The 115,343-nt window shown below is 44.3% G+C and carries 102 protein-coding genes, 4 tRNA genes and 1 pseudogene (2 of these 107 cut by a window edge); 67 read left to right on the top strand and 40 right to left on the bottom strand.

The features are described from left to right. From AC27KT_RS00780 to AC27KT_RS00755, 6 genes are all read left to right on the top strand, one after another. Positions 1 to 2,779, top strand: partial view of an ATP-binding protein gene (locus AC27KT_RS00780; RefSeq protein WP_487126580.1) — the 3' portion only. It extends 944 nt beyond the left edge of the window; only the last 2,779 of its 3,723 coding nucleotides appear in the window; its start codon lies off the left edge, out of view; the stop codon is at positions 2,777 to 2,779. Further along, complete coding sequence (locus tag AC27KT_RS00775; protein WP_014978725.1) at positions 2,776 to 3,411, top strand: condensin complex protein MksE; 636 nt, start codon at positions 2,776 to 2,778, stop codon at positions 3,409 to 3,411. Before AC27KT_RS00780 ends, AC27KT_RS00775 begins: the two co-directional genes overlap by 4 nt. Further along, entirely contained in the window at positions 3,408 to 4,625 is a 1,218-nt protein-coding gene (locus AC27KT_RS00770; RefSeq protein WP_487126578.1) for a phosphoenolpyruvate carboxylase, read from the top strand. The genes AC27KT_RS00775 and AC27KT_RS00770 overlap by 4 nt, the downstream gene beginning before the upstream one ends. Positions 4,626 to 5,085: 460 nt before the next feature. Then, complete coding sequence (locus AC27KT_RS00765; RefSeq protein WP_487126576.1) at positions 5,086 to 5,478, top strand: TerB family tellurite resistance protein; 393 nt, start codon at positions 5,086 to 5,088, stop codon at positions 5,476 to 5,478. Between the two features lie 34 nt (positions 5,479 to 5,512). Further along, entirely contained in the window at positions 5,513 to 6,397 is an 885-nt protein-coding gene (locus tag AC27KT_RS00760) for an alpha/beta hydrolase (RefSeq protein WP_487126574.1), read from the top strand. Between the two features lie 33 nt (positions 6,398 to 6,430). Further along, positions 6,431 to 6,769 (top strand): hypothetical protein, encoded by a 339-nt coding sequence (locus AC27KT_RS00755; RefSeq protein ID WP_487126572.1) that lies wholly within the window; start codon positions 6,431 to 6,433, stop codon positions 6,767 to 6,769. Positions 6,770 to 7,002: 233 nt separating this feature from the next. On the opposite strand, the gene AC27KT_RS00750 is transcribed toward AC27KT_RS00755, so the two are convergent. From AC27KT_RS00750 to AC27KT_RS00740, 3 genes are all read right to left on the bottom strand, one after another. Next, the gene (locus tag AC27KT_RS00750; RefSeq protein ID WP_487126570.1) at positions 7,003 to 10,119 is read right to left on the bottom strand and encodes an efflux RND transporter permease subunit; all 3,117 of its coding nucleotides are present in this window, start codon (positions 10,117 to 10,119) and stop codon (positions 7,003 to 7,005) included. Next, positions 10,112 to 11,170, bottom strand: coding sequence for an efflux RND transporter periplasmic adaptor subunit (locus AC27KT_RS00745; protein WP_487126568.1), 1,059 nt, complete (start codon positions 11,168 to 11,170; stop codon positions 10,112 to 10,114). The genes AC27KT_RS00750 and AC27KT_RS00745 overlap by 8 nt, the downstream gene beginning before the upstream one ends. Positions 11,171 to 11,301: 131 nt before the next feature. Beyond that, positions 11,302 to 13,110, bottom strand: a complete 1,809-nt coding sequence (locus tag AC27KT_RS00740) for an ABC transporter transmembrane domain-containing protein (RefSeq protein WP_487126566.1) — start codon at positions 13,108 to 13,110, stop codon at positions 11,302 to 11,304. Positions 13,111 to 13,301: 191 nt separating this feature from the next. Between AC27KT_RS00740 and AC27KT_RS00735 the strand changes: the two genes are divergently transcribed. After that, the gene (locus AC27KT_RS00735) at positions 13,302 to 13,976 is read left to right on the top strand and encodes a DsbA family protein (protein ID WP_487126564.1); all 675 of its coding nucleotides are present in this window, start codon (positions 13,302 to 13,304) and stop codon (positions 13,974 to 13,976) included. A gap of 25 nt (positions 13,977 to 14,001) precedes the next feature. Here the strand turns inward: AC27KT_RS00735 and AC27KT_RS00730 are convergent, their stop codons facing one another. Then, positions 14,002 to 14,496 (bottom strand): hypothetical protein, encoded by a 495-nt coding sequence (locus tag AC27KT_RS00730; RefSeq protein WP_487126562.1) that lies wholly within the window; start codon positions 14,494 to 14,496, stop codon positions 14,002 to 14,004. A 387-nt stretch (positions 14,497 to 14,883) separates the two neighbouring features. Between AC27KT_RS00730 and rpsP the strand changes: the two genes are divergently transcribed. The 5 genes from rpsP (at position 14,884) to AC27KT_RS00705 (ending at position 17,585) form a co-directional block, all read left to right on the top strand. Further along, positions 14,884 to 15,135, top strand: coding sequence for a 30S ribosomal protein S16 (rpsP, locus tag AC27KT_RS00725; RefSeq protein ID WP_014948832.1), 252 nt, complete (start codon positions 14,884 to 14,886; stop codon positions 15,133 to 15,135). Positions 15,136 to 15,158: 23 nt separating this feature from the next. Next, positions 15,159 to 15,680, top strand: a complete 522-nt coding sequence (gene rimM, locus AC27KT_RS00720; RefSeq protein WP_487126559.1) for a ribosome maturation factor RimM — start codon at positions 15,159 to 15,161, stop codon at positions 15,678 to 15,680. Further along, on the top strand, positions 15,681 to 16,442 hold the full coding sequence (gene trmD / locus AC27KT_RS00715; RefSeq protein WP_487126557.1) for a tRNA (guanosine(37)-N1)-methyltransferase TrmD: 762 nt from the start codon (positions 15,681 to 15,683) through the stop codon (positions 16,440 to 16,442). An 18-nt stretch (positions 16,443 to 16,460) separates the two neighbouring features. Then, positions 16,461 to 16,820: a 50S ribosomal protein L19 gene (rplS, locus tag AC27KT_RS00710; protein WP_024015986.1), complete on the top strand. Its 360-nt coding sequence runs from the start codon at positions 16,461 to 16,463 to the stop codon at positions 16,818 to 16,820. A gap of 129 nt (positions 16,821 to 16,949) precedes the next feature. Then, positions 16,950 to 17,585, top strand: coding sequence for a trimeric intracellular cation channel family protein (locus AC27KT_RS00705; protein ID WP_487126555.1), 636 nt, complete (start codon positions 16,950 to 16,952; stop codon positions 17,583 to 17,585). An 84-nt stretch (positions 17,586 to 17,669) separates the two neighbouring features. Here AC27KT_RS00705 and AC27KT_RS00700 read toward each other — a convergent pair whose 3' ends face one another. Then, entirely contained in the window at positions 17,670 to 18,386 is a 717-nt protein-coding gene (locus AC27KT_RS00700; RefSeq protein WP_487126553.1) for an enoyl-CoA hydratase/isomerase family protein, read from the bottom strand. A 428-nt stretch (positions 18,387 to 18,814) separates the two neighbouring features. Here AC27KT_RS00700 and AC27KT_RS00695 point away from each other — a divergent pair, with 428 nt between their 5' ends. Then, the gene (locus tag AC27KT_RS00695; protein ID WP_487126551.1) at positions 18,815 to 19,903 is read left to right on the top strand and encodes a 3-deoxy-7-phosphoheptulonate synthase; all 1,089 of its coding nucleotides are present in this window, start codon (positions 18,815 to 18,817) and stop codon (positions 19,901 to 19,903) included. A 77-nt stretch (positions 19,904 to 19,980) separates the two neighbouring features. Next, the gene (gene tyrA / locus AC27KT_RS00690) at positions 19,981 to 21,135 is read left to right on the top strand and encodes a bifunctional chorismate mutase/prephenate dehydrogenase (protein WP_487126549.1); all 1,155 of its coding nucleotides are present in this window, start codon (positions 19,981 to 19,983) and stop codon (positions 21,133 to 21,135) included. Between the two features lie 56 nt (positions 21,136 to 21,191). Here tyrA and pheA read toward each other — a convergent pair whose 3' ends face one another. The 3 genes from pheA to yciH all read right to left on the bottom strand — a co-directional run bounded on the left by pheA (position 21,192) and on the right by yciH (position 23,878). Further along, positions 21,192 to 22,373: a prephenate dehydratase gene (gene pheA, locus AC27KT_RS00685; protein ID WP_039216761.1), complete on the bottom strand. Its 1,182-nt coding sequence runs from the start codon at positions 22,371 to 22,373 to the stop codon at positions 21,192 to 21,194. 310 nt (positions 22,374 to 22,683) lie between these two features. Next, on the bottom strand, positions 22,684 to 23,484 hold the full coding sequence (locus tag AC27KT_RS00680; protein WP_487126546.1) for a response regulator: 801 nt from the start codon (positions 23,482 to 23,484) through the stop codon (positions 22,684 to 22,686). Between the two features lie 61 nt (positions 23,485 to 23,545). Further along, positions 23,546 to 23,878, bottom strand: coding sequence for a stress response translation initiation inhibitor YciH (gene yciH, locus AC27KT_RS00675; protein ID WP_487126544.1), 333 nt, complete (start codon positions 23,876 to 23,878; stop codon positions 23,546 to 23,548). Positions 23,879 to 24,048: 170 nt separating this feature from the next. Between yciH and AC27KT_RS00670 the strand changes: the two genes are divergently transcribed. From AC27KT_RS00670 to AC27KT_RS00630, 9 genes are all read left to right on the top strand, one after another. Beyond that, positions 24,049 to 24,354, top strand: coding sequence for an STAS domain-containing protein (locus tag AC27KT_RS00670; protein WP_487126542.1), 306 nt, complete (start codon positions 24,049 to 24,051; stop codon positions 24,352 to 24,354). 20 nt (positions 24,355 to 24,374) lie between these two features. Then, positions 24,375 to 26,063, top strand: a complete 1,689-nt coding sequence (locus tag AC27KT_RS00665) for an ATP-binding SpoIIE family protein phosphatase (protein WP_487126540.1) — start codon at positions 24,375 to 24,377, stop codon at positions 26,061 to 26,063. Positions 26,064 to 26,214: 151 nt separating this feature from the next. After that, complete coding sequence (locus AC27KT_RS00660) at positions 26,215 to 26,658, top strand: tellurite resistance TerB family protein (protein WP_487126538.1); 444 nt, start codon at positions 26,215 to 26,217, stop codon at positions 26,656 to 26,658. Positions 26,659 to 26,820: 162 nt separating this feature from the next. Continuing rightward, positions 26,821 to 28,890 (top strand): putative bifunctional diguanylate cyclase/phosphodiesterase, encoded by a 2,070-nt coding sequence (locus tag AC27KT_RS00655; RefSeq protein WP_487126536.1) that lies wholly within the window; start codon positions 26,821 to 26,823, stop codon positions 28,888 to 28,890. Positions 28,891 to 29,191: 301 nt separating this feature from the next. After that, positions 29,192 to 29,473 (top strand): EF-hand domain-containing protein, encoded by a 282-nt coding sequence (locus tag AC27KT_RS00650; RefSeq protein WP_240692144.1) that lies wholly within the window; start codon positions 29,192 to 29,194, stop codon positions 29,471 to 29,473. Positions 29,474 to 29,535: 62 nt separating this feature from the next. After that, the gene (locus AC27KT_RS00645) at positions 29,536 to 30,933 is read left to right on the top strand and encodes a sensor histidine kinase (protein WP_487126534.1); all 1,398 of its coding nucleotides are present in this window, start codon (positions 29,536 to 29,538) and stop codon (positions 30,931 to 30,933) included. 1 nt (position 30,934) lies between these two features. Then, entirely contained in the window at positions 30,935 to 31,519 is a 585-nt protein-coding gene (locus AC27KT_RS00640; protein WP_487126532.1) for a hypothetical protein, read from the top strand. Then, a complete protein-coding gene (locus AC27KT_RS00635; RefSeq protein ID WP_423078434.1) occupies positions 31,516 to 32,856 on the top strand; it encodes a sigma 54-interacting transcriptional regulator in 1,341 nt (446 codons plus the stop codon). The genes AC27KT_RS00640 and AC27KT_RS00635 overlap by 4 nt, the downstream gene beginning before the upstream one ends. 151 nt (positions 32,857 to 33,007) lie before the next feature. Further along, entirely contained in the window at positions 33,008 to 34,195 is a 1,188-nt protein-coding gene (locus AC27KT_RS00630) for a flagellin N-terminal helical domain-containing protein (protein ID WP_487126529.1), read from the top strand. 36 nt (positions 34,196 to 34,231) lie between these two features. On the opposite strand, the gene AC27KT_RS00625 is transcribed toward AC27KT_RS00630, so the two are convergent. Both AC27KT_RS00625 and AC27KT_RS00620 read right to left on the bottom strand, forming a co-directional pair. Next, positions 34,232 to 34,708: a GAF domain-containing protein gene (locus tag AC27KT_RS00625; protein WP_487126527.1), complete on the bottom strand. Its 477-nt coding sequence runs from the start codon at positions 34,706 to 34,708 to the stop codon at positions 34,232 to 34,234. A gap of 127 nt (positions 34,709 to 34,835) precedes the next feature. Continuing rightward, the gene (locus tag AC27KT_RS00620) at positions 34,836 to 35,687 is read right to left on the bottom strand and encodes a DUF72 domain-containing protein (RefSeq protein WP_487126525.1); all 852 of its coding nucleotides are present in this window, start codon (positions 35,685 to 35,687) and stop codon (positions 34,836 to 34,838) included. Between the two features lie 247 nt (positions 35,688 to 35,934). Between AC27KT_RS00620 and aspS the strand changes: the two genes are divergently transcribed. The 17 genes from aspS (at position 35,935) to AC27KT_RS00535 (ending at position 48,235) form a co-directional block, all read left to right on the top strand. After that, entirely contained in the window at positions 35,935 to 37,695 is a 1,761-nt protein-coding gene (gene aspS, locus AC27KT_RS00615) for an aspartate--tRNA ligase (RefSeq protein ID WP_014948860.1), read from the top strand. A 3-nt stretch (positions 37,696 to 37,698) separates the two neighbouring features. Continuing rightward, positions 37,699 to 38,139, top strand: coding sequence for a dihydroneopterin triphosphate diphosphatase (nudB, locus tag AC27KT_RS00610; RefSeq protein WP_487126523.1), 441 nt, complete (start codon positions 37,699 to 37,701; stop codon positions 38,137 to 38,139). Beyond that, complete coding sequence (ruvC, locus tag AC27KT_RS00605; RefSeq protein ID WP_061485246.1) at positions 38,139 to 38,657, top strand: crossover junction endodeoxyribonuclease RuvC; 519 nt, start codon at positions 38,139 to 38,141, stop codon at positions 38,655 to 38,657. The genes nudB and ruvC overlap by 1 nt, the downstream gene beginning before the upstream one ends. 36 nt (positions 38,658 to 38,693) lie before the next feature. Next, entirely contained in the window at positions 38,694 to 39,314 is a 621-nt protein-coding gene (gene ruvA, locus AC27KT_RS00600) for a Holliday junction branch migration protein RuvA (RefSeq protein WP_487126521.1), read from the top strand. A gap of 68 nt (positions 39,315 to 39,382) precedes the next feature. Beyond that, entirely contained in the window at positions 39,383 to 40,387 is a 1,005-nt protein-coding gene (gene ruvB / locus AC27KT_RS00595) for a Holliday junction branch migration DNA helicase RuvB (RefSeq protein WP_156078106.1), read from the top strand. 605 nt (positions 40,388 to 40,992) lie between these two features. After that, on the top strand, positions 40,993 to 41,391 hold the full coding sequence (gene ybgC, locus AC27KT_RS00590; protein WP_014948865.1) for a tol-pal system-associated acyl-CoA thioesterase: 399 nt from the start codon (positions 40,993 to 40,995) through the stop codon (positions 41,389 to 41,391). Continuing rightward, positions 41,381 to 42,070 carry a protein TolQ gene (tolQ, locus tag AC27KT_RS00585; protein ID WP_014948866.1) on the top strand — a complete coding sequence of 230 codons (690 nt, stop codon included), beginning with the start codon at positions 41,381 to 41,383 and terminating at the stop codon, positions 42,068 to 42,070. The genes ybgC and tolQ overlap by 11 nt, the downstream gene beginning before the upstream one ends. Before the next feature lie 30 nt (positions 42,071 to 42,100). Further along, positions 42,101 to 42,520, top strand: coding sequence for a protein TolR (gene tolR, locus AC27KT_RS00580; RefSeq protein ID WP_014997836.1), 420 nt, complete (start codon positions 42,101 to 42,103; stop codon positions 42,518 to 42,520). A 7-nt stretch (positions 42,521 to 42,527) separates the two neighbouring features. Next, positions 42,528 to 43,379, top strand: a complete 852-nt coding sequence (tolA, locus tag AC27KT_RS00575; protein ID WP_487126518.1) for a cell envelope integrity protein TolA — start codon at positions 42,528 to 42,530, stop codon at positions 43,377 to 43,379. 4 nt (positions 43,380 to 43,383) lie between these two features. Next, entirely contained in the window at positions 43,384 to 44,739 is a 1,356-nt protein-coding gene (gene tolB, locus AC27KT_RS00570; RefSeq protein WP_487126516.1) for a Tol-Pal system beta propeller repeat protein TolB, read from the top strand. Between the two features lie 40 nt (positions 44,740 to 44,779). After that, complete coding sequence (gene pal, locus AC27KT_RS00565) at positions 44,780 to 45,346, top strand: peptidoglycan-associated lipoprotein Pal (RefSeq protein ID WP_014948870.1); 567 nt, start codon at positions 44,780 to 44,782, stop codon at positions 45,344 to 45,346. Next, positions 45,346 to 46,140: a tol-pal system protein YbgF gene (gene ybgF / locus AC27KT_RS00560; protein ID WP_487126513.1), complete on the top strand. Its 795-nt coding sequence runs from the start codon at positions 45,346 to 45,348 to the stop codon at positions 46,138 to 46,140. The genes pal and ybgF overlap by 1 nt, the downstream gene beginning before the upstream one ends. A 292-nt stretch (positions 46,141 to 46,432) precedes the next feature. Then, a tRNA-Lys gene (locus AC27KT_RS00555) sits at positions 46,433 to 46,508 on the top strand. Positions 46,509 to 46,532: 24 nt separating this feature from the next. After that, a tRNA-Lys gene (locus AC27KT_RS00550) sits at positions 46,533 to 46,608 on the top strand. Between the two features lie 38 nt (positions 46,609 to 46,646). Continuing rightward, positions 46,647 to 46,722, top strand: a tRNA-Lys gene (locus AC27KT_RS00545). A 244-nt stretch (positions 46,723 to 46,966) separates the two neighbouring features. After that, a complete protein-coding gene (gene nadA / locus AC27KT_RS00540; protein ID WP_487126511.1) occupies positions 46,967 to 48,022 on the top strand; it encodes a quinolinate synthase NadA in 1,056 nt (351 codons plus the stop codon). A 122-nt stretch (positions 48,023 to 48,144) separates the two neighbouring features. After that, positions 48,145 to 48,235, top strand: a tRNA-Ser gene (locus AC27KT_RS00535). 187 nt (positions 48,236 to 48,422) lie between these two features. Here AC27KT_RS00535 and AC27KT_RS00530 read toward each other — a convergent pair. Further along, a complete protein-coding gene (locus AC27KT_RS00530) occupies positions 48,423 to 48,857 on the bottom strand; it encodes a hypothetical protein (protein ID WP_014976038.1) in 435 nt (144 codons plus the stop codon). 236 nt (positions 48,858 to 49,093) lie between these two features. Further along, the gene (locus tag AC27KT_RS00525; protein ID WP_487126509.1) at positions 49,094 to 50,263 is read right to left on the bottom strand and encodes a patatin-like phospholipase family protein; all 1,170 of its coding nucleotides are present in this window, start codon (positions 50,261 to 50,263) and stop codon (positions 49,094 to 49,096) included. A gap of 220 nt (positions 50,264 to 50,483) precedes the next feature. Between AC27KT_RS00525 and AC27KT_RS00520 the strand changes: the two genes are divergently transcribed. Next, on the top strand, positions 50,484 to 51,500 hold the full coding sequence (locus tag AC27KT_RS00520) for a 2-dehydropantoate 2-reductase (RefSeq protein WP_487126507.1): 1,017 nt from the start codon (positions 50,484 to 50,486) through the stop codon (positions 51,498 to 51,500). Between the two features lie 163 nt (positions 51,501 to 51,663). Then, on the top strand, positions 51,664 to 52,854 hold the full coding sequence (locus tag AC27KT_RS00515) for an OprO/OprP family phosphate-selective porin (protein WP_487126505.1): 1,191 nt from the start codon (positions 51,664 to 51,666) through the stop codon (positions 52,852 to 52,854). Positions 52,855 to 52,858: 4 nt separating this feature from the next. Here AC27KT_RS00515 and AC27KT_RS00510 read toward each other — a convergent pair whose 3' ends face one another. Beyond that, the gene (locus AC27KT_RS00510) at positions 52,859 to 55,384 is read right to left on the bottom strand and encodes an ATP-binding protein (protein WP_487126503.1); all 2,526 of its coding nucleotides are present in this window, start codon (positions 55,382 to 55,384) and stop codon (positions 52,859 to 52,861) included. A gap of 124 nt (positions 55,385 to 55,508) precedes the next feature. On the opposite strand from AC27KT_RS00510, the gene AC27KT_RS00505 reads away from it, so the two are divergent. Beyond that, positions 55,509 to 55,865 (top strand): VOC family protein, encoded by a 357-nt coding sequence (locus AC27KT_RS00505; protein WP_487126501.1) that lies wholly within the window; start codon positions 55,509 to 55,511, stop codon positions 55,863 to 55,865. Positions 55,866 to 55,999: 134 nt separating this feature from the next. On the opposite strand, the gene asd is transcribed toward AC27KT_RS00505, so the two are convergent. Further along, positions 56,000 to 57,124, bottom strand: coding sequence for an aspartate-semialdehyde dehydrogenase (gene asd, locus AC27KT_RS00500; protein ID WP_487126499.1), 1,125 nt, complete (start codon positions 57,122 to 57,124; stop codon positions 56,000 to 56,002). 415 nt (positions 57,125 to 57,539) lie between these two features. Here asd and AC27KT_RS00495 point away from each other — a divergent pair. Both AC27KT_RS00495 and AC27KT_RS00490 read left to right on the top strand, forming a co-directional pair. Beyond that, positions 57,540 to 58,077: pseudogene (locus AC27KT_RS00495) on the top strand (SDR family NAD(P)-dependent oxidoreductase). A 164-nt stretch (positions 58,078 to 58,241) separates the two neighbouring features. After that, entirely contained in the window at positions 58,242 to 58,850 is a 609-nt protein-coding gene (locus tag AC27KT_RS00490) for a cytochrome b (protein ID WP_487126497.1), read from the top strand. Between the two features lie 253 nt (positions 58,851 to 59,103). Here the strand turns inward: AC27KT_RS00490 and AC27KT_RS00485 are convergent, their stop codons facing one another. The 4 genes from AC27KT_RS00485 to AC27KT_RS00470 all read right to left on the bottom strand — a co-directional run bounded on the left by AC27KT_RS00485 (position 59,104) and on the right by AC27KT_RS00470 (position 63,448). After that, on the bottom strand, positions 59,104 to 60,678 hold the full coding sequence (locus tag AC27KT_RS00485; RefSeq protein ID WP_487126495.1) for a sensor domain-containing diguanylate cyclase: 1,575 nt from the start codon (positions 60,676 to 60,678) through the stop codon (positions 59,104 to 59,106). Next, positions 60,671 to 61,114 (bottom strand): hypothetical protein, encoded by a 444-nt coding sequence (locus tag AC27KT_RS00480; RefSeq protein ID WP_487126493.1) that lies wholly within the window; start codon positions 61,112 to 61,114, stop codon positions 60,671 to 60,673. Before AC27KT_RS00480 ends, AC27KT_RS00485 begins: the two co-directional genes overlap by 8 nt. Positions 61,115 to 61,125: 11 nt before the next feature. Further along, positions 61,126 to 62,370 carry a hypothetical protein gene (locus AC27KT_RS00475; protein ID WP_487126491.1) on the bottom strand — a complete coding sequence of 415 codons (1,245 nt, stop codon included), beginning with the start codon at positions 62,368 to 62,370 and terminating at the stop codon, positions 61,126 to 61,128. A gap of 163 nt (positions 62,371 to 62,533) precedes the next feature. After that, positions 62,534 to 63,448, bottom strand: coding sequence for a LysR family transcriptional regulator (locus AC27KT_RS00470; RefSeq protein WP_487126489.1), 915 nt, complete (start codon positions 63,446 to 63,448; stop codon positions 62,534 to 62,536). Between the two features lie 116 nt (positions 63,449 to 63,564). Here AC27KT_RS00470 and AC27KT_RS00465 point away from each other — a divergent pair, with 116 nt between their 5' ends. From AC27KT_RS00465 to AC27KT_RS00455, 3 genes are all read left to right on the top strand, one after another. Then, positions 63,565 to 64,557, top strand: coding sequence for a zinc-dependent alcohol dehydrogenase family protein (locus AC27KT_RS00465; protein ID WP_487126487.1), 993 nt, complete (start codon positions 63,565 to 63,567; stop codon positions 64,555 to 64,557). A gap of 188 nt (positions 64,558 to 64,745) precedes the next feature. Next, the gene (locus tag AC27KT_RS00460) at positions 64,746 to 65,243 is read left to right on the top strand and encodes a M48 metallopeptidase family protein (protein WP_487126485.1); all 498 of its coding nucleotides are present in this window, start codon (positions 64,746 to 64,748) and stop codon (positions 65,241 to 65,243) included. 206 nt (positions 65,244 to 65,449) lie between these two features. Next, positions 65,450 to 65,869, top strand: coding sequence for a CBS domain-containing protein (locus AC27KT_RS00455; RefSeq protein ID WP_487126483.1), 420 nt, complete (start codon positions 65,450 to 65,452; stop codon positions 65,867 to 65,869). A 142-nt stretch (positions 65,870 to 66,011) separates the two neighbouring features. Here AC27KT_RS00455 and AC27KT_RS00450 read toward each other — a convergent pair whose 3' ends face one another. Both AC27KT_RS00450 and AC27KT_RS00445 read right to left on the bottom strand, forming a co-directional pair. Beyond that, a complete protein-coding gene (locus AC27KT_RS00450) occupies positions 66,012 to 69,053 on the bottom strand; it encodes an efflux RND transporter permease subunit (protein ID WP_487126481.1) in 3,042 nt (1,013 codons plus the stop codon). A 3-nt stretch (positions 69,054 to 69,056) separates the two neighbouring features. Beyond that, positions 69,057 to 70,145 carry an efflux RND transporter periplasmic adaptor subunit gene (locus tag AC27KT_RS00445; protein WP_487126479.1) on the bottom strand — a complete coding sequence of 363 codons (1,089 nt, stop codon included), beginning with the start codon at positions 70,143 to 70,145 and terminating at the stop codon, positions 69,057 to 69,059. A gap of 200 nt (positions 70,146 to 70,345) precedes the next feature. Here AC27KT_RS00445 and AC27KT_RS00440 point away from each other — a divergent pair, with 200 nt between their 5' ends. Beyond that, positions 70,346 to 70,966, top strand: a complete 621-nt coding sequence (locus tag AC27KT_RS00440) for a TetR/AcrR family transcriptional regulator (RefSeq protein ID WP_487126477.1) — start codon at positions 70,346 to 70,348, stop codon at positions 70,964 to 70,966. A 711-nt stretch (positions 70,967 to 71,677) separates the two neighbouring features. Further along, entirely contained in the window at positions 71,678 to 73,783 is a 2,106-nt protein-coding gene (locus AC27KT_RS00435) for a TonB-dependent receptor (protein WP_487126475.1), read from the top strand. A gap of 115 nt (positions 73,784 to 73,898) precedes the next feature. Here AC27KT_RS00435 and AC27KT_RS00430 read toward each other — a convergent pair whose 3' ends face one another. From AC27KT_RS00430 to AC27KT_RS00400, 7 genes are all read right to left on the bottom strand, one after another. Then, positions 73,899 to 74,387, bottom strand: a complete 489-nt coding sequence (locus AC27KT_RS00430) for a GNAT family N-acetyltransferase (protein ID WP_487126473.1) — start codon at positions 74,385 to 74,387, stop codon at positions 73,899 to 73,901. 91 nt (positions 74,388 to 74,478) lie between these two features. Beyond that, positions 74,479 to 77,658, bottom strand: a complete 3,180-nt coding sequence (locus AC27KT_RS00425; RefSeq protein ID WP_487126471.1) for an efflux RND transporter permease subunit — start codon at positions 77,656 to 77,658, stop codon at positions 74,479 to 74,481. Positions 77,659 to 77,667: 9 nt separating this feature from the next. After that, entirely contained in the window at positions 77,668 to 78,816 is a 1,149-nt protein-coding gene (locus AC27KT_RS00420) for an efflux RND transporter periplasmic adaptor subunit (RefSeq protein ID WP_487126469.1), read from the bottom strand. Between the two features lie 115 nt (positions 78,817 to 78,931). After that, positions 78,932 to 80,059, bottom strand: a complete 1,128-nt coding sequence (locus AC27KT_RS00415; RefSeq protein ID WP_487126467.1) for a sensor domain-containing diguanylate cyclase — start codon at positions 80,057 to 80,059, stop codon at positions 78,932 to 78,934. 12 nt (positions 80,060 to 80,071) lie between these two features. Then, the gene (locus AC27KT_RS00410; protein ID WP_487126465.1) at positions 80,072 to 80,671 is read right to left on the bottom strand and encodes a PqiC family protein; all 600 of its coding nucleotides are present in this window, start codon (positions 80,669 to 80,671) and stop codon (positions 80,072 to 80,074) included. A gap of 194 nt (positions 80,672 to 80,865) precedes the next feature. Then, positions 80,866 to 82,518, bottom strand: a complete 1,653-nt coding sequence (gene pqiB, locus AC27KT_RS00405) for an intermembrane transport protein PqiB (RefSeq protein WP_487126463.1) — start codon at positions 82,516 to 82,518, stop codon at positions 80,866 to 80,868. Then, positions 82,515 to 83,774 (bottom strand): paraquat-inducible protein A, encoded by a 1,260-nt coding sequence (locus AC27KT_RS00400; RefSeq protein ID WP_487126461.1) that lies wholly within the window; start codon positions 83,772 to 83,774, stop codon positions 82,515 to 82,517. Before AC27KT_RS00400 ends, pqiB begins: the two co-directional genes overlap by 4 nt. A gap of 44 nt (positions 83,775 to 83,818) precedes the next feature. On the opposite strand from AC27KT_RS00400, the gene AC27KT_RS00395 reads away from it, so the two are divergent. Then, positions 83,819 to 84,835 carry a hypothetical protein gene (locus AC27KT_RS00395; protein WP_487126459.1) on the top strand — a complete coding sequence of 339 codons (1,017 nt, stop codon included), beginning with the start codon at positions 83,819 to 83,821 and terminating at the stop codon, positions 84,833 to 84,835. Positions 84,836 to 84,961: 126 nt separating this feature from the next. Here AC27KT_RS00395 and AC27KT_RS00390 read toward each other — a convergent pair whose 3' ends face one another. From AC27KT_RS00390 to AC27KT_RS00370, 5 genes are all read right to left on the bottom strand, one after another. Beyond that, positions 84,962 to 85,606, bottom strand: a complete 645-nt coding sequence (locus AC27KT_RS00390) for a fibrobacter succinogenes major paralogous domain-containing protein (protein ID WP_487126972.1) — start codon at positions 85,604 to 85,606, stop codon at positions 84,962 to 84,964. Between the two features lie 335 nt (positions 85,607 to 85,941). After that, entirely contained in the window at positions 85,942 to 86,748 is an 807-nt protein-coding gene (locus AC27KT_RS00385; protein ID WP_487126457.1) for a PEP-CTERM sorting domain-containing protein, read from the bottom strand. 176 nt (positions 86,749 to 86,924) lie between these two features. Beyond that, entirely contained in the window at positions 86,925 to 88,649 is a 1,725-nt protein-coding gene (locus AC27KT_RS00380; protein ID WP_487126455.1) for a hypothetical protein, read from the bottom strand. Between the two features lie 286 nt (positions 88,650 to 88,935). Then, a complete protein-coding gene (locus AC27KT_RS00375; protein ID WP_487126453.1) occupies positions 88,936 to 89,457 on the bottom strand; it encodes an exonuclease domain-containing protein in 522 nt (173 codons plus the stop codon). 252 nt (positions 89,458 to 89,709) lie between these two features. Beyond that, positions 89,710 to 90,660 (bottom strand): SDR family oxidoreductase, encoded by a 951-nt coding sequence (locus AC27KT_RS00370; protein WP_487126451.1) that lies wholly within the window; start codon positions 90,658 to 90,660, stop codon positions 89,710 to 89,712. Between the two features lie 201 nt (positions 90,661 to 90,861). Here AC27KT_RS00370 and AC27KT_RS00365 point away from each other — a divergent pair, with 201 nt between their 5' ends. Beyond that, entirely contained in the window at positions 90,862 to 91,761 is a 900-nt protein-coding gene (locus AC27KT_RS00365) for an AraC family transcriptional regulator (protein ID WP_487126449.1), read from the top strand. 108 nt (positions 91,762 to 91,869) lie between these two features. On the opposite strand, the gene asnS is transcribed toward AC27KT_RS00365, so the two are convergent. Continuing rightward, a complete protein-coding gene (gene asnS / locus AC27KT_RS00360; RefSeq protein WP_487126447.1) occupies positions 91,870 to 93,267 on the bottom strand; it encodes an asparagine--tRNA ligase in 1,398 nt (465 codons plus the stop codon). Between the two features lie 324 nt (positions 93,268 to 93,591). Here asnS and AC27KT_RS00355 point away from each other — a divergent pair, with 324 nt between their 5' ends. Beyond that, a complete protein-coding gene (locus tag AC27KT_RS00355; protein ID WP_487126445.1) occupies positions 93,592 to 94,080 on the top strand; it encodes a hypothetical protein in 489 nt (162 codons plus the stop codon). A 99-nt stretch (positions 94,081 to 94,179) separates the two neighbouring features. Here the strand turns inward: AC27KT_RS00355 and AC27KT_RS00350 are convergent, their stop codons facing one another. After that, positions 94,180 to 95,148 (bottom strand): calcium/sodium antiporter, encoded by a 969-nt coding sequence (locus tag AC27KT_RS00350; protein WP_487126443.1) that lies wholly within the window; start codon positions 95,146 to 95,148, stop codon positions 94,180 to 94,182. Between the two features lie 252 nt (positions 95,149 to 95,400). Here AC27KT_RS00350 and AC27KT_RS00345 point away from each other — a divergent pair, with 252 nt between their 5' ends. Together AC27KT_RS00345 and AC27KT_RS00340 are read left to right on the top strand one after the other, a co-directional pair. Continuing rightward, positions 95,401 to 96,888 (top strand): RimK family protein, encoded by a 1,488-nt coding sequence (locus tag AC27KT_RS00345; RefSeq protein WP_487126441.1) that lies wholly within the window; start codon positions 95,401 to 95,403, stop codon positions 96,886 to 96,888. After that, a complete protein-coding gene (locus AC27KT_RS00340) occupies positions 96,885 to 98,159 on the top strand; it encodes a peptidase C39 family protein (protein ID WP_487126439.1) in 1,275 nt (424 codons plus the stop codon). Before AC27KT_RS00345 ends, AC27KT_RS00340 begins: the two co-directional genes overlap by 4 nt. A 47-nt stretch (positions 98,160 to 98,206) precedes the next feature. Here the strand turns inward: AC27KT_RS00340 and AC27KT_RS00335 are convergent, their stop codons facing one another. The 4 genes from AC27KT_RS00335 to bioA form a co-directional block, all read right to left on the bottom strand. Further along, positions 98,207 to 98,488 carry a hypothetical protein gene (locus AC27KT_RS00335; protein WP_487126437.1) on the bottom strand — a complete coding sequence of 94 codons (282 nt, stop codon included), beginning with the start codon at positions 98,486 to 98,488 and terminating at the stop codon, positions 98,207 to 98,209. 314 nt (positions 98,489 to 98,802) lie between these two features. Further along, a complete protein-coding gene (locus tag AC27KT_RS00330; RefSeq protein ID WP_487126435.1) occupies positions 98,803 to 100,029 on the bottom strand; it encodes an ABC transporter substrate-binding protein in 1,227 nt (408 codons plus the stop codon). A 142-nt stretch (positions 100,030 to 100,171) separates the two neighbouring features. Continuing rightward, positions 100,172 to 100,693: a DUF2937 family protein gene (locus AC27KT_RS00325; RefSeq protein WP_487126433.1), complete on the bottom strand. Its 522-nt coding sequence runs from the start codon at positions 100,691 to 100,693 to the stop codon at positions 100,172 to 100,174. A gap of 169 nt (positions 100,694 to 100,862) precedes the next feature. Further along, a complete protein-coding gene (gene bioA / locus AC27KT_RS00320) occupies positions 100,863 to 102,128 on the bottom strand; it encodes an adenosylmethionine--8-amino-7-oxononanoate transaminase (RefSeq protein WP_487126431.1) in 1,266 nt (421 codons plus the stop codon). 98 nt (positions 102,129 to 102,226) lie between these two features. Here bioA and bioB point away from each other — a divergent pair, with 98 nt between their 5' ends. The 4 genes from bioB to bioD are packed head-to-tail and all read left to right on the top strand — an operon-like array spanning position 102,227 to position 106,600. Beyond that, positions 102,227 to 103,351, top strand: a complete 1,125-nt coding sequence (gene bioB, locus AC27KT_RS00315) for a biotin synthase BioB (protein WP_014976059.1) — start codon at positions 102,227 to 102,229, stop codon at positions 103,349 to 103,351. After that, the gene (locus AC27KT_RS00310; RefSeq protein WP_487126429.1) at positions 103,351 to 104,712 is read left to right on the top strand and encodes an aminotransferase class I/II-fold pyridoxal phosphate-dependent enzyme; all 1,362 of its coding nucleotides are present in this window, start codon (positions 103,351 to 103,353) and stop codon (positions 104,710 to 104,712) included. Before bioB ends, AC27KT_RS00310 begins: the two co-directional genes overlap by 1 nt. A gap of 2 nt (positions 104,713 to 104,714) precedes the next feature. Then, on the top strand, positions 104,715 to 105,797 hold the full coding sequence (locus AC27KT_RS00305; protein WP_487126427.1) for a methyltransferase domain-containing protein: 1,083 nt from the start codon (positions 104,715 to 104,717) through the stop codon (positions 105,795 to 105,797). After that, positions 105,794 to 106,600 (top strand): dethiobiotin synthase, encoded by an 807-nt coding sequence (gene bioD / locus AC27KT_RS00300; RefSeq protein WP_487126425.1) that lies wholly within the window; start codon positions 105,794 to 105,796, stop codon positions 106,598 to 106,600. Before AC27KT_RS00305 ends, bioD begins: the two co-directional genes overlap by 4 nt. On the opposite strand, the gene pepE is transcribed toward bioD, so the two are convergent. Then, on the bottom strand, positions 106,571 to 107,293 hold the full coding sequence (gene pepE / locus AC27KT_RS00295; RefSeq protein ID WP_487126423.1) for a dipeptidase PepE: 723 nt from the start codon (positions 107,291 to 107,293) through the stop codon (positions 106,571 to 106,573). The two genes, bioD and pepE, sit on opposite strands and share 30 nt — an antisense overlap. Before the next feature lie 93 nt (positions 107,294 to 107,386). On the opposite strand from pepE, the gene AC27KT_RS00290 reads away from it, so the two are divergent. From AC27KT_RS00290 to AC27KT_RS00255, 8 genes are all read left to right on the top strand, one after another. Continuing rightward, complete coding sequence (locus AC27KT_RS00290) at positions 107,387 to 107,863, top strand: low molecular weight protein-tyrosine-phosphatase (RefSeq protein ID WP_014976064.1); 477 nt, start codon at positions 107,387 to 107,389, stop codon at positions 107,861 to 107,863. Positions 107,864 to 107,920: 57 nt separating this feature from the next. Then, positions 107,921 to 108,898, top strand: a complete 978-nt coding sequence (locus tag AC27KT_RS00285; RefSeq protein ID WP_487126421.1) for a FecCD family ABC transporter permease — start codon at positions 107,921 to 107,923, stop codon at positions 108,896 to 108,898. Positions 108,899 to 108,913: 15 nt separating this feature from the next. Beyond that, positions 108,914 to 109,885: an ATP-binding cassette domain-containing protein gene (locus AC27KT_RS00280; protein WP_487126419.1), complete on the top strand. Its 972-nt coding sequence runs from the start codon at positions 108,914 to 108,916 to the stop codon at positions 109,883 to 109,885. Positions 109,886 to 110,064: 179 nt separating this feature from the next. Continuing rightward, positions 110,065 to 111,408 (top strand): class II 3-deoxy-7-phosphoheptulonate synthase, encoded by a 1,344-nt coding sequence (locus AC27KT_RS00275; protein ID WP_105931942.1) that lies wholly within the window; start codon positions 110,065 to 110,067, stop codon positions 111,406 to 111,408. A gap of 176 nt (positions 111,409 to 111,584) precedes the next feature. Next, entirely contained in the window at positions 111,585 to 112,583 is a 999-nt protein-coding gene (locus AC27KT_RS00270; protein WP_487126416.1) for a sensor histidine kinase, read from the top strand. 4 nt (positions 112,584 to 112,587) lie between these two features. After that, positions 112,588 to 113,283, top strand: coding sequence for a response regulator transcription factor (locus tag AC27KT_RS00265; protein WP_487126414.1), 696 nt, complete (start codon positions 112,588 to 112,590; stop codon positions 113,281 to 113,283). Then, on the top strand, positions 113,283 to 113,939 hold the full coding sequence (locus AC27KT_RS00260; RefSeq protein WP_487126412.1) for a potassium channel family protein: 657 nt from the start codon (positions 113,283 to 113,285) through the stop codon (positions 113,937 to 113,939). The genes AC27KT_RS00265 and AC27KT_RS00260 overlap by 1 nt, the downstream gene beginning before the upstream one ends. Continuing rightward, positions 113,936 to 115,300 carry a TrkH family potassium uptake protein gene (locus AC27KT_RS00255; protein WP_487126410.1) on the top strand — a complete coding sequence of 455 codons (1,365 nt, stop codon included), beginning with the start codon at positions 113,936 to 113,938 and terminating at the stop codon, positions 115,298 to 115,300. Before AC27KT_RS00260 ends, AC27KT_RS00255 begins: the two co-directional genes overlap by 4 nt. Here the strand turns inward: AC27KT_RS00255 and AC27KT_RS00250 are convergent. Beyond that, positions 115,297 to 115,343: the 3' portion of a hypothetical protein gene (locus tag AC27KT_RS00250; protein ID WP_061094648.1), read on the bottom strand. It continues 277 nt past the right edge of the window; the window shows 47 of its 324 coding nt (coding positions 278-324); the start codon falls outside the window, past its right edge — the gene reads right to left on this strand; its stop codon occupies positions 115,297 to 115,299. The genes AC27KT_RS00255 and AC27KT_RS00250 overlap by 4 nt on opposite strands.

The raw sequence follows: 115,343 nt of genomic DNA, 5'->3' as shown, positions 1-115,343 counted from the left end.
TATTTCATCTGCTCGCGCCGATGTTGAGAAGTTCACCAGTGAACTTGATACGGTTGAGCGTGAATTCGATAAGTGGCAAGACCAAAATATTGAGCAGCTTAAAGAAGACGTCGCAAATTTGTCGCAGTGGCAAAATGAAAAGGCCATGGCCGATAGTCGCTATGTACTGCTTACTGAAAAACACCAAGATATTGAGTCGGCCTACAACAAGCGCTTAGCTGAGCTAGGTGAAAAGCTGTCAATTACCCTGGAAGAAATGTCAGCTGCACGCCAAGAAGCTGCAGAGAATAAAGCTGAGCAGCAGCAGAGCGAGCGTGAAGCATTAAGTCGCATTCAGAGCGACTACAATAGCCAGCTAAATGCGCTTCAGAACGATTTCCAAAATAGTTTGAATGAGCTAAAAGTTGCTGAAGCTGAACTTAAAGCGTCACTTAGCAATGCAGGCTACAACGAGTTTGAACAATCTCAGCTAGATATTCTTGATGCGGCCATTAAGGAAGCATCTATCAATGAAGATGCAGCGCGCGGTGAGCTGCGACAAGCGCAGCAGGCGCACAGTAAATCAGTTGAGTTTCGCAAAGAATGTTCAAATGCGTTAGATAAGGCGCGCAACGCCTTTCAACAAGAAGAAAAAGCGGTTAACAAAATTAATGCGCTTCTTTACCCAGGCGAAGGCTCGCTACTTGAGTTCTTGCGCGCCAACGTCGATGACTGGGAGTTGTCCTTAGGTAAAGTTGTTCGCCCTGAGCTACTAGAGCGCACTGATTTAGAACCTTCGATGGCAAAGGATGCACAAGGCGACAGCGATACCTTTATGGGCGTTAAGTTAGCACTTATTGAACTTGATACCCCAGACTATGCCTTTACCGAGCAAGCGCTTAAGCAGCAGCTGCAAGAAGCTGAAATTCGTCAAGCCGCTGCCCTTGCTGCGCAGAACGAATGCGAACAGCGCCTAGCGAAAGCGAACGAAGATGTGCGCAACGCCGAGCTTGTGGTTACTCAAAAAGACAACGCCGTTAAAAGTGCCGAAGCCAGCCGTAAACGTGCACAGCAAGACCGCGATACGGTACTTAGCGAATATCAGCAGGCGCTTTCTGCACGTAAGCAAAAAGCCAAAACTAAGCTTGAAGCGAATCAGCAGTCGCAAAAGCAAGCGAAAGCGCAGTTTGAGCTTAGTCGTGACGAAATCAAAGATCAGCAGCGCGAAGCGGAAACCGAACACAAATTCCATTGGCAGCAGCTTATTGCTGACAGTGAAGCACGTATATCTCAGCTTGATAGCGACATGCGTAAGGCGAAAGACAATGCTGCCCAAGACCGCAAAGATATGCAGGATTGGCTAGAAAGCGAATTGAGCAATCGCGGTGTGGATGTTGATGAAATAGGTCAGCTTAAAAAGCAAATCAATAAGCTTAAAGAAGACATTACTCGCACTGAAACCCATCGTCATAAAGTGGCCGACTACGAGCGTTGGTACACTAACGTGTTTACCAAGCAAAAAGTGGTATGGCAGGAAGGCTTGTCTAAGTCGCGTAAGTTATTGGGCGAATCTGAGCGTAATTTAGCCAGCAAACAAGCAACCTATAAAGCTAACCGCGAACAGCTTCAAGAGCAGCACGGGCAGCTTGAAACTACGCTTAAAACTGCCAGTGAGCACTTGGAACAGGTTAAAACCTTAAGTAAATCTCTGGCCAAGCTCACGCTTCAAGCGGGTGATGAAACGGCTGAAATTAAGCATGACGATGTCAGTATTGGTCAGCGTATTTCAGAAGTGCAAAGCCAGCTTCAAGAGCGCGAAAACTTACTAAGCGATATTCGCGCCTATGTAGAGCGGTTCGATCAGTTAATAGCCGCGCAAGCGGGCACAGGTTTGTCGGATACGTGGGAGCGCGCCCGTGAAGAGTGTGCAACGCTGAACGCCCACGGCGTGAAGAGCTTTGATCACCGCCGTATGGTGTCGCATTTGGCACAGCTTCTAAACGTGATTGTTCCGCAGAAGCTACAGGGCTTGCGTGAGCAAGGCCGTATCTTTGGTGCCGATCTTTCGCAATACTACTTTGTACTTGCCGATATCGACAAACGCATAGTGTCGCAAAGCCGCCGTATTACCCAAGAGGTCGACGGCGACCTTTCTCTTGATGGTGTATCAGACTCGGCTGTTAAAATTCGCTCACGTATTAGTGAACTTGAGTTCTGGCCCGAACTTGAGCAATTCAGAAAGCTCTATGAGCACTGGATGGAAGAGGGGGCTAACGAGTTACCAGAGGAAGAATACGGTCAAAGTATGCGCCGGGTTCTTGATATTCTTGGCCGAGCAGCGCTTACGGGCGGCATTAGCAAGCTACTTGATATCGAGCTACACCTTCGTGAGGGTAAAAGTGACCTTGTCATTCGTACTGACCGCCAGCTTAACGAGTCATCAAGCCACGGTATGGCCTACCTTATTCTGTGTAAATTCTTACTCGCTTTCACCCGTCTGCTGCGCGGCGATGCCGACGCCACAGTGCATTGGCCTATCGATGAACTCGGTACACTTCACCAAAACAACGTGAAGAAAATCTTTGAAGCGTGTCAAAACAATAACATCAGCGTAGTTGGCGCATTCCCTAACCCAGAATCAGAAGTATTGACGTTGTTTGAAAACCGCTACTTAATAGATAAGGTAACCCGCCAACTGCAGGTGGTTCAGCCCAAAGCAAGTTCTATAGGGGCGCGCATTAAACAGAAAAAAGAAGCAGAAAAGAACGGTGAAGTAGCAGGTGAGGAGACATCAGCATGATGACAGAACAAGGCCGTGTACTAAGTGCACTTCTACAAGGCGCGTTTATTTGTCAGGTGACCGATGAAGAGGCATGGCGTTTTCTTAAATCAAGAGACAACGCTGCGCAGTTAGAACCTCATTTAGCGTTATTAAATCGCACATTATCGACCACCGCTGAAGGTGACGTATTCTTTGCCAGCTTCCTCACCATTGGTGAGAACGAGCGCAAAGTGCTTACACAGCAGTTCCAAGATACAGCTTCTAACCTAGTGCCTCTGGTAGAGTGGTTGCTGCTGGTTCAGCAAGCCAATGAATCTGATATGCCCATTACCATGGGTAGCGCTATTCGATTAAACGAGTTGCAAACTACTATTGAAGATACGCCCGCCTATGCTGAGCAGTTAGAGAAAATATCGCGCTATCGCATGTTTGGCTCTACCAGTGTGAATTTGGATGGTCAGTTAAAGCAGGTGTTTAAACGCTTAACCGAAATGGGTTATCTGATTAAACCAAACCCAGATAAACAGATTTATTTGGGCACTGGCAAAATTGAACACCTTTACGAAATGCTACGTTTCATTGATGAAACTGAAGCGCTGAGTTTATCTGAGCAGGCGGAGGCCGCTATTTCGCAAGGTAGCTTGATATGAGCCAGGTGTTAATTCAGGCAGGGACTAAACTATTAAACGCACTGGGTCGTCATAGCGACCTGATCATGCAGGCGTACATTAATGGTTCGGTAAAAGAGCGCGATCACAGCCCTAAGGTGTTGGAACAGCTTGTTCAACTAGGCGTATTGTGGCGTCCGGAAGCGCAAAGCGAACTGCGTTTGAAAAGCGCGGTGAGAACGCTTTTAGAGGGCAGCTTACAAGACGAGCGCAACCGAACTATCAACGCCAATATTGGTGCGTCGCTGGCAAGCCTTAAAACCCTAACTGAGCACTATAAAGAAGCCCTTCACTACAACAAATATAATGAAGCGGCAGCTCACATGGGCGATTTGACTGAGCATGTCTATCAGCTTTCAGAATCATTGAGTAATAGCGTGCGTGTCATGTTTGGCCGTATTAACAATGAGTTTGGCTACGTGTCTTCGGTTGAAGCTAAAATTCGTGAAAACGAGTTAGCGCAAGGACAGGTAACCGACTTACTTGCCCAGCTTGAGTGTTTCCGCTTCGATGAGTTAAGTGAACTGGCAGGTTCTAACCGTGAACTTCGTCACTTGCTGGTGGTGTCGCTACAACAGCGCTTTGCCAAGGCCGCCCAGGAGCTGTCAGTCGTTCAGGCACGCTTATTAGACTTGTTGGGTCGGTTCAGAGAGTTCCAAGGTCGAACACGCTTGCTTAAAGGGTTCTTGCTACACATGGAGCAGCAGCCTGATTTTGCGCCAGGCAACTACGCTAACCTGACTAACGTACCTGTGTTGTTTAACCAATCAGAAGCGATTATTGCTAACGCCGCCCCAGACGTGAACAATGTTGAGCATGAAGCCGATTACCAAAATATAGTGGCGTCGTTAACCCACGTACACAAACGACAATCTAAACACGAAGACACGAAACCGGTCGACATTGATGTGACTGAGCAATCGACCTTGTCACTTGAAAAAGATCCCTTGCAGCAAGCGGTAGAAGCGTATTTCTGTGAAGTCATCGACTCTGGTCAGCCTAAAACGGCGCTGGATTACTTTGAAGAACACGCCTTAGACTTTGACCCTGAAGTGTGGATTTATCAGGTGATCGGGGGGTATCAAGCCTTGAACGATGAAGATAAGCAGTTTTTTGCATTAGAATCCCATGGTAATAACGATAAAGTCTATACGGGGAATTTCTACATAAACGATATCACGTTAGGCTTGCGTTAACGGGTCTTTTTAATTTTTACTATAAGCTACAAATCGGGTCTGGCCCACGTGTTCAAAGGTGTGCCAGACTTTCATCTTACTTTAGCGGTTTTAACTAATCATTCTGTTGCCCTAATTAATCACTGACATTCTAATCAATTGTTTGCCATTTTTTGCGATATGTGACACTTGGAACCTGTTGAAAAAGACCTATAATGCAATAGGTGTTTACACTTATTTAACATTGTGAACTAAAAGCTTCATCGCTGCGTAATGTTACCGTCAATTCTGCGGTCTACATTGTTGGTCCTGTTAAGCCTTAGAACCAAAGTAAAGGTTTACAGGTCCTATGGCAGTTAATCAGCGGCTAACGTGTTTTCGATGTTTAATAGCGCAGTGTAGACACTGAAATTTATCGCTACTGCTAGGATGCAGAGCATGTTGTGGTACTGCCGCGTACAGTACGAAGAGGAAGAGTGTTATGCAATTATCAGAACAACAAAGTTTTAACCAAGCCCTTATCAAACTTTCAGTGTTACTCTATCAGGTTGATGGAATGGTCACATTGACTGAACAAGACTACCTGAATGCAATGGTTGAATCTTTAGATTGGCAAAGCCCAATCTGCCGCGAAGCCTTTCTAAACGACACAATTTATCAAGCTCGAAAGGCCATCGACACAGGCGACACTGTTACTTTCTTAAAAAGTCTTAAAAACGACCTATCGTTTAACGCAGAAAAAACCTTAGAAGTTGCAATGGCGATCACGGGCATTGATGGCGAGCGAAGCGAGGAAGAAACCGAGCTTCTATCATTACTTACCCATAAACTACTCGCCAAGGCATTAGTTTCGGGTAAAGATACACTGCAATAATCGCTTTTTCTTGCCATAGACCTAAACGTTAACAATGCCAAATTTTACTGTTAAAGCAGCACACGCATGTGCTGCTTCTCTCGCGCTGTTCTTATTGAGCGGTTGTCATTCGTCACACAGCTCGCAGTTCAGTGCTAGTGCACAGGCCTTTCCGGTTGGAGTGCAGCCTTTCGATAATTATTTAAGTGAAGTTGAAAGTTACCTGCAGGAACATAGAGCGTTTATTTCTAACAACAAAACACAAGAAATATTCATGAATATGCCGTTTGAATGCGGCACGCAATACCGCGATATTGGTGTTTTGCTAGTTCATGGGTTAGGCGATTCACCTTACTTTTTTCGTGATGTTGCGAACGCTATGTGCAATGAAGGTATTCACGTAAGAACCATTTTGCTGCCGGGCCACGGCTCAAAACCCGGAGACATGCTAAATGTTAGCTATCAGCAGTGGCAGACAGAAACGAATCATCACATACGGCTATTTTCTAAGGAAGTAGACAACCTCTATATTGGTGGCTTTTCGACGGGGGCTAATTTGACCACAATAGCAAGCTTTTCAATGGCTGAAGAGCTTGATGTAAAAGGGCTAATGCATTTTTCACCAGCCTTTAAGTCACGCTTCTTTGTGTCTCGTTTAGCGCCCTATATCGATTCATTATTTCCTTGGCCCAATGTCGAAGAAGAAGATAACCCTAGCCGCTATAACTCCACTGCAATGCCGGGTTTCGCTGCTTATCAAGAAAGCGTAAATGTGCTTCAAGATTTGTTTACGCGCTCTGAAAAAGAAGAACGAACATTGAATCTACCTGTGCTTATGGTGGTGGCAGAAAAAGACAGCGTGGTAGATACTGCGATAATAGCTGAACAATTTAGAGACAATTTTACTCATCCACACAAGTGTTTATTGTGGCAGGGCTAGGATGACCCCGATGTACCTGCAAATACACTCATCATGCAAACCATGACGATCCCAGAGCAGCGGATCAGCGCAGCCTCTCATATGAGTACACTTTTTTCAGATAAGAACCCGCTATATGGCACTGCGAGTGACTTTCGCATATGTGACAACGGCCAAGGTAGTGACGCTGAAGCGCGCTGCAAAGCGGGAGAGGAAGTGTGGTACGGACCGTGGGGATTTAAGCCTGGTAACGCAGATGAAGATTTAGCAAACAGCGAGCAAGACCGGGTGTACGCAAGGCTAACCTATAACCCTTACTTTGATAGGATGGTCGATCAACTACTCGCCTTTACTGGTAAAGCCAAAGTCAAAGCGTTCTGTAAAACCTACTAGGGCAATTATCTATGCAGATTGGTATTATAATTTGGTCTATTTGAAAACTTGAACATCAGCCGTATTATAATAAAAAACGCCCAAGCCTTAACGCGGGCTGGTAACACCTATTGTTGTTACAACACACGTAGCTTGGGTGTCTCTAAGATTTCTCTAACCAAATTAAGCAGCACTATAAAAAAACGATTAGATGCCGCTTAAAAAGGCATTGCACCTACCGAGGCAGGGCCGCTTTACAATTGCTGTGCATTGGCTTCTTCCATTTCCCTTTCAAGCTTAGCGCTTTCATCGGCGCGAGGCTTGGTAAAGCGGGCAAGAGCAAGATATAACACTGGCGTGAGGTAAAGAGTAAATACTACCGCGATACCTAAACCACCAAAAACCACCCAACCAATAGCATTGCGAGCTTCTGCCCCCGCGCCTGTAGATAGAATGAGTGGCAGGCCGCCTAAAATAGTTGAAACCAGCGTCATCATAATAGGGCGTAAACGCACCTTACCGGCCTCGACAATAGCATCGTAAATATCATAACCCTTATCGCGAAGCTGGTCGGCAAATTCAATGAGTAGGATAGCGTTTTTAGCTAGAAGGCCTATCAACATGACCAAGCCAATTTGCGAGTAAATATTGATGCTGGTGCCGGTTAAAAACAAAGCATAGACCGCGGCTGCAATACCAAAAGGAACGGTAAGCATTACCACAACTGCACTGTTCACACTTTCAAACTGCGCAGCTAATACCAGTAGGACGATAACAAACGCTAAGATGTAAGTAAGAGCAACTTGCTTTGACGTCTCTTCAAAAGTCTGAGCTTCGCCTAAGAATACTAACCCAATGCCATCAGGCAGAGTATCGAGTGCTAAAGTGCGAATTTCATCCACCACATCGCTAAGCGCCACATCTTCTGGTAACTCCATTTCCACTTTTATCGCTCGTCGCTGTGCTTGACGCTCTAGTTCGGCAGCAACGCCTTCCTCACTAATAAAGGCTACACTTGATAAAGGCACTAGGTTTCCATCGGTGCTTTTTACGAAAAGACTGGTAAGGTCAGACGGGTCTAATGTACTGCGATTATTGGTTTGCAGCATAATTGGAATAGCTTGATCGCCTACGTTTAAGTCGGCGATATCATCGCCATTAACGGCGGCGCGCAATGTGCTGGCAATATCGTTGAGCGGAACCCCTAACTCTTCTGCGCGACGTCTGTCTATATTCACGCGCATTTGAGGTTGTGTTGGGTCGTAGCTAATTCTAGGCCTTCCCAGTTCGGGTAAGTTTTCTTCAAGCTGACGGGAGAAGCTTTGTGCAGCTATAAAAATGTTTTCGTAGGTATCGCCGGTAAGTGCAATCTCTAAACCACCACCTTGGCCGCGCAAATTAAGACTGTTACCACCAAAGGCATTACCAGGCGCACCAGGTATTTGCTGTAGTTTAGGACGTATTTCGTTTACGACATCTTGCAGTGACTTATCTCGTTCATCCCAGTGTTTTAGTGGGGCAGTGATAAATACGATGTTCGGGTCCCATGAGCCAACCACGGTGTAAATAGAGTCAATGGTGCCATTGTCCACATAAGGTAGCAGTAGCTCTTCCATTTTTTCAGCTTGTCTATCCATGAAATTAAGACCAGCGCCATCAGGGCCTCGTGCAAATATACGAATTGTGCCTCTATCTTCACTTGGTAGAAGCTCGTTATCGATATTTTGTGACAATATATAAGCACCACCGCCAGCGGCTAGACTTAGTATGCCCACTACCCAACCATATTTAAGGGCTTTTAATAGTGACGCTTGATATACGCGAAGGCAGGCATTGCCAAAGCGACCAAAGGTTTGACTAAACCAACCGTTAGCTTTTGTTTCTTTTACTTTGAGTCGAGCCGTGAGTGCGGGTACTAGCGACAGCGCAACAAAAGAAGAGATCACGACAGCGCCAGCTAACACGCCACCAAACTCTCTAAACAATCGGCCTGCAGTTGATGGAAGGAAAGCGATAGGAATAAATACGGAAGCGAGTACTGCTGTGGTTGCCACTACAGCGAAAAACACTTCCCGGGTGCCGACTACGGCGGCAGCGCGAGCACCTAAACCCATACTTCTGCGTCGCTGAATATTTTCAGACACTACAATAGCGTCGTCCACTATCATGCCAGTGGCAAGAACAAGGGCAAGTAGGGTAAGAATATTAATAGAAAAGCCCATACCCCAAATAATTGCCAGAGCGCCTGCCAATGATACCGGGATAGATAGTGCAGGAACGATGGTAGCGCGCCACGAACCAATAAATACCAGTAATGTTACTACGACTAACGCTACAGTAAGGCTAAGCGATATCACGACTTCTTTGACAGAATCACGAATAAATTCTGCGTCGTCTGCTGTCACTACGATATTCATGTCGGCAAAACGCTTATCGAGGTCTTTGACCATAGCTAGCACTTCATCAGAAATCTCGATGGTGTTAGAGCTTGCTTGGCGAATAACGCCAACGCCTATTACTGGTGTGCCGTCTAAGCGAACTACACTAGTGGTGTCGGCCGGACCGAAATAAACACTGGCGACGTCATTAACACGTATGTCGCCGCTAACCACAATGTTTCCCACATCTTCTGCTGATACTGATGTTGCATCAGCGCGTACGATAAGCGCCTGTTCAGCCGACTGTATACTGCCCGCGGGTACATCAAAAGGGGCCAGTGCGAGTGCTTCTGCTATGTCGCTCATTGATAAGCCGAAACTGGTTAAACGCAACGGGTCAACCGACACGCGCAATACGCGCTCTCTGTCGCCATTTAACGTAACATCGGCAACGCCAGGAATACTTAAAAATAGAGGCGCTACATCGGTATCAACGCGCTCGGTGAGGGTTTCCATATCTAGTGTGTCGCTAGAGATAGCAAGGCTAACTACCGCTTGAGCGTCGCTGTCTGCACGGATAATCGCTACTTGTTCAACGTCGTCGGGAAGTTGGCGCTGTACACGGCTAACTGATTCACGTACTTCATTGGCGGCATCTTCTAAGTTAACACCGGGGCGAAACTCAACGCGAACACGGGCTGAGTTTTCTTCGCTTTGCGCATAGATATTTTTAACTCCGCTAACACGGGCAACAGCACCCTCTAGACGACCCGTTACTTCCGCATCTACTGTTTCAGGGGATGCGCCGGGAAATTGCGCTGTAACCGTAACGCGAGGTGTGTCAACGTCAGGAAGTTCACGCACTTCGAGACCGCTTAACGCCGCAAGGCCTGCGATAGCAATAAGCAAATTTAAAACGACAATTAAAACTGGGCGCCGTATAGAAAGTGAGGGAAGATCGTTCACCGAAGAAGAAAGATTTGGATCACTCACCTTTTGGTCCTCCGGCCAGTTCGGTGGTAATTTCTTGTCCAGTGCGTAAGCGCTGAACACCTTCCGAAATTAATGTGTCGCTTTCTTTAATATCGCCTGAAACTAAGATAGTTCCTCTTAGGCGTTGGTGAACGCTCACATCTACACGTTTAGCCTTTCCATCTTCAGCAAGCCATATATAGGCGCCTGTTGCTCCCCACAGTAATGCAGCTTCAGGCACTGCTGCATAGCGCTCACCTTCGATACTTAGATTGACCCTAAAGCTCATTCCTGGGCGGAACTTATCAGACGAGTTATCTAATAATGCGCGTGCGCGAAGTGTGCGGTCCGCTTCGTTTATGCGAGAGTCTATTTGTGCTATTTCGGCTTTAACCCGTTGTTCTTTATCGCTCCACGGCTCTAATGTGACATTTGGTGCATTGAGCAATACCGGAAGGGCGGCTTCAGGGGCTTTGAAATTGATAAATAGCTTACTGCGGTTATCCAATGTGGTGATAACCGTTTGCTCGTTAATTCGGTCACCCACTTCAACGTCGGTAATGCCCACCACACCATCAAAAGGCGCAACGATATGTCTGTCTTCTAAATCTGCCTGCGCCTCTTCTAAAGCAACTTCTGCAAGATCTCGCTGAGTGCGAGCTAAGTCCAATTCACTGACCGGCACGGCACCTTGCTTGTAGCTTGACGCCAATCGCTCTACTGTACGCTGGGCATCTTCTAGAGTAAGCTTGGCGCGTTTTAATGCTGTCCGCTGGCGTCTGTCGTCAAGGCGAACAAGTACTTTGCCTTTTTCCACCGCTTGGCCGGGTACAAAATTGATTTCTGTGACTTCATCAGAGACGGCAGGATACAACACAATTGAACGAACGGCTTCAGCACTGCCTACCGCTTCCACTTTTCGCGTTTCGTTCATAAATTCAATGGGCTTGGTTACAACAAGCTTCGCTTGCCTATCACCCATAAACTGCGCATTTGCAGTTGGCACCATCATCAAAAAAAGAGCGCAAAGACCTGTCCATGTCTTCATTGCACCATAGAATAAATTTTTCATTTTAAACCCGTAGCGTTATTAGAACCTTTGCAGTAAAAGCTGCTGGCCCTTTATTTTTGTATTACCAAAACGTATGTTTCGTAGTCGATTGGTCGACCTCGTTGTTTGTACCGTATAGCACCACAGGCGGTTCAGCTAAGCAATTGCAGTTCGGCGTATTCCCTGTACAGGGTATCGCTTTTCATTAACGATGCATGGTCGCCGCTTCCTACGACCTGACCTTTATCCATAACCAAAATGCGATCGGCATGTTGTACCGTCGCAAGTCGGTGAGCAATCACAATGCTGGTTTTTCCTACCATAAGCCTATCTATGGCTCGTTGAACCATACGCTCACTCATCGCATCAAGCGCACTCGTCGCTTCATCTAAAAGTAAAATTGGGCGATCGGCCAAAATAGCGCGAGCAATAGCAATACGTTGTTTTTGACCGCCAGAAAGTTTTACGCCTCGTTCGCCTAACTGTGTATTGTAGCGCTCATCTAGGTTATCGATAAATTCGTGGGCAAATGCCTGCTTCGCGGCATTTATCACGGCGTCGTCACTTGCGTGCGGGCTGCCGTAGCGAATATTTTCTAGCACGGTATCAGCAAAGACCACGGGCTCTTGGGTAACGATGGCAATATGCTGGCGCAGAAGGTCTACCGGCATTTTGTTGATTGGCGCACCGTTGAACAGTATTTGTCCGGCACTTGGGTCGTAGAAGCGCATTAATAATTGAAATAGCGTTGTTTTGCCTGCGCCACTTGCTCCTACCAGAGCAAGACGCTCTCCTGCATGAATGTTAATGTTCAAATTATTAAACAAAGGTTTGCTGTTGGGGTAGGCAAAGCTGACATTTTCCAATTCTATTTTTGGTGCGGCTTGGGAAATTATCGGTTTAGTACTTGCTCCTTTTGATGCAGAGTATGTTGAAGAAGCATAGTCTTCAGCTGTGTCACCATTCAAAGATCGAATAGAAGGCTCAGTGGTAAATAGTTCGTACAAACGCTCACTTGCGCCAACACCTCGCTGTACTTCACCAATGACTTCGCTGATAGTAGCCACACTGCCGCCAGCCATTACCGCATAGAAAAGGAAAGCGGAGAGTTCACCTACGGTCATAGTGCCGTCTAATACTTGTCTTGCCCCTACCCAAGCAATAAAGATGATGGCCGTCATACTGATACACATGATGCAGCCAATAAGTAGTGAGCGATAGTGAATACGCTTTTTAGCTACGTCCATGGCAAGCTCTACCTTTTTAGAGAAATGCAGTCTTTCGGCATTTTCAGCGGTATAGGCCTGTACGGTCATAATTTCATGGAGACTTTCATCGATTCGCGCGCCTAGGTCTGCCACTTTGTCTTGGCTTTCTTTGGCATAGCGACGGACCTGAGGGGCGAGTACTTTAATTGGAACGAGTACCGCAGGTACGGCGACGATCACACAAAATGTGAGTAGGGGACTAGAAAATGTCATAAGCGCGAGTGCGCCGACAAAAGTCACAATAGAGCGTAGGGTCATCGATAAACTCATTCCCACTACGGTTTGGATAATTGTAGTGTCGCTGGTAAATCGAGAAATGACCTCACCTGTTCGAAGCTCCGCGAAAAATGATGGAGGCAGTGAGAGAAGATGCGCATAGACTTGGTTTCTAATGTCGGCGCTAACTCTTTCGCCAAGCCAGGTCATCAAATAAAACCGCGCATAAGTCGCTAGGCAGGCAATAAAAGTTATAGCAAGTACCATAACCGTAGCTTTGTTTAATGTGTCGGCAGCGTTTTCTATGAAGCCGCTGTCGATAGCGTACTTAATGCCTTGCCCAAGTAAAAGCCATGCAACTGCGGCCGTGAAAAGTGCTATAACTGCACCTACAACGCGCGCTTTGTAGCGAAGTAAATGTGAGCCAATCCACTGTAAGACTTGTTTGGTTGATACACTAGCGAGTGGTGTTGTCAAAATTACCTCTACATGCGCATAACTAATTCATAGCGTTGATTTTGCAACGCTTATTAAAATTCATTATTTGGATTATACGGCAAAGTATGTAGATTGGACGCAGGCAATGCGATTACAGCGGCAGTATTTACGCTGGGATGAAAATTAACGTCGCAGAAGCAAAGCAAAATAGTTAAAACGGGAAAATAACGATGAGTGAAACACGTACTTTGTATTATGTTCATGATCCAATGTGCAGTTGGTGTTGGGCATTCGTTCCTACTTGGGAGCAAATACAACGTGAGTTACCCAACGACATTGAGGTTGTCTACTTGCTTGGCGGGCTCGCACCGGATAGTGATTTACCTATGCCGGAACAAATGAAACTTACTATTGCAGGCTATTGGCAAACTATTCAAGATCGTGTGCCTGGAACACAATTCAACTATGATTTTTGGACAAAGTGTCAGCCTCGTCGTTCGACCTATCCTTCGTGTCGAGCAGTTCTTGCAGCAAAAGCGCAGGCTAGAGATAGCGATGAAGCAAAAGCATTAGAGAAGGCAATGATCAAGGCAATTCAAGAAGGGTATTACCTGAATGCGAAAAACCCGTCGGATTTTGATACCTTGATAGCATTTGCTGAAGAAATAGGGCTTGATGTCGAGCGCTTTGAAATAGCACTCAATAGTGAAAGTACAATTGAGAAATTAAACGAAGAAATGCATATGGCGCGTAGTATAGGCGCCCAAGGCTTTCCCAGCTTAATACTCAAATCAAACAAATTTGCCGAGGCAGAAGAGACAAAATCACAAGAGCTTAAAAAGCCACAGTGGCAAAACGTTCCCTACGACTATAACGACGCAAGTGTAACCCTGCGTCATCTATAATCGTTATTGAAAGAAGCGAGTACTTTTAAACTGTGCCTTCCTTGCATTGTTCAAGGCGTATATCTCCCACCGATTTTGGGTATTCAACACGGGTTGTAACGATGTCAGAAACAGGGACGCCAGAATCCGTTTCTTGGAGCCATACTTTCATATCGTGATTATCACGGGTCTGGCTAAGCGAGTACCGTTTACCACCCTCCAAATCAACGTCAAGTCTAACGATTGCTTCACGGGTGGTTGAAATATGCAGATTTGTATTTACAACACTGGCTCGAACGAACAGAACGTGCTTTCCTTCTTCTATGTCACGCAGAACTAACGCATTGTTAGGACGTTGGTTAAAACACATAAGCCTAACGTACTCTTTTTCGTTATCGAAGGCTTCTCCGCGGTTGGCGAAAAAGTCGATACGAGCTTCATTTGGTTGAACCTTAGCTTGTCGATCAACCATATCTGCTACTGTAGAGCAGCCAAAAATCGGTGCCAATGCGGTTGCGATTAAAACTGATGGTAATTTCATTCGAATAATCCTTCTTCGTGAACCATGTGCTAATGCCCAAGATAAGCTTAGGCGTTAGTGAGAAAACAAGTCTCTCGTAGACAGCCATCTTTCAAACTGCATATGGCCTTCATCCCATAAGCACTAAATACATAGTGCTTACTTAACAATACATCAAATTCTGATACGTAAAAAAATTTACGATAAATTGCGTATGTAAATATGCACTGTTGGCCCATCACTTTCTTATTAGTACGATATTCAACTAAACGAAGGATAAATCAGGTTTTTACTTGCATTGAACGGTGAGATCCGTATAATTCGGCGGCCTTCTAATTGGCGTCTAATTTTTAGTCGTAGTTTGAAGGCTTAAGTTAACGGTAACGCTACAACGAGTTTGAGGCATTTATGGTTACTATTCGTTTACAGCGTGGTGGCGCGAAAAAGCGTCCATTTTATCAACTAGTGGTGGCTGATAGCCGTCGTGCAAGAAACGGTCGTTTCATTGAAAACATCGGTTTCTTCAACCCAACTGCACAAGGTCAAGCGGAACGTCTTCGCGTAGATCTAGAGCGTGTTGAATACTGGGTTGGCGTAGGCGCGAGCTTATCAGATCGCGTTTCTAGCTTGGTAAAAGAAGCGAAAAAATCTGCAGCGTAAGCTGTTATTAACTGGTGGTATAGATGAGTCTAGCGTCTGACAAAGTGATTGTTGGCAAAATTGGCGCACCGTACGGTGTTAAAGGTTGGGTCAAAATCAACAGCTATACAGAAACGCCAGAAGGTATTTTTGAGTACGCGCCATGGTTTCTTGGCGATGAAAAAGAATACGAAATTGACCAGTGGCGACCGCACGGTAAAAGCCTCGTTGCAAAAATTGTGGGCGTTGATAGTCGAGATGATGCCGAGCGTATCAAAAACTTGGATATCAACATAAACGCTTCACAGCTGCCTGATTTAGGCGACGAAGGGGTTTATTGGCGTGAGCTCACCGGCATGAAAGTAGTAACAACGCAAGGTTACGACTTGGGTGTGGTGAAAGAAGTGTTTAATACAGGTGCTAACGACGTGATTCACGTTAAAGCGAATGTAGGCGATGCTTTTGGTCAAAAAGAAAGACTATTGCCTTTTGTGTTCGACGAAGTCGTACAAGAGGTGGATAAGGAAGCGAAGGTCATTAAAGTTGACTGGGACCCGGGGTTTTAAGTGACACCGGAAAAGTGGTTCGGCGTTGTTAGCCTGTTTCCAGATATGTTTGCCCCTTTTACCCAACAGGGTGTTATAGGTCGAGCAGTTAAGTGTGGAACGTTATCGGTTGACACCTTCAACCCCCGTGACTTTACACATGATCGCCATCGTACAGTAGACGATCGCCCCTACGGAGGCGGACCCGGTATGCTGATGATGGTAAAACCGCTAACCGACGCAATACAAGCTGCCAAGAAAGTTGGTGGCGAAAAAAGTAAGGTGATCTACTTATCACCACAAGGGAAACCCCTTGACCAAGCAGGCGTACAGCGCCTTGCTAACATTGACCGCACAATTTTAATTTGCGGCCGATATGAAGGCATCGACGAGCGAGTAATCGAAAGCCATGTAGATGAAGAAGTCTCTATTGGTGATTACGTGCTAAGCGGCGGTGAACTGCCAGCAATGGTCCTTATGGATGCGGTTGCTCGATTAGTTCCTGGCGTGTTGGGGCATAAAGCTTCAGCAGTTGAAGATTCTTTCACTGACGGTCTTTTGGATTGTCCGCACTATACGCGGCCCGAAATACTCGATGGTCAAAAGGTACCTGATGTGTTGTTAAGTGGGGACCATGAAAAAATTAGGCAGTGGCGATTGATGCAATCATTAGGTAGAACCTGGCAGCGTCGCCCTGAATTGTTAAATCACCTAGCTCTGACTGAGGAGCAGCAGCGTTTGCTTGAATTATTCCAAGCGCAACTGCAGCAAGATGACAGTTAACTAGGACGAGAGGATATGATGAGCAAAGTCAGTCAAGATATCATCAAAAAAATCGAAGAAGCACAGCTAAAGACTGATGTTCCTGCGTTTGGTCCAGGTGACACAGTAGTTGTTAAAGTTCGCGTTACCGAAGGTGACAAAGAGCGTCTTCAGGCTTATGAAGGTGTTGTTATCGCTAAACGTAACCGTGGTCTGCACTCGTCTTTTACCGTGCGTAAAATTTCTAGCGGCGAAGGCGTTGAGCGTGTGTTCCAAACACACAGCCCGGCAGTTTCTTCAATTGAAGTTAAACGTCGCGGTGCGGTTCGTCGTGCTAAGCTTTACTATCTACGTGAGCGTTCAGGTAAATCTGCACGTATCAAAGAGAAGCTTAACTAAGATTACTAATCCTTGCGTTATTGTTAACTTCGAAAAAGCCCGCTTCAAGCGGGCTTTTTTGTGCCTGAAATTCGATCCTTTTTCTACTTTATTGGATACAAAGATTAATGTTTTTTAATAGAGTGAAAAATGAGCTCAGATTATTTTATTGTGCTAGGCATAATAGGTGTCGCTTTTTTTGCCGTATCTGGTGCGCTGCTTGGACACGATAAAAACATCAATGGTTTTGGTATTGTGGTTGTCGGCGTAATGACGGCGCTCGGTGGCGGCACACTACGAGATTTACTTTTAGGAAAACCTATCTTTTGGGTCGAAACGTCAGAATACCTTCTCGCTACCTATTCTGCCATTTTCGCCACCGTGCTGTTTGTACGTTATATGCCGTCGCCATCCAATTTTTACTTTATTCTTATTGACACGATAGGGTTAGCAATCTTCAACGTAATGGGTATTGAAAAGGCTTTGATTAGTGGAACCGGAATGATTGTCGCCCTAACGATGGGTATGACGACCGGTATCTTCGGCGGTCTTATGCGCGATGTGGTGTGTAGAGAAGTACCTTACGTTATGCGTGGCGATGTTTATGCGAGTGCATGTTTTGCGGGAGGGCTTACCTATGCCGCTCTGTTTACTTTGGATATTTCCTATCTTTGGTGCATTCTAGGCTCAATTTTCGTTACGGTTTTGCTAAGGATTGCATCACTTCACTGGGGCGTGAAAATAGACTTGTTCAGAAAAAGATCGCCCAAGCCCAGTACAACCTAACTAGTAAAACAGTAACACGCATGTTCTAGCTATAGAGTACGATGAAGCACCACGTAAGGCACTTCACCCCATCAAGTTACACGGCTACGCTATAAGTGAAAGTGCTTCTATTAAAGGCTTATTTTCGTCGTCGATAGTATCGATAATATGTTTGTGCAGACGTTTTTTGTGTTCGCCAAAAATGCCGCGCTTCTTATCGAAGGTTTTAGCGTAATTCAGCGCGCCTTCCTGTAAGCTTTCTTGTGAGTCATAAGCCTTTTCTACCACGTGATCTTGCTCTAACTCTTTACCTGAAACGCGTCTTCCTGAAAGTTTCATTTCGTTAAATCTATGATACGGCATCGCTTTTTTTACGAACTCAATCATACCGGGCAGGAAGGGGATTGAAAGGTCGACTTCCGGAAAACAGAAAAAACCTTTATCTGAACGCATAAACCTAAAGTCGCAAGCGCAAGCTAAAATTGCACCATTGCCGAAAGCGTGACCGTTGATAGCAGCAATCACAGGGAGAGGATAAAGAAGAAGAGTTTTAAATACCTCGTCCATATCATGCATGAATTGCTTTATTTCTTCAGTGCGTCCCGTTTTCATTGCCGGCATAAGCCAGTCTGTGTCTATACCTAGACTAAAGCATTTCTCATCGTTTGACGTGAGCACTAGCGCTTTACAGCTCTCATTTTGCTCGATGGTATCTAACGCTGAAAGCATCTCCTTTGCAAAGAGAGGGTTGTGACGGTTTTCACCATTTTTCATGGTTAGAATAGCGACATTACCAGTGTACGTGAGGGCTAAATTTTGCATCGTTTTCTCGTTTTTATTCTGATCGCGCTATGATACCGAAATCTGTCGATAGATGAGAAATTTAGCTTATTTATGTTGGTAAATTATCTCATTAAATTTGCCGGGTATTGAACGTTTATACAAATATTGCAGATACTAGGTGCTTAACTAGACAGGCTATGTGAAATAAACCTCACTGCTGGTTAAAAAATGGGCTGGTGGTGCGCGCTATTGCCATTCAGTCATGCTCATTCGCTACGAATCTATCCTAGATTAAAGTATTATTCGTTATTACTTGCGCTATTACGCTTTAGTTGTTAAAAAGTCAATGACGTTAAAGAAATATAGAAAAAGCTGGTTGTACAATAAAGTTTACATGCAGATTGCACACTCTTTTGGCGTTTAGTTTTCCTTTTTTTATTTGTAGTTAAGAGAGTAAGAGAGCTCCCATGATCAAGGACACCGTAAATAATGTTCACGTAAGTACTGAAGATGTACTTATTACCCCAGAAGCGCTGAGTGCTGAATTGCCTGTATCAGACAAAGCGTTAGCGGCTATTTCTGAGTCTAGAAAGATTGTTTCTGATATCATTCACCGCCGCGACCATAGATTACTTGTTGTGTGTGGACCCTGTTCTATACACGATGTTGATGCAGCGAAAGAATACGCGCTTAAGCTTAAAGAGCTTCATGAGTCGTGCAAAGATACGCTATTCATCGTCATGCGTGTGTACTTTGAAAAGCCACGTACTACAACAGGTTGGAAAGGTTTAATTAACGACCCGCATATCGACGGTACATTTGACATCGAAACGGGTCTTCGTAAAGCAAGAGAACTGTTAATTTGGCTTGCTGAATTAGAGCTACCTGTTGCAACAGAGGCACTAGATCCAATTAGCCCACAATATCTTGCAGAGCTGTTTAGCTGGGCAGCTATCGGTGCGCGTACCTCTGAATCGCAAACCCACCGTGAAATGGCCAGCGGTCTATCTATGCCTGTAGGTTTTAAAAATGGCACAGATGGCAGCTTGGATATTGCCATTAATGCGCTTAAGTCAGCGGCTTCAGGCCACCGTTTTATGGGTATTAACAAGCAAGGTCAGGTAAGCATTATCGGCACCAGCGGTAACCCAGATGGCCACATTATTCTTCGTGGTGGAAAGCAGCCAAACTACGACTCGGTATGCGTGTCAGAATGTGAAATTGAGCTGCAGGATGCGGGTTTGACAGCAGGCTTAGTAGTGGATTGCAGCCATGCAAACTCCTCGAAAGATTATCGCCGCCAGCCGTTGGTTGCTCAGAACGTGGTCAATCAAATTCTAGAGGGCAATCAATCTATCATCGGCGTTATGCTGGAAAGTCATTTGAAACCTGGTAATCAAAAAGCAGAAGGCAAGAAACCTGAAGAACTTGAGTACGGCGTTTCAATTACGGACGGATGTATCGATTGGGAAACAACAGAGAACTTAATATCTCAAACCAGAGATAAGTTAATAACTGTGTTACCCTTACGCCAAAATAAGCGCACGGTGGCGTAAATCCAAGTAACGCCAAAAAGTGGCCAAGTAATGTTGGCCACAAGCCCCCGTGCCATTTGATTCAAGGATAAGACAGAATGGCCGATTTATCGCAGCACTTGAAACAGTTAGATACGCTGCGTGAAGGTATCGACGAGCTGGATACCCAGCTTGTCGAATTACTCGCAAAACGCAATAAGATTACCACCCAAGTTGGTCAAATAAAGGCAGAAGCTGGCATGCCCGTATATGTGCCAGAGCGTGAAAAAGCGCTGATCGCCTCTCGCCGTGCTCAGGCCGAAGTATTAGGGGTTTCTCCCGATCTCACTGAAGACCTATTACGCCGCGTAATGCGAGAGTCTTATCACACGCAAAACAACAAATATCGCTGTGTAAAACCTGATATTGATAACGTTGTTGTTATTGGTGGAGCAGGGGCGCTTGGCCGCGTGTTTGTAAGCTTGTTTGAACGAAGTAATTACAAGGTTTCGGTCGTTGAAAAAGACGATTGGGAAAATGGCAGAGCAACATCATTACTAAGCTGTGCTTCGCTGGTTGTTGTTGCAGTACCTATTAACCTAACAGAAGCTGTGATTAGCAAGCTAACTATGCTGCCAAAAGACTGTGTGCTTGCAGATATAACCAGTATCAAGGCTATGCCTCTTGAGGCAATGCTTGCCGTACATAGCGGCCCTGTCGTTGGATTACACCCGATGTTTGGTCCTGACGCACCAGGCATGATTAAGCAGGTAGTGGTAGTGTGCGACGGTCGTGACAGCGACAAGTACAGTTGGCTTATTGAACAAATGCGAATTTGGGGAGCCACAATTCACGACTCCAGCGCGCAAGAACACGACCAAGCCATGGCGTACATTCAGGTTATGCGCCACTTCAACACCTTTGTTTACGGACAACACCTAAAAGGTGAAGATCCTAATCTTGAATCTCTTACCATGTTTAGCTCTCCAATATATCGTCTAGAGTTGGCAATGGTAGGCAGATTATTCGCTCAGTCACCTCAATTGTATGCCGATATTATCTTCAATAACCCTGATAACTTTGCACTTCTGCGCCGCTTTTACGAACGCTTCGGGATTGCACTATCATTACTTGAAAATGGCGATAAAAAAGGTTTTGTAGAACAGTTTATTAAAGTCGGCGCGTGGTTCGGAGACTATGCGAAGAAGTGCTTAGTAGACAGCAAACAGATGTTGTTAAAAGCGGATGACGGTCAGCTTTTAAGAGATAAGTAGTGTTCATTAGGATGGGTCAAGAGCAAGAAGCGAGCTAAAAGCTCGCTTCTTCTATGTTAGTCAGCCAGCGCACTCGCGGCAGCCACTTTGGTCGGGCTAATTTCTTCACTCGGATAGCATCCTAGTACCTTGATATAGCGTGTAATTCCACGCAATGCATCAAGGGCGTTTTGCACAGGGCCATCTTCTACATTGCCTTCCACATCAATATAGAACATTTCTTCCCAAGGGTTGCCTGGAATAGGGCGGGATTCAAGCTTGGTCATATTGATGCTGTTCTCTCGAAGCACTAATAAGGCCTCTACAAGCGCACCTGGCTTTTGAATAGTAGACATAACGAGGGTTGTTTTAGCTGGTACTTGCAAAGGGACAACCACAGGATTGCGAGCAACAACAATAAAGCGGCTATGGTTTTCTTTTTGGTTTGCCAAGTTACTCTTTATTGCCATCAGTCCATAAAGGTTGCCGCCTGCTTCACTTCCAATAGCCGCTACGTCGTCGCGCTGAAGTTCACTAACGGTCAACATGGCAGAGCTTGTGCTGTCCATAGTCTTTACTTCAACGTTGCCTAGCTCGGCTAAGAAATGGCTACATTGAGTGAACACTTGAGGGTGTGCATAAAGCGTTTTAATTTTATCGATGCTGGTATTGGTTCCCACTAACAAAGTATGGCGGATAGGGTGGGTAAGCTCACCAATAATGCTTAGTTGTGTGTGTTGCAGCTGGTCGTACACTTCATTGATACTGCCAGAGGTTGTGTTTTCAATGGGTAGTACCGCGTAATCGGCTTCTGTACTCTCTACTTTATGAATAATTTCAGCGAAGCTTTGGCAGCCAATTTCTAACAGCTCTCCAGGTCTGCGTGAAAAATATTTCTGTGTAGCAAGGTAGGAGTAAGAGCCTTTGTCGCCTAGGAACGCTACTCGGTTTAACGGTAGTGTGCTGCCAGGGTTAGCGCGCTCGGCAAGCATGGCCTGCTGGTTCAAAACTGAATCTTCAATAATAACGTGAAAAATTTGTGTTACGTAATGAGGATCTAAACCAATGCTTTGGCCTTCTTTTATTAACCTCACTAATAGCTGTTCTTCACGCTTTTGATCTCTTACAGGAATGTGGTGCTTTATTTTCGTCTCAGCCACTTCATTGGTTAACTTTCTGCGTTCTGAGAGTAGTGTAAGTAATTCACTGTCTAACGCGGTAATGCGCTCTCTAACAGTATCTAATGCATTGTCTGACATATCATTCCCGTGCGTATCTTATAAATAAGTGTTGCTAAAAAAAAACCTCCCAAGTGGGAGGTTTTCATGCATGTAGCTGCGCCTCCCTAATAAAAGGATGTAAACGCAAAAAAGAAAAATGCTACGTGCTTTATTATCTGTTTCATGACCTTGAATGTATGTCGAACCCCTATGTGTGTCAACCCATTTTTACAAAATGTATAGTTGTTTTTGATATGAGGGTCTTGAAAAAGAACTAAAAATGAGTTTGCTACACATCGCGCAGTTTCACGATATGTAGCATTCGTTTAAAACAAGCATGCTATGAAGGCTAATTACCTAAAAGCGCTGACAGCATCTGGCGTACTTCATTTGGCTCAAAAGGCTTGTCGCACAAGGCATTTACACCGGTTTGCTGAATGTTGGCCATATGGGCACTGTCTGCCGATTCAGATGTCACCATAATAATAGGAATATGCGTGGTTTCTGGATTAAAGCGAATGAATTCAGACAGCTCTCGACCGTCCATTTCAGGCATGTTGTAGTCAGTAACTACTAAATCGAAAGCTTGGTCTTTTATCAAAGTAAGCGCAGCTGCACCATTTTCAGCTTCTTGGATTCGCTGCAGTCCCATTCCTTCAAGTACTCGTCTAATATGATTCCGAGCAAGTTTACTGTCATCAACAAGCAGCACACGAACGTCGTGTACATCAAATAAGTCCAGCTCTAATTCGTCGTGATTGATAAGGTCTAGGCTCGCATTAAGCGCACGTGATAAATGAAGTGGTTCAAATGGCTTTGGAAGAATGGCTGCGACACCCGCCTGTTTGAATTCTTCCAATTTACTTAATCGATTTTCACTAGAGACGAGCATAAATGGAATGCTCTTAAATGCGTCGTCTTCTTTTATAAATTTGAGGAGCTCTAGTGCGGTTCCGTCCTCATAATACATTGCACTAACTATTAAGTCGGCGCCATGGGCTTTAACCGCTGATCGGGCTTCGGAAAGGGTACTGACTGGGTCAATTTCCTTAACGTTTTCTTTCAACAGCAACGTAGTGATAATTTTTCGTTGTGTGTCAGATGGTTCAACCAAAATAATATGTAAATCAGAAATTGACAGCTTTTCCATTTCAGACTCTTTTTGTTATATGTTTATGAAAAAGTGAGAGCGTACAAGCGATCGTCAATCGCTAACCACCCGCAAGCTTAACTTTGTACCCTTTGTCGATTAGCAGCGTGCGCAGTTTTTCTCTGTCATCTGTTTGTACTTCAATGACGCCGTCTTTAACCGCTCCACCGCAACCGCATTTCTTTTTTAATTCTGAGCCAAGTTTCTTTAGTTCGTCAGAAGGAAGATCTAGTCCTTTAATCAACGACACGCCTTTTCCTTTGCGACCTTTCGTTTCTCTGTGAATACGAACTACGCCGTCTGAAGAAACTGAACGTTGCTCTGTTTTTTGCTCAGGCTTTATTTTGCCGCTCTCTGTACTGTAGACCAAAAGAGCGTCTTGCCAATCTTGCATAGATACCTCAATAAAATACGTAAAACCATCCTTATTATGCTTGTCGAAACTTAATCATACGAAAGTTTAAGCACTTCACGATGGCGATGTAAAAAAGTTCAACTAAGATAAGGATAGCAAAGTTAAAAGCATGTATTGAAGCATTTCTGCTGACATTTTAAGGAAAGCATATGGAAATAACGTCAAGCTACCAGAATCAAGGGAAAGAATTGGTAATCGATGTAGGAACAAAATTTGATTTCAGTAAAGTTGAAGATTTTAGAAACGCATACAGCGAACTGAATGACGGCGTAACTCATATCGCTGTTGACTTGTCTCGTACCGAGTATATGGATAGCTCAGCACTAGGCATGCTATTGAACATGCAGAAAACATTAGCAGGCAAAGAACTCTCCTACAGTATCGAGAACGCCAGACCTCAGGTGGCAAAAATTCTCAAAATATCCCGGTTCGATAAAAAGTTCGAAATTAAGTAGCCTGAATAGGACTTCTTCTTTTGAAAATCCTCATTGTTGATGACGAGGCTATCAACCGTACTCTCTTGACCAACATGCTCTATAACGCCGGCTATACAGAATGCGTTGAAGCAGTGGATGGTATAGAGGCGATTGAAACATTTATTGAAGAGCAGCCAGATTTGGTTTTGCTCGATGTTGTTATGCCTGGGCTGTCTGGTTTTGATGTTGCACCAAAGATCCGTCAACTTGCTAAAGGCCCTTATCTTCCTATTCTGTTTATCACTGCCCTAGAAGACAAAGACAGTTTAGTGCGCTGTTTAGAAGTAGGGGGGAACGACTTTGCTACAAAACCTTTTGACCGTCATATCTTAATTGCAAAAATTAGGGCGCACTTAAAAATACGTGCGTTAAGTGAACACGTTGAACTTCAGAACAAGAGCCTGCGGCTTTTTAATCAAAGAGTGGCACGGGAACACGCTATTGTTGAGCATATCTTTAGTCATGCCATAGTTAATCGCCCGGAAGTGCAGATGCATTTCGATTGCTTTCTTCAACCTGCCGAAACCTTTAACGGTGATTTATTTTTGTGCGAAGCAAGCCCTAGTGGGGGCATTTATTTCATTGTGGGGGACTTCACTGGACACGGGCTTGCTTCGGCTATTGGCGCACTACCTGTAACCCGTGCATTCCAAGAGCTAAGTCAACAAGGCGTATCGGTATCTGAAATTGTTAGTGAATTAAACCAAATCCTCACTAAGTTTTTGCCTAGTGATATGTTTATGGCCGCTGTAGTTGGAGAGATTAACGCAGCAGGAAACCGCATAAATTTATGGCAGGGCGGGATGCCTGCGGCGATTATTCCAGCCAAGTCAAACAGAGCGTTGCGTAAAATATCTTCTCGTCACATGGCTTTGGGCGTTTTGGAAGAACATGAGCTTAACACTGACATTGATATTGTTAATTTAGGGCACAATGAGCAGTTAATCATTTGCAGTGACGGACTTATCGAAATTGCGAATGATGATGGCGATATGTTGTTGGAAGAAGGGTTAGCAGAAATAGTAAAAGAACAAATGATAGAAGAAGGCATTGTCGATGCTAACTCACTATTCAGCCGCGCTAAGGCCCACTGCGCAACGTCTACATTTCAAGATGATGTCACGTTAGTAGTATTTACCTCAAGGCCAGTAAAAATGCCTTTGAGCAACCAAGTCGAATTTGGTTTTCCATCAGTACATGAAGTCACTCTTGATGCCGAGCACCTAAAGCAACCCGATGCTCTGCCACGAGTACTTCAATTGGCTGGACAGTGCGAGGGTATACAGAGCATTCGTTCAATTATGTTTACCGTGTTATCAGAACTTTTTAATAATGCACTTGAGCACGGTATTTTAAAGCTGGACTCGAAACTTAAACAAGACAGCGCGGGGTTTCACCAATATTACGAAAATAGAGAGGCATCTCTACAAGCTTTAAGCCGCGGTCGAATCATCGTTAGAGTAGAATCTTTACCCGATAGGGGAAAAGTGCTCGTTTCGGTAGAAGATAGTGGAAATGGATTCCAGTGGGAAAAAAAAGCATATTTAGCGAGATCGCATTTATCTAATGATGAATGCTTTGGACGAGGCCTTCCTTTAATTCAGACACTGTGTGAGCGAGTCTGGTTTGAAAAGAATGGCAGTAAAGTTATTTGCTTACTTAGTACTCGTCAGCAGCAAGGAAACTAGCTTAGTGTGGAAAAAGAGCGGCCACCTAAGCTAATCTATCCACGTTTTTAAACAACTAATCGAAATCCTCTTTTCCTTAGTAATAATTATTCCAATACTCATTTATCTTAATCGAACAGCTGCGCTGTTATAGCCACTAACCAGAGGCATCATGCTGAAATCTTTTTTGAAACTATTTGAAGAATCACACAACAAAGCAAAACCTGAATACACGATCGAACTTGCCACAGCTGCCTTACTTAGCGAGTTAGTCAATGCTGACAATCAGGTAACTCAAACTGAAAAGGACGAATATAAAAAACAGCTAAAGCGCCTTATTAATGTTGATGATGAGGCGATAGCATTGCTATTAGAACAAGGACAGGAAACGGCTGATGATGCTGTTGACCTTGTGCATTTTACTCAGGTGCTCAATAAACATTATTCTGCAGACGAAAAAGTTAGCGTAATCAAAGGTCTTTGGGCAATAGCCTATGCCGATGAATCCTTAGCGCCACTAGAAGAGAGCACCATAAGACAAATAGCTGACTTGTTGTATGTGCCTCATAGCCAATTCATTAAGACTAAGCTTGAGATTGCAGAAGGTTCTAAATAATCCACTTCCAGAACAGTGCTGCCTACTTAAACAAAAATACGTTGTTAATTTCAAAGCACGTGACTTACTATTACGCTCAGAATAATAAATAAGTGGTAGTGTTTGGATAAATATTCCTTGCCTATTCCGCTATAAGAACAGTTGTAAAGCAAGGACACATGAGTGTTTAGAACGTTAAAAATTCCGATTGGGCTCGCCATTGCCTTATCCATGTCTGTTTTGATCATCGCAGTTGCCTTGGTCAATAGGCTAGACCATCACGAATCAGTTGTTACCGTCGTGAAAAATAATACCGCTGCCTTGAGTAACTCTCTAGCACTACAATTGTCAGTGATGATGGAAAGAAACCCCGGTAACAATGCATTGTTCTCTTCACTTTTTCAGCCAATCAAAGAGCACGAGCATCTTTTATCCGCGTTCCTTTACGATAATCATTTTAATGTGATTTCGGCTGTTCAGCCAGAGAGAGTGCTCGAGATAAGTAATGCATCCCTACCTACATCACCAAAAAATGTTCCTTTTGGCATCTCGCAATACGAAGGAGTTATCGTTGATCACCAAATTGTGGGAAGTAGCCTCTATCCTATGGGTCACATTGTCATTTATATTGACATCAACAAGTTACAGTCTGCGAATAGTGCTCGACAAATTTTGGAACAAGCCCCCGTTATGCTTGCACTTTGGTTATTGTGTGCCGGGGTGTGTATTTCCATTCTATATCGCTTAATTTCACCGCTTGCCTCATTAGGCCGATTTACTCAGCAAGTCTTTGAAACCAAAGATTATGCGCTTAGAAGCTCAATTCACTCATCTAATGAAATAGGTAGAATAGCTAGCAACATTAACAGCTTACTAGACGCGATCGAAGTTGAGCTTCTGGTTAACTTTGAACAGAAACAAACATTGGTTGATCAGCAAGAAACCATGTCTCGCCTGGCTAATTTTGATAGCCTAACAGGCTTACCCAATCGGCAATTTGTTCTTGATAACCTTAGGTTGGAATTAGCAAGAGCGAAAAGAAACGATGAAGATTTGTTGCTTTTATTTTTTGACCTCGATGGATTTAAAGGAATAAATGATTCTTTAGGGCATGAGACAGGCGATTTAATTTTAATAGAAGTAGCTGATAGAGTGCAGTGTCTACTCAGAGACGGTGACTTGTTTGCTCGTTTAGGTGGCGATGAATTCTTAGTGCTTCCAGATCGAGATGCAACGACCGACCAGGCCAAGCGTCTCGCAATGAGATTAATTACAGCGTTTGATGAACCCTTTGAGCTTAGAGGGCTTTCTTTAACTGTTGGCTTGAGCGTAGGCGTGGCTACCGCTTCTGATGCGGGTTACGATTTAAGTGAACTCATGAGCAATGCCGACCTGGCCATGTATCGCTCGAAGGCGAGAGGAAGGGGAAGTTATACGCTATTTACGCCAGATATGGTGGAATCTCACAAACGCAAACTACATTTGGCTAACGGCATAGAGCAAGGGATAGCAAATGATGAGTTTGTTGTTTATTACCAAGTAAAAGTCAACAACGACGGAAATGTTATTGGCGTTGAGGCATTAATACGTTGGCAACATCCTGAATTTGGGCTAGTTATGCCAAACGAATTTATTCCTATAGCAGAACAAGGTGGAAAGATTACCGCGATTACTCGATGGGTAATAAGTCGAGTGTGTATAGATATGCCTGATCTCAGGCGTTGGGCTGTGGGCGCTTTTAGAGCGTCAATTAATCTATCTGGCCACGACCTGAGAAGTAATCAACTGTTCGACTATATCTACAATACTTTTACGCTTTACGATGTAAACCCCGAGAACATTGAATTTGAAGTGACTGAAAGCGCCTATCTTGAAAACTTTGCGCTTTCCAACAAGTTTTTCAGACGCATTGGCAATATGGGGTGTGCGATTGCCCTCGACGATTTTGGCACGGGATATTCCTCCTTGAGTTATCTCACTCAAATCAATATTGATACGCTTAAAGTCGATAGGCAGTTTGTGACAGAAATTCAATCATCTGAACGCAGTCGCTTAGTAACAGGTGCTATAATTGATTTGGCAAAACGATTATCTCTTTCAGTGTGCGCTGAGGGAATAGAAAATCTTGAGCAGTGGCAATATCTTAAAGCGCACGGTTGTGACAATGTTCAAGGTTTCATGTTCAGCAAGCCAGTGCCTATAAACGAGCTCGTTGCTTCTCCTTGCTATTACAAAGCTGAACAATTTACCTGATGCCAAAATATGTATGTCGGTATTGTTGCCGACATACTCTCACTACCAGTGTTTCTTTATTGCAACACCCGTCCATGGTTTACCCATATTTAAATATCATTGTTTTCTTATCTTTCTGTTTTTAAAGACTATATTTATTATGGTCTGAAAATCGCATAACAAGTTTAGATGCATTAATGATGTGGTTAATTGAAGACTAATGGTAACATCCATATGCCTTTATTATTCATTGGTGGTAGAAGCCATAGGATAAAAATTGGCAAATTGAGAAGGATTTTAACAAGCGTTTAGCGGAGGATTCATGATGAAACGTCTCGAAAAAGTTTTCTTAGCACTTTGTGCTGTTGCGGCAGTGCAAGCCATTTCGGTAGCGGATGCGCATGCCACACCGGCGCGTTCGCTTATGCAACAGTTAGATACAGACAAAGACGGCTTAATTTCTCTTAAGGAAGCGGTAAGACACACAGGATTACTGCGTAACTTTGGTCTGATTGACGACAACGAAGACGGTAAGCTTTCTGAAGCTGAATTGGCAAAGAGCAAGCTTACACCGGGTAATGAAAAGCTCACAGCAGGTGAGTAGATAAGAATATCAACATCGATGAGGGTAAGGTTCTGATAAACAAGGTATCGTTTGGTGAACGCTTGGTACAACTTGGTTCACTAAGGCAGTTAACGTTAGGTAGTTTTGTACTGGCCCTCATCCCGCTCATAGCACTGTTATGGCAAAGTCAAAGTGACCTAGCTAAAGTCGGTCAAATGACTACGCTGGAAACGCGTTTTGTGGTGGACGTCGTTAGCGACATGCAGCGTTTAGATAATGCCGTGGTTGATGTAGAGCGCAGTATTAGACAGTTTGCTGTTCTGCGTAATGAGCGAGTAGCGCAGCTTTCTGATAATGCTATAGACCAGTTTGCCGTAGCGGCTGATAACTTATGTCAGGCGCTTTCTGTTCCAGCAACATGTTCTCGACTGTCCGAGCAACTTAACCAACTCGCTGAATACCGAGTCATAGAAGACCAACTATTGCTTAACGCATATTTAGCGTCGGTTGGCGATAGCGTAGATCAGTTACGCGATGATGTAGAAGCGGCAATAACAGAGCGGGTTAAAGTTCAGCAAGACGACTTAAACGCTATGCAGGCAAAGCAAGCGTGGTCCACAGCAATGTTGGTAAGCGTGTCGTTACTGCTTATATTGATGGGCAGCCAACTGATTGTAAACCCTGTCAATAACCTCAAAAAAATTATACGGATCATGGCGCATAGCGATGGTCAGCTTCCGCCATTGTCTAAGCAGGCCCCCAGAGAACTTATAGATGTCGAAAAGGATTTGCACTGGCTCTACGATCGTTTACAACAGCTAGAGCACATCAGAACTGCTTTACTACGGCATGCCGCTCACGAGCTTAAAACCCCGTTAGCGAGTATAAAAGAAGGCTGCAGTTTGTTGTCGGAAAACGTGGTAGGTGAATTAAACAACGCTCAGCGAGAAGTGTTGTCATTACTTACCGGCAGCACACAGCGCCTCAATACTTTGGTTGAAAAACTGCTCGACTACAATTTGCTCTTACAACAGGCGCAACCCAAAATAGTTGAAAGCGACGCAGAAAAGCTGGTCACCGCCTGTTTAGACGATTATGCCCTTGCTATTCAAGAAAGAGAGGTGGATGTAAATATTTCCGCACCTACAGTGCATGTAGACGAAGAGTTGTTTAGAAGAATACTCGATAATTTAGTGTCCAATGCCGTTGCGCACGGTGCGATTGGAAGACCAATTAATATTAGCCTTTATAACGAAAATGATAACCTTGTACTGGACGTAGCAAACCGTGGGAAACGTATTGCGCCAGAATCGGTACACACGCTATTTGAACCTTTTATTCGAGGAACCGAGCCAAGAAACGACAACGTTATTGGAACGGGGTTAGGGTTATCAATTGTTGCCGATTGCGCTCGACTAATGCATGGTGATGTAAAAGTTGTAGATGTAGACTATGCCGATGTTTGCTTTAGAGTGACCATTCCGCGACAGGAAAAATAAAATGAGAAAAAGTGGTTTAATTGTCGCCTTACTGGTACTGACAGGATGTCAGAGTTTAACCAGAAACAACGACAACGCAGGAGAGCCTGAAAAGGTAACACCTGTAGTAAAGATAGAACGTGGCTTTTGTTTATTTGATGAACCGCCAGAAGGCTTTGAGCACAATTGTGATACGACGTATTGGCTCAATACGTGGATTGCAGCGGCTAACCAACCTTGGATAGAGCGCAAACAAGTTTTGAAAGCGCTCTCAGACTCAGCTTTCGATACGCTTCATGCCTATGTATTAACACTACCTACTGACACCCCCTATCAAGACAGGCTGCGCGCTCAGCTCGCGCTGGATGATATTGCGGGCACTTTTACCCCAACTGCTCAGGAAGTGATTAATGTGATTGCCGCATCGCATAACAATCAAATAATGCAGCTAGAGTCTGCCATGGTGGTATTAGAGCAAGAAAACACCTTGCGTGGAGAGAAACTAAAAGCCCTTGAAAAAGAAGCAGTAAACTTGCGCAAAAAATTAGAAGAACTGTTGCAAATTGAAGCAACATTGATGGATAAAAACAGGAGTACACAACAGTGAGCGAAAAGGCGAGTAGTAACCCTAACTTATTGTTGGTTGATGATGATAAAAGCTTATTGCGTTTGCTAACCATTCGTCTGGAAGGCGAGGGATATCACGTGACCGCAGTGGAAGACGGTCAGTCGGCGTTAAGAAAGCTTCAGAACGACAACTATGACGTTGTACTTAGTGATCTTCGCATGCCCGGCTTAGACGGATTGAGCTTATTTGAAGAAATTATGGGAATTAGAAAAGATATTCCTGTTATTTTGATGACTGCTCACGGGACCATTGCCGATGCGGTAGCTGCCACTCAGCGCGGCGTATTTGGTTTTTTGCCTAAACCAGTGGATCACGATGAACTACGTGCGCTCCTGCAAAAAGCGTTAAGTCAATCTCAGGCTGCACAGCCGGGCGATTGGGCGAAAGACATCATTACCCGTTCGCCGGAAATGCTAAACGTGTTAGACCAAGCGTTTCGCATTGCGCAGAGAGAAGTATCTGTACTTATTAGCGGCGCAAGTGGAACCGGTAAAGAGTTGCTCGCTAATGCAATTCATAAAGCCAGCAACCGCAGTGATAAGCCATTTGTGGCAATTAACTGTGGTGCGCTGCCAGAGAACTTACTTGAGTCAGAGTTATTTGGCCATGCAAAAGGTGCGTTCACTGGCGCAGTAGCGGCACACCCCGGTTTATTTAGAGAAGCTGACGGCGGTACGCTGTTTCTAGATGAAATTGGCGATATGCCAATGACGCTTCAAGTTAAACTATTGCGTGCTCTACAAGAGAGACAAATTCGCCCTGTAGGAAGCAGTAAGCACGTAGACATTGATGTGCGTATCATTTCTGCGACGCACAAAGATTTGCACAAAGAAATGGAAGAAGGCACCTTCCGCGAAGATTTGTATTACCGACTAAATGTAGTCAATCTCAAGCTTCCTTCGCTGAAATCGCGTAGCGAGGACATTCCTTTACTTGCGCGATCATTGCTGCAGCAAAGTGCACAGCGTCATGGCGTAAATGTAAGTCAGTTCTCAGATGACGCAATGCAGCAGTTAGTGACGTCGTCTTGGCCTGGCAACGTACGCCAGCTCGTGAACGTGGTTGAACAGTGCGTAGCACTAACGCAAACGCCGGTTATTCCGCTTCATTTGGTTGAGCAGGCTCTTTCAGCAACCAAGCAAAGCTGGCCCACGCTTACAGAAGCGCGCGATGCCTTTGAGCAGCAATACCTTCACAAGCTGCTTAAGATGACAGACGGTAATGTAACGCGCGCGGCAGAGCTTGCAGGAAGAAACCGTACAGACATGCATAAACTTATGAAAAAGCATGAGTTAGATGCAGCCGATTTTAGATAGGTAAATGCTGTCTATTATGTGAACTAACGGGGGCTAAAACCGCCGTTAGTTTTTCTATATTGTTCTTTAGTTTATTTTTTAAACGATAGCCGTGTCATCCGTCTACATTCTACTACTGTTATATAAGGTGTTATGTATATGGTGATACACTATGTTTTTACATACCAATGTGGCAGCACAAGAAGCCACAAACACCTTATTTGGTGTAAATAAAGGCCTTAGCCGGTCGTTTGAACAACTCAGTTCAGGGCTTCGTATCAACAAATCGAGTGACGATGCGGCAGGGCTTCAAATTTCCAATCGTCTTAGCAGTCAAGCTCTTGGCCTCAATCAAGCAGTGGCTAATGCCAATAGTGGACAGGCACTTACTCAAGTTGTCGACGGAAGCCTAGGTGAAGTTACCCGTCATTTAAACAGCATACGCACCTTATCAATAGCCTCGCAAAACGGGATTTACAGTAAAAGCGATTTAGCATCTATTAACCAAGAGGTTCAAGGTCACCTTCAAGAAATATCGCGTATTGCGGGAACGACTTCTTTTGCAGGAGAAAAGCTCTTTGACGGAAGTTTTGTCCGCGATTTTACGGTAAGCGCTAATGGTGGCCAAAGCATTCGTGTCGATTTATCACTCGAAGGAGATGGAATAGGCCTTTCTGCATTAGGTTTATCTGGTTTTTCCGTATCTCAATCAGGCCAGCAATCTAATGCCATAGGTGGAGATGACGTGTCTGGGGCAAGCGCATTTAGCGCTGGTGAAGTCATTCTTAACGCTGACGATTCCCCCGGAGAAAAAAGAATCAGTATTTCAACAGATAGCGGGTTAACGTTTATTGAGCGGGCAGTACAACTGATTGAAAATCAGGGTGTCAATGCTGCGCTTATTAGTAATACCGCGAACGAAATACTCGGGCTTAATGCAACAAGTGCAAATCTTCTAACTGGCGACGTAACTCTAAACCAAGCAAGTGCCGAACTTCGGGTGGCTACTCCTACAGGTGAACTACAAATATCGTCGAGTTTAAACAGCAAAGTGGGGCAATATAATGCCCAGAGCGCACAGCAAAGTGAGAGCGCGCTAAGTATTATCGATAACGCCTTAGAAATTATAGGAGATTTGCGCACAGATGTGGGAGCGACATCGAACCGTTTTTCTTCGGCATTAAAGAGTTTGTCGAACACAAGCGTTAATGTTCAGCGCGCCAATGCTCAAATCACTCAGTCGGATTTTGCTAGTGTTACTGCTGAAGAGACGCGTTTTTCCATTTTACAGAAAGCCAATGTGAGTGTTTTGGCCATGGCTAACCAAATGCCACAGAATGTCCTACTTCTATTGAGTTAGTACTACCGGCCAAACGAAGTTCTAGGGGTCAAGCGCTCAAAACTCAGAAAAAATAATGGCCTCTGCGCTACGAGCATGTTGTTTTAAACTGTCTATTTCAGGTGCTGTAAAGCTACGTGGCTCATCAAACAGAAGGCATAAGGTTCCCAACTCATAACCGTCTTTATTGCGCAAAATGGCACCTGCATACGCTCTAATAAAAGGGTTTCCAGTGACTAGCGGGTTATTAGCAAATAGCTTATCGGCTTTAGCGTCGGGAACAATTAGATATTCTTCTTCGGCTATCGCGTAGGTGCAAAATGAGATATTACGCGGTGTTTCGGTAGCATCCATACACTGGCGAGACTTAAACCATTGACGATCTTCTGCAACAAGGCTTACTAAGCAGGTTTTAGCATTAAACTCTTTTTGGACGGTTTTGGTAAGTTCGTCAAGTTGTTCGCTTGGCGAAGTATCTAAAATATCTAACGACTCCAGCGCAGCAATACGCGCTTTTTCATATTCGTGGTTCATTGAGGTTATTTCACGTTGATAATGGTGTAGTACCAAAATAGATAAGGGGAATAGTTTACCGTTGAATTAGAAAAACGCTATCTATTAAAAACAAAATATTAATCGGCGCAATGTCAGTGGCTTGTCATTAAAACAGTGCATTCTGTTCAGGCTGGCTTTTAATAGACAGGTTATTTAGCACAAGTGATGGATTATCGTTGTTATACAAATCGATAAACTGCTGAGCTAACCAAGGTGCGTCTTTGTTGTCAGGGCGGTGACAAAAAAAGTACACATCTTTTCCTTCGCTTTGCCAAAGCTTCACTTTTTTCACCCAAGGCAATAAACAGCGCTGGTTGTCATCATCAATATCATTACCCACGAAGCGCACAATGGGAGTATGGCCTGTAGCGATAACGTTAACGGGAACTCGCGGCTTTTTTTGCCTGACTTCTTCTAGCATAGCACGCTTATCTGCTCCGCCTGCATCTAAAGACCCGCTAAATAAAGCTCGGGTGTCCATAATGATTCTATTCGCATCGTGGCGAATTAATAGTTGGTTAAGCGCCTTTTCTTCATCCCCCTTTGCAAAAAATGCCAGGTGGCGCACTTCAACCGCTACGTTTAATTCTTGGGGTAACGCTGCTAAAAAGGTATCCAAAATGGATAGCTTTTCTGGCCCGAAAGAAGCGGGCAGTTGCAGCATCATGACTCCTAGCTTTTCTTTAAGCAGGCTCAATAAAGCAAGCTGTTGGGCAAGCTCTTCATCACAATGCTGTAATTGGTGTACATGCGTAATATTCTGGTGAAACTTGAAAGTAAATCTGAAGTGGCTGGGTACTGAATCGCACCATCTCGCTACAGCGTCTTGATGGGGAAGAGAGTAAAATGTGGTATTCCCTTCAACCGTATTACACTCCTTAGCATACAGCGACAATCCATTATCAGACTTAGGATAATTAGCAAACCACGTGCTCGGCCAATGGCTGTGTTGCCACATTGGCAATCCAATATAGAGATTTCCTTGTGATATGGCTGATTTGTGCATATTTGTCATTGGGCTTTATCAAGCATTTGTTTATACTATGCGGCCTTTAAATCATTACATTATGCATGTTGTGGGCGGGCCAGTTAATTGGCCAGCAAGTTTACGCGATTTTTGGCAAAGTCTTAAGCCCAAAAGTAAGCGGTTTTGAACGCCAATTCACTGCATGCGAAGCAAGAAAAAACATCAGGGGTCAAGGACCATGCGCACAGATTACTGTGGGAATATCGATTCATCATACATTGGACAAGAAGTTACCCTTTGCGGGTGGGTTAATAAGCGTCGCGATTTAGGCGGTGTAATTTTCATCGACTTACGCGACCGCGAAGGTATCGTACAAGTGGTGTTCGACCCAGATTTACCAGACGTGCTATCGGTAGCTAACACGTTGCGTAGCGAATTCTGTGTAAAGCTAACGGGTAAAGTGCGTGCGCGCCCTGAAGGTCAAGTTAACAAAGACATGCGCACAGGTGAGATTGAGATCCTAGGTACAGGCCTTGAAGTGATCAACAAGTCTGACGTGCTTCCACTGGACTGGAACCAAGAAAACTCAGAAGAACAGCGCCTTCGCTATCGTTATCTAGACCTTCGCCGTCCTGTAATGAGCCAGCGTTTACAGTTCCGTGCAAAAGTAACCGGTGCTGTACGTCGTTTCCTAGAAGAAGAAGGTTTCCTTGATATTGAAACGCCTATTCTTACTAAAGCAACGCCAGAAGGTGCACGTGACTACCTAGTGCCAAGCCGCACCCACAAAGGTGAGTTCTTTGCACTTCCGCAGTCGCCACAGCTTTTCAAACAGCTTCTGATGATGTCAGGCATGGACCGTTACTATCAAATCGTTAAGTGCTTCCGCGACGAAGACTTACGTGCCGACCGTCAGCCAGAATTTACCCAAATCGATATTGAGACCACGTTCTTAGATGCCGATGGCGTAATGTCTATTACTGAGCGTATGATCCGCGACTTATTCAACAAAATGCTAAACGTTGACCTTGGTGACTTCCCGCGCATGACGTATAAAGAAGCCATGACGCGCTTTGGTAGCGACAAGCCAGACCTACGTAACCCGCTAGAGTTAACAGACGTTGCTGACTTGCTTGCTAACGTTGACTTTAAAGTATTCAGCGGCCCGGCAAACGACCCTAAAGGTCGCGTAGCAGCTATTCGCGTACCGGGCGGTGCTTCACTTTCGCGCAAGCAAATAGACGAATACACTAAATTTGTAGGTATTTACGGCGCGAAAGGCCTAGCTTGGATTAAAGTTAACGATGCTGGTGCTGGTCTTGAAGGTCTGCAGTCGCCAATCCTTAAATTCCTAACCGAAGACATCACTAACGCCATGCTAGAGCGCACTGGCGCGCAAAGTGGCGATATTCTATTGTTTGGTGCAGACAGCTACACTGTGGTTACCGAAGCGATGGGCGCACTTCGTCTTAAGCTTGGTGAAGACTTTGAGCTTCTTGAAGGCGAGTGGAAGCCACTTTGGGTTGTTGACTTCCCAATGTTTGAAGAATTTGACGGTCAGCTACACGCTATTCACCACCCGTTTACCGCGCCGCGTGGTTTAACACCGGAAGAACTTAAAGCTAACCCAGCAGAAGCCTTATCTGACGCTTACGATATGGTATTGAACGGTGTTGAATTAGGCGGTGGTTCTGTACGTATTCACAATGAAGACATGCAGTCTACGGTATTCAACATTCTTGGCATTGACGATGAAGAAGCGAAGAACAAGTTTGGCTTCTTGCTTGACGCGCTGCGCTTTGGTGCGCCGCCGCATGCAGGTCTTGCGTTCGGTCTAGACCGTTTGGTAATGCTAATGACGGGCGCAACCTCTATTCGCGATGTAATGGCATTCCCTAAAACAACCACTGCGGCATGTCCGTTAACATCGGCGCCTAGCCCTGCAAACCCACAGCAGCTTGAAGAGCTAGCTATTGCAACGGTGAAAAAGCAATCGTAATTTATGGCGTATAAGAAGCCTGAATCTGCACTGGTAGTGTTGTACGACCAACACTACCGAGTGCTGCTTTTGCAACGACAAGATGACCCCACTTTTTGGCAGTCGGTAACCGGCGCATTAGAAGAGGGGGAGTTACCTTTAGAAACGGCATATCGTGAAGTGTGTGAAGAAATTGGCATTGATGCCAAAGCACATGGCTTTGTGGTTAACGACCACGATAAGCAAAACCAATATGAAATTCGTAGCCGCTGGCTACATCGTTATCCTCCTGGTACTGTGCACAACACAGAACACGTATTTTCCCTTCAAATAAACAGCGATTTACCCATTGTCTTAACAGAGCACTTGCAGTACGAATGGGTGTCGAAAGACGAAGCACTCGCGCGTTTATGGTCTCCCTCTAATAAAGAAGCGGTATCTTTGTTTGTACCGAGTGGGCCTTAATGGTTATACTGGGTATAGATCCAGGTTCTCGGATCACAGGCTACGGTTTAATTGCACGCAAGCAAGGTAAACTGGTGTATGTAGCAAGCGGGTGCATTCGCGTTGGAACGGCAGATTTGCCTTCTCGACTTGCTAATATTTTTACCGGGGTTGGCGATATTATTCGTCAATATAAACCCGATCAGTTTGCTATTGAGCAAGTATTTATGGCGAAAAACCCTGATTCAGCGTTGAAGCTTGGTCAGGCCAGAGGTGCCGCCATTGTGGCAGCCACCCAAGCACAACTTCCTGTTGCTGAATACAGCGCAAGGCAAATTAAGCAGTCGGTAGTTGGAAAAGGTGGCGCAGATAAAACGCAAGTTCAGCACATGGTAAAACACCTGCTTAGCTTAAGCGGCACTCCCCAAGCCGATGCTGCCGACGCATTAGCCGTTGCCTTGTGTCATGCACACACCGAACAGAGCCTGATAAACATGGCAGGGCAAGCCCGAAAAACCGTTCGTGGTCGTTTGCGCTAATACTGCTCGAAGCTCACGCTTTTACAGAGATAATTCATGATTGGACGAATTCGCGGTACGTTGGCTGAAAAACAGCCTCCAGAAATTCTTGTAGATGTAGCCGGTGTTGGCTACGAAATTCACATGCCTATGACCAGTTTCTACCAGCTTCCCGCGGTGGGTGAAGAAGTGGTGGTGTACACACACTTTGTGGTTCGTGAAGACGCCCAGTTACTGTTTGGTTTTGCTGATAAAATGGAAAGAGGGCTTTTCCGAGAATTGATCAAAGCCAATGGTGTAGGCCCGAAATTAGGCCTTGCTATTTTATCCGGTATGTCGGCAAGCCAGTTTTTGGCAAGCGTACAAAATGAAGACGTTTCTGCGCTCGTCAGCTTACCGGGTATAGGTAAGAAAACCGCAGAGCGTTTAGTGGTAGAGCTTAAAGATCGCTTAGCAAAATTTGGCAAGACGCAGAGTATTGCTGTACCGCCCCCAAGTGGCGACTTGTTATCCACCAACACTATTGTTGCTGTAAACGACGCTCGGGAAGAAGCGCAAAGCGCGCTTATTGCACTGGGTTATAAACCTGCTCAAGCGAGCAAGCTAGTCGACAGCGTATATAAAGAGGGCATGGAAAGCGAAGCCCTTATTCGCGAATCATTAAAAGCGGCCATATAATGGCGCTCAACGAAGACAGCGGTTCTTAGTCTGCCTGTCTTCACGTCACCGTTTAAAGTAGAACTATCATGATTGAAGCCGACAGACTGATTACGCCTGAAGCCAGCACCGAAGACGAGGTCATCGACCGCGCCATTCGCCCTAAAATGCTGGAAGACTATACGGGGCAGCCTCACGTGTGTGAGCAAATGGAAATTTTTATTCAAGCTGCGCGTAATCGCGACGATGCGCTAGACCATCTACTTATTTTCGGTCCGCCAGGACTGGGTAAAACCACGCTTGCGAACATTGTGGCAAATGAAATGGGCGTGAACATTAAAACCACGTCAGGCCCTGTGCTTGAGAAAGCTGGTGACTTGGCTGCACTGCTTACCAACCTTGAACGCAATGATGTATTGTTCATAGACGAAATACATCGCTTAAGTCCAGTGGTAGAGGAAATTCTTTATCCTGCCATGGAAGACTATCAGCTTGATATTATGATAGGCGAGGGGCCGGCCGCCCGTTCAATTAAATTAGACCTTCCTCCCTTTACTCTTGTGGGCGCAACCACGCGCGCAGGCTCATTAACGTCGCCATTACGCGACCGTTTCGGCATTGTTCAACGCCTTGAGTTTTACAACGTAAAAGACCTCACTAGTATTGTAGCAAGAAGCGCCAGCTACCTTAATTTAGACATGAACGAGGAAGGCGCGCAAGAAGTGGCTCGTCGTTCGCGGGGCACACCGCGTATTGCTAATCGTTTGTTACGCCGTGTTCGAGACTACGCAGAAATTAAAGCAGACGGCACGGTGGGGGCCGATACGGCAGCGAAGGCACTGGATATGCTGGACGTAGATAAAGAAGGTTTCGATTACATGGATCGTAAATTGCTTACTGCTATTATCGAAAAGTTTGATGGTGGGCCAGTAGGCTTAGACAATTTGGCGGCAGCCATTGGTGAAGAGAAAGAAACAATTGAAGATGTCATTGAGCCGTTTCTTATTCAACAAGGTTTTTTACAGCGCACGCCTCGAGGCCGTATCGTGTCTCAGCGCGCCTATCTTCACTTTGGCTTCGCTCCGTCTGAATAATCTACTGTCCCTTTGTAAGAAGCTACAGATTCTTTTTAAAGGCCTAGCTGGATTGCTGGGCTTTTTTTTGGTAACACCGAAAATACAGAAACCGTTTCAAACGCTACAAGTAAATGCTCGTATGGGGCAAGCTGTAACTTCAGAGCATTGAGATTGGATGGCGAACTATTGCATACCGCAAGTTAAGCATGAGCCGCCAATTTTGTGTTTTATACAGATATTATGTTTTGTATAGATGCTAAATTACAGGCAAAAAAAAGCCCGCTCATTGAGCGGGCTAAAACAACAAGTGTTGAAGGAAATAAATCCAGGGAACTCATGTCTAACAGGAGAATAACTCTTGCATGACCGTGCTAAGCACCATCACGCTCTGTACGACTGATGCTGTGCATTATAGGGAGAGCAGAAAAAACTACAATTGAGTAAAATTGTTGTTTTGAATTAGAAAAACTAATGTGTTAACTGGGTGTTTAATATTGGTTTATTTTTGATTAAATGTTAGCTTTTATAGGGCTTGTGGGGTGTTTTTGTTCTGCATTTTGTCGTGCTAATTAGTTATTTTAACTCCGCTTTGGATTATTAAATTTTTGGGTAAAGGAATAGTTATGCATTTACATCAGGTAAGAGTGTATTACGAAGATACCGACGCAGGCGGTATCGTCTATTATGCGAATTACCTAAAGTTTATGGAGCGAGCCCGTACTGAGTGGCTTCGCGAGCTAGGTTTTGAACAAGACACGCTGATGGAACAATCCATCGCTTTCGTCGTCAAACACGTTGAAATGCATAACTATGCGCCTGCACGGTTCAATCAACTGTTGAGTATTGAAACTCGCGTTGTAGAATTGAAAGGCGCTAGTATGACGTTTCAACAAATTATTAAAAACGAACAAGGCGTTACATTGGTATCGGGAGATATCAAGGTTGCCTGCGTCGATTTGGCCGTTATGAAGCCAAAAAGATTACCACGTACTTTGTTAGGGGAAATTTCGCGTGTCATCTGATCTCACTTTTATTGGCTTGTTTTTACAAGCGAGTTTTATTGTTCAACTAGTTATGCTTTTGTTACTAAGCGTGTCGATAGCCTCGTGGACATTTATTTTCCAACGCAGCAAGGCGTTGTCGGCGGCACGCAACGAAATGCGTCAGTTTGAAGATAAGTTCTGGTCAGGCGCTGACCTTAACCGTCTTTATCAAGAGCTTTCAGCTAGAACAAACCTTACCGGTATGGGCAGCATCTTTTGCTCAGGCTTTAAAGAGTTTGTTCGCCTGCGCAAATCTAACACCGCTACCAACGGTATCGTCGACGGTACATACCGTGCTATGCGCGTTTCTATGTCTCGTCAAGTTGAAGAATTAGAAAGTCGTTTACCCTTTTTAGCAACAGCAGGCTCAATCAGTCCTTACATTGGCCTATTCGGTACTGTGTGGGGGATCATGAACGCCTTCATCGCACTAGGTGAAGTGCAACAAGCCACCCTTGCGATGGTAGCGCCAGGTATTGCAGAAGCACTAATTGCAACTGCTATCGGCCTATTTGCTGCCATCCCAGCCGTAATTGCATACAACCGCTTCAGCCATCAGGTTGAGAAGCTAGAAAATAGCTACGGCAACTTCATGGAAGAGTTCTCTGCAATCCTTCATCGCCAAGCCGTTGCTGCGCAAGCACAACAACAAGCCTAAGCGTTTACATTCCAAAACGGAGGACTTGTTATGTATGTAAGAAAACGCCGCAGGCCGGTATCTGAGATAAACGTAGTGCCCTACATCGATGTAATGTTGGTGTTGCTTATTATCTTTATGGTAACGGCGCCGCTTATTTCTCAAGGGGTAAAGGTAGATTTGCCTAAAGCAAGTGCAAACCCAATAGAGCAGGAAGATACACCACCGATCATTGCATCGGTAGATGTTAAGGGGCGCTATTTTCTGAACGTAGGAGAAGACCAGGAATCGCCTATTAGTAAAGAAGAGCTTGGCGCTATTGTAAAAGCACAGTTGACCAAAGAGCCCAATACACCCGTAGTGGTAAAAGGCGATGGACAAGTAGCGTATAACGAAGTGATACAGCTAATGGTGTTATTACAACAGGCGGGTGTGCCTTCGGTAGGGTTAATGACGGATCCGGTTGAGTAATATAGATATGTCGAAACCCGAAGTGTCGAGAAGCACGTCACGCGCAAACAGTGATACGAAGACTAAACAGGTCAGTAGTTTAAGCCCAGAACAAATAGGCTTATTCAAATCTATTGGCTTGCATCTTTGTATCGCTGCGCTGTTGCTAATTAGCGTCAGTTTCTCTCCTGATCCTTTGCCGAGTTTGCCGTCGAATGCACCAGTAATTGAAGCGACGTTTATTGATGCACAAGCGATAGCAGATCAAAAAAGGGAGCAGGCACAAGCTGAAGCTCAAGCGAGGGCAGAGGAACAAGAAAGGCAAAAAAAAGCACAAGCCGCGGCAGAGAAAAAACGCCAGCAGCAGCTAGCAGCCAAGCGAGCGAAAGAGAAGCGTGAAGCAGAAGCGGCTGAAGCGAAACGTCAAAAAGACTTGGAGCGTCTAGCGGCGCAGAAGGAACAAGAGCGTAAGGAGCGCGAAGCAAAAGCGAAAGCTGAGGCTGAGCGAAAGAAAAAAGAAGCAGCTGAACGCGCTGAAATGGAAAGGATCATGCAAGAGCAGCTTGCGAAAGAACAAGCTGCTCAGCAAGAACGTAGGCGAAAACAGGTACTTACTGAAGTAGAGCGTTATACCGCGCTTATTCAGCAAACCATAAAGCGCAATTTGTATTCAGACGACAGCTATCAAGGTAAAACCTGTCGATTGAATATTCGGTTAGCAACGACAGGGTTTGTTACGAGTATTCGTGTACTCGGCGGCAATGATGCGCTGTGTAGAGCGGCTGAAAGCGCGGTTCGCAGGGCCGAAAAGTTACCGGTATCTGATGCGCCAGACGTTTACGAGCAGTTAAAAGACATTACTTTAAAAGTGGAATTATAGTGGTATGAAAAAACTAGGTTTATGGATAGCGCTTATTACGATGGCATTCAGTGCCAACGTGTTTGCATCCTTAGAAATTGTGATAACCGAGGGCGTAGATAGTGCACGTCCAATCGGGGTTGTGCCATTTAAATGGAAAGGTCAGGGCAGTATGCCTGGTGATATTTCTAAAGTGGTAATGGCCGACTTAATGCGTAGTGGTAAGTTCAACCCGGTATCTGTCGACAAAATGCCACAGTACCCGGAGACAGCGGAGCAAGTGTCTTTCACTGCGTGGGCAACCTTAGGTGTAGACACGGTTTTAGTAGGAAGTATTGAGCCACAAGGAGGCGAACGCTACCTTGTATCCTACGAGTTGATTGATGTGCTTAAAGGGCAAGTTGACAATGGGCAGGCTAAAGTACTCAAAGACGGCAATTTGGTATCTAGTAATGATCACATACTTGCTGCCCGTCAGGCAGTAATTAACGGTCGAGATTTTCGCCAGTATGCGCATCGAATTAGCGACATTGTGTATGAAAAATTGACCGGCGTTCGCGGTGCATTCTTAACTAAGATTGCTTACGTTATTGTTCGCGACCGCGATACGGTTGAAAAACCGTACCAATTAGTCATTGCAGACTACGATGGCGAGAACGAAACGCGCCTGCTGTCTTCGCCAGAGCCACTTATGTCGCCAGTGTGGTCGCCTGATGGCGAGAAGCTAGCCTATGTAAGCTTTGAAAATCGTAGACCGCAAATATTCATTCAGAATATCTACACCAGCGAGCGTACGCGCATTACTGATTTTCCTGGAATAAATAGTAGCCCGGTGTTTTCACCAGATGGCAAGCAACTTGCAATGGTTTTATCGAAAGATGGAAACCCTGAACTCTATGTGATGGACTTAGCGACAAAAAATCTTCGCCGAGTAACACGAAATAGAGCGATTGATACGGAGCCCGCGTGGCTACCAGACGGCAGTGGGTTAATATTTAGCTCGGAACGGGGTGGTAAACCCCAGATATATAGCGTAAATTTAAATTCTGGGAAAGTAAGGCGAGTTACCTTTGTAGGTGAACAGAACCTTGGCGGTACGATTTCCCCAGACGGCAAGCAAATGATTATGGTAAACCAAACTAATGGGAACTATCACATTGCGAAGCAGTCTTTGGATGGTGGATCACCTCAAGTACTGACACGGACGTACTTAGATGAATCACCAAGTGTAGCGCCGAACGGAAGCATGATTATATACAGCACCCTTCACGAGGGGACCCAAGTGTTGTCACTGGTTTCTTTAGATGGGCGTTTTAAAGCTAGGTTACCAGCAGCCAATGGGCAAGTTAAATCGCCAAGTTGGTCACCATTTTTGTTCTAACAATTTAACGACTAAACAATAAAATTTAAGGATTAGTAGGATGCAAATGAATAAAGTGATGAAGAGCTTCATTATCGCATTGCCAGTAGTGACAATGATGGCATGTTCTTCAGGCCCTAGCGAAGAAGAATTGGCTGCAGAGCGTAATCGTCTTGCGCAAGAACAAGCGGCTGCGGAAGCGGAAGCACGTGAAGCAGAAGCTCAGCGTGTTAAAGCAGAAGCTGCACAGCGTATGAAGCGTCAGGAAGAAATGGTTCAGCAAGAAATGGAAGCGCTGAAGAACGAACAAACCGTTTACTTTGACTTTGACCGCTCAAGCATCAAGCCAGAGTTCCAGCGTATTCTAGACAAGCACGCGGCGTTCTTGGTGAAAAACCCAAGCACTAAAGTGACTATTGAAGGTCACACTGACAGCCGTGGTACGCCAGAGTACAACATCGCGCTAGGCGAACGTCGTGCACAGTCTGTTGAAACTTACCTACTTAATGCTGGCGTAAGCAGCAGCCAAGTAACAGTAGTTTCATACGGCGAAGAAAAACCAGCAGTGATGGGTTCTACTGAGTATGCATTTGCTCAAAACCGTCGCGGAGTGGTTGTTTACCGCTAATGACTATTCTAACGAATAAGACATTAAAAATGGGCGTCACTTTATGTGCCGCCCTTGCTGTTTCTACCGCATTTGCGCAAGCGCCCGTGGTAGACGCCAATGGCGGCAGTGAATTGGAACAGCGTATTGTTGTGCTTGAGCGTATTGTTAAAAGTCGAACTGAAATGCAGCACAGGCTGCAAACGCAGTTAGATAACATGCAAATGGAAGTCGACCAGCTGCGCGGTGCGGTTGAAGTTAATACCAATGAACTTCAAAAAGTACTTGAGCGTCAGCGTGAGCTTTACCTTGAAATAGATAAACGCGTAGAAGCACTTAAGCAAAGCGGCGCGCTACAAGGTAGTGCCATGCCTAGTGCAGGTGTTGATTCGGGCTCTGTAAGCTCTCCAGCAGCATCTACGCCTACGCAAGCACCGCAAGCAGGTGAAGACGAAGCCTATGAAAATGCGGTAAATTTGATCCTTAAGTCTCGTGAGTACGATAAAGCCATTCCTGCGTTTCAATCGTTCATTTCACGCTTTCCTAACAGTGGTTACGCACCAAATGCGCACTATTGGTTAGGGCAACTGTTGTTTAATAAGCAGCAATGGAGCGAAGCAAGTGAGCAATTCAATATTGTAGCTAATCGCTTTACCGATTCTTCCAAGCGTCCTGATGCCTTATTAAAACTAGGTGTCATTGCTGAGCGAACGGGAGACAGTTCAACGGCACGTCAGCTGTTCCAACAAGTTGTCAATGATTACCCTGATTCTTCGGCAAAACGCCTCGCTGAATCTCGGTTAAATAACTTGTAATGAACAAAGCCTCTTTTAAAGAGGCTTTTTTATGGGTTAGAGAAAAGTTTTTTTCAAAAAATTCCATTTAGAGTGCATAAAACTTCTGCACCAAATTTCACTGTATTTCGTAGAAACCATACTAAACTCAATTAGTACTGGTATAAATACTCAGCGATTTGTTTTCATTTTGACCGTTTAGTCGTAATTTGACAGAAAAATGAAAATAAAAGGACGTTATGGGTTGCGTCGAATAAAAATCTGAGTATTATATGCCGCCGTTGCCAAGACACAGGCAACAACAGGAAAGAAAGGGTCGTTAGCTCAGTTGGTAGAGCAGTTGACTTTTAATCAATTGGTCGCTGGTTCGAATCCAGCACGACCCACCACTTTCTCTCCTAGCATCAAATGATGGGTCGTTAGCTCAGTTGGTAGAGCAGTTGACTTTTAATCAATTGGTCGCTGGTTCGAATCCAGCACGACCCACCATCATTTGAATTGCTAAACATATCTGTGTGTCACTTGATGGGTCGTTAGCTCAGTTGGTAGAGCAGTTGACTTTTAATCAATTGGTCGCTGGTTCGAATCCAGCACGACCCACCATCAAGTTTCAAACTCAAATATTCCTTTTTTAAATAATCTCCTCAGTACAAAACGCCAATGCTTATTGCGTTTTAAAGCGCTACTCGTCTCATTTTCACTTTGATCTGGTTTACCTAACCCCATGTAGTAGAACAGGTAAGCATAACTACGACTATTTAATTACCCTTATGTTGATTAGGTAGTGTGTAATTTTTATGACAGTTGGGTATAATCCGCACCCTTGTCGCAACAGAGATGTAGGTTAATGTCAGTAGCATTTCGAGTGGATCAGGTAGAGTACCCGTTCCCAGCAAAACCACAGCCATTATCAGAAGCACGTAAAGCTGAGTTAAAGGCTGAGATCAAAGCTTTACTTAAGGCCCGTAACGCTGTGCTTGTCGCACACTATTACACCGACCATGAAATTCAGGCACTCGCTGAAGAGACTGGTGGCTGCGTGGCAGACTCATTGGAAATGGCGCGTTTCGGTAGAGATGCACAAGAACAAACCTTAATTGTTGCTGGCGTTCGCTTCATGGGTGAAACGGCAAAAATTCTTAGCCCTGAAAAAACCGTACTAATGCCAACACTTGAAGCAACGTGTTCGCTTGATATTGGTTGTCCAGTAAAAGAGTTTAGCGAATTCTGTGACCAACACCCCGATCATACTGTAGTGGTTTACGCGAATACATCAGCGGCAGTAAAAGCGCGCGCTGACTGGGTAGTAACGTCAAGCATCGCGCTTGAAATCGTTGAGCACTTAGATAGCCAGGGCAAGAAAATCATTTGGGGCCCTGACCGACACTTAGGCTCGTACATTGCCAAGCAAACGGGTGCCGACATGCTAATGTGGCAGGGCGAGTGTATCGTTCACGACGAATTCTCTGCGCAGAAACTAGCAGACATGAAAGCACTGTATCCAAATGCCTCGATACTGGTTCACCCTGAATCACCCGCAAGCGTGGTAGAAATGGCAGATGCAGTTGGCTCAACCAGTCAATTGATAAAAGCCTCGCAAACCATGGATAACGACACCTTTATTGTTGCTACCGATAAAGGCATCTTTTACAAGATGCAACAACTTACTCCAGAGAAGACGTTTATAGAGGCTCCAACGGGCGGTAACGGCGCCACGTGTAAAAGCTGTGCTCACTGTCCTTGGATGGCAATGAACGGCTTAGAAGCGATTAAGGCGTCTTTAACGGGCGAAACTGATGGTCATGAAATCTTTGTTGATGATGAGTTGCGTAAAGGTGCACTTATTCCACTTGATCGCATGCTTAACTTCTCAGCCGAGTTAAAAGCGAAAGGCGGGCTATAAGCGCACGTTTTATAAGCACTTGCTGAATATTTTCCAGCAAGTTCTTGATTAAGCGCGCGGCTTTACCTACTATACGCGCGCTCAAGGGTTTTCGTCGTTGAAATCTTCTTGATACAAAATTTGGAGAGATGGCTGAGTGGCTGAAGGCGCACGCCTGGAAAGTGTGTATACGTTTATAGCGTATCGAGGGTTCGAATCCCTCTCTCTCCGCCAAATACTGAGAACCGGCTTTAGGCCGGTTTTTTTGTGCCTACCGATCAGCGCTGGATGATGCGCGGATACTTTTCGCTTACGTAAAAAGAAACCCGCTATGAAGCGGGTTTCTTTTTAAACGCGTTTGTTGCGACGCTGGTATGCTAAAGCTAATGGCTTTTCATCTGTGATGTCGCGCCGCTGCTAATTACTTCGCAATTTGCTGGTGAAGCTTGATTAGGTCAGGAAGCTTTTTCGCGTAAATCGCTTTCTTTGTACCTGGGTGAAGTAATTGGCTCACGAACGTGCGTAGGAAGCCAAGTACAAACGTTTGAACGCGGTCAGCGTCTGCATCACTTGGGTTAGCAATAAGCTTTTCTGTCTCCGCTTGTACTTTATGTACAATCGGGTCCATGGTGTCTTTTCCAGAAACTAGGTCATTACCAGTCACAACGCCTTTGCCAAGCAAGTCTCTGACTGCTGAGTATAAATCAGCAGAAACAGCGTTAGACTGTCCCCAGTTCGCAATGTTGAATTCTTCAGCAATCTTATCTAGATCAGCAGTTGGGTCGTTCGACTTCAATAGGCTGTCGATAAGTTTATGGGCTTCAGTTTGTTTTACGGGTGTTGATAATTCTGACATGGTTACATTTAATGATTATGTGGGTGAGCGCGTTATAAATATTCTGCCAGACAATGTCAACCCGTTTGCCGCTAATAGAGGCAAGAACGGGAGAGGAGCTTGCTAAGTCATTATGTAAACATGACGAACCAAGCTCCGAAATTGCACCGAATTAGTACAAAAATATTACTGAAAGAGTAGCTAAATAGTGAAAAGGCACCTGTTGCCAGGCACCTTTTATAAAATGGGTAAACGGGCTACGCGGAGATTCTATTCTCTTTGTCTACTTTATCTATCTTGCCTGTTCGACGTGCTGGGAAAGGCAACTTAATTGGACGTTTACCATTTAATGTAGCATGTTCTGATTTCACACTATAATTAGCGCTGTCTTTACTATGCATGCCCTTGGGTGTATCAGTTACATAGAAAAGCGGAGCAACAGGCTGTCTGTTTACCTCTAGCTGGTAAGCAATGACTTTGTTTTCGGTTTCTAAAAAGGCACTTCCAGCTTGCTTACCGAGCTTATAATCATGACGAAGTTGTGCGTCTGTACTACCTAATAATTTACTTTGAAGCTTATCTGACGCAAAAATTTGAATAACCTCTACGCCTTCTGGCGGGTTTTCGATAAACGCCAGTTCTTTTTGATACGCTTGTTCGTGTTGCAGCAGATAGTCGATGGTCTTTGGGCACGTGCCCGTTGCGCACATTACCGCGCTTAACTTTTGTAGCCAAGGCGACTGTACTTGAAAGCCTCTATCCACGGTGCGAATAACTACGATTTTCGTCGCGCCGCGCTTGTACGCTTCGGTAACAGGCAACGGTGCAGCCAAACCACCGTCTAGATAAAAATCGGTATTGGCTGCCTGTTTTGTTTCGACGTCAATGTGCAGCGGTACGCCCTGTTTATAAAGTAAGGGAAGGGCGCTCGAAGCCTTGATAAGATCGACCCAGTTGTGAGTACTTTTCATTGGATCGAGAAAATACGCCCGTCTGTCTCTGGAATTTGTGGCAGTAAATAAAATCTCTCTGTCCGCAACATTAGCCTTCGCAGTATCAAGATCAAGCAAACGGTTCGCTTCTTGTGTTTTGTCAAAATACCAATCTAAATCGACAATATGCTTGCCCATTAAACCTCTTCCCATTTGGAAAAAGCGTTTGTGTCGAGTTAAGCCGCGAATAAGACGCTTTGCATAGCCTTTTTGACGCGCCACAAAACTCGTTAAGTTCTGAGAACCTGCTGATGTGCCAATAAGAATATCGAAAGGGTCGTGTCCGGCGTCTAACCATGTATCGAGTACGCCTGCCGTGAAAATTCCTCGCTGCCCACCACCTTCCGCAACCAAGGCAACTTTGCCATTGTTCGACATTTCAGCATTGCGTGCTTTTGAATAAGCGAGAGAAGGAGCAGATTGTTGACCCGACATGATAACCCTCTATTTGACCATGACTATAAATTGACTACTTGGTCTAATTGTAGGGAGATCACGACGCCGGAGAAAATTGAAAGAATAAATCGGACTAATAGGAAATAACTGATACTGAACCACTTTTTGTTATTTCATTGTAATTTTTGTGTTTACATTTTGATCGTTTAATCGCAGTCTAACAAGGTGTCGAAAGCTAAACTTTCATTGGGAGTCAATAATGAAAATTGCCGTGTTAGGTGCGGGAAGTATTGGATGTTATGTAGCGGGCTGCCTGTTAGCCTCTGACCCCACATTGAGCGTCGCTAATGCGCTTACGCTCATTGGCCGTCAGCGTTTATATGATGATATTACTGCAAATGGTCTTAAAGTAACGGATTGGCAAGGGCGTGAGCAGCTAACAAAGCCTGAGCATATAGCTTTTTCAATTGAGAACGATAGTTTAGTTGATGCTGACGTCATTTTGCTTTGCGTTAAAAGCCAAGATACCGAGCAGGCTGCTGCGATAATCAATCAGCATGCAAATCAATCAGCAGTCGTAGTCAGTCTTCAAAACGGAGTGGGTAATGCACACCTGCTTCGCCAGCACATAAAACAATGCGTAATTGCAGGTATGGTGCCTTTCAATGTTTTTTATAAAGGTAACGGCCATTTTCACTGTGGTACTGAAGGTAATATTGCCCTTGAAGACCCCAATAACCAATGTAGTGACATCATAAAAGCGCTTAACAACGCGTCGTTGCCCGTTACGGTTTATAACGATATGAAAGCTGTACAGTATGGCAAACTTATTATGAACTTGAATAACGCGGTCAATGCACTGTCGGGTATACCGTTAAAATCACAGCTAGGGGATAGGCAATATAGGTTAATTATGGCAAAGGTGTTGTCAGAGGCGTTAGCTGTACTAAAAGCGGAAGGAATTGCACCAGCAAGAACCGGTAAGGTCATTCCCAAACTGATGCCAAAAATTATGAAGCTACCTAATTTTTTATTCAATTTGGTGGCTTCTTCTACGCTTAAAATAGACCCCGAAGCACGTTCATCAATGTATGAAGATTTGGCGCTGGGGCGACGAACGGAGATTGATTATTTGAACGGCGAGATAGTCAGGCTAGGTGAAAAAAATCACATAGCTACGCCAGTGAATAAGCATATTGTTAACCTGATCAAACTTCATGAAGTTGCTCAAAAAGGAAGTCCTCACTTACCGGCAAATGCTCTACTGGTAAAGTGACAGGTCGAACTAACTGCGTATTTCAACGTTAAATATTACAGTTTTGTGTCATTTTTATGTCAGAACACTTGATTCTTATACTAAAGTATATATCCTGCGCGCAAACTCCCGTTATATTTAGTGTGCTTTGCTTTTTCAAAATCGTTTTTCTTCTTGTCTTTTATTGAGTGCTTTATGGGCGTCGCTTTTCCATACGGCGGTTGTAGCGTCTGAGGTTGATGCCGAGCGCGAATCTAGCGCAACGTTCTCTCAATACAATGGCAACGGCCTTTCATTTCAAAGCGACAACAATACCTTCTCACTACGCGTGCGCGGTAGACTTCAGTTTCGCTATGCTAATCCCGGTATAAGCCAGCCTACCGAGCGTGCTGACTTTGAGCATAACGCCGGAAATCAATTTGGCGTTAACAGGGCGCGGGTCAAATTAGACGGTCACATTGGTTTGCCTTGGATTAAATATGGTGTGGAATATGATGCTGTCGATCAGCGCACCCTGACCGCTACACTATCTTTTGAAAAGTATGACGCGCTTCGGTTTAAGGTTGGTCAGTGGAAAGTCGAGTATTCCAGAGAGCGCAGTGTTAGCAGTGGCGGCCAGCAAATGATGGATCGTTCAATCATCAACAGAATATTTACGCTAGATAGGCAAATGGGGGCATCCCTGTTCGGTAATTTTGATGGCCCAGGCGCGGCCAATTTCAATTACTGGGTAGGAGTATTCAATGGCTCGGGCCGTGGTGATTATAGCAATCACGATGGCGAGAATATGTATACAGGGCGATTACAGTGGAATTTCTTAGGTGAGTCTGTCGGGTTTAAAAACAGTGACATTAAACGAACAGCTACTCCCAAAGCAGCTCTAGCAATAGCAGGGGCGAAGTTCAAAAGTCAGTTTACGCGTTTTTCATCGTCTGGCGCTGGTAATTTAGCCAACTTTAGTGCGGGCGAGATCGAAGGTCAGTACGACATTCAGCAGTTTGTGATTGATGGTGCCTATTTTTATAAAGGGTTTAATGCTCAAGCGGAATATCATGAAAAAGATATTGTGAATTTAGCGGACAACAATAGAGAAACTACGCTGCGCGGCTATTATGTGCAGGCGGGTTATTTTTTGAGTGAATCAATCAGCTGGTGGCCAGAGCCCCTTGAAATAGCTGCACGCTTCGGGACCTATTCGCCCCGAGACAGTGAACAAGGCGATCGCTTTTTTGAAAAGACGGTAGCATTCAACTATTTTTTTAACGGCCACGAAAACAAACTAACCGCTGAGGTAAGCAGGGTATCACTGGATCAGTTCGATACTGAAGTAGGGGACGAAACCATCTACTCTCTGCAGTGGGACGTCAGTTTTTAACTACTCACGCCGGGCGAGCAAGAAACTCACCTAGTGTGTTTACAAGGCGAGCCTTGTCTAAAGGCTTGCCCACATGGGCATCCATTCCTGCCGCGTGACAGCTGTCGATATCCTGCTGCATGGCGTTAGCCGTTAGGGCAATGATAGGGGTTTTTAACTTAAGTACATTTCTTATATGCCGTGTGGCACTAAGCCCATCAACTTCAGGCATTTGAATATCCATAAGTACCAAATCATAAGTGCACGTTTTCAATGCATCAATGGCCTTTTGTCCGTTTGATACATGTGTTAAATCTAAACGGAATTCTTCAAGAAGCGCTTTGATTACCTCAACATTAATGTCGTTGTCTTCTGCAAGGAGGACACGAGCGCCGTCTAGCGAAACGTGTTGCTGAGGTGTCTCAGACAGCGGAACCTCAATATCTGCTGCAACAGCAAATGTGACATTAAACGAAAAAGTAGAGCCTCGCTCTAATTCGCTTTCAAGCGTTAGTGAAGAACCCATTAGCTTAAGCAGATTATTACTGATGTTAAGCCCAAGACCTGTACCGCCATACTTTCTTGCTATGGAGCTTTCGGCTTGCGTAAAAGGTGTAAACAGCTTTACTTGGTTTTCTTTCGAAATACCAATCCCGTTGTCTTTTACCCAGCAGTGCAGGGTGCAGTGACTTTCGTTGGCTTCTACTGCGGATAATCCAATTTCTATAATCCCTTTATCAGAAAACTTGATGGCATTACTTATTAGGTTTGCCAATATTTGTTTGAATCTAAGTTCATCAAACATCAGATCATTTTTAAGGTTTTTGTCGATATGAAGCTGGAGCACCAATCCCTTGCGCTCTGCTTGGTCTGAAAATATGTCGACTAATGTGCACAGGCTTTCAGTGATGTCGTGAGGCCTGATAGCCAACGTCAGCTTGCCCGCTTCAATCTTCGAAAAGTCGAGTAGGTCGTTGATAAGTTGAAGCAGCATTTCAGACGCATTGACGATTTTCTTGGTGAGATCCTTTGCTTGCATATCTACCGCACGGTTCGATAATGTTTGTCCAAAACCAATAATGGCATTTAAAGGCGTGCGGATCTCGTGACTAATATTAGAAATAAACTCAGACTTTAACCGATTGTTCAATTCTGCTTTTTCTTTCGCCGTTAAGTAAAGCGCATTAGCCTGTCTTGATTTACTCAGTAAAATAAGAATGATAACAATTGTTACTAGCGTGAGTGTGATAAGTATGACGAGCAACGTGGAAAAAAGTGATTGGGTGCGCTGAGCCTCTGTTTTCAATAAAAGCGCTTCCTCGAATGCTTTATTCTCATTCTCAAGTTGATTTGCTCTGTCTTTCTCTTGAGTTATCTGATCAATTAAGTTGGCGCTTTTTATTAGTTCTAAGTCTTCATATTTCTTTGCATTCAAATAGGCTTCATGGAAAACCTCAAATTGTTTGAATGCTAGCGCGTGATCACCTTTCGCAGCGGTAATGTAGGCTTCTGTTTTATCAAGTTGAGCACGCCAAGTCGTTTGCTCGGCTTCGCGGTTTTCATCGTAGAGTTCACGTGCTTTATTAAGCGCGTTTGTCGCCTCATTAAGTTCTCCTAAACTAAGGTGGGCTTCCGCTTTTAAACGGTAAATTTCACTATTGTAAAAAGAAGATGAGAGAGGGTGCGAAAGAACAACATCAGAGAGCGTCAGCGCCTTTCTCAGGTTACCTGAACGGTAATAAGTTGTGGCGATACCGTAAGTGGCAAGGAACTCAGAATAGCTGATATCAATTTGCGAATCGAATTCAATGGCACGTTCAAAATAGTCGATGGCCTTGCTATAGTTTCCTAGATTTCTATACAGAATACCAATAGCGTAAAGGTTGTCACTGACCAAAATCCGTTGGTTTTTATCTTTGGCACCATCAAGCGACTTGTCATAGTAGGAAAGCGCAAGAGTATAAGCGCTGACTGATTGGTAGTAGTCTGCCACAATAGCGTAGTACAACGGTCTAAGCTCAGTGAGCTTATGCTCGGTAAGTATATCGTTTACCATGTTGATAAGCTCAGCGTTTGGTGAGAAAACCTGACCTTCGCTATAGGTCAATACTTGGTAAATGAGCGCGTAGGCTTTTACCCTTGGTGGAATATCAGGCGTTGCAACAACGCGATTAAAGTGCTCGTAGGCTTTGTCGTAGTCTGCTGAAATACCATACATTCTTGCTACGCCAGTAGCTATTGTAAGACCTTCACTCGAGTTGTCTTGTAACGCAACCAGCGAATTTAAGATTTTTTCGGAAGGGCGTTGATGTATTGAGAGTTGGTACTGGACATAAAGCGCGCCCACTTTTCTTTTTTCATCTTGCGTTAATGTGTCAGATAACAACCAAGCTTCAAGCCTTTCTATTGCTGCTCCTATAGGCATAGGCACTAAGGTTTCAACGTCCACTTTAATTTCGCTGACCTTGTCTAAGATAGATGCATGAGCGCTAATCGTTCCCATACACCAAGTTAGGGCAAGCAATAAAGCCAAACTAATAAAATGCTGCAAACTAAGTGACCTGAATAAATGCTGGTTGTCTAATTTTAAACGAATAAGCGCGTTTAGAATTTAATCAATAAGTCTAAAGTTGGTGATAGTATGAGCTCATCATTTTTAAAAAGAGGAGAGGGACATGCAAGAAAGCACCAAACTCAACTATGTCGAATTTGCATCTCTAGATATTAGCCGCTCAAAAGCGTTTTTCGAAAGTGCGTTTGGCTGGTGTTTTACCGATTATGGCAGTGAATACAGTGCGTTTAGCAATGCTGGCATGGATGGAGGGATTTTTTCTGCGGAACGTGTGATAAAGGCAGAAAGTGGGGCGCCTTTATTGGTGCTGTATTCCAATAACATTTCTGAATCGCAAGAATGTGTAGAAAAAGCAGGTGGAGTAATTACCAAACCGCTGTTTGACTTCCCGGGGGGCTGTCGCTTTCATTTTGTCGAGCCAGGTGGTAATGAGCTGGCTGTTTGGTCAGAGACAACTTAGTAAATAAAAGTATGCTTGGAATAGTTCATCGCTAAACACCACGGCAATCCGTCGTGCCTTAAATAAAAAACGCCTTGCTGGTAGTAATACAGAAAGGCGTTTTAATTTCTATTTAGTTAGCTAAAAGCTAACAGTTAGTTTTGCTCAAGCACAATGCGTAGCATTCTGCGAAGCGGCTCTGCGGCACCCCACAATAGCTGATCGCCTACAGTAAATGCCGAAATATACTCTGGGCCCATCGTCAATTTGCGAATACGGCCAACTGGAATAGATAGCGTGCCGGTAACTTTCGCTGGCGTGAGCTCTTGCATGGTCGCATCGCGATCGTTTGGAACAACTTTTACCCATTCATTGTGAGCCGCAAGAATCTCTTCAATTTCGCCTACAGGCAAGTCTTTTTTAAGCTTAAGTGTAATCGCTTGACTGTGGCAGCGCATAGCGCCAACGCGCACGCAAATACCGTCGATAGGTACTTCGCCGCCTTTAATGCCTAGAATTTTGTTTGCTTCGGCTTGGGCTTTCCACTCTTCACGGCTTTGACCTGAAGGTAGTTGCGAATCGATATAAGGGATTAAGCTACCCGCAAGCGGTACACCAAACTGTTCACTAGGGTAATCTGCGCTTCGGATAAATTCAGACACTTGCTGGTCAATTTCTAAAATCGCGGTAGCAGGGTCTTCAACCTTCTCTTTCACATTGCTGTGAATAGCACCCATTTGGCTAATAAGTTCACGCATATGCTTTGCGCCTGAGCCTGAAGCCGCTTGGTACGTCATTGGTGATGCCCACTCAACAAGATCTTTTTCAAATAGCCCTCCTAGCGCAAGCAGCATAAGAGATACTGTACAGTTCCCGCCAACGTATGTGCGAATACCTTCTTCAATGCCACTGTCAATTTCTTTACGGTTTACTGGGTCTAGTACAATAACCGCATCGTCTTTCATACGAAGCGCTGACGCTGCGTCAATCCAGTAGCCATTCCAGCCTGATGCACGAAGGTCATCATAAACTGCTTTTGTGTAATCACCGCCTTGGCAAGTAATAATGATATCTTGTTTAGATAGCGCTTCGATGTCGTGCGCATCTTCTAGAGTACCAGCATCTTTACCAGCAAAATCTGGTGCTGCACTACCTTTTTGCGAGGTAGTGAAAAAGGTGGGCTCAATGTGCGCGAAATCTTGCTCTTCTTGCATGCGCTGCATTAATACTGAGCCAACCATACCGCGCCAGCCCACTAAACCTACTTTTTGTTGTGACATTAAATTGAGAACCCTTGTTACTAAAATGAAAAGTACTTCATCACTTATGTTTGTAAAAATTGGTCAATACCCAGACCTTTTCATTAATTGGCGAGTATTGGAAAAACATAAAAGTGATGTCGAGCGCCGCGTGTCTAGCGCACTGGCGCAATACCTGTCGTTTTTATTTTTGTCTTTGCAGTCTAAGTGTTATTTATCCCGCTGGCTAGATGGTTTTTATAAATAATCTATCGCAGATATAAGCATTTTAAACACGATTAAAATGTAAGCTGTTTATTATATAGATTACCTTGAAGCTGCTTTAACGAAACCTGCGCTTATCTAGTTTAGGCATTATTGCTAACTTAATGTCAGGCAATTAATTGCAAGAAAGAATGAGTCAGAATTTTTTAAGAGAATTAACGGGTAGAGAGCGATAATGAAGACAGTATTGATTACAGGTGCCACTGATGGCATTGGTCTAGAGACGGTAAAGATGTTGGGCAAAGAAGGGCACAACGTAATTTTACACGGTAGAAACAACGCAAAACTTGAGAATATAAAAGGTGCACTAGAGGCTCAATTTCCAGGAAGTACGTTTGATACTATTCAAGCCGACTTAGCTTCGTTCGATGATGTAAGGAAACGCGCAAAGCAAGCTAGCGATCACCATGTGGACCATGAAATTGGGCAGTAAATACAAAAACAAGGGCCCTAAAATGGTATCGGTAAATCCGAAGTCGCTTTTGGGTAGCAAAATGGTGAAAAGTGCTTACGGTATCGCTGGGGACGACCTAAAGCTTGGCGCACAAATTTTTATGGATGCCGCTTTCTCAGAACGTTTTGCCAATGTAGAAGGAGATTACTTTGATAATGACCACAACACCTTTGCAGCACCACACCCGTTTGCCAATGACCCTTCTCATATTAAGATGTTAATTACCGAATTAGACGCCATCATCGCGGCGCATTAACCTTTTGATGCGCTGAAAAATTAGCTTCTCTATTTTATGCTTTTATTAAATAGACAAAAACTTGAAACACCTCGCTAGTGAAAAGTAGGCCTACAAATTGCTTTAATACTTGTAAGTAATCCCTCACAATGTGTGAGGGATTATAAAATGTTGAGATACGTCAGATGAATGATGTAGTTCTTAACATGGAAAAAAGTGAGGAAAGCATGCAGTACGATAGCCACAACAAATTTGCTACGACAACCGTATTTTTACACTGGCTGGTGGGATTAACCATTATCGGGTTACTCGCTACCGGCATTTACATGTCAGAAAATGGCGTTTATGCGCTTTATCCATGGCACAAGGCCATTGGCTTTATCATCTTATTTGTCGCCTTAGCCCGCATAATATGGCGTATGAAGAACGGCTGGCCGAACGCAGCTGCTAACTACAAACCGATAGAGCATAAGCTCGCATCTATCGTTCACTGGGTTTTGATCATCGCAACATTAATGATGCCTATATCAGGTCTGATGGCCTCGGTACTCGGGGGGCATGGCTTATCAGTTTTTGGGTTAGAAGTTTTTGCGCCTAACTATAGTGTTGATGACCCTGAAAAAACGCTGCCTATCAATTACGAGCTGTCTAAGCTGGGTGGAGCGATTCACTTCTATTTAGGATACACCGTAATTGTCGCTTTATCGCTACACATTGCTGGCGCACTCAAGCACCATATTATCGATAAAGACGGTACGTTAAAACGTATGTTAGGTAAAACAATTAGTGAATAATGTGTGACGCACTTAGATACGCCGTACTATTGAGCGATTAATAGCGCGAAGATGAAAAAAAAGCCGAGTTATCTGATAACTCGGCTTTTGTATGTTAGAAAGGCGCAAAACTACCTTTTTTATTGTTGGCCCCCGCGCAGTGCATTAGGCATGAGCGAAGAAGGCGCTAAAATTACAACGCGTAAGAGTATTGAAAGTAGAATGCTAGTGAAGTATTAGCATTTTATTCTATATTCTCATCGTCGAGCCGGAATTAGTCGGCAAAGATAAGATAGTCGTCAGGTGAGGCTATCTTATTTTGTTTTGCTTTATACATGGCAATATCAGCGAGTTTTATCAATGCATGCATGTTGCTACTAGTTTTAGGGTAGAAGGCGACACCAACGCTCATAGAAACCACAGTCGGCTTGCTATCGTTATTAAAATAAAAAGGTTGTTTAACGCCAGCATTCACTTTCTCTATAACCCGTTTAACCGACGCTTCATCATCAGCTTGCAGTAACAACATAAATTCATCGCCGCCCCAACGTATAGCGACATCGTTCTTGCGTATTTTTTCTTTCAATTGCTCAGCAACAAAAATGAGAACCTCGTCACCCGCATCGTGACCGTAAATATCATTTACCGCTTTAAATCCGTTCAGGTCGATCAGTGCCAACGCAAACTGATGCTCCTTTCTCATAAGTTTGGCTATGAGCTTTTCACCGCCATTTCGATTGTAGATACCTGTTAACGCGTCAAAATCTGCTTGTAGGGCAAGCTTTTGTAACTCTTGTCTACGACTCGATATATCATTTAACGTAAGCTGGTAGTAACGTTCACCTTCTTCTGTCAGTAATGGGCTGGCAATAAGTTGAACCCAAATAGCACTGTCATTTGAACTACTCTTTAGCTTGTACTCTCCTGTCGCAAACTCGTTCCGCGCGAAGGCTTCTTTAAGTGCCGCTTTCATTGCCTCTGGTGTTTCGAATAGTTCGTCTAACAGTTCGCCATAGCCTTGCTTTATTCCAAGCTCCGTCTTCTCCACTAAATCATTAAACGCGTCGTTTCGTAGCGCTATAGTACCATTCTGGGCCATCAACACAATTGCAGTTTTGGCGTTCTCAAACAGCATTCTAAATCGCTTTTCAAGAAACTCTATTTCTTCTCTTAGCTGACGTTCCTGCGTGAATTGCTCTTCAACTTTATTTAGCAGTTGGTTGGTGTCATAAACGAGTTTACCTATTTCACTGCGCGAGTGATATTTCGGGGTTGGGATCCTCTGTGATGTTCCTGGCGTGATTTGGTGTAAAGAGCGGCCTACTCGTAACATAGGGGAAATAATAATGTAGTAGGTGATTATCAACGCTACTATGCCAACTACCAAGGCTTCAGCGTACAGTGAGTAGCTGTTGTCGATACTGGTTTTTTCTGCTTGGTTAATGATGTACTCGAAATTAGGATAAACGTTAACTTCAGCTACTGCCTCTTCCGGCATAAAGGGGTGCCTAACCACAAATACTCGGGGTTCAGTGTTTTTATTGATAGCTTCAGTCACATTCGTTTGATAGTAAAGGGCCTCGCTTTTTATAGAGGCCGCTAGAATTTTGTCAGTTTTAACTAAACCATTAATGGCTTCTTTGGCTAAGTCTTCATCTTCTAAAAAAGCCGCGATGGATGCGGTTGCAGCTACGGTTTGATAAAGCTCTTCTATATCCCTATTAGCTTCTTTTATCTCGTTTTCGTAAGTCACGCGATAAAAGAATTCAGCGGTAGTAAGCACTACCAACATTGCAGCTACGACTAAAAATAGCGAGAAACGAAACCCTAGACCTTGTATGTTAATCAAAACGATACACTACCTTCATACTGTCGGTCACAGTCGACTCATATACATAAGCTAGCGCCGATTCATCTTCTTCAAGCCTTAGCTTGATATCATCAAGGGTTTGCTCCACCGCAGGAGGTTTAACGCGGCCAGAGAATTTAAGTCGCGACCAATAGGCATTAACCCTTGCAAGAGGAAGCCCAACTAAAGACTTATAAAACTGACTTTTCAATTCGGAATCTAGTTCTATATCAATCGGCGTGGCTTCTTTTCCATTTGGGAACGCTGAGTATTTACCCATAAATAAATCGATTAAGCCTTTTTTATCCAATACCTGTAAATCGTTATTAAAGTTAGTGACAACGACAATTTTTTCTTGCGCTTGCGCCATAAATGTAAAGCTTTGCGTTAGAAATGCTAAGGCAATAATTACGGGGAAGCGTTTAAACAAATTCATGTTCATCCCCCTTAAAAGCTAAAGCTTAAAGCGAGGAACAGGGTATGCGCTACCCCGTCTTCATCGTCAACGACTAGACCATCTCTGGCGCGAAGCCCTGTTCCTCTTGCTTTAATATCAGATCTCTCAAGCTGCACTTTAAAGGCAAGATTTTCTTTCAGATCCCATCGCCAGCCTACAGAAAGTGACTGTTGGCGATGAGCAAGCGTACTTGCTACTTCTTCTACGAAGATAGCTAACTCGGCGGTACTTTCGTTTATTGGAAACCCTGGCTGTTCTTGACTAAGATAGTACGGATCTGTTTCTGCAAAAGAATACAGCGCATAAAAGGTGTGGGCACCATAAAGGTAGCTGACGTTGAGAAAGCCGTTAAAAGAGGGCCTAAGAGCGATAGAGTCTGAGTCTATATGAGATAGCTCTCCGGACAGTACCCAATCGGCTAAAAAGCGATTGAAGTATACGGACGTATATTGAATGGTAGCGCCTCGTAAGCTTAATGAATCGGCAAATGCGTTGGCACCACTCCAAAAAGGTTGTAATTGTGCCACTGAAGTAGCGACAAATGCTGAGTCAGCATTGTCGTTCTCTGCTTCAGTCTGCGTGTGCTTTAAGGCTACGCTCCAATCAAACGCTAAAAACTCAACGCCGATAGAGCGCAAATCGTTAAATTTAATTGGGAAGTAATCGCCACTGGTAAAATCGGCTTCTCCACTACCCCAAAAGCCTTTTATCGACAGGTTAAAGTCGCTAAAGGGGGTGGTGTAACTTATGTCGCCACCGTCGAAACTTCGAGCTGGAACAATACCGTAAACTTCGGTAGGTACTTTTACCCAAGGATAAGCGATAGAAACATCTCTAGTGTCACTAAAGTGGAAAATATCCGCGGCTAATCTACCCGCTCTTACTTGCCACGCCGGTGAGATGTCGTACCGAAGAAAGGCCATTTGAGTGATGGAACCGATATTTTGTTCATCCTGCTCTCGATAAACAAATTGCCCTACAAAGTCGAGCTTGCTTGTCACACTGTAATCAAGCTGCACTCCAATTAAACTCAACGGCTTAAATGCAAAGCCATCCTTTTTAGCAAATTCTGCTTGTGAACGGTCGGTACGAAATTGATACTTGTTGGTATCAGCGGTGGCCGTTGCCAGCGTACCAAAGCCGCTAACCTCTAATTCATTTTGTTCTGCTGAGGTGTTGTTAGCCAGAAGCAAACTGAAGATGGCCGTGAAGAACAAGTACGGCTTTTTCATCATTTTTTACCCAATTTAAAGTCTATGATCAATGTTGCCTAAAACAAGATGTGATGACAATTTTACTTTAGTACAAGCATAGTAGAGAAACTAAGAAGTAACTGAAAAATTGCGTTATTTATTAAATAATAAACTTGAAGATGAAGCCTGTTTGATTAATACCATTTTACACTACAATACCGTTTAGCTTTTCATCCCAATAAGGTGTGCCGCTAAAACGTTCAGCTAAGAAATCAATGAATGCGCGAACTTTAGGCGCTAATAAACGGTTACTAGGGTACACCGCCCATAGTGCACAATCTGTGGCTAAAGGATAATCTTTCAGTATTTGAATTAATTCGCCACTATCTAAGTGAGGGTAGCTGCACCAGGTAGCCGTAAGGGTTATACCGCAGCCTTGAATGCAGGCATCGCGTACCGCTTCACCATTATCCATACGCAAGTGATTAGGCGTTTTTACCGATGTAACCCCATGAGCTCCCTTAAAGTCCCACACTTCTAGCCCGGTAAGGTTTACTATTTTGTGATTTTTTAAATCAGATGGTGTTTCAGGTACGCCGTATTTATCTATATAGCTTTTGGCAGCGACAATAATACGTTTGTCATCAGCGAGTTTTTTCGCGTGTAAATTACTGTCTTTTAATTCGGCATCGCGAATGGCAACATCAAAGCCACCTTCTACCACATCCAAAATACTATCGCTAAACCGAAAGTCTATATTTAGCTGTGGGTATTGCTCTAAAAATTCAGGGATCGCAGGGACTAAATGCATTCGACCAAATGACGCTGGAGCGGTAACGCGTAATGTACCTTGTGGCGTTAACGCGCCGCTACCCACGGCTGCTTGTGCAGTTTCAATACTGTCTAACACTTCTTGCGCATGGGGCAGAAAAAGCTTTCCATCATCAGTAAGCGATACTTTTCGGGTGGTTCGATGAATAAGCCGAACACCTAGCGTTTCTTCCAGTTTACCAATATGCGCGCTCGCCACAGCTGGTGAAATATTGAGTTCACGCCCCGCCAAACTAATATTGGCCGTGCTCGCAATACGCACAAAAAGCCTAAGGTGTTCTATGTTCATTTTGATTATCAATAAAATCTAAAAACTGTTTGCCTTTATAGCCTAATTATCATCTTCATCTCTAGTGTTTATTATAGATTTCGCACCTATACAACAGGCTTTAAAGGAGCTTAATCATGAAAGCGATGGTAATAAACGAATTTGGCGGTTCAGAACAATTTACACAGAACGATATTGCAGAGCCTTCTGTAAAGGCTGGTCACGTAGTTGTGCGTATTGCAGCAAGCAGCGTTAACACAATCGACATGATGATTCGTCAATCGGGTGCTGACTTACCCTTTGCTCCACAGTTACCTAATGGGGTCCTGGGAATGGACTTCGCGGGCACTATTGAAGCTGTTGGTGAAGGCGTAACAGAATATAAAGTAGGTGATGAAGTCTACGGCTGTGCCGGTGGTCTTGGCGATTTACAGGGTTCACTTGCCGAGAAAATGCTGGCCGATGTTCGTCTTATTGCACATAAGCCTTCGTCTCTCTCTATGAAAGAAGCGGCAGCGATCCCTCTTGTTGGTATTACCGCGTTTGAGGGCCTAACTCGCGCGCTTATCGGTGAGGGGCAAAAAGTACTAGTTCATGGTGGTGCAGGTGGAGTAGGGCATGTAGCAGTACAACTCGCCAAGCATATGAAGGCTACCGTATTTGCGACGGGGGGCTCTGATGAGCAAAAGGACATTATTGAATCTTTAGGTGCAACCTACATCGATTTCCGCAGTGAGTCAGTTGAAGACTATGTTAGTAAATACACAGATGGTAGCGGCTTTGACGTGATTTTCGATACGGTCGGTGGTAATAACCTTCAAAACTCATTCGCTGCTGCAAAATTAAATGGTCAGATTTCGACGACTTTATCTTTGTTAGAGACCGACTTGTCGCCTGTTCACTTTAGAGGGCTAAGCCTTAATGTAGTGTTTATGTTACTACCTATGATCCACAACGTGGGCCGTGAAGCGCATGGTGAAATTCTTAAAGAGCTGGCAAGAATTGTAGATGCAGGAGCACTTAAACCGATTATCGATGCTGAAGACTATACATTTGAGCAAATCGCACAGGCTCACGATCGTTTGGCAGGCGGTAAAGCAGTAGGCAAAGTCGTCGTAACCGTAGACTAGTTTTATCCTTTGAGGTTTGAGTAAACATACTTCCCGTAGTGCTTCCCTTAGCACACCCTTCGCCGCAGTAACCTTTACTGCGGCTTTTTTAATTTGTAACTTTTATCTAAAAGAGTTGGTTCACAAAAGTCAGTGCTATCTACATAGTTTAAATGCTTTATAATTCTTCCTGCAAAGGAGAAATAAATGTGAACGAATATGCTCGGTATTTTAATGGCTATCCTTCAACTATTGTAGAACAAGCCCTACAGCTAATTTCGGACAATCGGCTAAATAGTTACTTGTTGAAAAAATATCCCAAAGCCCATGATATAACTACAGATAAGCTGCTTTACCAGTACGCGACTGATTTTAAAAAGCAGTACTTAAAAAATGCGCCGCCATTTGGTCGGGCAGCATTTAAGAAACAAGGAGATATGGTTACCAATGCGTTAGGTACGCATACTTACCGTATCCAAGGTAAAACGCGCAAACACGACTTAGCTATTAACAACGATTTGCTCTATGCACCAGAGCCTTTGTTAAAAGCACTAGTAGTTCATGAGCTGGCGCACTTTAAAGAGAAGGATCACAACAAAGCTTTCTATAAACTTTGTTGCTACATGGAGCCTGATTATCATCAGCTTGAGCTAGACTTGAGGTTATTCTGCGTTGCGGTAGCCATGGGCGATAACCCATATGTTTGATGCCAATACTCGGCCAGTATTTATTTGAAAATGTTATGTGTCGGACTACTATGATAATTTTCAAAGCTAATGCCTAGAGCTGAGATACTGAGTAAAAATACTGTGTCAAAAAGCTGAGCTAATATCCTGAGTTAGGGCTACCATTTATAATCGTTTGAGCCTAATGCTAATGCGAAGAAGTAGAGTGAAAGTAAAAAGGAGACTTGATGAGCATTGCTAATATTATGTCTACTCGTGTAGTCAGTGTGCACATGGACGACAGCTTGCAGTCATTAAGAGAACTATTCGCAGCAACGGGGTTTCATCATTTGGTTGTGGTTCACGATAATAAACTTCAGGGCATTATATCTGATAGAGACTTAATGAAATCAGTTAGTCCTTTCGTCGACACGTTAAGTGAGCGAATGCTTGATCGCGCAACGCTTGATAAACGTGCTCATCAAATAATGACCCGCGAGGTGATTACGCTAAATCCCACTGATTCAGTATTCGCGGCCATTGAACTGTTCAATTTACATAAAATTTCCTGCATTCCCATCATTGATAAAGATAAGCACCCAGTTGGCATGGTGTCGTGGCGAGATGTAATGAAGTTTATGCAAAGTAGGGTAGAGGCCAAGCGCTAATTTGCCGCGTTTGCATCAATATCGGCTCGTTTGTGTTTATATCCGCACGCTTATGTTAATAGTATAAATATGTCTAAAAAGACGTGGCCTCTCTACCAGCGTTCATAAATATTCTGATAAAGAGACCATTAGTTTCTAAGCCTTAGCTTTTGCGGTAGCTAACTTTAAACATAAGGCTATAAAGCACGGGCACAGCGATAAGCGTAAGTACCGTGGCGAACGCCAATCCGCCCATAATCGTCACAGCCATGTCAGCAAAGAATGCGTCGAACAGCAGTGGCGCCATACCTAAAATAGTTGTCACCGCAGCCAGTGAAACCGGGCGAACACGGCTAATTGTGGCATCGACTATCGCTTGTTGAATGGCCAGTCCTTCTTCTATCTGTAGGTCTATTTCTTCAATAAGCACTATTGCATTTTTTATAAGCATGCCAAACAAGCTCAAAAAGCCGAGTAGCGACATAAAGCCAAAGGGCATATCTGTACTAAGAAGGCCTGTAACAACACCTACAACCGCCATAGGTACCACAAGCCAAATGATCAGTGGCTGGCGAGCATGACCAAACAGCAATACAGAGATAATAAACATGACTAAAAAGCCGGCCGGTAAACCAGCACCTAGCGCTTTTTGTGCATCGGTTGAGCTTTCAAATTCGCCGCCCCATTCCAATGAATATCCAGCTGGAAGTTCTATGGCCTCGATAAGCGGGCGAATTCTAGCCAAGGCTTTAGCAGCAGTTTCATCATCACCTGGTTCCGCTTCTACGGTAATGGTGCGCACACGGTCGCGACGATGAATACGCATTTCTTCGGTCATTAGCTCTAAGCCTTGTGACACTTGGGTGAAAGGCACATATTGGCGCTGCTGCGTAGACCATACTTGTGATTCGCGTATTGACTGCAGCTCGGTATCCTCTGCCTTGCCCATCTTTGCGATGATATTGTAAGCGTAGTCACCGTCTTGCACCGTACCTAGCTGAACCCCGCTACTTGCATACTGTATGGTTTGGCTAAAATCATTGTGTGACACGCCAGCAATACCTGCGTTGTAGTTATCAAACTGCGTGTTGATGGCAAAGCCTTTTTCACGCCAGTTGTGTCTTACATCTTTAACTTTCCCATCAGCAAATAGCAGGGCCTTTGCTTGTTCTGCTAATTCACGAAGTTTTTCAGTATCTGGACCAGAAAACCTTGCTTCCAGTTTTGCGCCAGAACCGGGCCCAAACTGCATTCGTTCCATGTAGAAGTTGGCGTCGAAATCTAGGTCGGTAAGCTTATTCCTAAGCTTCTCTTGAATAGCAGGGATGTTATCCAGTTCATTCGCCCGAATCATGAAAAAAGCATAGTTTTCGTTAGCGCTTTTAGGTGCATAAGTGAGGGTGAAACGATCTGCACCCTGTCCAATAAAGGAGGTTACAGCCGTGACATTTTCCATTGCTAAAATACGCGCTTCTGCTTCTTTTGCTATCACTTCGGTGGCACGAATGTCCCTGTCTTGCGGTCCCCAATAATGTACAAAGAATAGCGGCGCATTTGATGGTGGGAAGAAGCCTTGCTTTACCATACCAAAGCTTCCATAAGCCACAATAGTGATGACAAAAAGCACACCAATAGTTACCCAGCGAAGTCTAAGTGCACCAAGTAATGCACTTTTAAACCAGCGCTGCGATGCTGAGAGTTCGTTGCCTGCAGTCTGACCTATACCTTTGCGGTAAAAATACGCGCCGAGAACAGGCACTAAAGTTACTGCTAATACCCAACTAATCATTAGGGAAACTAAGACTACGGCAAATAATGAGTAAAGAAACTCGCCGGTGGCATCGTTTGAAAGACCTATGCCTGAAAACGCAGCAATACCGATGACGGTTGCGCCAAGTAGCGGCCACTGTGTGCGCTTAACAATAAAGCTGGCTGATTCTTTAGCCGTGGAGCCGGTGGCCATGCGAAGCATCATGCCTTCAGCAACTACAATAGCGTTATCTACCAGCATGCCCATGGCGATAACCATGGCACCAAGAGATATCCGTTGAAGCTGAATATCCATCAGCCACATAACAAGAATAGTACCTAGCACGGTAACAAGCAGCACTGAGCCAACTACCACACCCGAGCGCCATCCCATGAATAAGCACAGGGTTAGAGTAACCACGGCGACTGACATGACAAGATTATTAATAAAGCCGGTTACCGACTCGTCAACCACCGAAGCCTGATCATAAATTGGCGTTAGCGTAATACCGACAGGAAGCTCTTGAAGTAGCTTTTCCACTTTTGCGTTAACGCGTTCGCCCACGTCAACAATGTTAACGTCGGTCAAGGCCGATACAGAAAGCGTAAGCGCTTCTTCGCCGTTGTAGCGCACATGAACAGGCTGTATGTCCGCAGGCTCTAATTTCAATGTGGCAATATCGGAGACTCTAAGTGAACGGTTAGTGCCCGGGACTACCACAGAAAGGTTAGAGATTTCTTCAAGCCTGTCTGGTGCACGCTCTACAATTAGACGTACATTCTTTTCGTCTACTTTAATACGGCCACCGTTAAAGGGCCTTAAGTTATCTTCAAAAAGGGCAGCGAGATCAGGGAAGGAAATGCCTAAGCCTGCCAGCTGATAGGGGTTGATGTACGCCACTATCTGCTCTTTTTGAACACCCGTTACATTTACTTTGGCAACCCCTTCTGTAGTAAGTAAGTCGCGTCGGATGATGCGTGCAAATTCGCGAAGTTCACGAGTGTCAAAATCTGGTGCGCTCAAGGCATAGTAAAGACCATACACATCACCAAAATCATCGAAGACAATGGGGGCTTGTGCGCCGGTGGGAAGTGAACTTGCAGTGTCGCGAAGTCGCTTTCTTAGCTCATCCCAAATCTGCGGCAATAAATTACTGCCGTAAGTACTTTTAACCTCAACCGTAATTTCTGAAAGGCCGGGCGATGAAATTGACGTCACTTCTTTTAACTGCGGCATTTGTTGAATGGCAATTTCTAAGCGCTCGGTAACTTCACGCTCTACTTTTTCAGCGCTGGCTCCAGGGTAGCTGGTGTATACCTTTACTTGTTTAATAGTAAATGCAGGGTCTTCCAAGCGGCCTATCTTGCTCATAGCTAAAATGCCGCCCAGAAGCAGGATGACCACCATCAGCCAAATGTTGACGGGCTTATCAATTGAATAGCGTGCAATATCCATAAACTACTTCTCTCCTTGGTAGGGAAGCACTTTCATGTCTGCACGCATTTGTGTTGCCCCAGCAGCAACCACCTGCTGACCAAGTGTGATTTCAACTTGGCTATTACTCTCGATAATTGCTAGCTCATTTTCAATATGCTTAACGTCTACAGCTTGCTTGGTAACTGTATTCGTTTCTTCACTGTATACCCATACGGCAAAGCCTGAATCCTCGTTACCCACGAGTGCTCTTACAGGCACAACAAAACCTTCGGGATATAGACTACCTTGTAGGCTTACTTTTACCACTGCGCGTGCTCCTGGCGTTAACGGGAGTTCTTCGCGGGGCTCCATGGCAAACACCACTTCGTAGGTTTGCGACACAGGGTCTGGTTGAGTAGAGTGCTCTACGTAGTTCACCGGATACCATTGGCTGCGATTAGTTGCCAATGTGGCGCTTGCCTGTTTGATACCACGGCCAATATTGGCCGTGAGCAAACGCTCGGGTACGTTAATGTTGAAGTAAATTTTAGATACATCTTGCAAACGAGCAATGGGGGTACCCGCAGCAACAAAGCTGTTGTTTTCAACTAGGCGTTGAGACACTTTTGCGTTGAAAGGGGCATAAAGTTGTGTGTAGCTTAAATCCTGCTGGGCATTTTTTAAGTCGATAACCGCTAGTTCGTAAGATGTTTTTGCACTATCAAGCGAGCTTTGTGCGACTAACTTTTGGGCGAACATCTTCTCAATTCTATCTAATTCGCGTTTTGCCTGGTCTAGCCGTGTCTTCGATTCTTCAACACGACGCTCAAACGGTTGACGGTCGATAGTCGCCAGCAACTTTCCTTTCTTAATATCGCTACCTGTTACTAAGTCGGTTTGAATAAGGCGACCTGAAACTTCAAAGCTTAAATCTACCGTCTTAACCGCAGAAACAACGGCGGGAAAAGTGAATTCGTCGAAATTAGGTATATTGCTTACTGTAGCAAGCTTTACGAAGCGAGGAGTTGCATTTGATTGCTGCTCAACAGGCTCTTCTGAAGAGCAAGCACTTAAAGTTGTGGCTAATAAAACGCTTAGAAATAGAATATGAGAAAATCGCATCACGGACATAGGTGTGTGTAATCCATTGTCAGGGTAAATGAAGTATGAAAGTGTGAACATTAGGTAACAGGTTGGTTTAATGTAAAGACGCGGTTGCTATCTAAAGTAAACTGGTTAGTGCATTTTAATTTGGTTGCATTGAAAAGTAAACTGTTCGGTGTAAAATGGCTGAAGTATGATAAGGATTAAGTAATGTTGAGAACTTCGATATGGTAGGCAGCACACGAACGCGCAGTGACATTAAGCGCGAAGCCATTATTCAGGCGGCAACGCAAGCGTTCCAAGAGTTTGGCGTTAACGGTACCAGTATGGATAAGCTGGCCGAACTGGCGAATGTGTCGAAACGCACAGTGTATAACCACTTTTCTACCAAGGAAGAGTTGGTGATGCACTTAGTTACGCAGCAGTGGCAAACCGCAATTCTTAATATAAACAAAACATACAACAGCGCGCTTCCGTTAGGTGAGCAACTAGAAGACCTTATCTTACAGGACATTGAGTTTATGGTAAGCGAATCTCACTTAGACCTAGCGCGGGTAGCTATTGGCCATTTCTTTTACGAGCCGGAAAAGCTCAAAGATGAAGTTGCACAGTTGAAAGCTCAAGAAACGGCAATGCATCGCTTCCTTAAAGATGCGAAAGCAGATAAGAAGCTTGCCTTTGACGACTTAGATCGAGTTGTTGATGAAATTGATAGCCTAGTAAAAGGGCAGTGCTTTTGGCCTCAGCTTTTTAAAATTGAAGATACGCTGAGCGATGATGACAAAAAAGGTGTAGCGCAAAATACAGTTGCGCTAATTCTGGGGCGTTATGCTACTGCGAACTGTTAGTATTTATCAAAAATACCTTTAAGTCAGTACACGTTCTGAACATGCGATTGAGGTGTTACCTACATATCTCACTATCTTACTTCCGAAAGGCCTAACAGCTTCTATCTCACAACGTTATAGCAAGTACCTTGATGGCAGCAACAGGCTAAAAGGTGCCATCTCATCGTTACCTTCCTTTCATGGCGCCATAAGTTCAGCAGGGTCTATATATTTGAAGTGTTCCATCTGCTTGGCAAGTTAAGCGGCTTCTTAAAAGTGTCTTAAAGATAAATTTTTTACAAAATACTTGCTGCTATCAGGTTCAGTTGTCGGGACCAGTGAGGAGTAATTTGTAGGAGGTAACGCTGAAATATTGAAAGTACAATGCAAATTCAGAACGCTCCCTTCAATTAATCTTTTTTAAACTTCTCTAGCAAAATCGACGGTTTTGAATGTTTATTGCTCTTTTCTTGTGTGGAATGGCGATATTTTAGTCGTTAATTAAGAAAAGTTATAAAGAGATTTAAATTTTTGCAGGTTTGCTCTCGTCATCTTGTGATTTTTTCTATATTATTCTGACCACAAATAGCAACTATTATTATTTGCAATTGCAAAGCGAAAGGGAAGTTAAGGGGCTTGGCAAAGCTAGCGACCAAAAAAGCATTGCCAAATAATAAGAACCAAGGTTGCAAATATACACACAACACTTTGAAGAACACTTGGAGAGCAATTTTGAAATTCAAACTTACGAGCATTGCTACTGCGATCATGTTAAGCCCTGCTGTATTTGCTGCCGATATGGAAGATATTGAGAGGCTAACAGTGGAAGGTAAGTACCTTTCTGTTAATCAGTCGAACTCTATTAAAAGCCCTACACCTATCATTGATGTTCCACAAAGCTTGTCGATCATTACCGCTGAGGAAATTACGGCTCGCGGTATTACTAGCGTTGGTCAAATTATTGACTACACCCCAGGTGTTAATACTTCTCAAGGTGAAGGTCACCGAGATTCTGTAGTCTTCCGTGGTGTGCGCTCTACTGCAGATTTTTACATAGACGGCAACCGTGACGACGTTCAATACTACCGTGCACTTTACAATGTTGAGCAGGTAGAGATTCTTCGTGGCCCGAACGCGCTGCTATTCGGCCGAGGCGGAACCGGCGGTATTTTAAACCGTGTATCTAAAAAGGCGAAAACGGGCGACAAATTCGTAAACTATAACGTTTCTGCTAACACCTTTGGTGCTTACAACCTTCAACTAGATACAAACGTTGATACAGGCGACAAATCTGCGCTCCGCATTAATGCTATGTACGAAAGCTTGGATAACCACCGTGACTTCTATTATGGCGATCGCTATGGCTTTAACCCAACTGCACGTTTTGAAGTGAGCGACGACACCATTGTTGATGTGTCATACGAATATATCGACCATGAGCGTTTCATTGACCGTGGTGTACCAACAGCAAGCGGCGAACCAGTAGAAGCGTTTGAAGAAATCGTGTTTGGTGACCCAGATAACAACTATCAAACACTGGGCGCTGATGTTTTCCGTGCAAACGTAGAACACACTTTTTCAGACAATCTAAAAGGTAACTTCAACGCCTTTTACGGTGACTACGATAAAGTTTACTCAAACTTTTATGCTGCAGCTTACGACGCCGACACTGAAGTAGTTACCCTTGACGGTTATGTAGATACTACTCAGCGTGAAAACCTTATCTTGTCGTCAAACTTAGTAGGCGAGTTCGCAACGGGCAACATTGAGCATACGGTTATCTTCGGTGGTGAGGTTATTAATACTAAGTCGAATCAAGACCGCTATAACCCAGAATTCGATTCTCGTATAGGTGCTAATGACCCTGACGATACGCTGCGAGACGATCAGGAGATGTTTAATGTAACTCGCCCACTTAGTTTCAGAGGGCTAACTGGTACTAACTCAGTTGGCGAAACAGTTACTGCGACTTTTAGTGATGTAAACGACGATACACACGTAGACCTTGATGTTTACTCGTTCTACGTGCAAGACGAAATTGCACTATCAGAAAACTTCGACCTAGTGCTAGGTGCACGCTTTGATAGCTTTGATATTGAAGTATTTAACGTTGTTGCGGCAGAAACGCGCAGCAGAAAAGACGAAGAAGTATCGCCGCGTGCGGGCCTTGTTTACAAGCCACAAGAGAATATCTCAATTTATGCGAGCTACAGTGAGTCATTCCTACCACGCAGTGGCGAGCAGTATGCGAATATCAACGGTGATGCAGACGCGCTTGACCCAGATACCTTCACTAACCAAGAAATTGGTATTAAGTGGGACTTCAGTGAAAGCATGAGCTTTACGGCTGCTATCTTTGAAAATGAGCAAACGTCACTTGATAACGACCCTAACGATGCAGAAAGCTTCGTAGAAGTCGACTCAGATGTATCAGGTTTTGAGCTTCAGCTTCAAGGTTATATCACTGATAAGTGGTACGTTACAGCAAACTACAGTAACCTAGACGGCGAAAATGCAAGTGGTGTGGAGCTTCGTGAGCTACCTGAAAATACCATGTCGGTATGGACAACGTATGAAGTGAATGAAGTATTTGGCTTCGGCATTGGCGCAACATACCAAGACGAAAGTAAAGTATCGACAAGTGCTACATCGCCTGTACTACCTAGCTATACCCGTGTTGATGCGTCAGCGTATTACACACTTAGCGACAAGACACGTCTTCAGCTAAACGTAGAAAACTTAACTGATACGCTTTACTTCCCTAATGCACACTCTACGCATCAGGTTACAGTTGGCGCACCAATCAACGCACGCTTATCACTGATAGGTTCTTTCTAAGTAAAACTGAAAGATCATTTAGAGAATTTGAAAGCCATTCGTGAAAGCGAATGGCTTTTTTATTTTGTAGAAAAGCTGAACTAAGTCACTAAGTCACCAAGTCAGCAAATCAGCGCTAACTCTGCTTTGCGAAGTTGATAAGTGTCTGTCCATCCATGCGATAGCCTAGCCATTCACTCTTTGGTTTAGCGCCTAAGGATTCATAGAAATCGATAGCAGGCTTATTCCAATCTAAAACACTCCACTCAAAACGGCCGCAGTCGTTTTCTACCGCTGTTTTTGCTAAATGTTGCAGCAGTGCTTTACCCGCTCCTAGGCCTCGAGATTTCGGCGATACATAAAGATCTTCAAGATAAAGTCCGTTGCGACCCTGCCACGTGGAATAGTTAAAGAAGTAAACGGCAAAGCCAATAGGGGCGTTATTATTCTCGCAAATAACACAGTGCGCTGTGGCACCCTCGTCGAATAATGTCTTAAGAAGCGCATCTTCAGAAGCTTCTACTTCGTGCTCTGCTTTTTCGTAAATAGCGAGTTCTAGAATGAATTGGCGAATTTGTGAAATATCGTCGGGCGTTGCAGGTCTAATTGAAATGCTGTTGCTCATGGTGACTCCCGTCAAAAATCTTAAAAAAAATGAGCCAACAAAGGCTCATTTAAAACAATAACGTGTTTGTAGCTTTTCTTAGCGATAAAAGCTAGTCCATCGATGCACTTGGCTGAGGTAGATGTGTATGAGAACCATTATTGCCATCGTCACCTTTGGTAGGCTTTTTACGCACTATCTTGTGCTTGATAAACGTGAACGGGCCGCGTAAATCAAGCAGTATTAGGTACAAGCATGGCACCAATATGAGCGTTACAAGCGTAGCGTAGAGTACAGCAAAGCCAAGCGCGGCCGCCATGGGAACTACAAATGCTGCTTGCAAGCTAGTCTCAAACATAATGGGCAATACACCCACAAATGTAGTAATTGAGGTTAGCGTAATCGCTCTAAAGCGCGCAGTACCGGCCTCAGTGACGGCTTCTATAATGCTGTAACCTTGGGCACGGCGCTGATTCACAAAATCGGTCATAACCAGCGAGTCGTTGATAACAACCCCGGCTGCTGCAATAAGGCCAAAGTTAGACATCATAGATAGGTCTAAGCCTAGTACAAAGTGACCGAACACTGCACCAGTAAAGCTAAATGGAATAACCGACATAATGATAAGGGGTTGCCCATAGCTTTTTAGCGGAACAGCTAAAAGGATATACACCATGATCATAGCCGCAAGGAAGAAGAGTATTTGCTCGTTTTGTTGCGCTTGCTGCTCTTCAATATCACCGCCAAGCTCTGTCATAACCGATGGGAATGACTCTTTGAGTTGAGGCAGTAGCTTGTCTTGTATTTCAGTAACGACCTCATTAGGTTCAACTTTTTCTTCATCAATGTTGCCCCAGATATAAACACTGCGGTAACCGCCCTCGCGGCGAATATAGCTAATCCCTGGCTTTTCTTCTAATGCCACCACGTCACCTAGCATGACTTCTTGGCCATTAGGGGTGGTGATCAGAGAGTACTTCAAGTCAGCAAAACGTTCCCGCGTAAGTTCAGGGTAGCGAACCATTACTTTAACTTCTTCGCCGTTGCGAATGACACGCTGCGCTTCGCCACCGTAGAAACCTGAGCCAACTTGAGAGGCAACGTTAGAGAGAGTCAGGCCCAAGTCGTAAGCAACCGGAAGCAACGTCATTTGCACTTCTTTACTTGGTGGGTCGATGGTTGAACTAACGTCAAACAAGCCTTCTTGCTGCTGCAGCATCTCAATGAATTTAAGGCCGGCAGCGTTTAGTGTGTTAATGTCTGGCCCGAATAGTAAGTAGCCAAACTCTCCATCGTCACCGTCACCGTTTACATCGTCAATAACGGTAAACGACTTCATGCCGCTAATTTCAGGAATTGCCTCTCGCCAGCGACGTGCAAGCTCGAATGTGTCAATAGGGCGGTCTTCCTCATTAACCAGCGGTGTGAGTATGCGCCCTTCATTACTGTCTTCGTTGAAGGCGAGACGATCACGAATCATGCCTTGACCAAACTCATCAATGATTTGCTCTTCCACATCTAAAATAGTTTGTTCAACAATTTTGAGTGCATTGATGGTTGCAAGATCTGAAACATTTTCATTCATCTCTATTCTCACGCTTGGAAAGTCATGAGGTACCTTAGGATTTGGCACCATGCGCACGTAGTTTGCCCCAATTAGCCCCATGCTAAGCATTAGCATGGCTACGAACATCATGAGTACTGCCCAGCGCCACTCAATGGCTTTAGTCACGGTACGCTTATATGGGCCATTTACAAACGCAAAGAAGCCTCGATTGAAGCGGGCACGCCAGCTATCTTGTCGTACAGGTGAGAATTTCGTATGAGCTAAATGCGCAGGCAAGATGAGTTTTGACTCTATTAAGCTAAACGCCAAACACAAAATAACCACAACAGCGATGTTATAGAAAAATGCACCTTCAGGACCGCTACTCAGTGTAAAGGGAGCAAACACAGCTATGGTAGTGAGTACGCCAAAAGTTGCGGGTGTTGCTACGCGCTTAGCACCACGAACCACATTATCAACGCCGCCGCCCTTACTCTCAATTTCGGTATAAGCACTTTCCCCAATAACAATGGCGTCGTCAACTACAATGCCCAGTACCATGATGAACGCGAAGAGCGAAAGAATATTAATGCTCACCCCAAATACAGGCATTAACATCATGGCGCCTAAGAAACATACCGGTAGGCCGACCATAACCCATAGCGCTAATCGAAAGCGCAAGAAGAGAGTTAGCATAAACGCTACAAGCACTGAGCCCTGTACTAGGTTTGACAGCATCATGTCTAAACGTGCGTTAAGGTAGTAGGTCATATCCACCAAAACTTCTAAACTAACGCCTTGAGGAAGGTTTTCGTTTTTCTGCTCTATATAGGCTTTTACGGTCTCAGCCACAGGAATAGTGTTTTGGGTTTTCGTGGCTTTAACGGCAATGTAAATGGCGTTCATGCCGTTGTACTTAAAGTAACGTTCACCTTCAACAAACCCGTCATTAATGTAAGCAACATCACCTAGGGTAACTTTCGCGCCACCTGCACCAATTTTAATTGGGATTTGTTTGAATTCGTCACCGCTGTAGTATTGGTTTTCAACCCGCACCGACACGATACCGGCATTAGTTCTTAGCTGGCCTGCAGAGATATTCGCTGAATAACTATTAATAGCCTGCGTCACATCGGCAATGGTTAAACCATACTTTCTGAGCGTATCGGGCTTGATCTCGATGGCAATTTCATCATCGGGCGTGTTGGCTTCCACCAAAGAAATAGAACCAAGTTGAAGCAATTCGTCTTCGACTTCTTTTGCCAACACTTTAAGTTCGGACAGCGGCAAGTCGCCAACAATCGGCATTTCTATAACTTGTTGCTGAAACTCTACTTGCGACACATTTACTGGTTCCATTCCGGCAGGGAAGGTGGCAATACTGTCTACGCGAAGTTTGACCTTATCTAACACGTCAGTAAGCTCAGCTTTTGTGTCGATCTCTAAAGTGACGGCACCGCCACCTCTAAACGCACGGGACACGGTACGTTTAATTTCTGTAATGTCTTTTACCGCTTCTTCTACTTTTATGAAGATACTTTCTTCTATTTCTTGAGGAGACGCGCCAGGGTAGTTTGCTTCAATAGTAATGTAGTTAATTTCGATGTTAGGAAACATCTGCCGCTGAATAGTAAAGTAGCTGGCAATACCCATGACAATGATGAAAAACATCAAAAGGTTGGCCGCTACAGAATTTCTTGCAAACCAAGAAATAATGCCGCTTTGCGTATCGTTATGATTTTCCATGACAGCTCCTTAGTTAGCTTGTGCTGTCACGATTTCAGCTGTGGTCTCAATAACCTTTACAGGCATGCCGTTCTGTGGGTATTCAGGTAGACTCATTACTACTTTATTCGCATTGAAGTCGCCCTGAATGAGGAAGTCGCCATTTTCCTCACGCACCACTTTCACTTTCTGAGATTTCAATCTGTCTTCATCGTCAAGGGTCCACAGCAAGCGGTTGGTTACCAACTCTTGTGGTACGCGATACACGTCACTTAACGTTTTACCTTCAAATGATATCGTGCTGTAAGAGCCAAATTTAACGATAGGTTTTGATGAGTTGATTGCATAGGGGTCTTCAATGCGTGCAACGAAATAACTCATGCGCGTGGTGTTGTCTACAACACCAGTATCTCTGTGGATGGTGCCTTTTACCGTAGCGCCCTGAATGTCATCGACTTCAATGGCAATCTCGCTTCCTATTGTGCTATCTGAAAGGAAAACGCGGTCGAATCCGGCAATAGGGAAAGTAACTTCGGCATACTCTATGTTGTTAAGGACAGCGACTGGTGAACCCTGAGTAACATAGTCACCTGTGCTAATGTCTCTTGATACGATCAGAGCATCGTATGGTGCTTTCACTTTACAGTTATCTAAATCACGCTTTGCTATTTTTAGTTGGGCTTCTGCAGATTTAAGCGCTGCCTTTGCGCTCATTACTTGTGGTTTGCGAAGGTACAAATCGGTAACCCGCGCATTAGGCATTGTTTTGGCTTCCTTTGCTGCCACATCTGCTTGCGCTTGTTCTTGAATCAACTGAGCTTGTGCACTCGCTAAATTTGCTTCTGCCAATAGAAGCGCTGCCTCATACGCATCGGCTTCTATTTCAAAAAGGACTTCACCACGTCTTATTAGACCACCGCTTACAAATTTAGGGTTCCATCTCTCAACTTCACCCGATACTTGCGCAGCAAGATTTGTGGTTTCAAGAGGCATGATTTCGCCATAGGAAGTGAGTTGTACGCGCACGTCTTCTGGCGATAACGCTTCAATAGTGACGGTTGGGCGAGTATCAACTTCCTCTGTTATAGCGCTGTCAGAAGCAGACGCTTCGATTCCTTTCATTCCTAAATAACCTACCAGTAAGACACCAATAGGTAATGCAACTTTCATCCATTTCATGGCTAGATCTACTTTTATAACGAATACTAACCATAGTGTAGCGCTAAAGTGTTTCAGTAATACAGCGCAAATGTAACTAAACGTGAGTCAATTTTGTGTAAAGGCAAGTAGATCGTTAAAACGAAGTTCGTTGTTCGGAAAGAGGAGAAGGGGTGATGCTCGAGATACTACAAACTTGGTCCCTGCCATTATCCTTGGCGTAGTACAGCGCTTTGTCAGCACACCGTATAGCGTAGGAGATATCAATACCCGGTGTCACCTCACTTACGCCAAAGCTGCTTGTTACGTGAAATTCACGGCCGTTAATATTAAGGGGGGCTTGATTTAGTGTTTTTCTTATTTGCTCTAGTGCCTGCACTGCACCTGCTTCATCAGTGTCATTAAAGATAAACATAAACTCTTCACCGCCCCACCGCGCGATTATGTCCTGCTTGCGAAGACGGGAGGTAAACACTTTAGATATCTGTACCAGCACTTCGTCACCTTGTTCGTGACCTAAGGTGTCGTTAATGCTTTTAAAACGGTCAATATCGGCAATAGCGATTGAAAACTTGCTCTTGTTGCGCACAATTCTTGCGTATTCTCGCTCCAGGGATTGCTGTGCACCGCGTCTGTTCAATAATTGAGTAAGGTGGTCATGTTTTGCCTGACGCTCAAACTGTTCGCTTAAATAAAGGGCAGTATCGTAGCTTTTTTGGCGGCTATACTCGTAAAAAGCAGATAGAAAGGAGACTGTCATAAATGAATAGAGCAGCCTTGTTTTAAAGGCATAAGTATATTGGGCGACTAGTATAGCTTCATCGAACCCGAACATGACGACAGCGCTCACCATAGTGAATGCAATAAGTGAAAATAATCCACGAATAAACCCGGCAAAAAACATGGTGACAGGTGGTACCAAGTATATCCATAAAGGCCCTGTATTATCTTTTCCGCCCGTTATGAGTAGCAATAAAGTGAGCACCATTAGGCAGAGGATTAATAAACTTATGGAGGCAGTGCGCGCGCGTGGTGTTGCAACACGTACCTGTAATCGCTGAGATATGGCGAAAACGACACTGGCGGTGAAAAGGGTTGTTGAAAGAGAATATTCCGCTGCGAAAAACGCTCTACAACCCAATATAAACGTAATAGACATACCCACAGCAGCGAACAAGTTGACAACCATGATGCGTCTGTTGGTTTCGTCTTTGTAGTGGCGGCTTACACCGCTAAATACATATTGCTTTAAAATACCAAGCATAACTGTAAAGTGCTAAAGGCTCTGGTCAACGCGTTGAGCTAATTGAGTAATCGCGTTTCTCATGGCTTTAACACTTGATGAAAACCCGTCATTTTCTATCGTTGCGTTGAATTTAAAGGGATGAATAGAAGTACCGTTCGCTGTGCTGCTGATTATATACTGACCAGAGAATACGACGTCGCCCTCATAGGTACTAATAAAATCCTCAATGTGTAAAGCTAAGTGGGTTGACTCTTCGTTAAGGTATTGGTCCCCGCGATTAAGTGATATTTTTTTATCGGCCAATGCGCTTGTAAGCACTTTCGTTACGCCTTCTTCCACTGGCTCGGCCCACAAATGACGCGTTGAAATGTGCAAATTGGTGTCACTCGTTTGGTATACTAACCCCCTGTGCTTCAAATACTCCGGCAGGGTGATTTTATCTAAAATAATGACTTTTTTGGCAGTGCTATGCATCAAGGGCATGCTATCGGTTGAGTGAAGCAAATAGTAATTAAGTGAGGTAGGTGCCGAGGTACACCCCTGTATCAACAGAAATGTAAGTACTAATACACTAACTTGTAACGCTTGTTTTCTTAGAAAAGCCAAGCCCGATATAAACTGCATTATCATTCGATTTGAGTCCTTCATCCTTGAACGGCGGATGTACTGGTAATAATTTATACTGTTTTCACAATCTTTCACATTAGACCATAGCGCTATCAAGCATTGGTATATCGTGAAAATTAGCAGTCACGTATTACTTTTGAGCATTTTTTATGCCAAATAAGCTGTACCAGCTTTCAAACTTGAAAAAACGCATATCTCTAATTTCTAGCTTTAGGTTGAACATCTGCTTCGCTATCTTGTGAAAAAATTAAGCTATTAGGTGATTGATTCAGTTTCAATAGTAACGGTTGTATATTTCGCATGGTTTCTTGAAGGGCATCAACGGTTTCTTTTATCTCCGATTGATTAAATCCACCTTCGCTGTAGTTTTTGAGCAAGCCATCAAGACTCACAAGCACTTGATTTAGATTGCTGTTGAGCGCTTTGGCATCAATATCTGCAATCAGAAGGTCAAAGTCACTGCTTGCGGTTTCAACCGACTCTGCTGCTAAACGCATATCCTCAACGGCAAGTTGAACATTTTCTACCATTTCCTTAAGCGGAAGCTGATTTATCTTATCCAAGATAGCGTCGGCTTTTTGAGTTAACTGCGTGAATTCGTTACTAACAGTGGGGATCACTTCATAGCCGTTTATTACTGCTATTTCACTGTTACTGTCGGCATCTGGCACATGCTGTAAGTCTACATACAGACCACCCGTTAACACATTCCCCATGCGAAGCGATGCACGAAGGTCTCTCTCTAGCCAGTTTCTTATCGTTTGCTTTATGGCACTTAAACCTTCTTTCGTGTCTGGTTGTCTAGCCTTGCCGGGGTATATATTAATAAGTACCGGAATCGGGTAATCCCGCTCCAAAATATTGCCTTCAACGGCAGGGAAGGAGTTGATTGCAGTGACGTTACCAATTTCAATGCCACGGTATTCTACGGGGGCGCCAACGGTGAGCCCCCGTACACTTTCCTCGATAAGCAATAAGTACTCTGCTGCTACTTTGTAGCGTGCGTCGGAGGCAGCAGTGCTGTCGCCATAAATAGTAAAGAAGGCATTGTCGAGGACTTGTTCACCCTTTGGAACACCTTCGGGAATGCCAAAGGTGATGCCGTTGGCCAAAAGGGTTTCTAAACTGCCTGTTTCAACGCTAACACCGTTCGATTCCAATAATAATTTAACACCACTAACATCCCAAAAGCGCGTCGTGTTAGTAATGAGCTTGTGGTAGGGCGCTTCTATAAAAGCATCGTAATACACAACACGCTCTTCAATATTAAAGGTGGCATCTTCAAACTCGCCAACTTTAAACCCTTTATAGATAATAGGGTCGCCAGGCTTGTATGCAAATTCGTCGTCACTTTTTAGCATAACATGTAGCCCAGGCGTGCCAGGAGGCGTAACAGGTGGCCGCTCAAGCGCGGTAAAATGCAAGCGCTCTTCACCTTTATCATGAGCAGACATCGCAATATAGCTGCCAGATAAAAGCGTGTTGAGTCCAGATACCTCTGAAAAGCTTATACGGGGAGCGACAACCCAAAACTTCGCATTTTCATTAAGCAGATGAGAAGCGCTAGCATCGATTCTTGCCGTAACAAGTACTCCGTTGAGATCAGGCTTTAACGTTATTTTTTTCACCTGGCCAATATCTAAGTCGCGCACCTTGATAGGAGTCTTATTGATTTCAATACCTGTTGCTGACTGAAGCTCTATAGTGATAAGCGGGCCTTGGTTTTTCCATTGGTAATAGACCATCCATCCGCCAATAACGATTACGAGGATTGGAATAATCCAAATGCGAGATATGGATGAAGTTGGCTTTACCTTTGCCTCGTTAATGTTTGGATCGTTTGTGGTCATGGTAATTGCTTCCACTGCTGCCAAATAAGCCTCGAATCAAACGTCATCGCGGCTATCATTGTTACAAATACTACGGCACAAAAGGCAAGTGCCGCTTGGCCCGGATAAATAGACATGGTGTTGCCCATTTGAATAAGAGACACCAGTACTGCCACAACAAAAACGTCTATCATCGACCAGCGGCCAATCGCTTCGGTGATGCGGTAATAACGTATACGTAATTGTTTTGAAGTGGTTTTCTCACGTTGTACAGAAAAATTAAGCCAAGCAAGAATAATTATTTTCGCCACAGGTACTACCACACTGGCAGCTAAAATAATCAATGCGACAGGATACGACCCCGATTCCCACAGAGAAATCACCCCCCCAATAATGGTATTTGGTGTTTCTTGGCCAAAAAATTCAGTATACATAATTGGCAATACATTAGCAGGAATATATAAAATACAAGCAGTTAATAACAGTGCCCAGGTTCGCTGAATACTTGCTTTTGCTTGTTTTTCACAGAGTGGCTTAGGCTGAGGGGGCTGCCCTTGTGACATCCACATAGCGTAACGTGTGGTATCGAATTGTGATATACAAAGTGCAGTAAATGCCGAGAAGCCAACAAAGGCGTAGAAAGACAGGCCGATAGAAACATCGGCCAGCTCGGTAATTTTAATAAGACTGACCAAGGTACCCACAAGAAAAATTTCAGCCATGCTCCAGGGCAAAAGCGCTTTTACAAGTTTGTAGAGCCGAGGCAAATAAAAAGGGCGACGGTTTTGTAATTGGGCTAAAGATAAAAGCAACAGGCCTGCTAACACCATACCGGGTAGCAATAGTGTGGCTAAACTGGTTATTATCGCCAACGATAAGTAGTCGTGTTCGATCAGTACGGTTATTCCAGTGGGCAGGTCGATACTGTGCTTTTGCCCGCTCGCTTTGAATGTCAGGAAATTAAACGGTAGTGAGAGCAATAAAAAGATCAAAGCACTGAAAGCATAAGCGAGTAACTTTTCGCTTGCCCCATTGCGATGAGATATAAGCGTGTGGTTGCATACTGGGCATACGGCCCGTTGCCTGTGTGCCAGAACGGGGATGTTTACCTGAGTATGGCATTGCTCACAAACTATAGATAACGTATTTGATTCAGCCATATGCTTTTGCACGCCACTTTTTGTATGCTCGTTGTAAGATAGGGAGTAGCCTAGAGATATAACCCGTTGATTTTCGGTATCTACAGCATAGCTTATTGCGAGCATGTCGGGAAGCATAGCCGGTCTTATTTAAGCGTATAACAACAATAATTGACGATAGAATGATGGAAAAAGCAAACGAAATTCGCAGTGTATATGGAAAAGCAAAGCAGCAGGCGAATCGTCTATTTCTGAAAAGGCGTATTAGCTTTTTACGTTTTTGGGTAAGTATTACCTTCGCTCAGCGTTGTTATTTCTTGGCAACGAGTATGCTCTTGTTGCAACTATTTTTCGATATCGAAAGTGGCTTGTTTGAAGCAATCATGTTTGGTCTAGCACTTGCTGGTATTGTCAGCGAGACATGGCCTAGGTTCATGGCGCTGTGGAACAGCTTACCAGGGAAAGCGATAATTTTATTTGTATACGCAATTATCGCGAATTTCGCATTAGCGTCGGCTAGTGGGCTAGTGAATAGCATAACCGGCGTATCTGCTGGCGCGCTACCCTACAGTCACAATTTCGCGCTCATACTTATGGTGCCAAGCTGGTTCTTTGTTACCACGTTAATGGCACTTGTTGGCGGAATGCTAGTTATCTTTGTCTATGTATTTTTCCTATTATTATTAAAGCCCTTTGGTGTACAAAGGCTATGGCATCAGCCCGGCTATCGTTATGTGTTATCCACCGCTGTTGCAAGGTTTGTGTGGACCCTTGGTGTGGCCCTGCAGCTGGGGGTTTTGGCAGGACAGGTGGGGCTACTTTCTGAATTCAGTAATGAAAGCGCCAATGCGCTAATAACAATAGAAAATGAGATTGAAGCCCAGCCTGAAGATAATGAAGAGAAACCCATCGAGGGACAAACAGAAGAGGTTTCAGAGTTAGAAGCAGATTTAACCGCGCTTTTAACCGATGCAAAACAAAAAAGTATTCATTATAAAAAATCACAGCGCCAGGCACTAGCTAGTTTTATTTATGAGTTTGAAGCAGACTCTCGCTCTCGCTGTGCTCACCCTGAAGGAACCCGCGTTATAGAGCTTAACGATTACGAGATTTTACAAATAGTTAAGTCATCAGAAAATGAAATTGGCTATGCATACTCTGTAGTACCCTGTCGCTCAGCTGCCATTGGGCTCGATTAAAGTGAATTTGATTAAAGCGCTCCGCTTCTTCTGTTCTTAGATAGTAAGGCCATTACAGTTTCAAATTAAATGTACTCATGGCCACACGTTGAGAGCGTTATTAGAGTATCAGCCATGCTTAGGTGGCTAATTGGCATCTCGCACACATCTAACGCTAAACATATAGTCTCTGTTTAGCTTAGCCCTTCTAATTTCGCCTTTATGTGAGTTCCACCACGAATAGGCTAGGGTACGAGCGTAAGCCTCTTTGTCGGTGGCGCTCGTACTTGTCCAAAACTCAGTGTACATTCCCTGCGTTATGTACCAGTGGCCTATCTTTAAGCCCGCTGCCGTTGCGCCAAATTGAAATTGGTTAACTTTAGCCTGATCGAATTTTTTAAACAGGGTATTAGGCTGCTCCGCTTTTAGCGAAATAGCAATGTCGTTGCTTCCGCGCCAGCCTTCTAGCGCCAGCTCGCTTTGTGCTACACCAATAGCGCGTTCCATTTCCTGCCAATCAGCGTCGGTCGCTATGCGCCATCCAGCAGGACACAGCTTTCGCTCGTCGTTTACGTCTTGCCAGTGATAAAGCCGTCCATATTTAAGTAGGTTCTTCTCGTCGTCTTTTGGAATAAACCCAGAACCAACAGGGCTTCCATCTTGAAACTGAGTAGCGCGTAGGTTTTCTGCAAACCACTCAAGTTTCCCTATTTTTACGGTTTTATAGCGATTACCTTCCACGTCTTGAAAAGTATTCTGGCTGCCATCAAACGCTAGATTTGAAGTGTTCATAGAAGCTGGAACTGAGGGCGAAGAGGTCATCATGAAAAATCCTAAAATAAAAGCGGGCTATTGAGTCAACTTGGAGCCGTTTTGTTGAAATAACGAAGCGGCTTTTTGCTTTTAGAAAATTATTTCTTTATTTTTCAATGACGATTGAGTCTCAAGAAAGTATTCGAATAACATTAAAAATGTACGATTAGTCAAATTTTTTAGTGAGTTACTGAGTTTGTGAAGGTTAAAAGGTAAGTTAAACTATTATTTTCTTGTTTTTATATATCTAAAAACGAAAAAACACTGACCGTAAGGATCAGTGTTTTTCATGATTTACTATCTAGAGATTAAGCTTATTTCTTAAATTTACGAGAAGCTAAACCCAATAACCCTAGAGTAAAAACAGCTAGTGTGGATGGTTCTGGTACAGTTTGGACGTTTCCCTGTGTATTACTAGAAGCCCAATAAACAGCCTGTTCCAATAATTGGTCTTCTATTCCTGAACGTAACCCCGTTGTATTGTAGTTGCTGGAAGCCATATATAGCCCACCTAGATAAACCGAACGGCCCACCAACTCTTGAGCTGCAATTGCCGTTAGTCCGTCAACTGTCGCTAAAGAGTATGCATCGATATCTACCCCACTCGCTAGCTCGTGATGATTAGCACTAAATTGGAAGTCAGATATACCAGCAGTTATATCATGTGAGCCATTATTTATACTTACTGTTGCGCCATTACGAGCAAATTGATACCTACTATCTAAAAATGGAGAAATAAAATCAGCATCCAGTGCTGCCTGTCCTGAAAGTGGGTCGGTAAGATAATTAAACCAGCCAGTGGTAACAACCCCACCACCATTTTCTAAAAAACCTCTAATTGCGGAATACATGGCAGAAGTATATCCCGTATCTCTAGAGCCACTTTCACCAAGAACCAATACATCAAAAGTTGTCAGCTCAATTAACGAGTCAGCATCACTTGAGGTCAGTAGTGAAGCATTAAAATCAAAAAACGTATCATCATTAAGTTGGTTTACAACATCACTGCCTGAGGAGCTTCCCCCACCTATTACCCCTACCTGAATTATACCTGCATTAGCAAAACCACTAACAGCCAAAGCAAAGCTTGCCGCTAAGCCCTTTAAAAATTTGTTTTTCATTTGAGTTATCCTTTTAATCCCTTTCCATCGAGGTTGGAAGGTATTTAATAAAGCTAAAAATAAATACTTTAAGAGTGCTTCGCAGGAACTATTCCAGTTAGGTTACTTGCAAAAAAAACAGTAGGTTAGCGAATTTGTATGATTTAAAGCTTGTACCTTTGTAAAATAACCTGACACTAAAATCGGTTACTCACGAAGCTAGGTAGGTGCTCTGTTTTATTACGGTACACTTCGTCAATGCGAACTTTATCGAGACTAAATGACAATAAATCCTCTGCCGTGAAAAGCTTTCTGGTTAATCCTAGTCGCATTGCTGGTGTAGAAGGTTTAGGTTTGTTATTACCTTTATAGTTTCGGTTAATGGTGCGCTCATTGGTCATGCAATAATTGAAATACACGCGTTTGATTTTAATGAGCTTTACCATCCATTCAGGGTTATAGCCAGCATAGGCATTCCAGCGTTTTGCGTTGGTGGCACTGGTAACGGGGCGCTCTAAAAGGTTAATGTGTCTGCGTAGAATTTGAAACCGATTATCAACACCATGAAGCGGGGCATTATCCAATAAACTTGCCACCAGTTTTGGATTCATGCTCTTCACATCGCCTAGTGTCAGCATCATTGCTAAACGCGATTTACTATTAGGGTTGATTATCCATTCTGACTTCGCATTACCGACACGAACTCGGTTTGATAATTGCGCTTCCCAAAGGGCTTTTTTGATGCCTTCGTTGGTGATGTCTGGGTTTTCTTTTTTCGCATTCGCTCGAACTTCTCTAAATCGTTTTGATGCGTCTTCATCTAGATACTGAACGCTGCCTGTTTTCTCTGATGAGATTTGAAAGGCATAAAGCTTATTGTGTGCTATCCAATCGTGAAAAACGGCTCCTAGGGCTAATTTGATACCCGAATCATTATCAGCGTATAAGTTAATTTGGTTAGCATATTTGAGCTTTTGTTTAAGTAAAGCACAGTGAGCCAATACGCTATACGCTTGCTGTACCAGTAATCCTTTGGGTGGTAGCTGGAGGTCAACAGTGCGTTCATGCTCAGGTGCCTGAACATTAACATCATCATTGCTTAATACGTATTGCGCGTAACGTCTGTAATACGGAAATTTTTCCTGCTCTTTCTTTTCTCGATGCTCTTTGTTTATCTCTAGATAATCACTGGTGAAATCAAAATTCACATTGGAAACGAATACAAAGCCTGATTGATTATCGACCGTTGATGTATTCACGATGGGCGTAGGTTTTGGCATGTTATGGTCGCCCCAGTTACTTAAATAGAACTGTCTATCAGAACTAAGATTCAGTGTTCTGGTTGCTACCGCATGGTCAATCATCTGTGAGTGATAATGGTCAAAGGCTAAGGCTTGCTCGTAGAAAAAGTTGATTTTGTCGTAGATAACCTTAGCCCCCAGTTCATGCTTGTCCACCATGCGATTAAAGATGTCTTTATTCATTAAATCTTTGAAGATTTTAACGTTATCTGAATCTCGATAATGACGGTTTGCTGGGTTTAACTTAACAGTTATCTTACTATCACATGCATGACAGGTAAGAAATTGTGAGCCAAGCTTTTCTTCCTTGATTATTTGAGTGACGGGCTTACGACCTTTTTTGAGTGGCTTTTTGACAATGCGCTCGACAATGCGGCCAGGCTGGGCTTTCCCATCTAATTTGTAGAGTTCGGGGTGAGTATAAATTCCCTTGTCTCTGTTTTTACACCGAGGCTTTTGCTTTTTAATGCCACGCCTATTATTAGGAGATAGTGGGATATAGTAGTGCCGAAACGTCTTAGGTTGTCCGGGGATAGCTTTATTCTGACACGTTGGCTCGACTGGCTCGTATATGGTTGAAAGACGTTTTACTTCTAATTCAAAACAACGATTGTGTAGCATGGTGGTACTGTGACCACATAATTTGCAAGTGAGCAGATGCTCAGATTTATCGTCACTCCATGTAAGCTTGTATTCGTTACCTAAGCCCCGTTTAAGCTCACCATTTTCTTTGTAAGTGGGGTTTTTAGCTACGACACCAAAATTCTTACATTCTGGATTTTTACAAAAGTTAAGCTGGGTATATATGCCAGTTTCCTTGTTTTTATAAGCTCTTGGAATGGATATGGCTTTGGTTGGCGTATGCTTATTCTGCTGTGGTGTTGATTTTAGCGGCTCAACCGTATCATCAAGTAATTTGAAAAACAGCTCTGCACATTAAAGAAGCATCAAGTAGCGCACTGTGTTTAGTTCGCCTTGAAATATCAATGCCGTATCGTAAGCAAGCCGCATCTTGGCTGATTTTCCTAGCACCAAATTTGCTCTTAGCAAGCTCCATTGCACAAGTGACTTCAGCACAAATATCAGACACCGTTGAAGGGTAATTAACTCGGTTTAACTCTGCATTTAAAAACCGTAAATCAAAAGCTGCATTGAAGATAACGAGGTGACTGTCCCTGATAAATTCAATGAATTGCTGATGGATATCACTAAAGGTGGGTTGGCCTTCTAATTCTTCATCTAGGATTTCATGAACTCGAAAAGCGCTCTTAACGGACTTTTTGCCCTCAGGGTTAATTTTGAGATTGAATACATGTCCTGTTGGAGCAGCATCTTCATATTCTATGCAAGCTAGGTCGATGATCCGATGGTTACCTTTATGGGGATCTAAACCTGTAGTTTCCGTATATAAGAAGACATATTTCGTCATAATTACCACTCCTATAGCCAATATTATAGGAGGTTTTGACAAGTTTTAAATAACTCATTGAAAAAACTGACTAATCGTACATTATTTCAGTTATTTTAACTTTGGAATTAAGCTTGCAATAAAGATTTATTCGTTACTTTTCAAGTGTATAAAATAATAAAGAGCCACTATCCTAAAATAGCACCTCCAAGTTGACTCAATAGCCCGAAATAAAAACAGCTTTTCTCATTTCATCAACATTCAATTTAGTAATTAAAACGACCAGGTAAAGTCGGTCGCTTCTTCTGATACGGCCCAAAGTTTTGTTAGCACTTTTTTGTCTACAGCAAACTCCTCCAATTTACCCTCTCCAACAGGGCCGCCAAAATTCATTAACCCTGTTGGTCCATAATAGGCACGCTGTTTAAGGTTATCTTCGGTGGCACACATCACTTCAGGGTAGGCGCCTTTCTCGGCAGACTGCGCCAGCCCTATTTTCACCATAAAGGACCAAGAAATACGGGTTACCCAGTTAGCACTTTCTCGTATAAGGGTGGTGTTCGACGCTCCGGGGTGACACACAAACACCTTCACGTGTTTATTATGTGCTTTTACTTTGTCTTGTAATTCGTAAGCAAACATCATTTGCGCCAGTTTACTTTGGCTGTATACCTTGTTGGGGTTGTAATTTTTGTCCCAGTTCATGTCATTAAACTGCATGGTTCTTAGGCCCATTTTGTGCCCTTCACTAGCAACGACTACAATGCGTCCTTTCGACTCATTGATACGATCGAATAACAAACCACACAGTAAAAAGTGACCGTAATGGTTAACGCCTAATTGGCTTTCAAAACCATCCTCGGTTAATTCTTGCGTTGATATTTGTGCAATAGCAGCATTACAAATTAGCGCGTCGATAGTAGGAACTTGAGCTAAGATTTCTTTTGCTGACTGTCTCACAGCATTAAGGCTGCTTAGGTCAAGGCGTATATAGCTGACATTGGCATCGTTACCAAACTCTTGCTTTAACGTAGCGATAGCGTCATGGGATTTGCTCGGGCTTCGGTTCAACATAACGACTTTCGCACCTTTGGACAGTAGAATACGTGTAGCCTCAAACCCAGCGCCCGTATTTGCGCCTGTTATTAAAAACGTCTTACCGTTTGCGTTTTCAATACGAGATGGCGTCCAACCGCCTTTTCCAAATAGATTACTCTTTGTCATCTGCTTCACACCTTTTGCCACTAAATTTTGTATACTTGTAATATAATGACTAACGATTGGGTAAAGTAGGCGAAAAACTCTTGAAAACTTGCCTAATCGTATCACCTTGTTGTTAAGGGTGAAGTTTGCTGCTAGATTGCAAAACGCAAAAAATCAAAAAACACGACGTAAACAAAAGATGGGGTAGTGGTGTAAAACGCTATGAGCAAAGCACTAATAAAGCAGTTAATTGAAGAGAAAGTGGAAAACAGCGGCTTATACGATACCGGGATCGATGGTGTTCAACTTTTTAAAATAACACAGCCCATCGAATGTGCTCCTGTAGTATACGAACCGTCACTAACTGCCATTGTTCACGGCGGTAAAGAAGCCATTTTGAATGGGGATAAGTATACCTTTAACACCAGCAAATATACTTGCTGCACCATGTCTATGCCTGTAGAGGCGGGCATTCCCGATGCTTCTGAGGAAAGCCCACTTCTGGGGGTTTATATTTCTTTAAATAGCAGATTGATGACCGATTTAGCTATTGAGTTTGAAAGTGTAGGCGGTAATTTCAGTCAATCGTCAGCTTCGTCTGCACCCTCGGGCATTGCTTCAGCCCGCTGGGATGCTGATTTTACCGATGCCCTATATCGCTTACTTCTTCTCACTGATAATGCTACCGACATTCATATATTAGCCAGTACGCGTTTGCGCGAGCTGTATTACTCGGTATTAAAAGGGGAAGCGGGTAGCACAGTAAGAGGTAGTTTTGGCGTAGGCAATGCTATAGGGCGTGCTATTGAATACCTGGCCTCACATGTAAATGAAAACGTCACTATTGACGATATGGCCAGTAAGATAGGTATGAGTAAGGCCGTATTTCATCGTAAATTCAAACAAGCCACTACTATGTCGCCTATTCAGTTTGTCAAATCGATGCGGTTGAATAACGCAGCCAAACGAATATCTGAAGGCACAAACGTAAGTGTTGCAGCATTGGATGTTGGCTATATAAGTTCGTCGCAATTTAGCCGAGATTTTAAGCGAATGTATGGCTTATCGCCGAAGCAGTGGGAAAAAGAAAATAAAGCAAAAGCCGCGACCATGCTGCAATAGTTTGGTCAACATGAGGCTATGACTTAAAAAATATTAGCGATAGATATATTAAAAAAGCTCGCGACAGCAAACTGTAGCGAGCTTTTTATTTATTGATACAGTAACCGCTTAGAAGCTAGCGTTACCCGGTGTACGAGGGAATGGGATCACGTCACGTACGTTTTGCATGCCGGTTACGTATGCTACGAGACGCTCGAACCCAAGACCGAAACCTGAGTGAGGTACGGTGCCGTAGCGGCGAAGGTCGCGGTACCACGCGTAGTCTTCTTTCGATAGGCCCATTTCGTCAAGGCGTGCATCGAAAACGTCTAGGCGTTCTTCACGCTGTGAACCACCGATGATTTCACCGATGCCTGGCGCAAGTACATCCATTGCTGCAACAGTCTTACCGTCATCGTTAATGCGCATGTAGAACGCTTTAATATCTTTCGGATAGTTCTGCATGATAATTGGCGCACCAACGTGCTCTTCTGCAAGATAGCGCTCATGCTCAGAAGATAAATCGATACCCCATTCAACAGGAAATTCGAATTCTTTGCCGCAGTTTTGCAGAATTTCGATAGCGTCTGTGTAGTCCATGCGAACAAAGTCAGAGCTTACTAACTTCTCTAAACGCTCAATGGCGTCTTTCTTAATGCGCTGAGCAAAGAACGCCATGTCGTCAGGCAGTTCTTCAAGCACGGCCTTACACACATATTTCAGCATGTCTTCAGCAAGCTGCGCTACGTCTTTAAGTTCAGCAAACGCCACTTCCGGCTCAATCATCCAAAACTCGGCAAGGTGGCGAGACGTGTTTGAATTCTCTGCACGGAATGTAGGACCGAAGGTGTACACCTTAGACATCGCAGTACAGTAGGTTTCAACGTTAAGCTGGCCAGATACCGTTAAGTAGGTTTCTTTACCGAAGAAATCTTCTGAGTAGTCAACATTACCTTTGTCGTCTAGCGGAAGGTTCATCATATCAAGTGTTGATACGCGGAACATTTCACCAGCACCTTCTGTATCGCTAGCCGTTAGAATTGGCGTAGAGATCCAGAAGTATCCTTTTTCGTGGAAGAAGCGGTGAATAGCTTGAGACAGACAGTTACGTACACGAGTAACCGCACCAATCACATTGGTACGCGGGCGCAAGTGCGCGTATTCACGCAGGTATTCAATGCTGTGGCGTTTAGCGGCCATCGGGTAAGTATCAGGGTTTTCAACCAAACCGACAATTTCTACCTCGGTAGCATCAATTTCTAACGCTTGCCCCTGACCTTGCGACTCTTTCACTGTACCGGTAACCGATAATGAGCAGCCTGCTGTTAAGCGCTGGATATCGGCATAATTTGACAGAGAATTTAGCGCAATAACTTGTACAGGATCGAAGCAACTACCGTCGTGTAGTGCAATAAATGATAACCCCGCTTTAGAGTCGCGGCGTGTTCTTACCCAACCCTTTACGGTTACCGATTCGCCAACGGCGTACTTACCTTTAAGTACGTCAACTACGGGCGCATGCGTCATGTTAATTTCTCCGTCTTACTAATTTTATGTTGTTGCTTACTATTAAGTCATTTTCAACAACACAGTGCATTAAACTGTGAATGAAAAAATGCACTAAAATTTGCTTTATGGTCAATGTTTTTGGATTGTCATGCCGATAACTAACTAGCATCTGTAATAGCTTTTCGCTTTTCAAAAGGCTTTTCGCAATTCGCTTGACGCCAAATATAAGCAAAATACAGATCGAAACATGGCTTGGTGTTGTAAAAATAACCAATGAAATACAATCCAATAGCACGCTAGTATACCCAACATAAAGCGGGATGCCAGAGAACAGAGTGACAAATGGGAAATAAAAATGATTCAAGCACATCAGTGCCCCAGCAAGCACAAGAACCACACGCTACGCAAAGCAATGCTGATCAGTCTAGCGAAGCAGAAAATAAGAGGCGTATTATGACATATGAAGAACTTGCCGAGCGACGTTCAACGCCTCGTTCTCAAACGCCCTTCTATAAGGTCATGCTGGCACTAAACATTGTTGGCTGGCTAGGCATGGTTGTTGTACTCATACTGTTTCACTATGCGCGCCCAGATTTTATCAGCGGCGTGCAGCAGTATTGGGGAATAAAAGGAGATACCAGTTGGTCTGAAAGTCACCTATCAGCCATGACCATAATGCTACAGATATGTCTAGTTGTAACCTTGGTAAGCATTATTATGCGGGCAAGGAGAAATCGACGCCGGTCTGATAGTTTTGGAGTTAATCTGATTATTCTGTTCGCCATCGCGGTTATTAGCTTGGTTACATTAGCCACAACACTGGGGCTATAGACGGGGAAATAACCAAGCCTCACTCGATAATTCCGCTGAAGGTGTATTATCAAGTGAGAGGTTACCAGTTAGCCGTACGAGTTTAGGTTATTTATCAATTCAAATGAAAGCCGCTTGGATAAGCCAGTAAGTATAGGCTGCATATGCAAGCACGAATGCACCACCTTCCAAGCGGTTTAAGCGACCCTGGCGCTTAATGCCAATACAGAAAATGAACAGCGCAATGGTTGATGCGAACATCACCATAACGTCACGGTATAAGAACTCCGAACCCACAGTCATTGGCTGAATGGTACCTGCAATGCCCACTACCGCCAAGGTGTTGAACATGTTAGATCCTATTACATTACCGATAGCTAAATCGTGTTCGCCTTTCTTCACCGCCATTAGCGATGATGCAAGTTCTGGTAACGATGTACCAATTGCGATAACCGTCAACCCAATAATCGTATCGCTAACACCAAAGAAGGTGGCGACTTCTACCGCGCCCCATACCAGCATACGCGAGCTTGCAACTAGCAATAAAAGCCCCGCTATCAACCACATTACGTGGGTTTTCACTGTGCCTTCATTGCTATTAATTTCTTCATCGTATTCGTCGGCGAGGGCGTCTTTGTCGCCCTTCATGCCATGATAAATGCTCCAGGAAAGCAGGAGTACAAAAAGCCCTAGTAAAGAAAATGCGTCATCTTTAGAAACGCTTAAGTCCCATACCTGCCATGCAGCAAAGAAGGTAATACCAAGCAGAACAGGCAGTTCTTTTTTGATAATTTCTGATTTAACTGCAATAGGGCTAATTATTGCGGTAAGACCAAGAATTAATAGGATATTGGCAATGTTAGAGCCATAGGCATTTCCCAGCGCAATGCCAGAGTTGCCTTGGATTGCAGCAAATATAGACACAATAATTTCGGGAGCCGAGGTACCAAACCCAATAATGAGCATACCGATAAGCAGTGGGGATACACCAAAATGATTAGCTACCGATGCTGCTCCGCCAACAAATTTCCCTGCGCTCCATAGTAGAACCGGCAACCCAATTAAAATAGCCAAGCTGGCCAATAGCATACGTACTCCTTAAACCCTTCATGTCTTGCGTGGTTACCTCTATGTGTAGGCAAACCTTATAAATAAAAGTAGCTTCAAACTATTCAAATGCACATAAGTTTTTGTTGTCTTAACGATGAAAAAAAGCCGTGCTGATAATGCTATGCAAATGGTGAGTAAAGCGTAAACTCAGCGCTACTTAAATCGTGTTTATAAATTGAACAAACACGCCCTTAATTGTACCTGACAACACACTATTTAGAAGCGAATTACATGCACAATACACTGATCGTTACTGATGATGTTACTCCTTTTTGTAACACAGCTTTAACCGTGCTGACTTTTCAAGATTACCTTGCTGAGTTCCCAAAGTTGAACGAGCCCAAAACACGCGTTATCAATATTTGCGATACCACGCGTTATTTAAGTGAAGGCTACTATTGTTCACTTTTGGCTCAGGCACGTAATCACTCTGTATTGCCGTCGGTAAACACCATCAACGATTTGCGTATGGCTGAAGAGAAAAGTATCGATCGCATCGTATTCTCTTTGTCGGTATCCCAAGACAATACGGAAATTACTGATGAACCTTTATTAGTACTTTTCGGCGAGGTGAAAGATCAGCGCTTTAAGCGCTTGGCCCGCCAAGCGTTTGAAAAATACCCTTACCCTGTTCTGGTGTTAAGCCCAACGGTTACCGACACAAAAGTGTCGCCTAAAGCCACGGGTAAAGTACAAATTGAAGGCTTTGCAAGCGTACAGGCAAAAGCGTTTAAAGACTTAAACGTCAAGCAACAAGCGCGTTTCATTGAGCAATTAGAAGCGCACACAAAGATACAGTGGAAAGCCGGTAAAGCAAGCAAGCGCACGCGCTGGGACATGGCTATTCTGGTTAACCCTGAAGAAAGCACGCCGCCTAGTGATGAACGCGCCATTAAGAACTTTGTTAAAGCAGCTGAAAAAGTGGGGTTTCGCGCAGATGTGGTGAGCCGCCTGTCGCAAGAAGAATTAGGGCACTATGATGCATTATTCATTCGTGAAACGACAGCGATTGACCACCATACTTATCGCTTAGCCCGTGCCGCCGAGCGAGAGGGGATTGTGGTGATGGACGACACACAGTCAATTCTGCGCTGTTGTAACAAGGTTTACCTGCAGGACGCGTTTGCTTATCAGAAAGTGCCAGCGCCAAAAGCGACCTTTGTATCGAGCGCTACCGATGAAGTATGCGAAAAACTCATTGCCGATTTTGGTCTGCCACTAGTATTAAAACTGCCAGAAAGTTCGTTTTCTCGCGGTGTGCACAAAGCTGAAAATAAAGAGGCGTTAAAAACGCGCTTAGAACAAATGCTGACTGAATCGGCGCTTGTTTTGGTTCAGGAATATATATTCACTGAATTCGACTGGCGAATTGGTGTGCTAGGTGGCAAACCTATTTACGCTTGTCAGTACTTTATGGTGCGTAACCATTGGCAGATTTACAACCACCAGGGCGATCGATTCTCTTCGGGTGGATTTGCCACAATGCCAACGTTTGAAGTACCTAAGCCGGTACTACAAGCCGCTATCAAAGCCGCTAAAGCGGTGGGTGATGGCTTATACGGTGTAGATATCAAGCAAACCGGCAACGCGGTTTATGTTATTGAAGTGAACGACAACCCAAGTATCGATTCGGGTGTGGAAGATAAGTATTTAGGCAAGGAACTGTATGAACTTATTATGCAGGAATTTGCTGACAGGTTGGAGCAAAGAGGGCGATGAACACATCGGCTGAGCGGGTAATTGAAGTGAATAATGCAAGTCCACAGGAAAGCGAAAATAGTGCATATGGCCTGGCTGAAGGTGCGTCGAATACTATATCGACAAAAAGTGCCCGAGCGCCTTCAACGCAGTCGAATGTAATGCTGCGTGTTGCGACATTACACGATCTTGCTTCGCTTCAGCACATTGAGCAAACCTGCTTTACCACTGATAGGCTAAGTAAAAGCCGCTTCAAATTTTACATTGATGCCCAGCACGCAGAGCTTATTGTGGCCGAGCGTACACCGTCGGGTTCAGGCTCAAACCTTGATAAGAATAAACAAGGTTTAAATAGCATTGTAGGCTATGGACTGTTGCTGCTGCGTCGCGGTACGCAGCTTACTAGACTATATTCTATTGCGGTTCTGCCTGAAGCGAGAGGGCTTGGCGTTGCTGAAAAGCTCATAAATAGCTTGGGGGAGCGGGCGCTCTTGCGGGGAAAGCGATTTATGCGCCTGGAAGTAGCAGTAGGTAATGCTGGCGCCATTGCTTTATATAAAAAGTTAGGATTTAGTCAATTCGGTATGTATACCGATTACTACGACGATCACACCGACGCATTGCGTATGCAAAAAGTGTTGGTGCCGAGTAAGTCGGTTAAGCCAGAAGTTTATCCGTGGTACCAGCAAACGACTGATTTTACCTGCGGCCCGTCGGCATTAATGATGGCAATGTGTGCATTGAACAATCGCTATGAAATGACACAGGAAAAAGAGTTATCGTTGTGGCGTATCGCTACCACGATATTTATGATGTCGGGCCATGGTGGTTGTCACCCTGTGGGCTTAGCACTCGCAGCGGTAAATGAAGGCTATGTAGCAAAAGTGGTCATCAATCAGGATGTCCCGCTTTTCGTTGATGGTGTTAGAGATACTAACAAGAAAGCCATAGTCGAAAATGTTGAATCACAGTTTATTGAAGAGGCACGTAGAAAAGGGATTTCTGTTGAAATCTCTGACTGGCGGATTGATGTTATTGATCAAACACTTAAAGCTGGTGGGGCAGTATTATGCTTAATCAGCACATACGCGTTCGATAAGAAAAAAGTACCCCATTGGGTAGCGGTGACTAGCTGCGATCCTCACTGCTACTATCTGCACGATCCTGACGCGAGTGAGGGACAGCCTGTTGAGTATCAACACATTCCGGTCGCCCGCGAAGATTTTCTAAGGCTTGCGAGTTATGGCACACGTAAAGTAAGAACATTGGTACTCCTTAAAATGAAAAAGTAATAAAAGTTTCAAGCTAGGGCCTAGGGCATAAATCAATGCCTAGGGCCTTAATGGTGCACTTGTACAACGTTAACCTTTTTATTTAATGTTTTAAGCTGCTTTACTAATTGAGACAGCTCTTTCACCGAACCTGAATAATCAATATGCTTATTCATTTCTTGACCTTTCACTGCACTCTTATAGAGCGCTTCACTTTCAAAACATGCAGTTTGCTTGTTTAGTGTGTTCCATTCCGCTTCTAAGTCGCTTGGAATACAATGGCGTTTTGCAATAATTTTGTCTTTTATTTGCAACACTTTCCCGATTAATAATTGTGCATCTGTTGGCATTGTCATATCTCCGTTCAATAATTCTCTCTTAAGTATCTGATAAATTGCGGTTTATTGGTTTCCCTTGTTTTAAGAAATACAATAAACGAATCTTTCTCACTTAACTTCACTATAGATATTGCATTATTGATGCCACGTTCAATAAAAAGTTGAGGGCTAGTATTGGAAGATTTATTACCAAAAGCGGGGAAGTAAAAATTGTTAGGTAGGTGAATTGCAGTAGTCATCAAGACTTAACTGAAAAGGCGATGAAGGTACGTTTTCACTTAACTACATGAGATTAAGTAGAGCGAACACGAGGTTCGTGTATTTTACTAGGGAGATAATGAAGTCTCTTTGCGAGCCTGCTCTAACGCTGTAATGGTGTTGTGCATATCGCCATTAACCATAAATTCATCAAGAATAGGCATTACGGCGGTGGCAAACGCTTCGTCAGCGTCACGATCGAAAAATTGTGAAAAGCCATCGGCAGAAGAAAGCGCTATATAGGCCTCTTGAGTAAGTGGAGAGGTTTGCTTCTGCGCTAATTTATTTGGAGATATAACACCCAGTTTTTTATTTAATTTGGTTTGAACTGCGTGGCTTGCCGCAAAAGCTAAAAACTTTCTGGCTAATGAAATGTTCTTCGCGCGCTTAGGAATAATTAGCACATCAGTTGGGGCTTCTTCATATTTGGCGATAGTTTGGCTTATTTCAGGGAAAGGAAAAAAGCCGATGCGCGAGAGCATATCAGGCCTTATTTCTTGAACGACATAATTTCCAATAAGCGACATACCCACTAAGCCTCTTGACAACAGAGGTAAGCTTACTCTCCACTCCAGAGCATCGTGGTTTTCAATGAAGTATCCATTTTTTCTTAAATCATTTAAGAAACTCAGCGTGGTTCTAACACGTTCATCACTAAATGCTATCTCTCCATTTGTTAGCTTCTGTTGAAAATCAAGACCGTGCAATCGCAGATTTAAATAGTCAAACCACGCTGTGGCGGGCCAATTACTTTTAGTTCCAATGAAAATGGGAGGTAGACCATCTGCTTTTATGATTTCACAAGCGTTTATAAATTCCTGCCACGTTGTGGGCTCGGGTAGTGATAAGCGCTCGAACACGTCTTTTGAATAATAAAACCCGATTTGATAATAGGAAATGGGCACTGCAAAGTAGCGACCATTATAACTGAGGTTCTGCACTGTGTTTTTGTCAAACGCGCCGTCTAAATTGCTTTCTAACCATAAATCATCGATGGGTAATACTAAGCCGTCTTCGATGAAATTAAACAAGCGTTGACCAGCATGCCAGTATAAAACATCAAAGCGCTTCTCATCTAACAGCATATTAGGAAAAGCACGCTTATACTCTTCGCTGCTTAACGCAGTAAATTTCACTTCGGCAGTTGGGTAACGCAACTCAAAATCGTGCGCCAAGGAATAGAAGGCTTCTCGCTGTGCGCTTGTTGATACGGATACGCCTACATTAAGCTGCTCAGCATAACTCACTGCAATTGCTCCGCAGTAGGCTAATAAACCCCAAAAGCGCTTCATCATAATGCTCCGTATTTTACACCTGCAATTTTGTATTCGCGTTTAAAAACAAAATTTGCAACAGCTCTATAACGCTATAACGAGTTTTCTTTTGCCACTATTAAACTTTAGTCTCTACAGTTTGAAACTCTATGTATACACCACGCTACTTATAAGCGTAGCGATTGGGTTTATGTTTGAAATTCCTTACCTGACAGTAGCAGAAGTGTGGCGTCCAAATTAACAGGTTAAGTAAGATAGCGGAAACAAGGCTAAACACAATCGACGAGGGCGTTAGTGGTACAGAGGGGCTGAAATTATCTAACACGCGCTTCAGCGTACCATATTGGGAAGGCGAGGCCATAAACACAAGCTTTTCGAAGTAATGACCGTGCTCTAGCTTCCTTATGCCTTGCTCTAAAGTGGTGATTTGTGCGAAACGTGTCGCTTTCATCGAGGCATTCTCTCGCACAACTGGCTCACTGTTTTTCTGTAAGCTTTCAAGCATGGCTTCTACCGAAGAAAAACCATGCTGTTTGGCGAGCGCCGACGAACTAGAAACTTCATCTCTCAGTGCGTCATAATAGCCATTGAGGTATTGACGATAATGATCCGCCAAGATGGGGACTTGTAGTGTAATGATAAACAAAACTGCAAACACAACTTTATCTAAAACACGTACTATCATTCAAATCTCGCTATAAACACTCTGTACTAATAATCCGATTGGTGATCCGCTTGAATATTCACTTTTGGGAAAACTTGCTTCAACCTGCTGGCCGTTTTTTAAACGGACATTTTTTCAAAAAGTCACCGCTCCCCCGAAAAGCAAGTGCTAAGCGTAACAGCCTCTCGCACTATTTCAAGGCTGTGTAAATCGCGTGGGTTAGCTTACTTAACTGTTCGGAAGATATAATGTACGGAGGCATAATGTATACCAGTTTCCCAAATGGCCGTATCCACACGCCTTGTTCTACAAAATGGCGCTGAATTTCGGCTACATTGACGGGATTTACCGTTTCAACCACACCTATCGCACCTAACACCCTTACGTCAGCGACTCGCGGCAAGTCTGCACATTTTGCCAATTCGGTTTGTAATTGTTTCTCAATGGCAGGAACTTGCTGCTGCCAATGACTTTCGCTAATTAGCGACAGACTGGCATTGGCCACCGCGCAGGCTAACGGGTTTCCCATGTATGTGGGGCCGTGCATAAATACGCCAGGCTCCCCTTGGCAAACCCCTAAAGCCACATCTTCGGTACACAAGGTCGCGGCCAGTGTCATATAACCCCCCGTAATCGCTTTACCCAAACACATGATGTCAGGCGAAATACCTGCATGCTCGCAAGCGAAGAGCTTACCTGTGCGGCCGAAGCCAGTAGCAATTTCATCGCAAATTAAAAGTACGTCGTAGGTATCGCAAAGTTGTCGGCAGCGCTTTAGGTATTCGGGGTGATAAATACGCATGCCGCCTGCGCCTTGAACAACAGGTTCTAGGATAAGGGCAGCCATGGTGTGGTGATACTTTTCAAAAATCTCTTCAAGCGGAAGAATGTCATCTTCGCTAAACGTTTGCCCAAAGCGAGTTTGAGGGGCGGGCGCAAAAATCTGCTTGCTTAGTACACCCTCAAATAAACTATGCATGCCGTTAACGGGATCGCACACGCTCATTGCGGCAAAGGTGTCGCCATGGTAGCCATTGCGCGGCGCGACAATGCGCGACTTCTCTGAGCGCCCTTGACACGCCCAATACTGAATCGCCATCTTTATCGCAACTTCAACAGACACTGAGCCAGAGTCTGCCAGAAATAGACGCTCTAAACCTGCCGGCACCATGTTAAGTAACGATTTACACAAATCTACCGCCGGCTGGTGGGTAATACCGCCAAACATAACGTGAGAAAATGCGTCAATTTGCTTGTGCGCAGCATCGTTGAGTACAGGATGGTTGTAGCCGTGAATAGCAGCCCACCAGCTAGACATGCCGTCCACTAATACTTCACCGGTGGCCAAGGTAAGCTCAGCGCCTTTTGCACCAACTACTTCATAGCAGGGAAGGGGATTAACCGCCGAGGTATAGGGGTGCCAAATGTGTTGTTTATCAAATTCTATATTGTTCACAAATTAACCGTTAGTAAAGATTTTAAAATGGTCAGAGTTGACAACTCGATATTGGGGCATAGACTAAGCCAGCAATAATAATTAGTAAAGGACAGTCAATGACGCTGGCTAGTGCGCCTTCTGCGCAAACGACAACTATTCGAAACGATTGGACCAAAGCCGAAGTTGAGGCTTTGTTTGCGATGCCATTTAACGATTTACTGTTTAATGCCCAAGTAGTGCATAGACAGCATTTTAATCCGAATGAAGTGCAGGTTAGCACGCTTTTGTCGATTAAAACCGGTGCTTGCCCTGAAGACTGTAAGTACTGCCCGCAAAGTGCTCGGTATGATACGGGCCTTGAAAAAGAACGATTACTGGAAATTGAAAAAGTCATCCAGCGTGCGAAAGAAGCAAAGCAAGTGGGCTCAACCCGTTTTTGTATGGGGGCTGCTTGGCGAAATCCACGCGACAGAGACATGCCTTACATTTTAAAAATGGTTGAAGAGGTGAAAAGCTTAGGGTTAGAAACCTGCATGACGCTGGGGATGTTAACCCGCGATCAAGCTGTGGCCTTAAAGCAAGCGGGCCTTGATTATTATAATCACAACCTTGATACCTCTCCGGAATACTACGGCGATATTATCACGACCCGTACTTACCAAGACCGATTGAATACGTTAGAGAACGTGCGTGCTGCAGGCATGAACGTTTGCTCTGGGGGAATTGTGGGCATGGGAGAAACGGTGAGCGATCGCGCCAGTATGTTAGTGCAATTAGCAAATCTTCCTGAGCAGCCTCAAAGTGTACCTATTAACATGTTGGTTAAAGTAAAAGGTACGCCACTCGATAGTGTAGAAGACCTGGACTATTTTGAGTTTATTCGCACTATTGCCGTTGCCCGTATTATGATGCCTAAGTCACATGTGCGCTTGTCGGCAGGCCGCGAAGCAATGAACGAACAAATGCAGGCGCTTTGCTTTATGGCAGGTGCGAATTCCATTTTCTATGGCTGCAAGCTGTTAACCACGTCAAATCCAGATACCCATGAAGATGTAATGCTGTTCAAAAAGCTTGGTATTAATACTGAGCGTACAAGGGATTACTCAGACGAAGCACATCAACAAGTGTTAGAAGAAGAAATTGCCCAGCAACAAGAACAAGCCGACGACAGTAACGACTTGTTTATTGATGCAACCAAGCCTAAGGTAGCGCCAAAGAAACAGCATTTAACGGAGGCGTAATGGCCTTTCACTGGTTAGAAGATTCGCTGAGCGCGCGTGCCGAGCAAGGCTTGCTGCGCCAGCGCCACTGCCAACAATACGAAAAAGACAACATTATTTGTATTAACGGTGAGCACTACCTTAATTTTTCAAGCAATGACTACTTAGGCATGCGCCAGCATGAGGGTGTATTGCAAAGTTGGGTTGAGGGGCTAGCGCAATTTGGTGGTGGCAGTGGTGCATCGCCTTTGGTAACTGGGCACACGCAGGCTCATTTGGCACTAGAAGCCTACATTGCCGACGGTTTAAACCGAGAAGCTGCGCTGTTGTTTAACTCTGGCTTTGCGGCCAATCAGGCATTGTGCATGGCACTTTTTCCTCACATTTCTCATCCCAATAAAGGCGCGAGTTCAGGGCAAATCATTGCTGATAAGCTCATGCACGCTTCGTTTTTAGAGGGAGCGCAATGCGTATCTGATACCGCCAAGCTTCGCCGTTTCAAACATAACGATCTAAGTCATTTAGAGAGCATGCTGTCGAGCATTTGTCAAAGCCAGGTGCCCGATGCGGTTGGTAATTCTGATATAAACCAGCAAGACATTCTGATTGCCAGTGAAGGTGTGTTTAGTATGGACGGAGACGTAGCGCCTTGCGTAGGTATCGCTGATCTGGCCGCTAAATATAATGCTTGGTTCATGTTAGACGATGCACACGGAATGGGTGTTTTGGGTGAAAACGGCTTTGGCACAGCAGAAGCGGTAAACTTAAGCCAAAAACAAGCGCCTATTGTCATGGGAACATTTGGCAAAGCAGTGGGCACGGCCGGCGCCTTTATTGCGGGAAGCCAACCCCTAATTGATTATCTGGTGAATTTTTCTAAACACTACGTGTATTCCACTGCCATGCCGCCAGCACAAGCGGTCGCGACCTTGTACTCTCTTACACATATCGCCAGTGATACTGACCGCCGCGAAACGCTACAAACCAATATCACCTATTTCAGAGAGTCGTTTCAAAAACGCTTTGGACAGACACTCAATACAAGGGAGAAAGGCGACGCACCAATTGAAATTACATTGGGGCAATCACAAAGCGCGATTCAGCCTATTATCGTTGGTAGCCCAGAACGTGCAGTTGCAATAAGTGAGGGGCTAAAACAGCGCGGCATTTGGGCAACGGCTATCAGGCAGCCTACTGTACCGAAAAACCAAGACAGGCTGCGTATTACGCTTACGTCAAATCATTCATCACAGGATATTGACGTATTGCTTGATGCCCTAGAGCTTTCACTTAATAACTTTCTGTTAAGTGAGACTTCAGTAGAAAAAGAATCAGACAGCGCTGTGAATACTCCTGACTCTGTAAGTAAAAAAGAGATGTAACGATGTCACTAAGTCCCGCTATAAAAGCTGCTATGTCGGCAGAATCGAGAAGTCTCTTCGACGGTAAGCTGTCGCGTGACGCGGCGCAGGCGGCTTTTAAGGCAAACGGGGCTTTTTCGTCCGAGGCACCTCTCGATTTTAAAAGTGCGACCAACGCTGAAGGGGCTCTCACAGTTAAAAGTGCTTACCCTTCTGATTGCTCCTCCAAAGCTTCGGCCAATATGCATGCCGAGGAGAAGGCAAAAACTGAGGGCTATATTACAGCTGAAGGCTCTATAACAACTAAAGGCGCTGCAAAAGCTGAGCGTAATGGTACTGCTTCAACAATTAATGAGCAGGACGTGGCACATCGCTTTTCAAAAGCGGCTGTGCAGTACAACAGTATTGCGGGTGTTCAGCGCATTATTGCCAAGCAGGCATTAGCGAACTTACCGATAGACCTACAGGGTACGGCTCTTGATATCGGTAGTGGTACTGGCATTCATACCCAAACCCTTGCAAATAAAGGTGCAGCTGCAACTGGCGTAGACATTGCCGAGGGCATGTTGGCTCAGGCCAGCAAAATGTACTCTGACCCCATTTTCGTAGAAGGTAGTGCTGTTGATTTGCCTTTCTCTGATAGCCAATTTTCAACCGTATTTTCATCTATGGCGCTTCAGTGGGTTAGCGATACTGGGCTTGTTGCTAATGAGATAGCGCGAGTGCTTGAAAAGAGTGGTATTGCCGAGCTGGCGATTATGGTGGCGGGTTCATTTAATGAACTTAAAACGGCGCGCAAAGTAGCGCAGCTTCCACAGGCTGAAACCTATATGCCAACAACCGCACAATGGGTAAATGGCTTTAAGCAGTCGGGCCTTTCTTTGCAGCGGGTGATTACTAAAGATTATGTCGATACTCACTGCGATATTATGTCGCTATTGCGCTCTGTGAAAGGGGTGGGGGCAGGTGAGACCGGCCGAAAACAACCGCCGCTCACCCGTCGAGATATTAAAAAATTAGCCATGGCTTACAGAATTATGAGCGGTGTAGAAAGTAAGTTACCGCTTACCTACCGCGTGAGTCATTTTAGATTGGAAAAACGATGAAGCAGTATTTCATTACCGGTACCGACACCGAAGTAGGTAAAACCTATGTTACCTGCCAATTGCTAAAAGCCGCGCAAAAAGCCTCGTTAAGCGCCATCGGCTACAAGCCTATCGCAGCCGGATGCGAACAGATAAACGGCGAGTGGGTTAACGAAGATGCGCTAAATATTCAGAAAGCGTGCTCCAAAATACGCGCAGATAAAGCCATTAAAATTACAGATAATAACCAGCAAAAAAGCGCAAATGAAACAAGCGAAGAAAGTGGACAGACACTTCCTTTACATCAAATAGAAGAAAGTGGACAGACACTTCCTTTACATCAAATAAACCCAATTGCACTAAGAGCGGCTATAGCGCCACATATTGCTGCCCTCGAAGAAGGCGTGGCGTTAACGTTTGACGAAATTGCAAAAGGGCTTGATGAACTGAACGCCTATCAACCAGATCTTCTGTTAATGGAAGGTGCAGGTGGGTGGCGTTTACCGCTAACGGTAGGTGATGAGTATACGCCCACTTACTATCTTTCAGATGTCGTGAAAACACTCAAAATGGACGTGATTTTAGTTGTAGGCATGCGTTTGGGTTGCTTAAATCATGCGTTATTAACCGCAGAAGCAATTCGTGCCGATGGACTTACTATTAAAGGATGGGTTGCGAACGACATCACAGGTAACATGACGCGATACCAAGAAAATCTGCACTCTCTTAAAGCCATGTTACCCGAGCCGCTACTGGCAGAAATTCCCTACCAGGTAGCGCCTAACGATGAGGCGCTATTCGCCGCTATCAAGCAAATAAGTTAAATCATCACCTGAATGAATTGGCGTTTTTTCTTCACCTAGAAAGATAAAGCCGTCTTTTTCACCCACTAGGGTAAGTTGATTATTAGTAAGGCGCAGCGCTGTGCCTTCGCGAATAGCAACGACTGGCGTGGTTGGATTAAGCGTGGTGAACTCTGCCAAACGTTGGTCGCGGGTTTCGCCATTGTGGCCCGGCGGCTGATAATCGGTGTAATGCGGGTTTAACTGAAACGGCACGATATCTAGTGCATCAAAACTCGGCGGCTCGATAATGGGCATGTCGTTAGTGGTTCTAATTGATTGACCACAAATATTCGAACCTGCACTCCAGCCAATGTAAGGAGTGCAATCGGCGATGGCGTGCTTTATTGGCACAATAAGCGCGTTTGCATAAAGGGTAGAAAGCAGGTGAAAGGTGTTTCCACCGCCTACAACAATAGCTTGGCCGTTTTTCTTTGCGTTATTTACAGCGGCAACCGGATCTTCAACGGAATGTAGCCCAGTAACCTTGCACTCTGGCAGGGCGGTAGCAACGGCGTCTACATAGCTATCGTACGTTTGAGTGACGGCGGCATAAGGAACAAATAGAAGGTCGCGAATTTCGCCTAAGTGTGCAAAAATAAGCGCTCTAGCGTGCTCTAAGTAAGCCTCGTCGCCTTGGCGTGAGCTACTTAGCATAAGTACATGTGCGGTCATACTAACTCCACAATTTTTCTGACGGCGTATCATACGTGAAACTAGGCATAAAGTTTAGTCGCGCTCCGTCACTGCGTTGAAATAGGATTTTGAATGAAACAATCTACATCGGTGTTGTTCGTGTGTTTGGGTAATATTTGTCGTTCTCCAACCGCAGAAGCCGTGTTTAAACACAAGGCTGCACAAGCCGGATTAAATATTGAAATTGACTCAGCGGGAACCCACGGCTATCACATTGGTAACCCGCCCGATAAGCGTTCGCAAGCCGCGGGCGTAGAACGAGGCTACAGTTTCAAAGGACTAAAATGCCGACGTGTGGATGAAAGCGACTTTGAACGATTTGATTTCATTCTTGCCATGGATAACAGTAACCTTGCTAATTTGCACGGTATGTCGCCAAGCCAGTACCACGATAAAATTAAGCTGTTTCTTGATTTTGCAAACGCAGAAGATAAGGAAGTACCTGACCCATACTATGGCGGCAAGCGCGGCTTTGAGCTGGTGTTAGATCTTATCGAAGAAGCGTCGGACGGTTTGATTGCGCACATTAAGCAAACCCAACAACAATAAACGCACGTCATATTCACAAACCATCTCGAGAGCCCACGTTGAGAACCCATATTGACAATGACAGGAACTAAACGCACCGCCGTCACTTTGGTTGTAACAACAGTACTTTTGTCACTCGTCATAGGTGTGGTAGGTATTGTTGGCGTGACAGGGCTTTCCGATACGGCTGCTGAACTAAAACAGCATATTATTGTTCAGCTTCAAATTCCGCTTATTCTTACTGCGTGTTTAGTAGGGGCGGCACTGTCTACAAGTGGCGCTACCTTGCAAGTAGTGCTGCGAAATCCCTTGGCAGACCCGGGAATTATTGGCATTACGAGTGGCGCAAGCTTGGTTGCTGCGCTTTTGCTACTGCTAACCCCACAATGGGCTACAGCATATCTACACTATTTGTTGCCTTTGGGTTGTTTTATCGGTGCCTTGTTATCTACATTTATCATCTACCGCTTAGCAAGGAAACTGCTGGGCTCCTCTACAGCTGTTATTCTTGCAGGCATTGCCATATCTACTCTTAGCGGCGCTGTTATAGCGTGGCTTTACATGTTCAGCGACGCTAATGCCCTGCGCAATCTTACTTTCTGGTTAATGGGTAATTTGTACCAAACTAACTGGTTAATTTTGTCGGTGGGCGGCCCATTAATCGCTGTTGCTGTCGCATTACAGCTTTATTTTGCTGGCGATTTAAACAAGCTCTACGCTGGTGAACTCGCTGCAAAAAGTAGTGGTGTGGATGTGGAAAAACTCACTGAACGCGCACTCATCGTCTGCGCTATTGCTGTAGGTACTGCGGTGTCTATGGCGGGCTCTATCGCTTTCGTGGGCTTATTAGTACCGCATATCTTACGTTTGATCATTGGGCATAATAATCGCTATTTGTTGCCGTTAAGTGCGTTAAGTGGTGCAAGTCTGTTGATGCTGGTTGCGTTAAGCTCAGAAATGACCCGTGCTATTACGCTTCCGGTGTCTATGGTAACGGCTACGTTAGGCGGTCCATTATTAATTTGGGCATTAGCTAAAGGTCAAATAAAAGGGTAGTGGAGGGGAAATGAAATGACGACAAACAATAGTACTACCCACCAACGCCCGGTTTCGACTAGCGATGTAAAAATTAATGCAAGTGACCATGCCGCAATTGGTGTTAACCCAAAGCAAAACACCAGCAGCAAAAATGGTGTAGCAGAAAGCCTGAGCGCAGCTGATAGCCCAAGCGAAGCGGATAGCAATAGCCCAGCGAATAGCCATAACCTAGCAGATAGTCGTACCGTTTTAAGCTTACAGAATGTAAAAGTGTCATCGCGACTTTCGGTGGAAAGTTTACGTGCAAATAAAGGTGAGTGCGTTCACATTATAGGGCCAAATGGGGCAGGGAAATCAACGCTGTTGCTTACCCTTGCGGGCCTTGTTGAAGCTGATGAAGGCGCCGTCATGCTGCTAGGCAAACCAATGAACGATTGGTCGCTGGCAACCCTTGCGAGTGTGCGTACCTTGTTAGCGCAACAAAGCGAAAGTGGTTTTCACTTGTCGGTAAAAGAGTACCTAAGCTTTTATGCAACAGCACAGCAAGATGAACTAATTCCTCCGGTTTTAGAAAAAGCCCTTGAAGTGTCGGGGTTCTTAGACAAAATTGTTACTCAGCTTTCTGGCGGCGAGCGTCAGCGAGTTGAAATTTGTCGTTCGCTTTTGCAAATTTGGCCGCAGCTAGAGCGAGGAGAGGGCATAGCGCTTTTAGACGAGCCTCTACAAGGACTTGATATAAGGCATCAATATGCACTGGCTAGTTTGGTAAAATTCCTTTGCGATCAAAGGAATACCATACTTATGACGTCTCACGATATCGCGCTTAGTGCCAACTATTGCGATAGTTTATGGCTTATGCAAAAAGGTCGCATGGTGGCGTACGGCAAGCCACAAGAGGTGGCCACGCAAACAAACTTAGAAAGTGTGTTTGAATGCCATTTTGCTATAAGCAAGCACGATAACTTTCTAGAAATTCAAGTTTGCGCACCTATTTCCCTAGAATAAATGTGGTAAAGTGCTTTCAGCATTTTTTTAGATTCACATTTTCACATTAGACTGATTAGAAAAAAGCGCTACAGAAGCACTGTTAAGCGCGTTACAGTCTTTTTATTCGAAGTGTCTAGCTTCAATAAATATTTTCAGTAAAACGTTTGCCCTACGTTTTTTTATTCAGGAGAACACCGTTGAGTAATTGGCAAGTAGACAGTTGGAGAAATAAACCTATTCTTCAGCAACCAGAGTACGACGACAAAGTACGTTTAAAAGAAGTAGAGCAAACACTGAGTTCTTATCCACCGCTTGTATTTGCTGCTGAAGCCCGTGAGCTTAGACGCCAGCTAGGTGAAGTCAGCTTGGGTAAAGGCTTTCTATTACAAGGCGGTGACTGCGCGGAGTCGTTTGACGAATTTAATGCACCTAAAATTCGCGATACCTTTAAAGTTATTCTTCAAATGGCCATTGTGCTTACCTTTGCTGGTCGTTGCCCGGTAACCAAGGTTGCCCGTATGGCAGGCCAGTACGCTAAGCCGCGTTCATCAGATTTCGAAACCCGCGATGGCGTGACCTTGCCAAGCTATCGTGGTGATATCATCAACAACTTCGAATTTACCGAAGCGGCCCGTCGACCAGATCCTGACCGTTTGTTGGAAGCCTACCATCGCAGTGCGTCAACACTGAATTTACTTCGCGCGTTCGCACAAGGTGGGTTGGCCGACCTTCACGAGGTTAATCGCTGGAACATGGCGTTCGTTGAAAACAATCCGCTTAAAGAGCGTTATTCTGACATGGCCAACCGTATTCAAGACACCCTTGAGTTTATGGATGTTATTGGCATTAACGCGCAAACCAGCTCTACCCTGCATGAAACCTCGTTATTTACGTCGCACGAAGCATTGCTGTTGAACTATGAGCAGGCGCTAACACGTATCGATACCCTTACCGGTAAGCCTTACGATTGTTCGGCTCACATGGTATGGATTGGCGAGCGTACCCGTCAACTTGACCATGCGCACGTTGAGTTTTTCCGTGGCATTCACAACCCAATTGGTGTGAAAGTAGGGCCAAGTATGCAGGAAGACGAGCTTATTCGTTTAATTGATGCGCTCAACCCGCTAAACGATCCGGGTCGTTTAACGCTTATTACGCGTATGGGCGCCGATAACCTGGCAGATAACTTGCCACGCTTATTGCGTAAAGTTAAAGCTGAAGGCAGACATGTAGTGTGGAGCTCTGACCCGATGCATGGCAACACGTTCTCGGCATCTAGCGGTTATAAAACCCGTAATTTCGATGCAATTTTGAAAGAAATTAAGCAGTTCTTCCAAGCTCACGAAGCAGAAGGTACTCATGCTGGTGGTATTCACCTTGAAATGACAGGTCAGCACGTAACTGAATGTACGGGTGGTGCTTATAAGATTAGCGACGAAGATTTAGCTCAGGCGTACAAAACACAATGCGATCCGCGCTTAAATGCAGACCAAGTGCTTGAAATGGCATTCTTGGTGGCTGATCATTTGCGTAATGCGTAATGCGTAATGCGTAATGCGTAATGCGTAATGTGTAATGCTTAAAGTGACCAACATCGCATTGGCAAGTTGAAGAAACGGCATCATTGAGATGCCGTTTTTTTTTTTACCTAAATTTTACGCGTATATTTGAGGTTAGGTTGATATGCTCATTGTGTTGAAGTAAACACGATTGACCTATGACTCAATTTAAACACGGTTTCTATACGCTTTTTATTATGGCTGTGGCTATTTTAGGGTGTTTAGCACTTAGTAACTGGTTACTGCCGCTTGGCGGTATTCTGCTCATTCTACAGCTTGCGTGTGCCATTGTGGCGTTAACGACCTCAAGGTTTTACGGCTTGCTTGCAGGGGTAGCCGGAGCACTGAGCTTTAATTATTTTTTCACCGAGCCTTTGCACTCATTTCAAATTGCAAAAGTTGAAGACAGCATAAATTTTGTCGTTTTCATCATTGTAGCCATCCTCATTAGCGAGCTTGCTGTCTACGTCAATTCTCAACAACATGCACTACAGGTTGTTAAAACACAATCTAATGTCTTGCGATCTGTGTCACACGATTTGCGTACGCCGCTCTCTACCATTATCGGTTCTGTTGAAACCTATATGACATATCAAGACAAGCTTGATGACATTGAGAGACAGGCACTGTTAAAAGGGGTTCACGATGAAGGTAAACGCCTTTATGTTTACGTTGAGAACCTGCTTCAAGCCACACGAATTGAGCATAACGCGTTAGCGCTAAATTTAACCCATGTAAACCTGACTGCCTTTTTAGCTAACCTTGAAAGTCGTATTAACAGTGGTCGACTAAAAGTGATCAACAACAGTAACAGTCACGGTATAACTGTGTCTGAATCACTCTTTGAACAAGCTTTATTTAACGTAATTGATAATGCCCTTAAATTCAGCGATGACAGTGTATTGCTGATGGTTAGCCACTCTGATGGAGAGTTTGAGTTTGAGATAGCTGATAAAGGCGAAGGGATCAGTGATGAACAGCTACAAGCACCAATACAGCTTTTTCAAACCAGTCGTCGCAGCGATAGTGGAAAAGGCGGCATTGGCTTAGGGCTAAGCGTAGCAGCAGGCATAGTTCACGCCCATGGCGGTGCTATCAAGCTGTCGAATACCACACCAGGCCTTCTCGTCAGTATTACAATTCCAAAAAGGGATTAGCGCAATGAGCCACACCATTCTACTTGTTGAAGATGATGCGAATATTCGTCAGATGCTGAGCATTGCGCTAGGTGCAGAAGGCTACCTTTGTGTTGAAGCTGCTTCGGTTCGAGAAGCCTTGTCATTGTTTAATCAGCATCGTCCTGACCTCGTCATACTCGATTTAGGGTTACCTGATGGTGAGGGGAGTGAAGTACTTAAACGCATTAGAGAATCCAGTCGCCTGCCAGTGCTCGTGTTGTCTGCAAGAGATCAGGAGTTAGACAAAGTCGACCTGTTGTCCCGGGGGGCCAATGACTATGTTAGCAAGCCTTTTGGGATCAGAGAGCTTGTCACCCGGGTGAAAGTACTGCTTAGAGACTTCAATCCTGTGGTTGAGCCCACAACGCCCACACGACAGATTGGCAAGATAGCATTGGATATTACCGAGCGACGGCTGCTCGTTGAAGGCGAAGCTATCGCGCTCGCCCCAAAAGAAGTACAGCTTCTTGACGAGCTTACAAAACAGCCTGGGGCGTTTATTAGTCAGCAGGAATTGTTGAGAAGAATATGGGGTCTACATCACAGTGAAGACACCCACTACATCCGCGTTCTTGTAAGACAGCTAAGAAAGAAGATAGATCCGTTCGAGAAAGATTTAATAGAGACAATGCCTAAACAAGGCTACCGAATAGCGGTTGATAAACCGGAGGCTAATTAATGTCGCACTTTAGTGTAATTGGGCTTGGCAAGTTTGGCTTAACGGCCAGTTTAGAGTTAATTCATATGGGACACACGGTTACAGGAATTGACCAAAGTGAAAAGCTGGTTGAACAGTATGCAGGTGAGTTTACACAGTGCGTTGTGTGTGATGCCAGTGATGAGCGTGCGCTCAAGGAATTAAACTTGTGTCAGAGCGAATCCGTGCTTGTCGCTATTGGCGAGGATATGCAAGCTAGCTTACTGTGTACGTTAGCACTAAAAAACTTGGGCGTAGCCAATATTTGGGTGAAAGCTAATAGCTCTGCTCACCACGCTATTTTATCCAAGCTGGGTGTGTCGAAAATTATTCATCCTGAAGAAGAGATGGGAGCAAGGGTGGCGCAAGCGCTTAACTACCCAATGGTGAATGACTACTTGGGTATAGGGCACGGCGTTTATATCGTTGATGTCATTTTGTCTGATCACTTTTCTTCACAGCGCTTAAAAGACGTGCTGTCCGTCGGTAAGGGGCAAGTCTCTTGTTTGTTAGTTAAGCGAGGTCACCAGCTACATCATAATCCATCGTTAGACTTTGAAGTTACTTCGAAAGATACCGTTATTCTCTGCGGCCATAGAGAGAACCTTGTTAAAATAGCGCCTAGGCTAGCACAATGAACAGATGGGATCCTGGCTACAGACCGATAGAGCGCTCGCCTAAAGGTATCAACAAAATTCAGGTAGGGCCGCCCCTTATTCTCTCTCTAAGCTTTGTGGCGGTGATTTTCTTAGGCACCGTTATCCTAAAATTACCAATGATGACTCATGAGCCTATCTGTTGGCTCCAAAGCCTATTTACTTCCACATCGGCGGTGACAGTAACGGGTCTTGTGGTAGTCGATACCGGATCTGTTTTTACAACTGCTGGACAAGCGGTGATTGCGGTTTTAATTCAGCTGGGGGGCTTAGGGTTGATGACGTTTGCCATCGTCACGCTCATTGCCTTAGGAAGTAAAATAAGTTTCTTGCAGCAATCGGCAGTGAAGGAGGCGTTTAATCAAACAGATTTATCAACGCTTGTATCTACAGCAAAGTCGGTACTGATTTTTGCCTTCTTCGTTGAGTTTGTGGGTTTTTGTATTCTGTCGGCCTACTGGATGCAGGAAAAAGGAGTAAGTGAAGCGTTATTTCACGCGTTTTTTTACACCGTCTCTGCGTTCAACAACGCAGGGTTTGCACTAAGTGGGGATAGTCTTTCCGCCTATGTGGGAGACCCGGTTATCAACATCACTATTTCTGCATTATTTATTATTGGTGGTCTCGGGTTTTCCGTTTGGATAGAGCTTCATAAAAAGCGCAGATGGCAACGCATCTCTGTGTATGCCAAGACAATGATATTGGGTACGCTAATTGTCAATGTAACCGCCTTTTTGCTTATCTTTGTTATTGAAAGTGATAATCCTGCAACCTTGGCGAACCTCGATACTCAAAGCGCATTATGGGCATCATGGTTTCAAGCCGTTACTCCAAGAACAGCCGGCTTTAATACGCTGGATATAGCGTCGTTAGAAGATCCAACAACAGCACTAATGTTGTTGCTAATGTTTATCGGCGGGGGCTCAATGAGTACCGCAAGCGGTATAAAACTGATGACTTTCATCGTTTTGATCATTGCCGCATACAACTATATTCAGCGGGGAGCTGCGCCACGACTCTTTGGCAGAACAATTTCAAACGACACTATCAGCAAAGCGCTAGCGCTTACGATGATTTCCATAGGTATTACGTGGATAGCTATTTTTCTTTTATTAATGTCAGAAAAAGCTGACTTTTTGGATATCGTTTTCGAAGCGGTTTCTGCTCTTGGGACCGTGGGTCTTTCCAGAGGGTTAACTGGCGAGCTGTCAAACAGTGGTGAGTGGATCATTATCTTACTGATGTACGCGGGTAGATTAGGGCCTTTAACATTGGCTTATTTTATTGCCAGCCCTCGAATAAGCCGCATTAAATACCCAGAAGCTAAGCTAGCAATTGGTTAACCTGCAAAAATAGCGGCTCGTTCATCTTCACTTAAAATACCGA

This window comes from Alteromonas sp. 5NW40-0090 (assembly GCF_057552975.1).
Note: the sequence above shows the minus strand (reverse complement) of the source record. Positions and strands in the feature narration are given on the sequence as shown.

What these genes read in the sequence shown, in the direction of transcription:
- AC27KT_RS00620 (WP_487126525.1), bottom strand. Translation starts at nt 35,687, where the DNA reads ATGTGGCAACACAGCCATTGGCCGAGCACGTGGTTTGCTAATTATCCT.
- AC27KT_RS00340 (WP_487126439.1), top strand. Translation starts at nt 96,885, where the DNA reads ATGAACACATCGGCTGAGCGGGTAATTGAAGTGAATAATGCAAGTCCA.
- AC27KT_RS00260 (WP_487126412.1), top strand. Translation starts at nt 113,283, where the DNA reads ATGTCGCACTTTAGTGTAATTGGGCTTGGCAAGTTTGGCTTAACGGCC.
- tolR (WP_014997836.1), top strand. Translation starts at nt 42,101, where the DNA reads ATGTATGTAAGAAAACGCCGCAGGCCGGTATCTGAGATAAACGTAGTG.
- AC27KT_RS00375 (WP_487126453.1), bottom strand. Translation starts at nt 89,457, where the DNA reads ATGACGAAATATGTCTTCTTATATACGGAAACTACAGGTTTAGATCCC.
- AC27KT_RS00760 (WP_487126574.1), top strand. Translation starts at nt 5,513, where the DNA reads ATGCCAAATTTTACTGTTAAAGCAGCACACGCATGTGCTGCTTCTCTC.
- AC27KT_RS00530 (WP_014976038.1), bottom strand. Translation starts at nt 48,857, where the DNA reads ATGTCAGAATTATCAACACCCGTAAAACAAACTGAAGCCCATAAACTT.
- pqiB (WP_487126463.1), bottom strand. Translation starts at nt 82,518, where the DNA reads ATGACCACAAACGATCCAAACATTAACGAGGCAAAGGTAAAGCCAACT.
- AC27KT_RS00430 (WP_487126473.1), bottom strand. Translation starts at nt 74,387, where the DNA reads ATGAGCAACAGCATTTCAATTAGACCTGCAACGCCCGACGATATTTCA.
- AC27KT_RS00625 (WP_487126527.1), bottom strand. Translation starts at nt 34,708, where the DNA reads ATGAACCACGAATATGAAAAAGCGCGTATTGCTGCGCTGGAGTCGTTA.
- bioB (WP_014976059.1), top strand. Translation starts at nt 102,227, where the DNA reads ATGACGCTGGCTAGTGCGCCTTCTGCGCAAACGACAACTATTCGAAAC.
- AC27KT_RS00305 (WP_487126427.1), top strand. Translation starts at nt 104,715, where the DNA reads ATGTCACTAAGTCCCGCTATAAAAGCTGCTATGTCGGCAGAATCGAGA.
- AC27KT_RS00735 (WP_487126564.1), top strand. Translation starts at nt 13,302, where the DNA reads ATGAGTGAAACACGTACTTTGTATTATGTTCATGATCCAATGTGCAGT.
- tolB (WP_487126516.1), top strand. Translation starts at nt 43,384, where the DNA reads ATGAAAAAACTAGGTTTATGGATAGCGCTTATTACGATGGCATTCAGT.
- AC27KT_RS00255 (WP_487126410.1), top strand. Translation starts at nt 113,936, where the DNA reads ATGAACAGATGGGATCCTGGCTACAGACCGATAGAGCGCTCGCCTAAA.
- AC27KT_RS00440 (WP_487126477.1), top strand. Translation starts at nt 70,346, where the DNA reads ATGGTAGGCAGCACACGAACGCGCAGTGACATTAAGCGCGAAGCCATT.
- AC27KT_RS00475 (WP_487126491.1), bottom strand. Translation starts at nt 62,370, where the DNA reads ATGATGAAAAAGCCGTACTTGTTCTTCACGGCCATCTTCAGTTTGCTT.
- AC27KT_RS00290 (WP_014976064.1), top strand. Translation starts at nt 107,387, where the DNA reads ATGAAACAATCTACATCGGTGTTGTTCGTGTGTTTGGGTAATATTTGT.
- yciH (WP_487126544.1), bottom strand. Translation starts at nt 23,878, where the DNA reads ATGCAAGATTGGCAAGACGCTCTTTTGGTCTACAGTACAGAGAGCGGC.
- AC27KT_RS00640 (WP_487126532.1), top strand. Translation starts at nt 30,935, where the DNA reads ATGAGAAAAAGTGGTTTAATTGTCGCCTTACTGGTACTGACAGGATGT.
- AC27KT_RS00695 (WP_487126551.1), top strand. Translation starts at nt 18,815, where the DNA reads ATGATCAAGGACACCGTAAATAATGTTCACGTAAGTACTGAAGATGTA.
- AC27KT_RS00400 (WP_487126461.1), bottom strand. Translation starts at nt 83,774, where the DNA reads ATGCTTCCCGACATGCTCGCAATAAGCTATGCTGTAGATACCGAAAAT.
- AC27KT_RS00765 (WP_487126576.1), top strand. Translation starts at nt 5,086, where the DNA reads ATGCAATTATCAGAACAACAAAGTTTTAACCAAGCCCTTATCAAACTT.
- AC27KT_RS00455 (WP_487126483.1), top strand. Translation starts at nt 65,450, where the DNA reads ATGAGCATTGCTAATATTATGTCTACTCGTGTAGTCAGTGTGCACATG.
- nudB (WP_487126523.1), top strand. Translation starts at nt 37,699, where the DNA reads ATGGCGTATAAGAAGCCTGAATCTGCACTGGTAGTGTTGTACGACCAA.
- rimM (WP_487126559.1), top strand. Translation starts at nt 15,159, where the DNA reads ATGAGTCTAGCGTCTGACAAAGTGATTGTTGGCAAAATTGGCGCACCG.
- AC27KT_RS00385 (WP_487126457.1), bottom strand. Translation starts at nt 86,748, where the DNA reads ATGAAAAACAAATTTTTAAAGGGCTTAGCGGCAAGCTTTGCTTTGGCT.
- AC27KT_RS00425 (WP_487126471.1), bottom strand. Translation starts at nt 77,658, where the DNA reads ATGGAAAATCATAACGATACGCAAAGCGGCATTATTTCTTGGTTTGCA.
- AC27KT_RS00700 (WP_487126553.1), bottom strand. Translation starts at nt 18,386, where the DNA reads ATGCAAAATTTAGCCCTCACGTACACTGGTAATGTCGCTATTCTAACC.
- AC27KT_RS00390 (WP_487126972.1), bottom strand. Translation starts at nt 85,606, where the DNA reads ATGAACACTTCAAATCTAGCGTTTGATGGCAGCCAGAATACTTTTCAA.
- AC27KT_RS00670 (WP_487126542.1), top strand. Translation starts at nt 24,049, where the DNA reads ATGGAAATAACGTCAAGCTACCAGAATCAAGGGAAAGAATTGGTAATC.
- AC27KT_RS00410 (WP_487126465.1), bottom strand. Translation starts at nt 80,671, where the DNA reads ATGATAATGCAGTTTATATCGGGCTTGGCTTTTCTAAGAAAACAAGCG.
- AC27KT_RS00280 (WP_487126419.1), top strand. Translation starts at nt 108,914, where the DNA reads ATGACGACAAACAATAGTACTACCCACCAACGCCCGGTTTCGACTAGC.
- AC27KT_RS00345 (WP_487126441.1), top strand. Translation starts at nt 95,401, where the DNA reads ATGCACAATACACTGATCGTTACTGATGATGTTACTCCTTTTTGTAAC.
- ruvB (WP_156078106.1), top strand. Translation starts at nt 39,383, where the DNA reads ATGATTGAAGCCGACAGACTGATTACGCCTGAAGCCAGCACCGAAGAC.
- AC27KT_RS00520 (WP_487126507.1), top strand. Translation starts at nt 50,484, where the DNA reads ATGAAAATTGCCGTGTTAGGTGCGGGAAGTATTGGATGTTATGTAGCG.
- asd (WP_487126499.1), bottom strand. Translation starts at nt 57,124, where the DNA reads ATGTCACAACAAAAAGTAGGTTTAGTGGGCTGGCGCGGTATGGTTGGC.
- AC27KT_RS00465 (WP_487126487.1), top strand. Translation starts at nt 63,565, where the DNA reads ATGAAAGCGATGGTAATAAACGAATTTGGCGGTTCAGAACAATTTACA.
- AC27KT_RS00770 (WP_487126578.1), top strand. Translation starts at nt 3,408, where the DNA reads ATGAGCCAGGTGTTAATTCAGGCAGGGACTAAACTATTAAACGCACTG.
- AC27KT_RS00265 (WP_487126414.1), top strand. Translation starts at nt 112,588, where the DNA reads ATGAGCCACACCATTCTACTTGTTGAAGATGATGCGAATATTCGTCAG.
- rplS (WP_024015986.1), top strand. Translation starts at nt 16,461, where the DNA reads ATGAGCAAAGTCAGTCAAGATATCATCAAAAAAATCGAAGAAGCACAG.
- AC27KT_RS00370 (WP_487126451.1), bottom strand. Translation starts at nt 90,660, where the DNA reads ATGACAAAGAGTAATCTATTTGGAAAAGGCGGTTGGACGCCATCTCGT.
- AC27KT_RS00775 (WP_014978725.1), top strand. Translation starts at nt 2,776, where the DNA reads ATGATGACAGAACAAGGCCGTGTACTAAGTGCACTTCTACAAGGCGCG.
- bioD (WP_487126425.1), top strand. Translation starts at nt 105,794, where the DNA reads ATGAAGCAGTATTTCATTACCGGTACCGACACCGAAGTAGGTAAAACC.
- rpsP (WP_014948832.1), top strand. Translation starts at nt 14,884, where the DNA reads ATGGTTACTATTCGTTTACAGCGTGGTGGCGCGAAAAAGCGTCCATTT.
- AC27KT_RS00330 (WP_487126435.1), bottom strand. Translation starts at nt 100,029, where the DNA reads ATGATGAAGCGCTTTTGGGGTTTATTAGCCTACTGCGGAGCAATTGCA.
- AC27KT_RS00755 (WP_487126572.1), top strand. Translation starts at nt 6,431, where the DNA reads ATGCAAACCATGACGATCCCAGAGCAGCGGATCAGCGCAGCCTCTCAT.
- AC27KT_RS00380 (WP_487126455.1), bottom strand. Translation starts at nt 88,649, where the DNA reads ATGCTACACAATCGTTGTTTTGAATTAGAAGTAAAACGTCTTTCAACC.
- AC27KT_RS00310 (WP_487126429.1), top strand. Translation starts at nt 103,351, where the DNA reads ATGGCCTTTCACTGGTTAGAAGATTCGCTGAGCGCGCGTGCCGAGCAA.
- AC27KT_RS00745 (WP_487126568.1), bottom strand. Translation starts at nt 11,170, where the DNA reads ATGAAAAATTTATTCTATGGTGCAATGAAGACATGGACAGGTCTTTGC.
- AC27KT_RS00470 (WP_487126489.1), bottom strand. Translation starts at nt 63,448, where the DNA reads ATGAACATAGAACACCTTAGGCTTTTTGTGCGTATTGCGAGCACGGCC.
- nadA (WP_487126511.1), top strand. Translation starts at nt 46,967, where the DNA reads ATGTCAGTAGCATTTCGAGTGGATCAGGTAGAGTACCCGTTCCCAGCA.
- AC27KT_RS00325 (WP_487126433.1), bottom strand. Translation starts at nt 100,693, where the DNA reads ATGATAGTACGTGTTTTAGATAAAGTTGTGTTTGCAGTTTTGTTTATC.
- AC27KT_RS00420 (WP_487126469.1), bottom strand. Translation starts at nt 78,816, where the DNA reads ATGAAATGGATGAAAGTTGCATTACCTATTGGTGTCTTACTGGTAGGT.
- AC27KT_RS00355 (WP_487126445.1), top strand. Translation starts at nt 93,592, where the DNA reads ATGGGAAATAAAAATGATTCAAGCACATCAGTGCCCCAGCAAGCACAA.
- pheA (WP_039216761.1), bottom strand. Translation starts at nt 22,373, where the DNA reads ATGTCAGACAATGCATTAGATACTGTTAGAGAGCGCATTACCGCGTTA.
- AC27KT_RS00335 (WP_487126437.1), bottom strand. Translation starts at nt 98,488, where the DNA reads ATGCCAACAGATGCACAATTATTAATCGGGAAAGTGTTGCAAATAAAA.
- ruvC (WP_061485246.1), top strand. Translation starts at nt 38,139, where the DNA reads ATGGTTATACTGGGTATAGATCCAGGTTCTCGGATCACAGGCTACGGT.
- AC27KT_RS00705 (WP_487126555.1), top strand. Translation starts at nt 16,950, where the DNA reads ATGAGCTCAGATTATTTTATTGTGCTAGGCATAATAGGTGTCGCTTTT.
- AC27KT_RS00730 (WP_487126562.1), bottom strand. Translation starts at nt 14,496, where the DNA reads ATGAAATTACCATCAGTTTTAATCGCAACCGCATTGGCACCGATTTTT.
- AC27KT_RS00415 (WP_487126467.1), bottom strand. Translation starts at nt 80,059, where the DNA reads ATGCTTGGTATTTTAAAGCAATATGTATTTAGCGGTGTAAGCCGCCAC.
- ruvA (WP_487126521.1), top strand. Translation starts at nt 38,694, where the DNA reads ATGATTGGACGAATTCGCGGTACGTTGGCTGAAAAACAGCCTCCAGAA.
- asnS (WP_487126447.1), bottom strand. Translation starts at nt 93,267, where the DNA reads ATGACGCATGCGCCCGTAGTTGACGTACTTAAAGGTAAGTACGCCGTT.
- pal (WP_014948870.1), top strand. Translation starts at nt 44,780, where the DNA reads ATGCAAATGAATAAAGTGATGAAGAGCTTCATTATCGCATTGCCAGTA.
- tolA (WP_487126518.1), top strand. Translation starts at nt 42,528, where the DNA reads ATGTCGAAACCCGAAGTGTCGAGAAGCACGTCACGCGCAAACAGTGAT.
- AC27KT_RS00525 (WP_487126509.1), bottom strand. Translation starts at nt 50,263, where the DNA reads ATGTCGGGTCAACAATCTGCTCCTTCTCTCGCTTATTCAAAAGCACGC.
- AC27KT_RS00450 (WP_487126481.1), bottom strand. Translation starts at nt 69,053, where the DNA reads ATGGATATTGCACGCTATTCAATTGATAAGCCCGTCAACATTTGGCTG.
- AC27KT_RS00395 (WP_487126459.1), top strand. Translation starts at nt 83,819, where the DNA reads ATGATGGAAAAAGCAAACGAAATTCGCAGTGTATATGGAAAAGCAAAG.
- AC27KT_RS00490 (WP_487126497.1), top strand. Translation starts at nt 58,242, where the DNA reads ATGAATGATGTAGTTCTTAACATGGAAAAAAGTGAGGAAAGCATGCAG.
- AC27KT_RS00680 (WP_487126546.1), bottom strand. Translation starts at nt 23,484, where the DNA reads ATGGAAAAGCTGTCAATTTCTGATTTACATATTATTTTGGTTGAACCA.
- tyrA (WP_487126549.1), top strand. Translation starts at nt 19,981, where the DNA reads ATGGCCGATTTATCGCAGCACTTGAAACAGTTAGATACGCTGCGTGAA.
- AC27KT_RS00505 (WP_487126501.1), top strand. Translation starts at nt 55,509, where the DNA reads ATGCAAGAAAGCACCAAACTCAACTATGTCGAATTTGCATCTCTAGAT.
- pepE (WP_487126423.1), bottom strand. Translation starts at nt 107,293, where the DNA reads ATGACCGCACATGTACTTATGCTAAGTAGCTCACGCCAAGGCGACGAG.
- AC27KT_RS00630 (WP_487126529.1), top strand. Translation starts at nt 33,008, where the DNA reads ATGTTTTTACATACCAATGTGGCAGCACAAGAAGCCACAAACACCTTA.
- ybgF (WP_487126513.1), top strand. Translation starts at nt 45,346, where the DNA reads ATGACTATTCTAACGAATAAGACATTAAAAATGGGCGTCACTTTATGT.
- AC27KT_RS00650 (WP_240692144.1), top strand. Translation starts at nt 29,192, where the DNA reads ATGATGAAACGTCTCGAAAAAGTTTTCTTAGCACTTTGTGCTGTTGCG.
- AC27KT_RS00365 (WP_487126449.1), top strand. Translation starts at nt 90,862, where the DNA reads ATGAGCAAAGCACTAATAAAGCAGTTAATTGAAGAGAAAGTGGAAAAC.
- ybgC (WP_014948865.1), top strand. Translation starts at nt 40,993, where the DNA reads ATGCATTTACATCAGGTAAGAGTGTATTACGAAGATACCGACGCAGGC.
- AC27KT_RS00270 (WP_487126416.1), top strand. Translation starts at nt 111,585, where the DNA reads ATGACTCAATTTAAACACGGTTTCTATACGCTTTTTATTATGGCTGTG.
- aspS (WP_014948860.1), top strand. Translation starts at nt 35,935, where the DNA reads ATGCGCACAGATTACTGTGGGAATATCGATTCATCATACATTGGACAA.
- AC27KT_RS00445 (WP_487126479.1), bottom strand. Translation starts at nt 70,145, where the DNA reads ATGTCCGTGATGCGATTTTCTCATATTCTATTTCTAAGCGTTTTATTA.
- AC27KT_RS00350 (WP_487126443.1), bottom strand. Translation starts at nt 95,148, where the DNA reads ATGCTATTGGCCAGCTTGGCTATTTTAATTGGGTTGCCGGTTCTACTA.
- AC27KT_RS00480 (WP_487126493.1), bottom strand. Translation starts at nt 61,114, where the DNA reads ATGAATTTGTTTAAACGCTTCCCCGTAATTATTGCCTTAGCATTTCTA.
- AC27KT_RS00285 (WP_487126421.1), top strand. Translation starts at nt 107,921, where the DNA reads ATGACAGGAACTAAACGCACCGCCGTCACTTTGGTTGTAACAACAGTA.
- AC27KT_RS00660 (WP_487126538.1), top strand. Translation starts at nt 26,215, where the DNA reads ATGCTGAAATCTTTTTTGAAACTATTTGAAGAATCACACAACAAAGCA.